The sequence below is a fragment of the Streptomyces sp. M92 genome (genome assembly GCF_028473745.1).
Classification (GTDB): domain Bacteria; phylum Actinomycetota; class Actinomycetes; order Streptomycetales; family Streptomycetaceae; genus Streptomyces.
In genome coordinates this window covers 3981880-4093389 of sequence record NZ_CP101137.1, presented here as the reverse complement: position 1 = coordinate 4093389, position 111510 = coordinate 3981880, and the positions used below count along the sequence as shown (strand labels likewise).

At 73.6% G+C, this 111510-nt stretch carries 110 protein-coding genes (2 of these 110 cut by a window edge); 64 read left to right on the top strand and 46 right to left on the bottom strand.

Features of this window, described 5'->3' with window-relative positions:
* Positions 1 to 693 carry the 5' portion of a PHP domain-containing protein gene (locus M6G08_RS18560; protein ID WP_272588279.1) on the bottom strand. Its footprint begins 1005 nt before the window's first position, so only the first 693 of its 1698 coding nucleotides appear in the window; the start codon lies at positions 691 to 693; the stop codon falls past the left edge of the window.
* A 152-nt stretch (positions 694 to 845) separates the two neighbouring features.
* Here M6G08_RS18560 and M6G08_RS18550 point away from each other — a divergent pair, with 152 nt between their 5' ends.
* On the top strand, positions 846 to 1436 hold the full coding sequence (locus tag M6G08_RS18550) for a TetR/AcrR family transcriptional regulator (RefSeq protein WP_336299000.1): 591 nt from the start codon (positions 846 to 848) through the stop codon (positions 1434 to 1436).
* Here the strand turns inward: M6G08_RS18550 and M6G08_RS18545 are convergent, their stop codons facing one another.
* From M6G08_RS18545 to M6G08_RS18515, 7 genes are all read right to left on the bottom strand, one after another.
* A complete protein-coding gene (locus M6G08_RS18545; RefSeq protein ID WP_272588278.1) occupies positions 1437 to 2189 on the bottom strand; it encodes an isocitrate lyase/PEP mutase family protein in 753 nt (250 codons plus the stop codon).
* On the bottom strand, positions 2186 to 2659 hold the full coding sequence (locus M6G08_RS18540; protein ID WP_272588277.1) for a hypothetical protein: 474 nt from the start codon (positions 2657 to 2659) through the stop codon (positions 2186 to 2188). The genes M6G08_RS18545 and M6G08_RS18540 overlap by 4 nt, the downstream gene beginning before the upstream one ends.
* A 97-nt stretch (positions 2660 to 2756) precedes the next feature.
* Positions 2757 to 3809 carry a rhamnogalacturonan acetylesterase gene (locus tag M6G08_RS18535; protein ID WP_272588276.1) on the bottom strand — a complete coding sequence of 351 codons (1053 nt, stop codon included), beginning with the start codon at positions 3807 to 3809 and terminating at the stop codon, positions 2757 to 2759.
* On the bottom strand, positions 3806 to 4888 hold the full coding sequence (locus tag M6G08_RS18530; protein WP_272588275.1) for a glycoside hydrolase family 43 protein: 1083 nt from the start codon (positions 4886 to 4888) through the stop codon (positions 3806 to 3808). Before M6G08_RS18530 ends, M6G08_RS18535 begins: the two co-directional genes overlap by 4 nt.
* A 172-nt stretch (positions 4889 to 5060) precedes the next feature.
* Complete coding sequence (locus M6G08_RS18525; RefSeq protein ID WP_272588274.1) at positions 5061 to 5720, bottom strand: response regulator; 660 nt, start codon at positions 5718 to 5720, stop codon at positions 5061 to 5063.
* Positions 5717 to 6883: a sensor histidine kinase gene (locus tag M6G08_RS18520; protein ID WP_272588273.1), complete on the bottom strand. Its 1167-nt coding sequence runs from the start codon at positions 6881 to 6883 to the stop codon at positions 5717 to 5719. Before M6G08_RS18520 ends, M6G08_RS18525 begins: the two co-directional genes overlap by 4 nt.
* Positions 6880 to 7719, bottom strand: a complete 840-nt coding sequence (locus M6G08_RS18515; RefSeq protein ID WP_272588272.1) for a CPBP family intramembrane glutamic endopeptidase — start codon at positions 7717 to 7719, stop codon at positions 6880 to 6882. The genes M6G08_RS18520 and M6G08_RS18515 overlap by 4 nt, the downstream gene beginning before the upstream one ends.
* 160 nt (positions 7720 to 7879) lie before the next feature.
* On the opposite strand from M6G08_RS18515, the gene mmuM reads away from it, so the two are divergent.
* The 6 genes from mmuM (at position 7880) to M6G08_RS18485 (ending at position 13387) form a co-directional block, all read left to right on the top strand.
* Positions 7880 to 8788, top strand: coding sequence for a homocysteine S-methyltransferase (mmuM, locus tag M6G08_RS18510; RefSeq protein WP_272588271.1), 909 nt, complete (start codon positions 7880 to 7882; stop codon positions 8786 to 8788).
* A gap of 115 nt (positions 8789 to 8903) precedes the next feature.
* Positions 8904 to 9845 (top strand): DUF4129 domain-containing protein, encoded by a 942-nt coding sequence (locus M6G08_RS18505; protein WP_272588270.1) that lies wholly within the window; start codon positions 8904 to 8906, stop codon positions 9843 to 9845.
* The gene (locus M6G08_RS18500; protein ID WP_272588269.1) at positions 9842 to 10456 is read left to right on the top strand and encodes a hypothetical protein; all 615 of its coding nucleotides are present in this window, start codon (positions 9842 to 9844) and stop codon (positions 10454 to 10456) included. Before M6G08_RS18505 ends, M6G08_RS18500 begins: the two co-directional genes overlap by 4 nt.
* A complete protein-coding gene (locus M6G08_RS18495; protein ID WP_272588268.1) occupies positions 10453 to 11463 on the top strand; it encodes an AAA family ATPase in 1011 nt (336 codons plus the stop codon). The genes M6G08_RS18500 and M6G08_RS18495 overlap by 4 nt, the downstream gene beginning before the upstream one ends.
* The gene (locus M6G08_RS18490) at positions 11460 to 12797 is read left to right on the top strand and encodes a DUF58 domain-containing protein (RefSeq protein ID WP_272588267.1); all 1338 of its coding nucleotides are present in this window, start codon (positions 11460 to 11462) and stop codon (positions 12795 to 12797) included. The genes M6G08_RS18495 and M6G08_RS18490 overlap by 4 nt, the downstream gene beginning before the upstream one ends.
* Entirely contained in the window at positions 12794 to 13387 is a 594-nt protein-coding gene (locus M6G08_RS18485) for a hypothetical protein (protein ID WP_272588266.1), read from the top strand. The genes M6G08_RS18490 and M6G08_RS18485 overlap by 4 nt, the downstream gene beginning before the upstream one ends.
* A gap of 753 nt (positions 13388 to 14140) precedes the next feature.
* On the opposite strand, the gene M6G08_RS18480 is transcribed toward M6G08_RS18485, so the two are convergent.
* On the bottom strand, positions 14141 to 14578 hold the full coding sequence (locus M6G08_RS18480; protein ID WP_272588265.1) for an ATP-binding protein: 438 nt from the start codon (positions 14576 to 14578) through the stop codon (positions 14141 to 14143).
* Positions 14579 to 14663: 85 nt separating this feature from the next.
* Between M6G08_RS18480 and M6G08_RS18475 the strand changes: the two genes are divergently transcribed.
* Entirely contained in the window at positions 14664 to 15482 is an 819-nt protein-coding gene (locus M6G08_RS18475) for a helix-turn-helix domain-containing protein (protein ID WP_272588264.1), read from the top strand.
* Positions 15479 to 15712, top strand: a complete 234-nt coding sequence (locus tag M6G08_RS18470; protein ID WP_272588263.1) for a DUF397 domain-containing protein — start codon at positions 15479 to 15481, stop codon at positions 15710 to 15712. The genes M6G08_RS18475 and M6G08_RS18470 overlap by 4 nt, the downstream gene beginning before the upstream one ends.
* Here M6G08_RS18470 and M6G08_RS18465 read toward each other — a convergent pair.
* On the bottom strand, positions 15669 to 17171 hold the full coding sequence (locus tag M6G08_RS18465; RefSeq protein ID WP_272588262.1) for a carboxylesterase/lipase family protein: 1503 nt from the start codon (positions 17169 to 17171) through the stop codon (positions 15669 to 15671). The two genes, M6G08_RS18470 and M6G08_RS18465, sit on opposite strands and share 44 nt — an antisense overlap.
* 158 nt (positions 17172 to 17329) lie before the next feature.
* On the opposite strand from M6G08_RS18465, the gene M6G08_RS18460 reads away from it, so the two are divergent.
* The 6 genes from M6G08_RS18460 (at position 17330) to M6G08_RS18435 (ending at position 21011) form a co-directional block, all read left to right on the top strand.
* Positions 17330 to 17668 (top strand): STAS domain-containing protein, encoded by a 339-nt coding sequence (locus M6G08_RS18460; protein ID WP_272588261.1) that lies wholly within the window; start codon positions 17330 to 17332, stop codon positions 17666 to 17668.
* A 67-nt stretch (positions 17669 to 17735) separates the two neighbouring features.
* Positions 17736 to 18248: a hypothetical protein gene (locus M6G08_RS18455; protein ID WP_272588260.1), complete on the top strand. Its 513-nt coding sequence runs from the start codon at positions 17736 to 17738 to the stop codon at positions 18246 to 18248.
* 114 nt (positions 18249 to 18362) lie between these two features.
* Positions 18363 to 18869: a hypothetical protein gene (locus M6G08_RS18450; RefSeq protein WP_272588259.1), complete on the top strand. Its 507-nt coding sequence runs from the start codon at positions 18363 to 18365 to the stop codon at positions 18867 to 18869.
* A complete protein-coding gene (locus M6G08_RS18445) occupies positions 18866 to 19216 on the top strand; it encodes a transcriptional regulator (protein WP_272588258.1) in 351 nt (116 codons plus the stop codon). The genes M6G08_RS18450 and M6G08_RS18445 overlap by 4 nt, the downstream gene beginning before the upstream one ends.
* Positions 19213 to 20139, top strand: coding sequence for an ABC transporter ATP-binding protein (locus M6G08_RS18440; RefSeq protein WP_272588257.1), 927 nt, complete (start codon positions 19213 to 19215; stop codon positions 20137 to 20139). The genes M6G08_RS18445 and M6G08_RS18440 overlap by 4 nt, the downstream gene beginning before the upstream one ends.
* An 11-nt stretch (positions 20140 to 20150) precedes the next feature.
* On the top strand, positions 20151 to 21011 hold the full coding sequence (locus tag M6G08_RS18435) for an ABC transporter permease (protein ID WP_272588256.1): 861 nt from the start codon (positions 20151 to 20153) through the stop codon (positions 21009 to 21011).
* A 17-nt stretch (positions 21012 to 21028) separates the two neighbouring features.
* Here M6G08_RS18435 and M6G08_RS18430 read toward each other — a convergent pair whose 3' ends face one another.
* Positions 21029 to 21700, bottom strand: coding sequence for a hypothetical protein (locus M6G08_RS18430; protein WP_272588255.1), 672 nt, complete (start codon positions 21698 to 21700; stop codon positions 21029 to 21031).
* A gap of 115 nt (positions 21701 to 21815) precedes the next feature.
* Between M6G08_RS18430 and M6G08_RS18425 the strand changes: the two genes are divergently transcribed.
* Positions 21816 to 22220 carry a VOC family protein gene (locus M6G08_RS18425; RefSeq protein ID WP_272588254.1) on the top strand — a complete coding sequence of 135 codons (405 nt, stop codon included), beginning with the start codon at positions 21816 to 21818 and terminating at the stop codon, positions 22218 to 22220.
* Here M6G08_RS18425 and M6G08_RS18420 read toward each other — a convergent pair.
* Together M6G08_RS18420 and M6G08_RS18415 are read right to left on the bottom strand one after the other, a co-directional pair.
* Entirely contained in the window at positions 22200 to 22889 is a 690-nt protein-coding gene (locus M6G08_RS18420; protein WP_272588253.1) for a helix-turn-helix transcriptional regulator, read from the bottom strand. The genes M6G08_RS18425 and M6G08_RS18420 overlap by 21 nt on opposite strands.
* Positions 22890 to 22899: 10 nt before the next feature.
* Entirely contained in the window at positions 22900 to 23835 is a 936-nt protein-coding gene (locus M6G08_RS18415) for an AraC family transcriptional regulator (protein ID WP_272588252.1), read from the bottom strand.
* 341 nt (positions 23836 to 24176) lie between these two features.
* Here M6G08_RS18415 and M6G08_RS18410 point away from each other — a divergent pair, with 341 nt between their 5' ends.
* Positions 24177 to 25064, top strand: a complete 888-nt coding sequence (locus tag M6G08_RS18410; RefSeq protein WP_272588251.1) for an NmrA family NAD(P)-binding protein — start codon at positions 24177 to 24179, stop codon at positions 25062 to 25064.
* A gap of 16 nt (positions 25065 to 25080) precedes the next feature.
* On the opposite strand, the gene M6G08_RS18405 is transcribed toward M6G08_RS18410, so the two are convergent.
* Positions 25081 to 26238: a YihY/virulence factor BrkB family protein gene (locus M6G08_RS18405; protein ID WP_272588250.1), complete on the bottom strand. Its 1158-nt coding sequence runs from the start codon at positions 26236 to 26238 to the stop codon at positions 25081 to 25083.
* A 99-nt stretch (positions 26239 to 26337) separates the two neighbouring features.
* Here M6G08_RS18405 and M6G08_RS18400 point away from each other — a divergent pair, with 99 nt between their 5' ends.
* The 15 genes from M6G08_RS18400 to M6G08_RS18335 all read left to right on the top strand — a co-directional run bounded on the left by M6G08_RS18400 (position 26338) and on the right by M6G08_RS18335 (position 41501).
* The gene (locus M6G08_RS18400; protein ID WP_272588249.1) at positions 26338 to 27981 is read left to right on the top strand and encodes an acyl-CoA dehydrogenase family protein; all 1644 of its coding nucleotides are present in this window, start codon (positions 26338 to 26340) and stop codon (positions 27979 to 27981) included.
* A 236-nt stretch (positions 27982 to 28217) separates the two neighbouring features.
* A complete protein-coding gene (locus M6G08_RS18395) occupies positions 28218 to 29507 on the top strand; it encodes a helix-turn-helix domain-containing protein (protein WP_272588248.1) in 1290 nt (429 codons plus the stop codon).
* A 353-nt stretch (positions 29508 to 29860) separates the two neighbouring features.
* Positions 29861 to 31177 (top strand): hypothetical protein, encoded by a 1317-nt coding sequence (locus tag M6G08_RS18390; protein ID WP_272588247.1) that lies wholly within the window; start codon positions 29861 to 29863, stop codon positions 31175 to 31177.
* A gap of 90 nt (positions 31178 to 31267) precedes the next feature.
* Positions 31268 to 31840, top strand: coding sequence for a GNAT family N-acetyltransferase (locus tag M6G08_RS18385; protein WP_272588246.1), 573 nt, complete (start codon positions 31268 to 31270; stop codon positions 31838 to 31840).
* Between the two features lie 147 nt (positions 31841 to 31987).
* The gene (locus M6G08_RS36005; RefSeq protein WP_351391960.1) at positions 31988 to 32071 is read left to right on the top strand and encodes a putative leader peptide; all 84 of its coding nucleotides are present in this window, start codon (positions 31988 to 31990) and stop codon (positions 32069 to 32071) included.
* A gap of 128 nt (positions 32072 to 32199) precedes the next feature.
* A complete protein-coding gene (gene sirA, locus M6G08_RS18380; protein ID WP_272588245.1) occupies positions 32200 to 33897 on the top strand; it encodes a sulfite reductase SirA in 1698 nt (565 codons plus the stop codon).
* A complete protein-coding gene (locus tag M6G08_RS18375; RefSeq protein ID WP_073731948.1) occupies positions 33894 to 34073 on the top strand; it encodes a hypothetical protein in 180 nt (59 codons plus the stop codon). The genes sirA and M6G08_RS18375 overlap by 4 nt, the downstream gene beginning before the upstream one ends.
* Positions 34070 to 34780 (top strand): phosphoadenylyl-sulfate reductase, encoded by a 711-nt coding sequence (locus M6G08_RS18370; protein ID WP_272588244.1) that lies wholly within the window; start codon positions 34070 to 34072, stop codon positions 34778 to 34780. Before M6G08_RS18375 ends, M6G08_RS18370 begins: the two co-directional genes overlap by 4 nt.
* A gap of 73 nt (positions 34781 to 34853) precedes the next feature.
* Positions 34854 to 35390 carry an adenylyl-sulfate kinase gene (gene cysC / locus M6G08_RS18365; RefSeq protein WP_043378475.1) on the top strand — a complete coding sequence of 179 codons (537 nt, stop codon included), beginning with the start codon at positions 34854 to 34856 and terminating at the stop codon, positions 35388 to 35390.
* The gene (gene cysD, locus M6G08_RS18360; protein ID WP_272588243.1) at positions 35387 to 36325 is read left to right on the top strand and encodes a sulfate adenylyltransferase subunit CysD; all 939 of its coding nucleotides are present in this window, start codon (positions 35387 to 35389) and stop codon (positions 36323 to 36325) included. Before cysC ends, cysD begins: the two co-directional genes overlap by 4 nt.
* A gap of 2 nt (positions 36326 to 36327) precedes the next feature.
* Positions 36328 to 37683, top strand: coding sequence for a sulfate adenylyltransferase subunit CysN (gene cysN / locus M6G08_RS18355; RefSeq protein ID WP_272588242.1), 1356 nt, complete (start codon positions 36328 to 36330; stop codon positions 37681 to 37683).
* A gap of 254 nt (positions 37684 to 37937) precedes the next feature.
* The gene (locus M6G08_RS18350) at positions 37938 to 39041 is read left to right on the top strand and encodes an aliphatic sulfonate ABC transporter substrate-binding protein (protein ID WP_272588241.1); all 1104 of its coding nucleotides are present in this window, start codon (positions 37938 to 37940) and stop codon (positions 39039 to 39041) included.
* 36 nt (positions 39042 to 39077) lie between these two features.
* Entirely contained in the window at positions 39078 to 39872 is a 795-nt protein-coding gene (locus tag M6G08_RS18345) for an ABC transporter ATP-binding protein (protein ID WP_272588240.1), read from the top strand.
* Positions 39859 to 40755: an ABC transporter permease gene (locus M6G08_RS18340; RefSeq protein ID WP_272588239.1), complete on the top strand. Its 897-nt coding sequence runs from the start codon at positions 39859 to 39861 to the stop codon at positions 40753 to 40755. The genes M6G08_RS18345 and M6G08_RS18340 overlap by 14 nt, the downstream gene beginning before the upstream one ends.
* 8 nt (positions 40756 to 40763) lie before the next feature.
* Complete coding sequence (locus tag M6G08_RS18335) at positions 40764 to 41501, top strand: sirohydrochlorin chelatase (RefSeq protein ID WP_272588238.1); 738 nt, start codon at positions 40764 to 40766, stop codon at positions 41499 to 41501.
* 15 nt (positions 41502 to 41516) lie between these two features.
* On the opposite strand, the gene M6G08_RS18330 is transcribed toward M6G08_RS18335, so the two are convergent.
* From M6G08_RS18330 to M6G08_RS18305, 6 genes are all read right to left on the bottom strand, one after another.
* Positions 41517 to 42065 (bottom strand): DUF1697 domain-containing protein, encoded by a 549-nt coding sequence (locus M6G08_RS18330; protein ID WP_272588237.1) that lies wholly within the window; start codon positions 42063 to 42065, stop codon positions 41517 to 41519.
* A gap of 376 nt (positions 42066 to 42441) precedes the next feature.
* Positions 42442 to 43695 (bottom strand): glycosyltransferase, encoded by a 1254-nt coding sequence (locus M6G08_RS18325; protein ID WP_272588236.1) that lies wholly within the window; start codon positions 43693 to 43695, stop codon positions 42442 to 42444.
* Positions 43692 to 44471, bottom strand: coding sequence for a 23S rRNA (adenine(2058)-N(6))-methyltransferase Erm(O) (gene erm(O) / locus M6G08_RS18320; protein WP_272588235.1), 780 nt, complete (start codon positions 44469 to 44471; stop codon positions 43692 to 43694). The genes M6G08_RS18325 and erm(O) overlap by 4 nt, the downstream gene beginning before the upstream one ends.
* 289 nt (positions 44472 to 44760) lie before the next feature.
* Positions 44761 to 46050, bottom strand: coding sequence for an ABC transporter substrate-binding protein (locus M6G08_RS18315; RefSeq protein WP_272588234.1), 1290 nt, complete (start codon positions 46048 to 46050; stop codon positions 44761 to 44763).
* On the bottom strand, positions 46050 to 46883 hold the full coding sequence (locus M6G08_RS18310; protein ID WP_272588233.1) for a carbohydrate ABC transporter permease: 834 nt from the start codon (positions 46881 to 46883) through the stop codon (positions 46050 to 46052). The genes M6G08_RS18315 and M6G08_RS18310 overlap by 1 nt, the downstream gene beginning before the upstream one ends.
* Positions 46880 to 47839, bottom strand: coding sequence for a carbohydrate ABC transporter permease (locus M6G08_RS18305; RefSeq protein ID WP_272588232.1), 960 nt, complete (start codon positions 47837 to 47839; stop codon positions 46880 to 46882). Before M6G08_RS18305 ends, M6G08_RS18310 begins: the two co-directional genes overlap by 4 nt.
* Before the next feature lie 153 nt (positions 47840 to 47992).
* Between M6G08_RS18305 and M6G08_RS18300 the strand changes: the two genes are divergently transcribed.
* Entirely contained in the window at positions 47993 to 48856 is an 864-nt protein-coding gene (locus tag M6G08_RS18300) for a phosphotransferase enzyme family protein (protein WP_272588231.1), read from the top strand.
* Positions 48857 to 49186: 330 nt separating this feature from the next.
* On the opposite strand, the gene M6G08_RS18295 is transcribed toward M6G08_RS18300, so the two are convergent.
* Together M6G08_RS18295 and M6G08_RS18290 are read right to left on the bottom strand one after the other, a co-directional pair.
* Entirely contained in the window at positions 49187 to 49909 is a 723-nt protein-coding gene (locus M6G08_RS18295; protein WP_272588230.1) for a 3'-5' exonuclease, read from the bottom strand.
* A gap of 115 nt (positions 49910 to 50024) precedes the next feature.
* Entirely contained in the window at positions 50025 to 51275 is a 1251-nt protein-coding gene (locus tag M6G08_RS18290; protein WP_272588229.1) for a DUF5919 domain-containing protein, read from the bottom strand.
* Between the two features lie 367 nt (positions 51276 to 51642).
* Between M6G08_RS18290 and glgX the strand changes: the two genes are divergently transcribed.
* Positions 51643 to 53751 carry a glycogen debranching protein GlgX gene (glgX, locus tag M6G08_RS18285; protein WP_272588228.1) on the top strand — a complete coding sequence of 703 codons (2109 nt, stop codon included), beginning with the start codon at positions 51643 to 51645 and terminating at the stop codon, positions 53749 to 53751.
* A gap of 82 nt (positions 53752 to 53833) precedes the next feature.
* Positions 53834 to 56245 (top strand): malto-oligosyltrehalose synthase, encoded by a 2412-nt coding sequence (treY, locus tag M6G08_RS18280; protein ID WP_272588227.1) that lies wholly within the window; start codon positions 53834 to 53836, stop codon positions 56243 to 56245.
* 434 nt (positions 56246 to 56679) lie between these two features.
* Here treY and M6G08_RS18275 read toward each other — a convergent pair whose 3' ends face one another.
* A complete protein-coding gene (locus tag M6G08_RS18275; RefSeq protein WP_272588226.1) occupies positions 56680 to 57627 on the bottom strand; it encodes a LysR family transcriptional regulator in 948 nt (315 codons plus the stop codon).
* Between the two features lie 119 nt (positions 57628 to 57746).
* On the opposite strand from M6G08_RS18275, the gene lpdA reads away from it, so the two are divergent.
* The gene (lpdA, locus tag M6G08_RS18270; RefSeq protein WP_272588225.1) at positions 57747 to 59150 is read left to right on the top strand and encodes a dihydrolipoyl dehydrogenase; all 1404 of its coding nucleotides are present in this window, start codon (positions 57747 to 57749) and stop codon (positions 59148 to 59150) included.
* A 50-nt stretch (positions 59151 to 59200) separates the two neighbouring features.
* Here the strand turns inward: lpdA and M6G08_RS18265 are convergent, their stop codons facing one another.
* The 3 genes from M6G08_RS18265 to M6G08_RS18255 form a co-directional block, all read right to left on the bottom strand.
* Positions 59201 to 59698, bottom strand: a complete 498-nt coding sequence (locus tag M6G08_RS18265; protein WP_272588224.1) for an SSI family serine proteinase inhibitor — start codon at positions 59696 to 59698, stop codon at positions 59201 to 59203.
* Positions 59695 to 61023: a M14 family zinc carboxypeptidase gene (locus M6G08_RS18260; protein WP_272588223.1), complete on the bottom strand. Its 1329-nt coding sequence runs from the start codon at positions 61021 to 61023 to the stop codon at positions 59695 to 59697. Before M6G08_RS18260 ends, M6G08_RS18265 begins: the two co-directional genes overlap by 4 nt.
* A 267-nt stretch (positions 61024 to 61290) precedes the next feature.
* Entirely contained in the window at positions 61291 to 61842 is a 552-nt protein-coding gene (locus M6G08_RS18255; RefSeq protein WP_272588222.1) for an FHA domain-containing protein, read from the bottom strand.
* 195 nt (positions 61843 to 62037) lie between these two features.
* Here M6G08_RS18255 and treZ point away from each other — a divergent pair, with 195 nt between their 5' ends.
* A complete protein-coding gene (gene treZ, locus M6G08_RS18250) occupies positions 62038 to 63783 on the top strand; it encodes a malto-oligosyltrehalose trehalohydrolase (RefSeq protein WP_272588221.1) in 1746 nt (581 codons plus the stop codon).
* Positions 63784 to 64032: 249 nt separating this feature from the next.
* On the opposite strand, the gene M6G08_RS18245 is transcribed toward treZ, so the two are convergent.
* Positions 64033 to 64986 (bottom strand): aminoglycoside phosphotransferase family protein, encoded by a 954-nt coding sequence (locus M6G08_RS18245; protein WP_272588220.1) that lies wholly within the window; start codon positions 64984 to 64986, stop codon positions 64033 to 64035.
* Positions 64987 to 65064: 78 nt separating this feature from the next.
* Complete coding sequence (locus M6G08_RS18240; RefSeq protein WP_272588219.1) at positions 65065 to 66195, bottom strand: aminopeptidase P family protein; 1131 nt, start codon at positions 66193 to 66195, stop codon at positions 65065 to 65067.
* Positions 66196 to 66380: 185 nt separating this feature from the next.
* Here M6G08_RS18240 and M6G08_RS18235 point away from each other — a divergent pair, with 185 nt between their 5' ends.
* The gene (locus M6G08_RS18235) at positions 66381 to 67136 is read left to right on the top strand and encodes a metallophosphoesterase (RefSeq protein WP_272588218.1); all 756 of its coding nucleotides are present in this window, start codon (positions 66381 to 66383) and stop codon (positions 67134 to 67136) included.
* Positions 67137 to 67146: 10 nt separating this feature from the next.
* Here the strand turns inward: M6G08_RS18235 and M6G08_RS18230 are convergent, their stop codons facing one another.
* From M6G08_RS18230 to M6G08_RS18210, 5 genes are all read right to left on the bottom strand, one after another.
* A complete protein-coding gene (locus M6G08_RS18230) occupies positions 67147 to 67755 on the bottom strand; it encodes a PDZ domain-containing protein (protein WP_272588217.1) in 609 nt (202 codons plus the stop codon).
* A gap of 75 nt (positions 67756 to 67830) precedes the next feature.
* Positions 67831 to 70011, bottom strand: coding sequence for a germacradienol/geosmin synthase Cyc2 (cyc2, locus tag M6G08_RS18225; protein ID WP_272588216.1), 2181 nt, complete (start codon positions 70009 to 70011; stop codon positions 67831 to 67833).
* Between the two features lie 101 nt (positions 70012 to 70112).
* The gene (locus tag M6G08_RS18220; RefSeq protein WP_272588215.1) at positions 70113 to 71318 is read right to left on the bottom strand and encodes a damage-control phosphatase ARMT1 family protein; all 1206 of its coding nucleotides are present in this window, start codon (positions 71316 to 71318) and stop codon (positions 70113 to 70115) included.
* Positions 71319 to 71413: 95 nt separating this feature from the next.
* Complete coding sequence (locus M6G08_RS18215) at positions 71414 to 72061, bottom strand: ScbR family autoregulator-binding transcription factor (RefSeq protein ID WP_272588214.1); 648 nt, start codon at positions 72059 to 72061, stop codon at positions 71414 to 71416.
* Positions 72062 to 72210: 149 nt separating this feature from the next.
* The gene (locus M6G08_RS18210; protein WP_272588213.1) at positions 72211 to 72894 is read right to left on the bottom strand and encodes a Tat pathway signal sequence domain protein; all 684 of its coding nucleotides are present in this window, start codon (positions 72892 to 72894) and stop codon (positions 72211 to 72213) included.
* Between the two features lie 584 nt (positions 72895 to 73478).
* On the opposite strand from M6G08_RS18210, the gene M6G08_RS18205 reads away from it, so the two are divergent.
* The 7 genes from M6G08_RS18205 to M6G08_RS18175 all read left to right on the top strand — a co-directional run bounded on the left by M6G08_RS18205 (position 73479) and on the right by M6G08_RS18175 (position 79889).
* Positions 73479 to 74180: a DUF6230 family protein gene (locus M6G08_RS18205; protein WP_272588212.1), complete on the top strand. Its 702-nt coding sequence runs from the start codon at positions 73479 to 73481 to the stop codon at positions 74178 to 74180.
* Positions 74180 to 74638, top strand: coding sequence for a DUF6114 domain-containing protein (locus tag M6G08_RS18200; RefSeq protein ID WP_272588211.1), 459 nt, complete (start codon positions 74180 to 74182; stop codon positions 74636 to 74638). Before M6G08_RS18205 ends, M6G08_RS18200 begins: the two co-directional genes overlap by 1 nt.
* 385 nt (positions 74639 to 75023) lie before the next feature.
* Positions 75024 to 76031 carry a substrate-binding domain-containing protein gene (locus tag M6G08_RS18195; protein WP_272588210.1) on the top strand — a complete coding sequence of 336 codons (1008 nt, stop codon included), beginning with the start codon at positions 75024 to 75026 and terminating at the stop codon, positions 76029 to 76031.
* A 65-nt stretch (positions 76032 to 76096) separates the two neighbouring features.
* Positions 76097 to 78511 carry a sensor histidine kinase gene (locus tag M6G08_RS18190; protein ID WP_272588209.1) on the top strand — a complete coding sequence of 805 codons (2415 nt, stop codon included), beginning with the start codon at positions 76097 to 76099 and terminating at the stop codon, positions 78509 to 78511.
* Positions 78508 to 78927, top strand: a complete 420-nt coding sequence (locus M6G08_RS18185) for a roadblock/LC7 domain-containing protein (protein WP_272588208.1) — start codon at positions 78508 to 78510, stop codon at positions 78925 to 78927. The genes M6G08_RS18190 and M6G08_RS18185 overlap by 4 nt, the downstream gene beginning before the upstream one ends.
* 1 nt (position 78928) lies before the next feature.
* Positions 78929 to 79288 carry a DUF742 domain-containing protein gene (locus tag M6G08_RS18180; RefSeq protein ID WP_272588207.1) on the top strand — a complete coding sequence of 120 codons (360 nt, stop codon included), beginning with the start codon at positions 78929 to 78931 and terminating at the stop codon, positions 79286 to 79288.
* Complete coding sequence (locus M6G08_RS18175; protein ID WP_272588206.1) at positions 79275 to 79889, top strand: GTP-binding protein; 615 nt, start codon at positions 79275 to 79277, stop codon at positions 79887 to 79889. Before M6G08_RS18180 ends, M6G08_RS18175 begins: the two co-directional genes overlap by 14 nt.
* A 15-nt stretch (positions 79890 to 79904) precedes the next feature.
* On the opposite strand, the gene M6G08_RS18170 is transcribed toward M6G08_RS18175, so the two are convergent.
* The 4 genes from M6G08_RS18170 to M6G08_RS18155 form a co-directional block, all read right to left on the bottom strand.
* Positions 79905 to 80864, bottom strand: a complete 960-nt coding sequence (locus M6G08_RS18170) for an ABC transporter substrate-binding protein (protein WP_272588205.1) — start codon at positions 80862 to 80864, stop codon at positions 79905 to 79907.
* 80 nt (positions 80865 to 80944) lie between these two features.
* Entirely contained in the window at positions 80945 to 81610 is a 666-nt protein-coding gene (locus M6G08_RS18165) for an ABC transporter permease (RefSeq protein WP_272588204.1), read from the bottom strand.
* On the bottom strand, positions 81607 to 82311 hold the full coding sequence (locus M6G08_RS18160) for an ABC transporter permease (RefSeq protein ID WP_272588203.1): 705 nt from the start codon (positions 82309 to 82311) through the stop codon (positions 81607 to 81609). The genes M6G08_RS18165 and M6G08_RS18160 overlap by 4 nt, the downstream gene beginning before the upstream one ends.
* Complete coding sequence (locus M6G08_RS18155; RefSeq protein ID WP_272588202.1) at positions 82308 to 83465, bottom strand: ABC transporter ATP-binding protein; 1158 nt, start codon at positions 83463 to 83465, stop codon at positions 82308 to 82310. The genes M6G08_RS18160 and M6G08_RS18155 overlap by 4 nt, the downstream gene beginning before the upstream one ends.
* Positions 83466 to 83624: 159 nt before the next feature.
* On the opposite strand from M6G08_RS18155, the gene M6G08_RS18150 reads away from it, so the two are divergent.
* Positions 83625 to 84332 (top strand): response regulator transcription factor, encoded by a 708-nt coding sequence (locus M6G08_RS18150; RefSeq protein ID WP_272588201.1) that lies wholly within the window; start codon positions 83625 to 83627, stop codon positions 84330 to 84332.
* A complete protein-coding gene (locus M6G08_RS18145; protein WP_272588200.1) occupies positions 84329 to 85762 on the top strand; it encodes a sensor histidine kinase in 1434 nt (477 codons plus the stop codon). The genes M6G08_RS18150 and M6G08_RS18145 overlap by 4 nt, the downstream gene beginning before the upstream one ends.
* 9 nt (positions 85763 to 85771) lie before the next feature.
* Here M6G08_RS18145 and msrB read toward each other — a convergent pair whose 3' ends face one another.
* The 4 genes from msrB to M6G08_RS18125 all read right to left on the bottom strand — a co-directional run bounded on the left by msrB (position 85772) and on the right by M6G08_RS18125 (position 89181).
* The gene (gene msrB / locus M6G08_RS18140; RefSeq protein WP_272588199.1) at positions 85772 to 86179 is read right to left on the bottom strand and encodes a peptide-methionine (R)-S-oxide reductase MsrB; all 408 of its coding nucleotides are present in this window, start codon (positions 86177 to 86179) and stop codon (positions 85772 to 85774) included.
* A gap of 14 nt (positions 86180 to 86193) precedes the next feature.
* Entirely contained in the window at positions 86194 to 87591 is a 1398-nt protein-coding gene (murC, locus tag M6G08_RS18135) for a UDP-N-acetylmuramate--L-alanine ligase (protein ID WP_272588198.1), read from the bottom strand.
* A gap of 91 nt (positions 87592 to 87682) precedes the next feature.
* Complete coding sequence (locus tag M6G08_RS18130) at positions 87683 to 88156, bottom strand: indole-3-glycerol phosphate synthase (protein ID WP_272588197.1); 474 nt, start codon at positions 88154 to 88156, stop codon at positions 87683 to 87685.
* A 218-nt stretch (positions 88157 to 88374) separates the two neighbouring features.
* Positions 88375 to 89181, bottom strand: a complete 807-nt coding sequence (locus tag M6G08_RS18125; protein WP_272588196.1) for a pyrimidine reductase family protein — start codon at positions 89179 to 89181, stop codon at positions 88375 to 88377.
* A gap of 295 nt (positions 89182 to 89476) precedes the next feature.
* Between M6G08_RS18125 and zapE the strand changes: the two genes are divergently transcribed.
* From zapE to M6G08_RS18080, 9 genes are all read left to right on the top strand, one after another.
* On the top strand, positions 89477 to 90601 hold the full coding sequence (gene zapE / locus M6G08_RS18120; protein ID WP_383142244.1) for a cell division protein ZapE: 1125 nt from the start codon (positions 89477 to 89479) through the stop codon (positions 90599 to 90601).
* Positions 90602 to 90796: 195 nt separating this feature from the next.
* Positions 90797 to 91198, top strand: a complete 402-nt coding sequence (locus M6G08_RS18115) for a hypothetical protein (RefSeq protein ID WP_272588195.1) — start codon at positions 90797 to 90799, stop codon at positions 91196 to 91198.
* 79 nt (positions 91199 to 91277) lie between these two features.
* A complete protein-coding gene (locus M6G08_RS18110; RefSeq protein ID WP_272588194.1) occupies positions 91278 to 91859 on the top strand; it encodes a carbonic anhydrase in 582 nt (193 codons plus the stop codon).
* Between the two features lie 8 nt (positions 91860 to 91867).
* Positions 91868 to 93349, top strand: coding sequence for a SulP family inorganic anion transporter (locus M6G08_RS18105; protein ID WP_272588193.1), 1482 nt, complete (start codon positions 91868 to 91870; stop codon positions 93347 to 93349).
* Positions 93350 to 93455: 106 nt separating this feature from the next.
* The gene (locus M6G08_RS18100; RefSeq protein ID WP_272588192.1) at positions 93456 to 94256 is read left to right on the top strand and encodes a slipin family protein; all 801 of its coding nucleotides are present in this window, start codon (positions 93456 to 93458) and stop codon (positions 94254 to 94256) included.
* An 88-nt stretch (positions 94257 to 94344) separates the two neighbouring features.
* The gene (locus M6G08_RS18095; protein ID WP_272588191.1) at positions 94345 to 95739 is read left to right on the top strand and encodes a PhoX family protein; all 1395 of its coding nucleotides are present in this window, start codon (positions 94345 to 94347) and stop codon (positions 95737 to 95739) included.
* A gap of 57 nt (positions 95740 to 95796) precedes the next feature.
* Positions 95797 to 97320 carry an FAD-dependent oxidoreductase gene (locus M6G08_RS18090; RefSeq protein ID WP_272588190.1) on the top strand — a complete coding sequence of 508 codons (1524 nt, stop codon included), beginning with the start codon at positions 95797 to 95799 and terminating at the stop codon, positions 97318 to 97320.
* 96 nt (positions 97321 to 97416) lie between these two features.
* Positions 97417 to 98289: a polysaccharide deacetylase family protein gene (locus M6G08_RS18085; protein WP_272588189.1), complete on the top strand. Its 873-nt coding sequence runs from the start codon at positions 97417 to 97419 to the stop codon at positions 98287 to 98289.
* A gap of 18 nt (positions 98290 to 98307) precedes the next feature.
* Positions 98308 to 98523, top strand: coding sequence for a hypothetical protein (locus M6G08_RS18080; RefSeq protein ID WP_272588188.1), 216 nt, complete (start codon positions 98308 to 98310; stop codon positions 98521 to 98523).
* On the opposite strand, the gene M6G08_RS18075 is transcribed toward M6G08_RS18080, so the two are convergent.
* Both M6G08_RS18075 and M6G08_RS18070 read right to left on the bottom strand, forming a co-directional pair.
* Positions 98515 to 99186 (bottom strand): ABC transporter, encoded by a 672-nt coding sequence (locus tag M6G08_RS18075; RefSeq protein ID WP_272588187.1) that lies wholly within the window; start codon positions 99184 to 99186, stop codon positions 98515 to 98517. The genes M6G08_RS18080 and M6G08_RS18075 overlap by 9 nt on opposite strands.
* Complete coding sequence (locus M6G08_RS18070; protein ID WP_272588186.1) at positions 99183 to 100070, bottom strand: ABC transporter ATP-binding protein; 888 nt, start codon at positions 100068 to 100070, stop codon at positions 99183 to 99185. The genes M6G08_RS18075 and M6G08_RS18070 overlap by 4 nt, the downstream gene beginning before the upstream one ends.
* A gap of 43 nt (positions 100071 to 100113) precedes the next feature.
* Between M6G08_RS18070 and M6G08_RS18065 the strand changes: the two genes are divergently transcribed.
* The 6 genes from M6G08_RS18065 (at position 100114) to M6G08_RS18040 (ending at position 105915) form a co-directional block, all read left to right on the top strand.
* Entirely contained in the window at positions 100114 to 100833 is a 720-nt protein-coding gene (locus M6G08_RS18065; RefSeq protein ID WP_272588185.1) for a peptidyl-tRNA hydrolase, read from the top strand.
* A 57-nt stretch (positions 100834 to 100890) separates the two neighbouring features.
* Entirely contained in the window at positions 100891 to 101193 is a 303-nt protein-coding gene (locus M6G08_RS18060) for a hypothetical protein (protein WP_272588184.1), read from the top strand.
* Positions 101194 to 101243: 50 nt separating this feature from the next.
* Positions 101244 to 101816 carry a GNAT family N-acetyltransferase gene (locus M6G08_RS18055; protein WP_272588183.1) on the top strand — a complete coding sequence of 191 codons (573 nt, stop codon included), beginning with the start codon at positions 101244 to 101246 and terminating at the stop codon, positions 101814 to 101816.
* 113 nt (positions 101817 to 101929) lie between these two features.
* Positions 101930 to 103285 carry an MbnB/TglH/ChrH family RiPP precursor modification enzyme gene (locus M6G08_RS18050; protein WP_272588182.1) on the top strand — a complete coding sequence of 452 codons (1356 nt, stop codon included), beginning with the start codon at positions 101930 to 101932 and terminating at the stop codon, positions 103283 to 103285.
* A gap of 140 nt (positions 103286 to 103425) precedes the next feature.
* A complete protein-coding gene (locus M6G08_RS18045) occupies positions 103426 to 104220 on the top strand; it encodes a TIGR04222 domain-containing membrane protein (protein WP_272588181.1) in 795 nt (264 codons plus the stop codon).
* A gap of 114 nt (positions 104221 to 104334) precedes the next feature.
* Positions 104335 to 105915 (top strand): alpha/beta hydrolase, encoded by a 1581-nt coding sequence (locus M6G08_RS18040; RefSeq protein WP_272588180.1) that lies wholly within the window; start codon positions 104335 to 104337, stop codon positions 105913 to 105915.
* Here the strand turns inward: M6G08_RS18040 and hemQ are convergent, their stop codons facing one another.
* Positions 105916 to 106647: a hydrogen peroxide-dependent heme synthase gene (gene hemQ / locus M6G08_RS18035; RefSeq protein WP_272588179.1), complete on the bottom strand. Its 732-nt coding sequence runs from the start codon at positions 106645 to 106647 to the stop codon at positions 105916 to 105918.
* 4 nt (positions 106648 to 106651) lie between these two features.
* Complete coding sequence (hemG, locus tag M6G08_RS18030) at positions 106652 to 108130, bottom strand: protoporphyrinogen oxidase (RefSeq protein ID WP_272588178.1); 1479 nt, start codon at positions 108128 to 108130, stop codon at positions 106652 to 106654.
* An 840-nt stretch (positions 108131 to 108970) separates the two neighbouring features.
* Here hemG and M6G08_RS18025 point away from each other — a divergent pair.
* A complete protein-coding gene (locus M6G08_RS18025; protein WP_272588177.1) occupies positions 108971 to 109963 on the top strand; it encodes a DUF4349 domain-containing protein in 993 nt (330 codons plus the stop codon).
* A 27-nt stretch (positions 109964 to 109990) separates the two neighbouring features.
* Positions 109991 to 111388, top strand: a complete 1398-nt coding sequence (locus tag M6G08_RS18020) for an FAD-dependent oxidoreductase (protein WP_272588176.1) — start codon at positions 109991 to 109993, stop codon at positions 111386 to 111388.
* A gap of 22 nt (positions 111389 to 111410) precedes the next feature.
* Here the strand turns inward: M6G08_RS18020 and M6G08_RS18015 are convergent, their stop codons facing one another.
* On the bottom strand, positions 111411 to 111510 hold the 3' portion of the coding sequence (locus M6G08_RS18015) for a hypothetical protein (protein ID WP_272588175.1). The gene runs 245 nt beyond the window's last position; 100 of the gene's 345 nt are visible here — the last part of the coding sequence; the start codon falls outside the window, past its right edge — the gene reads right to left on this strand; the stop codon is at positions 111411 to 111413.

The following is a 111510-nucleotide window of genomic DNA, read 5'->3' as shown; positions in this document are numbered from 1 at the left end:
GTTGGCGAGCATCAGGGCGTCCTTGACCTTGCGCCGCTTTACCTGGTCGGCGAGGAAGGACAGGCCGGCGACCGCGAGGGCCTCGTTGGCGGGCGTGGAGTCGCCCGCGCCCTTCACGCTTCCGTCGTAGCCGGTCTCGAACTGCTTGAGGACGGAGACCTCGTGACGGCCGGGGTGGACGAAGACGGTGCCGTGCTCGGCGGCCGGGATGTTCCACTCCAGGCCCTGGAAGACGAGGGTGTCCTCGTAGGCGTCGCGGGCCTCGCGGATGTCCGGGTTGACCTTCTCCACACCGATCTTGGCGTGGGTGACGCTGCCGTGGTCGGTGATGACCAGCCAGTCCATGCCGTGCCGGGCGCCCTGGCGGACCTGGTCGACGACGCGGTACTTGCCGTCGCTGCTGTACTGGGTGTGGATGTGGTGGTCCCCGGCGAGCCAGAGGAATCCCTTCCCGCGGCGTCCGTGGCTCGCGGCCCGCGCGGGAGCCGCGGCGGCGGTCTGGGTGAGGACGGTGCCGGCGGCGAGTCCGGCGCCGAGCAGTCCGGCGCGGCGCAACAGGCCTCTGCGGGACTGCTGTTCGGGGCTGAGGGCCTCGTCGGGGACGGACGCGTCGAAGGCGGCGGGAAGGGCCGGCGCGGTCTCGTGGTCGTGGTGGTGATCGTGGTCGTGCGGGTGTGCGTGTCCGTGCCCCATGGAAGCCCCTCCTGGATACCGCCGCCGTGCGCGGCTCCGAGGAGGATCGAGGCGGAAGATGAACGTTGAACGACCCGAAGGTGAGCCTCGCGTGCCACCACGCCTGCCCTAGCATGAAACCTAGGAGCCCTAGGAAGCAGAGAAGGTGGCACATGCCCCGAGCGGGTCTTACCACCGACCGCGTCGTCGCGGCCGCCGCCGATCTCGCCGACGCGACCGGCTTCGAGAGCGTCACCGTCTCCGCGCTCGCCCGGCACTTCGGGGTGAGGGACGCGAGCCTGTACACCCACGTGCGCAACCTCCAGGACCTGCGTGTCCGCGTCGCGCTGCTGGCCGGCGGCGAGCTGATCGACGAGATCGCGGCGGCGGTGGCCGGGCGGGCCGGCAAGGAGGCGCTGGCCGCCTTCGCGGGCGCCTACCGCTCCTACGCCCTGCGCCACCCCGGCCGCTACGCCGCGACCCAGATCCGCGTCGACCAGTCCCTGGTCGCCGACTCCCCCGCCCTGCGCCGCACCGCCGAGATCACCCACGGCATGCTCCGCGCCTACGGCCTCACCGAACCCGACCTCACCGACGCCGTGCGCCTGCTGCGCAGCACCTTCCACGGCTACTGCGCCCTGGAGGCCACCGGCGGCTTCGGTGCCCCGCGCGACGTACGGGCGTCCTGGGACAAGGCGGTCGAGGCACTGCACGTGGCGCTGACGCACTGGCCGCGCGAGGGGCCGGGCTCGGCCGACGGCTAGTCAGCCCAGGGCCCGCACCTCCTCGTACGTCGGTGCCGCCCCGCCCGGCACCCTCCCGGCACGCACGTCCTCCACCGCCTCCAGGGCGGCACCCAGCGCCCGCCGGTAGAGCAGCGAGCCGAGGCTGACGCGGCCGACGCCCAGGTCGGCGAGGTGCGGCAGGGCGGGCCCGGCGGGCGAGTGGAGGACGTTCAGCGGGACGTCGCCCAGGTGGGCGACGAGGTCGCCGATCGCGCCGGGATCGGTGAGACCGGGGACGAAGACCCCGTGGGCGCCGGCCTCGCGGTAGGCGTCCAGGCGCCGCACCGTCTCCGGGAAGGAGCCGTCGCCGGACCAGTACGTGTCCGTACGGGCGTTGACGAACAGGCCGGGGGCCGCCGCACGGACCGCGGCGATCTTCGCGGCGTGCCGGTCGGCGGGGCCGAGGGCGTCCTCCAGGTTGACGCCGACGACGCCGACCGCCGCCAGCTCCCGCGCGAACTCCCCCACCTCGTCGGGGTCGTCGCTGAAGCCGTCCTCCGCGTCGACGGAGAGCAGGAACGGTCCCGAGCCCAGGGTGAGGGCCAGCCGCAGTGTCTCGTCGCGGGTCGCCGACGCCCCGTCCGGCAGCCCGGCCGCCGCCGCCACGCCCAGGCTGGTCGTGCCGACCGCCCGGAACCCGCGCGCGGCGAACGCGTACGCCGAGGCGTGGTCCCAGGCGCACGGCAGCAGCAGCGGCTCACCGGCGCGGTGCAGACCGGCGAACGCGGTCACGACAGGTCACCCACCGCGTCGGCGTAGTACACGGACTCCTCGAGGTGCTCGGCCAGCCGGCGGAAGCTCCAGCCGTCGCCGGGCGAGTGGTCGAGCTGCTCCTCGGTGAGCGCGTCGAGGCGGTTGGCCCAGATCCGGGCGAGCCGGGTGAGGCGGCTGCGGGCCTCGTCGAGGTCGTCCTGGGTGAAGGGGGCGAGGTCCGCCGCCGTGGTGACCATGGAGGCGTGCCAGTGGTCGGGCTGCGTCTCCTCCCCCGCCAGCCGCGCCTCCATCTCGGCGAGGTGGTCGACCATGTGGTCGGCGACCCGGCGGACCGCCTTGTGCGGGGTGTGGACGCGCCCGTCGACGTGGGCGGGCCGTCCGTCCCAGCGGGTCCAGGTGGCGGCGAGGGCGAGGACGTGTTCGACCATGCCGGTGACGGTGCCGGCGGGCGTGGCGGGGGCGGTGGTGGCGGTGTTCGTGTCGCTCATGCCCGCGACGCTACGGGCCGGTCGTTTCGGCCCCCGCCGAAGTGTTCTCGCCGCGCCGCGCCGGCCTCCGGCCGCGTCGCCACCGGAGGCCGGACACTCAGGTGTGCCGTACGGCGCCGTGCGGCACCAGGCGTTGAGCGACGAGTGCGTCGCGGACCAGACCCGCGTAGACGGTGGCGCCGTGCGCGGAGGTGTGGGTGTTGTCCCGCTTCTCGTCGTAGAGGTAGAGCGACTTGGAGCCCTCCACGCCGAGCGACTCCACGAGCGCCTTGGTCTTCGCGGTCAGGTCGATCAGCGGCACGTCCTCGGCGGCGGCGACCGCGCGGACGACGGCCGGGTGGTCGACGCCGAGGCCGTTGACGAGCAAGGCCGTGTCGTTGTTCAGGGTGCCGTCGGCGCTGAACCAGCGGCGCACGACCGGTGTCACGAGCACGGGGCGTCCGCCGCGCTCCCGGACGCCCGACACCAGGGTCTCCAGGTTCGCCCGGTAGGTCGCCTCGTCGGTGGTCTTGTCGTTGTGCGCGAGCTGGACGAGCACCAGATCGCCGGGACCGATGAGCGGCTGTACGGTGCCCCACATCCGCTCGTCGGCCAGGTAACTGACCGTGCTCTCCCCCGAGTCGGCATGGTTGGCGACGGACAGGCCCTTGCGGAGGTACTGCGGCAACTGCTGGCCCCAGCCGGAGTAGGGCGCGCCCGGCTGGTCGCAGACGGTGGAGTCCCCGACGAGGAGGATCTGCCGCGCGTGGCGGGCGGGGGTCACCCGGATGCCGGCGAGGGCGGGGGCCGAACCGCCGATCACCAGGTCCAGGCCCGGGCTCCCGACGGGCCCGGCGGGTTCACCCTCGGGCGTGCGGACGTCCACGGTGAAGCTGCGGACGGCTCGCTCCCCGGCCTCCGTGGCGGTCTCCGGCAGCAGGGACCGTCTGGTCTCGCCGCTGACCGAGGTACGGGCGGCGTCCTCGCCCCCGAGCAGCACCTGCACGTCGTACGTGCCCGGCGGGACGTCGAAGTGGCAGGCGGTGGCGGTGCAGCCGGCCGTCCCGAGGGAGCGGCCCTGGGCGGCCTCGGCGGCATGGGCGGGTACGGCCGTCAGGGCGCCGGCGGCCAGTGCGGCGGCCACCAGCGCGGCCGCGGCGACGCGTCTCAAGCCCGCCCCCTCGCCGTGTCGGCGACCGGGACGCCGAAGTCCGGCGTGCCGTCCGCCTTCCAGCGCAGCCGCTGGATACGGGTGTGCCGGTTGGGGTCGTTCAGCGGGTCGCCGTCGATCTCCTTGTACTGGCGGGCGTGGTAGACGAGGACGTCGGTGCGGCCGTCCCGGTCGACGGTGAAGCAGTTGTGGCCGGGACCGTACTGGCCGGTGCTCTCGTTGCTGGTGAAGACGGGGACCGGGGACTTGGACCAGTTGGCCGGGTCCATCAGGTCGGCGTCCGCGTCGGCCGTCAGCAGGCCCATGCAGTAGTTGGCGTCGGTGGCGCTGGCCGAGTACGTCATGAACAGCCGTCCGTTGCGGGCGATGACCGCCGCGCCCTCGTTGACCTTGAAGCCGACGCACTCCCAGTCGTACTCGGGCGTGGACAGGCGTATCTGGGGGCCTTTCAGCGTCCAGGGGTTCGCCATCTCGGACAGCCACAGGGCGGTGTTGTTGTCCATGCCGGGCTCGTGCTGGGCCCAGGCCAGGTAGCGGGTGCCGCGGTGGGTGAATGTGGTGGCGTCGAGGGAGAACGTCTCCCAGGCGGTCTTCACCTGGCCGCGCTCGACCCAGGTGCCCCGGAAGGGGTCGCGGTGGGCGTTCTCCAGGACCCACATGCGGATGTCCCAGACGCGTTCGGCGGGCGCGGCGGCGAAGTAGATGTACCACTTGCCGCCGACCCGGTGCATCTCCGGCGCCCAGATGTGCGCGCCCATGTCGCCGGTGGCGTGCTTGCGCCAGATCACCGACTCGCGGGCGGTGCCGAGGCCGCCCAGGGTGCGGGACCGGCGCAGGACGATGCGGTCGTACTCGGGGGCGGTCGCCGTGAAGTAGTAGAAGCCGTCGGTGTGACGGCGGATGTGCGGGTCGGCGCGGTTGCGGACGAGCGGGTTCACGTACGGGGCCGTTGTGCCGGGAGCGGCGGAGGCGACGGCGGGGACGGCCGTCAGGGCTCCCGCGGCCACTGCGCCCTTCAGCAGCAGGCGTCGGCCGGGGACTGCGGGCTGGGTGGGCGGTGCTTCGTCGGCGCGGCTCATACGGGCTGCCTCTCGACGGGGAGTCCGGCACGCCTGGTTCGGCATACCGAACGCCATCTGTGATTACGAACGTCGAAAAGGTAAGGGTGTGACAGGGGAAGGTCAACGGGTCCGGCACCGGCGGCCCGCCCGGCCGTGGACCCGACCCTGGAACCCGGCCCAGGACTTGGCCCTAGGTCACCAGCCCGTGCCGGTAGGCGTAGACGACGGCCTGGACGCGGTCGCGCAGGTCGAGCTTGGACAGGATGCGGGACACGAAGGTCTTGACGGTCTCGGGGCTGATGACGAGCGCCGCGGCGATCTCGCCGTTGGACAGGCCGTCCGCGATGAGGCGCAGCACCTCCAGTTCACGAGGTGTCAGCGGAACGTCCCGGGCGCCGCCCTCGGCGGGCCGGATGCGGGCGGCGTACCGGCCCACGAGGCGGCGCGTCACCTCGGGGTCCAGCAGCGCCGAGCCCAGGGCGACGGTGCGGATGCCGTGCAGCAGCCGGTCCGGCGGGGCGTCCTTGAGCAGGAACCCGCTGGCTCCGGCGCGCAGTGCCTCGTAGACGTACTCGTCCAGGTTGAAGGTCGTCACGACCAGCACCTTCACGGGGTGCTCCACCCTGGCACCGGCCAGCAGCCGGGTGGCCTCGATGCCGTCGAGCACGGGCATGCGCACGTCCATCACGACGACGTCGGGGCGGAGCCGCCCGGCCAGTTCCACGGCGGTCCGCCCGTCCCCGCACTCGCCCGCCACCGCCAGGTCGGGCTGCGCGTCGATGATCGTCGACAGCCCCGTGCGGATCAGGACCTGGTCGTCGCAGACCAGCACCCGGACCGGCGCGCTCATACCGGGCTCCCCCCGGGTATCCGCGCCCGCACCAGGAAGCCGCCGCCCGTCCGGCGGCCCGCGCTGAAGTCGCCGCCCAGGACGCCGACCCGTTCGCGCAGGCCCTCCAGTCCCCGCCCGCTGCCGCCGGGGGAGCCGGCCCGCGAACCGGAACCGTCCGTGCCGACTTCCACGGTGATCTCCCTCTCGCCGTGCCGCACCAGGACCGAGGTCCGGCCGCCGTGGTCGTACTTGAGCGCGTTGGTCAGGGCTTCCTGGACGACCCGGTAGGCCACCAGGTCGGCGCTGCCGGTGGAGGCCGGCGGCGTGCCCTCCTCGGTGAACTCCACGGGCTGCCCGGCCCGCCGGGTCTGCTCGACGAGGGTGAGCACCCGACCGACGGGCGGCGTCCGGTCCTCGCCGCCGTGACCGGTGCCGTGGTCGGGGTTGAGCAGGTCCAGCAGGTGGCGCAGATCGGTGATGGCGCGCCGGCCGGTGTCGCTGACGGCGGTCAGTGCCTGGTCGAGCCGGTCGGGCGCGGCGGTCAGGTACCGGGCCGCCTCGGACTGCACGACCATCGCCGTCACGTGGTGGGTCACCACGTCGTGCAGTTCGCGGGCGATGCGGGTGCGTTCGGCGTCGCGGGCGTCCTCGGCGACGCGGCTGCGGCGTTCGGCCTCCGCGACCCGGGCGGAACGCATCCACGCCCCGATGCCCCAGGCCAGAGCCAGGGCCAGATGGAAGGTGACGAACTCGGCCACGGGGTCCCCGGGGCCGAGCCGGTGGAGGGCGACCGCGAGGGCCGCGTACGCGACGGTCGCGGCCACCGGGGTGGCCCGCCGGTACCTTTCCAGGTAGGACCCCGCGCTCAGCAGCGCGATGGGCAGCGCGGTGCCCGCGAAGAGGTGGTAGCCGCGCAGCTGGTCCAGGGCGAAGCCGCACGACACCAGGGCGAGGCAGACAAGCGGCCACCTGCGGCGCAGGGCGAGCGGGAGGCACTGGAGGACGGCCGCCGCGGCGGCCAGCGCGTCGGCGGGCCGGGTCGGCAGGCCGCCGACCTCCGTGCCGTTGCCGTGGAGGCCCGGCACGACCGACGCGAGAAGGAGCAGCAGCCCGAGCGGGAGGTCCCGGACCGTGACGTCGAGCCGGCCCCACAGCTCCGGGACACGCCGACCAACGATCACCGGGGCAGTTTAGCGGGGGAGTTGGCGCCCGCGGCCCGCCGGGCGCCGAAGGGCACGATGTTCCCGCGCCGGTGCGCCAGCCACAGGAACACCAGCGTCAGCAGCGCCCCGAAGCCCACCGAGTACACGCTGCCCTCCGGTCCGAAGTCGCCGCCGGTGAGCAGCTTCGGACCCGACATCGTGGCGTCCAGCAGGCCCTCGCTGGTGCCGTTGCCGGAGACGACGGTGCTGAAGACACCGCCCGCGGCGAAGTTCCAGCCGAAGTGCACGCCTATGGCGAGCCACAGGTTGCGGGTGGCGGCGTACACGGCGGCGAGCATGAAGCCGGCCTCGACGGCGATGGCGACGGCGCCCCACAGGGTGGCGTCCTCGTTGAGCAGGTGCGAGAGCCCGAACACCAGGCCGGTCAGTCCCAGCGAGAGGTAGGTGCCGAGGTGCTCCTCGATGATCCGGAACAGCACCCCGCGGTACAGGACCTCCTCGGTCGCCGCGGCACCGGCCATGAATCCGACCATGCCCACCGCGCCCGGCACCGACCCGAGGCCGTGCACGTCGTAGTGCCCGGAGGCGAAAAGGTTCACGATGACGGCCGTGAACATCCCGGCGCCGATCAGCGTCCCCCAGCCGGCCTTGGCCGGGGCGTCTGCCAGGGCCACGTCCAGGGCCCGGCGGCGCTCGGTGCGCCGCACCACCCAGGCGTACACGTAGACCACCAGCGCGGCCGCCGTGAGACCGACGACCAGGGTGAGCCAGTCGTTGTCCTTCACCGCGTTGATGCCGATGCCGCCGACGGCGTACGCCGCCAGCACGGCCAGGAACTGCCAGACGAACCTCACGGGGGACCCCTTCTCCGGGCCGCGGCCGGTGTGCCGCGGGCCGCACTGGACGCTACGGACCGGGCGGCCCCGGATCGTCACCCCACGGTGGACACCTCGCCGTAGCTCGCACGGGGGACAAGCCCGCAGGCCGTGCCGCCGGCTGACTAACCTCGTTGCCATGACCAGCGACTTCGCCGACGCCCTCGCCTCCGGCCGCCCCCTCGTGCTCGACGGCGGCATGTCCAACCAGCTGGAGTCGGCGGGCCACGACCTGAGCGACGACCTGTGGTCGGCACGGCTGCTCGACGAGGACCCCGAGGCGGTCACCGAGGCGCACCTCGCCTACTTCGAGGCGGGCGCGGACGTGGCGATCACCGCGAGCTACCAGGCCACGTTCGAGGGGTTCGCCCGGCGCGGGACCGGCCGTGGGCGCGCCGCCGAACTCATGGGCCTGAGCGTGGAGTCGGCGCGGGAGGCGGCGCGCCGCGCACGGGCGGACCGCCGCCTGTGGGTGGCCGCGTCGGCGGGTCCCTACGGGGCGATGCTCGCGGACGGCTCCGAGTACCGGGGCCGGTACGGGCTGACGGTCGCGGAGCTGGAGCGCTTCCACCGTCCCCGCCTGGAGGTACTGGCCGCCGCCCGGCCGGACGTGCTCGCGCTGGAGACCGTTCCCGACACCGACGAGGCGGCGGCGCTGCTGCGGGCGGTGCGCGGACTGGGCGTGCCGGCCTGGCTGTCGTACACCGTCGCGGGCGGCCGCACCCGCGCGGGCCAGCCGCTGGAGGAGGCCTTCGGGCTGGCCGCGGACGCGGAGGAGGTGATCGCCGTGGGCGTGAACTGCTGCGCCCCCGGCGACGTCCCCGGCGCCGTGGAGACCGCCGCCCGCGTCACCGGGAAGACGGTTGTCGTTTACCCGAACAGCGGAGAGGCCTGGAACGCTGAGGCGCGGTCCTGGACGGGGCGTTCCTCGTTCGACGCCGGACAGGTGCGCCGGTGGCGGGCGGCCGGCGCCGGGATGGTCGGCGGCTGCTGCCGGGTGGGGCCGGAGACGATCAGGTCCGTCGCGGCGGCTCTGGCACCGGCGTGACCGGCGGCCGGTGGCCCGGTCGCCGCGGGGAGCTCGCCCTGCCGTGGCCGGCGCGGCATGTGCCAGGATGACGTGAACTGGCGTTCGGGGGGACGGGTTCGACAGGGGGAGACCGATGGAACACGGGGGGCGGCCCGGACGGCGGGCGGTGCCCGGGGCGGTGGTGGCCGCCGGGGCGGTCGCGGCGCTGGCGGTGGCCGCGCTGGTGCTGCGGCCCGAGGAGGGGCTGCTGGACTCCGACGGCAAGGGCCCGCTGGGCCACTGGGGCTTCGTCGCGATCGGGGCGTCCGTCGCCTGGGCGGTCGCGGTCATGAAGACCGTCCAGCGCCTGCGTCCCCGGTTCAACAGCTACCGTGCCTCGCTGCCGCCGGGCGAGGAGCGGCTGCGGGAGATCGCCGCGCCGCTGCTGTTCGCCGGGGCGGGCGTCATCGGCGTCCTGGCCCTGGTCCTGCACCGGTTCTCCACCGGCGGTGACCAGTCCTCCCCGCCGCCGGTCCTCCCGGCGCCGCTGCCCACCCAGCCGGTCCCCGGCGAGCCGATGCCCGGACAGGACCGGGCAGACCCGGGGCACGACGCGTCACTCCCCCTCTACCTGGTGCTCGGCCTGCTGGCGGCGGTGGTCGTCGTGCTCGTCGTGGTGGCCGTCGTACGACGGCTGCGACGCCTCGGGCTCAGGGTGCCGCAGCGCCCCGCCCGCGCGGCCCCGGTGACCGAGGACGACGACGCGCGTCTGCTGCTGTCCGCCGTGCGGTCGGGCCGCCGCGCCCTCGCCGACACCGGCGACGCCCGCGCGGCCGTCATCGCCTGCTACGCCGGGATGGAGGACGCCCTCGTCGCGTCGGGCGTGGCCCGGCACGCCTCCGACAGTCCCGCGGACCTGCTCGACCGCGCCGTCACGGCAGGGCTGGCACCGGGCCCGGCCGCACCGCGCCTGACCGCGCTGTTCCGAGAGGCCCGCTTCTCCTCCCATCCGATGGACGCCTCCCACCGGGAGGCGGCGGCCGACGCCCTGGAGGAGATCGACTCGCTGCTGGCGGAACGGGAGGGCGCGCGGTGAACCGGCCGACGGAGGGCACCCCCGACATCCCCGACATCCCCGACATCCCCCGAGGGGACATGCTCACGCTGGGCCGGCTCGGGCTGCTCGGCGGCGCGGTCGCCGGCTCCGGCGTCCTGCTCGTCCTGCTCCTCGACGGCCCCGGGGCGGCCGGCGCCCTCCTGGCCCTGCTCGTCGTCGTGGCGCTGGTCGTCACCCGGTACGTCGCCGGGGCGGACGCCTTCGACTCCGGACACCGGGGCGAGGTGCGGCTGCTGCGGACGCGGGCGCCGGGCATGGGCGAGTGGCGACGGAACGTGGGGACCGCGACAGGACCCGACGGCGCCCTCTACTACCGCGCGGTGCTCCGGCCCGAGCTGCGCCACCTGTACGCCGCCGCGCTCGCCGAGCACCACCACGTCTCGCTCGACCAGCAGCCCGAGCGGGCGGCCGAGTTGATCGGCCCCGAGCTGTGGCCGTGGCTCGGGCCCGAGCCGCCCGGCACCGGGCCCGACGGCGAGGTCCCCGTCGACGTACTGCGCCGCCTCGTCGACCGCCTCGAAACCCTCGGCGCCCCCGCGACCAGAACCGCGCACCCCGCACCCCGCACCGGTAAGGAACAAGCGACGTGACGACTGACCCCACGCCCCAGCTTCGCACCGCCGAACAGGTCGGCGAGCAGGCCGGCGCCGTACTGCGCGAGATAGGCCGCGCCGTCGTCGGCAAGCCGGACGCCCTCGAACAGGTGATGCTGGGCGTACTGGCCGGCGGCCACGTCCTCCTCGAAGACCTGCCGGGGCTCGGCAAGACCCTCCTCGCACGGTCCTTCGCCACCACCCTCGGCCTGGACTTCCGCCGCGTCCAGTTCACGCCCGACCTGCTGCCGTCGGACGTCACCGGAACACCGCTGTACGACCAGCGCACCGGTGAGATGGTCTTCCACCCCGGGCCCGTCTTCACCAACCTCCTGCTCGCCGACGAGATCAACCGGACGCCGCCCAAGACGCAGGCCGCGCTGCTGGAGGCGATGGCCGAGTCACAGGTGACGGTGGACGGCGAGACCCGCCCACTCGCCGACCCGTTCGTCGTCATCGCGACCGCCAACCCGGTGGAGTACGAGGGCACGTACTCCCTGCCCGAGGCGCAGCTCGACCGGTTCCAGCTGCGCGTGCGGATGGGCTACCTGACCGCCGGGCAGGAACTGGCGATGCTGCGGGCCCGGATCGACCGGGCCGCGCCCGAGGCCGTCCTCGAAAGCCTCGCGGGACCGGCCGACGTCAGGGCGTGGCGCGCCGTCGTGGAACGCGTGGAGATCGACGACGACCTGCTGGAGTACGCCGTCGCCCTCGTCGGCGCGACCCGCGACCACCCCCAGATCAGCATCGGCTCCTCACCGCGCGGCGGGCTCGCCCTGGTCCAGCTGGCGCGCGCCCGCGCCGTGCTGGACGGCCGCGACTACGTCGTCCCGGAGGACGTGAAGGCCCTCGCGGTGCCGGCGCTGGCCCACCGGGTGTCGCTGCGGCCCGAGTTGTGGGTGCGCGAGGTGTCCACGGACGACGTGCTGCGCGAGATCGTCGGCGGTGTCGCCACGCCGACGACCCGGCGCACGGCCGCCACCGTCGCCAACGCCCCGTCATGACCGCGCCGCCACCGGACGCCGGGGTGGTCCGCGCCCTGGAGGGGCGCACCGAGGCGGCGCAGCCACCGCCACCGCCGCCCTCCGGGCCGCGCCCGAGCGAGCGGACGCTGCGCCTGCTGACCGTCGCCGTCGTCGCGCTGTCGGCCGCACTGCTCACCGGGCGGGCCTGGCTGCTGGCGCTCGCGGCGGCACCGCTGGTGCTGCTGGCGCTGGCACTGCCCCGCACCCGGCACCCCCGGCGCGTCGAGACGACGGCGACCGTCGAACCGAGCCGCTGCTTCGAGGGCGACACCGTCACCCTGCGCGTCTCGGTGGCCCACGACGGGGACGCCGTCCGCCTCGACCCCGGCGTCACGCTCGGCCCCGGCCTGCGGCTCGACGAGGTGGTCGTCGGCCCGTCGTCCGTCACGCTGCGCCACACCGCGCTGCACTGGGGCCGCTGGTCGCTCGGCCCGGTGGACCTCGACGTGTACGACGCCGGGGGCACCGTGCGCCGCACCGTGCGGGTGGCGGAGCAGGAGGTGGCCGTCTTCCCGCACGCCGCGCAGGCGCGGTTCACCCCGATCCCGGTACGGCTGCCGCAGCGGCTCGGCGAGCACGCCTCGCCGCAGGCCGGGGAGGGCGTCGAGGTCATCGGAGTGGCCCCCTGGGTGCCCGGGGAACGGCAGCGGCGCATCCACTGGCCGTCGACGACCCGGCGCGGGTCCGTGCAGCTGCACCGCTTCGCGGCCGAGCGGGCCGCCGACACGGTGATGCTGATCGACGCGTTCGGGGACGTCGTCGACCCGGTGACCGGGCTGTCGTCCCTGGACGAGACGGTGCGCGCCGCCACCGGACTCACCCGGGCCTACCTGCGCACCCACGACCGGGTGGGGGTCGTCTCGACCGGCGGCACCACGCGGTGGCTGGCGCCGGGCACCGGCGACGCGGCCTTCTACCGCATCGTGGAGAGCGTCCTCGACGTGCGCAAGGACCGCCGCTTCGACGCGCCCGGCCTGGAGCGGCTGCCGCCGCCCGCGCTGCCGGAGGGAGCGCTCGTGTACGTGTTCACGCCGCTGAGCGACGCACGGATGCTGAAGGTGCTGCGCGATCTCCAGGAGCGCGGGCGCCGCCCGGTCGTCGTGGAGATCCCGAGCGGCGACCCGCAGGTCGAGCCCGGGGACACGGCGGGCGAGCTGGGGCTGCGGCTGTGGCACGCGGAGCGGGACGCGATGCGTTTCGCCCTGCGGGACAGCGGGGTGCCGGTGGTGCGGCACGTCGTGGGTGAGTCGTTGGACCTGGCCCTGGCGCCGCTGCTGTCGGGCCGGATCGGTGGAAGGGGGCGCGCGGGATGACGATGCTCGACGCACGGGTCGGTTTCCGCGAGTACCTGGGGTACTGGGCCGGCACCCTGCCGGTGCGGGTGCTGGGCGCGGCGGCCCTCGCGATGGCGTGGCGGCCGTGGGCGACGGTGAGCGGTGCGCCGGACGCCGTCCTGTTCGGGTGCGCGGTCGCGTTCGCGGTGTGGGCGGCGCCGTCCCTGGACCGGCGCCCGTCGCTGGAGTCCGCGCGGTGGTCGTACCGCCTGCTGCGCCACCGTACGACGGTGCTGGCGGGCGGTGTCGTGGTCGTCGCGGCGTCCTCCGGCGATCCTGCCTGGTGGGAAGGCGCCTGCGTGGTAGCGCTGCTGGTCGCCTACCTGGTGACGAGTGAGACCTGGCCGTGGCGTTGGGGGCGCGGGACCGGGCGCGTGTGGGCGGAAGCGGTCGCGGCCTGCGCCGGGGCGGGCGTGGTGCTGGTTGCCACGGTGGTTCCGGTGAGCGGTGCCGGGGGCGGGCTGGGGCGCGTGATCGCGGCCGCGGTGGTGGGCTTGGCGGCGGTCGGGGGCGTAGTGCTGTGCGCCCGGTGGCGGGGACGGAATGCAGGAACTGCTGGACCTCGTTGATGAAGTGGCCGTGGGGCCGCCCGCTTCTTGGCCAGTGTCGTGCTTCCGCGAGCCGAGTAAAGGGCGCTCCCTGCGGTCGCGTCGGCTGCGCCGATGGGCCTGCGGCCCACCCTTGACTCGGCCCGCTCCAGCACGGGTGAGAAGCGTGCGGGCGGCCGGAGGGGAACGGGTGGCCTGGGTGCGTCGGTCCCTTCCGCCGGCTGCGTACGCGTTGGGCGTGCGGGGCGCGTCAGCGTCTCGCCGGCACGCCGCCTCGGCTCAGCGGCGAACGGCGGGTGGGTGGTGAGGAGGAGTGGGAGTGGATTGAGGGCGGGGGAGCTGCGGGTCGGGGGTGGTCTGGAAAATGGATGACACTTCGGGCCGAAGTGTCATCCATTTTTGGAGGGTGGTCCGGGGGTGGTCCTGTGGTGCCCGCCCGGGTTGGCCGCTGGGACGGCGTGGCGTGCCGCCACCAGGGCTGGTGCGTACCGCCCACCGGGGGTTAGCCGCTGAGCCGGGGCGGCGTGCTGGCGAGGCGCGAGCGCGTACCGCCGTCGCCGGGTGCGTACGCAGGGGACGGCTGACCGTGAACCCGGTTCGGCCACCCGTCTTTCCGGGCCGCTCGCTCGCTTCTGACCCGTGGTGGAGCGAGCCGAGTCAAGGGTCGGCCGCAGGCCGATCGCCGAAGGCGACGCGCAGCGCCCTTTACTCGGGTCGCGGAGGCACGACACTGCCAAGGAAGCGGGCGGCCCCAACGGTCACTCCTCCAATGCCCTACGCATCACCCAGCTCGCACCACGTGACCTTGCCGGGGTCCCGCTCCCCGACGCCCCATTTGCCGGCCAGTTCCGACACGAGCAACAGGCCACGGCCTCCCTCGCTCCACTCCGCCCCGAGCACCAGTGGCACAGCCGGCACGCCGTCCCCGCTGTCGTGCACCTCGACGCGTACGCCGCCTTCCGCCAAGGGCAGCAGCCGGAGCAGGAAACCACGGCCGGGCGGCACGCCGTGCACCAATGCGTTGGTGGCCAGTTCACTGACGCACAGCACGACATCGTCCGCGCGCTCGCGCACACCCCACGCGGCGAGCGCCTCGCGTGCGAACGCCCGTGCGGCGGGGACGGACCGGCGCTCCCGGCGGTAGAAGCGCTCGCGTGGGGACGGGGGTTGATTTTCGTTGTTCACGTGACGAGGGTCACGCTCCGTGGCCATGATGAGACAGAGCGCACGGCCGTACAGCCGACCTGTACGGGTGCGCGACGGTGAACGTACGCGGTCGGGTGGGGAGTTCGACCTCATGGGCACGACGACACGGAGGAACGCCTCCGCGATGAAGATGGTGGGGGCGCTGCTCGCCCTCTACCGCCAGGCCGCCGGGCACACCCAGAGGTCGCTGGGCGAACGGTTCGTCATCGGCGAGCAGCAGATCGCCTCGATCGAACAGGGCAGGCGCCCACTGAAGCCGGATCTCGCCGAGCAGCTCGACGAACTCCTGGACACCAAGGGGGCGTTGTCCACTGCGTTGAGCAGGATGCCGGAGGTGGATCTGGTTCCGTTGTGGGCGGAGGAGTTCCTGGACAGGGAGCGGGAGGCCATCGCGATCTCGTCGTACGAGAACCAGGTACTGCCGGGGCTCCTCCAGACGGAGGGGTACGCGTGGGCGGTGTTCCGCAGTCGCGTGCCGGTCTACGACGGTGACACGATCGCCCGTCTCGTTGCGGCACGCATCGAGCGTCAGGGAATCCTGCAGGGCAAGGAGCCACCGATCACTTGCTTCGTGGTCTGGGAACCGGTCGTACGTGCGCCTGTCGGCGGACGACAGGTGTGGATGGAACAACTCCGGCACCTTCGTGCGTGCTCCGAGCTGCCTGGGCTCATGCTTCAGGTGTTACCGCTGGACCGGACGAGTCACGCCGGGCTCAATGGCCCGTTCGTCTTGCTGGAGACACCTGAACACCAACGGCTCGCCTACACAGAGAACCAGCGCGGCAGTCAACTGATCGCGGACCCTGACGAGGTGGCGATCCTCACGCAGAAGTGTGCGATGCTGCGGTCACAGGCCCTCACGCCCGAGGACACGAGGGACCTGCTGGACCGTCTCTTGGGAGAGCAATGAGCAGCACCGCACTTCGGTGGTTCAAGTCGAGCTACAGCGGCGACGAGGGCGGCAACTGCATCGAAGTCGCCTACGAGTGGCGCAAGTCCAGCTACAGCGGAAGCGAGGGCGGGGCCTGCGTTGAAGTAGCCACCGCCCCCACCTCCATCCACATCCGCGACTCCAAAACAACCGTCGGAGACACCGTCACCGTCGCGCCAGCAACCTGGACCGCATTCCTCGCATGGTGACGTCGGCCTTCCACAGGTCGAACTCCGCGTCGTGCGGACCGTACGCCGTGTGCGGGGTGCCGTCCCCGAAGACCCGCACGGGGTGCGTGGCGTCCCACGCCTGCCACCCCGGGTCGCCGGTCTCGACGAACCGCACCCACGCCCCGTGCATCGCGTCGGCCAGTTCCCGCGGAGCGCCCTCGCCCGCGAGCCGCCGTGAGTCCGGGTGGTGCCCGGAGTCGAAGACGAAGCCCAGCTCCAGGGCGTGGCAGGCGCCGAGGCCGGGCAGGTTGGATGGCCAGGCGAACTCGTAGACGTACGAGGAGCCGGGCCGCGCGTCGGCCACCCGGTGCATCGGGAGCCGGAGCAGGTGGTCGGTGACCAGCTGGCCGACGGTCTCGGCGGCGCCGGCGCCGGGGCGCAGCGCGCGGTAGCCGCGCACGACCTCGTTGCCGCAGTGGCAACGGGCGCGGGCTCCGGCGAGGGCGACGGCGCCGAGCCGGTCGACGCGTTCGAGGAGGCCGCCGGGGACCAGCCAGAGCCGGTACTCGTCGCGGGTCCAGCCCATCATCAGGTCGACGCCGAGCGCCGCGTCGCCCTCGACCAGCGCCTCCAGCGGGTCGCACGGCAGCACGTCCCCGTCGACGACGATCCCGAAGGCCGGGCCGCCCAGCACCGGGCTGCTGAACCGGCCCACGTCGGCCTGGGCGCGCAGCAGGTCGGCCCGGTCGGCGGCGGCGAAGGCCTCGGCGGTGGCGGGGACTCTGAGGCGGGCGGCCATGCGGCGGACCATGCGCCGTACCTTGTCGCGGTCGGCGGCCTCGGGTGCGCCGCTCTGGAGCACGGCCCGCCGGAAGAGGCCCCGGGCGCGCGGGGCGGCGAGGAGGGCGCCGGTGCTGATCGCACCGGCCGACTGACCGGCGACCGTCACCCGGCCGGGGTCGCCGCCGAAGGCCGTGATGGAGTCCCGTACCCATTCCAGGGCGGCGAGCTGGTCGCGCAGGCCGGCGTTGGCGGGGGCGTCGGGGAACAGGCCGTAGCCTTCGACACCCAGTCGGTAGTTGATCGAGACGCAGACCACTCCGTCGCGGGCGAAGGTACGGCCGTCGTAGACGGGGACGGCGGAGGAGCCCCTGGTCAGGGCGCCGCCGTGCAGCCAGACCAGGACCGGCAGGCGGGCGGCGGGGGCCGGGTCGGGGGTCCAGACGTTGAGGTTGAGGCAGTCGTCGCCGGGGATCACGGGGTCGGAGAGGTAGCGGGCGAACGCCTCGGAGTACGGGGGCTTGGGTGCCGTCGGGCCGAATGCGGTGGCGTCGCGTACTCCGGTCCAGGGCTCGGGCGGCTCCGGGGGCCGGAACCGGCGGGGGCCGAAGGGCGGGGCGGCGTACGGGATGCCCCGGAACACGGCGACACCGTGCTCGTACCTGCCGCGCACGGCCCCGTGGGGCGTACGGACCACCGGATTCGTCCGGCCTGACATCAGCGCTCACCAGCCCTTCGCCGCACCGTCGTACCGCTCATGTCAAAGCGCTGAGGTGCCCGCGACTATTCCGGACCTTCGTTCCCGGCGCGGCTGGGGGACAATGGGAGCACGCACGCCCACACGTACGCCCACCCTGTGTCGCCGAGGAGGCCGTCGTGACCGTCGACCCTCGCCACCCGAACACCGTCGCCCCCGTGAGGATCGTCGAGGCGGACGGGCGGCACGCCGTGCTGGCCTTCTCCGGCGCCCTGGACGCCCCCGCGCTGCGCGTACTGGAGGAACTGCTCCTCGACCACCGTCTGGTGGAGCCGACCGCCTGGACGCTGGACATGAGCGGGCTGGACCACATCGACCTGGCGTGCGCCTACGCGCTGCTGCGCGCGGCCACCCGGGCCGAGGAACCGGTCACGATCACCGTGCGCGGGGCCCGTCCGGCCGTTCACCGGACACTGAAGCACGCGGGCCTGGACACCGTCGTCGCGTACGAGCACTGACGAGCCCCACCCGCTCGCACACATGATCTACTGAAGCGGAGGACAAGCACGGCTTCAGCGGAGTTCCATGATCACCATCGAAGACCTCTTCACCGGCGCCGGGGGCGACGCGTCGGCCGCTCCGTTCGTCTGGGACCCGCTGCGGGAGCCCGACGCGTTGCAGGACGTCGGCCTTCTCGACTGCCGGATGTGCCCCCTCACCGGGCGGGTCGGGCTGCTTCTCGACATGCGCACGGCCCTGCAGTACCGCACGGGCAACGCCGCCCTGCTCACGGTCCGCGGACTGGCGTCGTTCGAGTGGAGCGAGGAACCGCTGGAGCGTGAGCTGCTCAACTTCGCCATCACGTCGAGTACGCCGTCGGCGTCCAGGAAGGGCGTACGGATGGAACTCGCCCTGTTCCCGGACGGCCTGCTGTCCGTCGCGGGCAAGGCGGCGGAGTTCCACCTCCTCGACGCCGAGGGAGTTCCCGAGACGATCCCCGACTACACGGAACGCCGACTGAGCGACGTGCGCGCGGGTCTGCCGTGGTGGGACTCGGGCTGCATCGTGCTGCGGTCGGCCACCGCACCCGGCACCTGACACGAGTCCCGTACGGAGTCCGCCCCGGCCGGCTTGCCCACCGGGAAAGTCAACGGTAACTTTCCCGACAGGAAAGTAACGAGGGACGGAAACACGGACGGGAGGGCGGTGGCCGTGGGCACACCGGTCGATACCGAACAGGCTTGGAGGGACCTGCAGCGCATCCGCGTGCCGCAGGAGCGGGTGTACGACGAGGTCGAACGGTCGGCGTCCGGCAAGCCCGGCGCGACCTGGGCGATGGCCGCGGTCATGTGGGGTTTCCTGACCGTCATCAGCCTCGATCTGCCCCAGTGGGGCGTCTGGCTGGCGCTCGCCGGCTACTGCGCGGTGGTGATCGTGCTGGCCAGGGCGTTGCACTTGCGGAGCCGGGTGCAGCTGCACCACTCGCGGTGCGACTGGCGGGTCTTCGCCGCCTTCGTCGGGGGCGCGATCGCTACCGGGGGGACGGTCCTGCTGGCCGGCCGGCTGGTCGAGCCGCTGGAGCCGACGACGGGGGCACTGATCAGGGCGACGGTGTCGGTGGCCGTGTTCCTCCTGTTCGTCGGGCCGGTGACCCGGTGGTCGACCGGCTCGCTGCGCGCCAGGGCCGGCCGGCGGGCCGCCGAGGGGGCGGGCCGGTGAGCACTCCCGCAGGCTTCGACGAGCTGATCCATCCCGCCACCCGGCTGTCCGTGGTCGCGCTGCTCGCGGCCACGGAATGGGCGGACTTCCCCTTCGTACGCGACAGCCTCTCGCTCAGCGACTCCGCCCTCTCCAAGCAGCTCCACACGCTGGAGGAGGCCGGCTACCTGGAGCTCCGCAAGGAGGGCGGCGGCCGCAAGCGGCGCACCAGGGTACGGCTGACGGACCGAGGCCGCACCGCCTTCGAAGGGCACGTGGCGGCGCTCCGCTCGATCGTCGAGGGAGCCCCGCCTGCCCCGCCTGCCGGTCCGGCGGAACGGCGCCTCCCCTCGGAGGCCGCACGATGACGCACTTGCAAGCACCCGCCCACGACCTCGTCGTCGAGGCCCGGGACGTGACGATGACGTACGGCGACGTGGACGTCCTGCGCGGCGTCGACCTGGACATCCGCCGGGGCGAGGTCTTCGCCCTGCTCGGTCCCAACGGCGCCGGGAAGACCACCACCGTCGAGATCCTGGAAGGTTTCCGGCGGCGCTCGGCCGGTGACGTGCGCGTCCTCGGCACCGACCCGGAGCGCGGCGACGACGCCTGGCGCGGCCGGCTCGGACTGGTCCTTCAGTCCTGGCGGGACCACCCGCGCTGGCGGGTCGCGGAACTGCTCGGGCACTTCGCGACGTACTACCCCCACCCCCGCGACCCGGCGGAGCTGCTGGCGCTGGTCGGTCTCACCGACCAGGCCGGCCGGCAGGTGAACCGGCTCTCCGGCGGCCAGCGCAGGCGGCTGGACGTCGCCCTCGGCATCGTCGGCCGCCCCGAACTGCTCTTCCTGGACGAGCCGACCACCGGCTTCGACCCCGAGGCGCGGCGCGAGTTCCACCTCCTGGTGGAACGGCTGGCCCGCGACGAGGGCGTCACCGTCCTGCTCACCACCCACGACCTGGTGGAGGCCGAGCGGCTGGCCGACCGGATCGCCATGCTGGTCGGCGGCCGCATCCGCGCCCTCGGCACCCCCGGCGAACTGGCCCGGCGGGCCGCCGCGCGGGCCGAGGTCCGCTGGACGGCCGACGACGGAACGCCCCGCCGGGAACGGACCGAGGACCCCTCGCGGCTGGTCTGGGAACTCCACCGGGACGCGGCCGGGCCGATCCCCGGCCTGGAGGTCCGCCGCCCGACCCTGGAGGACACGTACCTGCACATGGTGCACCGGGCGGACGACGGCACGGATCGGGACGCGGACGGACACGTGGACGGAGAGGCGCGGGCCGCATGAAGGGAACACACATGACGGGTGGTTACCGGCGCGCCGGTCTCCAGCGGGGCGGCATCGAGCTGCGCCAGCTCCTGCGCAATCCGAAGGAACTGTCCGGCCACCTGACCAACGTGGTCGTCGCGCTGGCCGTCGCCGCCTACCTGAGCGACGACGTGCCCGGCACCCAGACCCCGATGGCCCACCTGGTGCTGGCCGGGTTCGCCGCCTACCTGCTGTTCCAGGTCGGGCTGGTCAACCTCCCGCAGATGCTGGTGACCGAGCGGGAGGAGGGCGCCCTGCTGCGGCTGCGCGCCACACCCGGCGGGATACCGGCCTACCTGATCGCCAAGTGCATGCTGGTGGTCGGCACGGCGGTCGGCACGCTGGCGCTGCTCCTGCTGTCGGCGGCGGTCCTGGTGGACGGGCCGCTGCCGCACGGGCCGGGCGGCTGGCTGACACTGCTGTGGGTCACCACGCTCGGCCTGCTGGCCGTCGTACCGCTGGGCGCGGCGATCGGCGCCGTGCTGCCGAACCCGCGCGAGGCGCTGGCGCTGATCATGCTGCCGACGATGGGGCTGCTGGTGACGTCCGGCGCGGTGTTCCCGATCACCGCGCTGCCCGCGCCGGTGCAGCAGGTGGCGTCCGTCTTCCCGCTCAAGTGGATGGCGCAGGGCCTGCGTTCGGCGCTGTTCCCGGACTCGGCGCGGGCGGCCGAGGTGGCCGGCTCCTGGGAACTGCCCATGGTCGCCCTGGTCCTGACCGCCTGGGCCGTCCTCGGCTTCCTCCTCGCGGTCCCCCTCCTGCGCCGCGCCGCCCGCCGCGAGTCCGGCTCCCGCCTGAGCGCGCGCCACCGGAAGGCCGAACAGAGCGGGGCGCTGCCGGCGCGGGGATAGGGCCTCTCCGGTGGTGCTCAGCCGCCGACGTCCACGCTGTTGTCGGGTGCGCCGTCGCCGAAGGGAGGGAGGTCGCCGCGTTCCACGGGCGTGGTGTCGGGGCGCGGGGAGGGCAGGATCTCGGTGGCCTCGGCCGCGTCGGGCCGGTGGGCGGACACGGCGGCCTCGCGCAGGACCGCGCGCGGCACCGAGTCCGTCCCGGCGGACAGCCACAGCACGTGCCCGTCCTTCGGTACGGCGTACTCGTGCTCCCCGCCGCCCGTCCGGTACCAGGTCCCGGCGTCGCGCTCGCAGGTGGTCCGTCCGCCGCCGCTCGTATAGCCGACGGGCCGGCTGCGGCAGGTCTCCTCCGTGATCGAGCCCCGCTCGACGCCGAGGCGGATCACGGCACCCGAACCGTCGGTGTAGGCGGCGGAGAAGCCGTCGTCACCGAGCGTGCTGACGGACTGCTCGGCCAGGGTGAAGCCGGGGACCGTCGTGACGTAGACCAGTTCCGGGGCCGCTCCCATCGCCTCGGCCCTGGACGTGAGTTCACCGGGCGTTCCGCCGGTGGCGGGGGAAGCCTGTCCGGTAGCGGCGGCCGGGGTGGTGACGGCGGCCGCCGGGTCCTCGGACGCCTTCTCGGCACCGCACGCGGTGAGCAGCACAGGGGTCAGCAGGAGCGGCAGGACGCGCGCGCGACGATTCATGCGTCCATCCTGCCGTACAGGTGTTCCACAGCCGCGCGGTTTCCGCTCACCCATGGCCGCTTCCGTGTCCGATTCCTTCAAGACGGCTCCCGGCCGCCCTGCCTACGGTGACGCCATGACCGCACGATTCAACGCCATCGGCCTCGTCGTCTCCGACATGGCCGCGTCCGTGACCTTCTACCGCCGGCTCGGTTTCGCCTTCCCCGAGGGCGCTGAGCGCGAGCCGCACGCCGAGGCCGGTCTGCCGGGCGGCATCCGGCTGATGCTCGACACCGAGGAGTCCGTCCGTTCCTTCACTCCGGGGTGGGAGCCGCCGGCCGGTGGCGGTCGGCACTCGCTCGCCCTGCTGTGCGACACGCCCGCCGAGGTGGACGCCCTCTACGAGGAGTTGACCGGCGCCGGCTGCCACGGTGAGCGGGGGCCCTGGGACGCCCCCTGGGGGCAGCGGTACGCCGTCGTGGGCGACCCGGACGGCCACGGGGTCGACCTCTTCGCGCCGCTAGCCGCGCCCGGCGAGTAGTGCGCCGGGCGGCAGTCCCGTCAACTCCCGTACGTCCCGGGCCAGGTGCGCCTGGTCAGCGTAGCCGGACCGGACGGCCGTCTCGGCGAGGGGCGCGCCCGCACGGGTCAGGGCGAGGGCGCGCTGGAGCCGCAGCACGCGGGCCAGCGTCTTGGGACCGTAGCCGAAGGCGGCCAGGGAGCGGCGGTGCAGCTGGCGTGCGCTCAGGCCCAGTTCGTCGGCGGTGGCGGCTACCGGGCGGCCCGCGTCGAGGGCGGCCACGATCCGGCGCGGGAGCGGGTCGAGGGGGCCGGCGTCGGCCGCCGCCGACAGCGCGGCCTCCTCCAGGCCACTCGCCGGGTCGGGGGCCGCGTTCACCCGCGCGGTCAGACGCCGTACGCGGGCGGCGGGCCAGAGGTCGGCGAGGTCGACGCGGCGGTCGCGCAGTTCCGGGGCGGGGACGCCTAGGAGCGCGGGGGCGGCGCCGGGGTGGAAGCGGACGCCCGCCCAGGGGCCGGCGGAGCCCGTGGTGACGTGGGCGCGGGTGTCGGGGCCCGCGACCAGCAGCCGGCCGTCGTGCCAGAGCAGGTCCATGCAGCCGTCGGGCAGGACCCGTCCGGTGCCGGGCACGGTCGGGGTGTTGGTCCATACCACCGCACCGGTCAGCCGGGACGCCCGTTCCGCGTACACGCGTGTCAGGCTACGCCGCCGGCGCGCGGTACTCCTGCGGGCTGACGCCGTACACCCGCTTGAAGGCCGTCGACAGGGCGAACGCGCCGCCGTAGCCGACCTGGCGGGCGATCGCGCCGAGCGTGTCGTCGGTGTCGCGCAGCCGGTCGGCGGCGAGCGCCAGCCGCCAGCCGGTGAGGTAGGCCATCGGGGGTTCCCCCACCAGGCCGGTGAAGCGCCGGGCGAGCGCGGCGCGGGAGACCCCGGCCTTCGCGGCGAGGGACGCCACCGTCCAGGGGTGCGCGGGGGCGGCCTGGAGCAGGCGCAGCGCCCGGCCGACGACCGGGTCCCCGAGCGCCCGGTACCAGGCGGGCGGCTCGGCGCGCGGGCCGGCGAACCAGGACCGCAGCGCGGCGATGACGAGGAGGTCGAGGAGCCGGTCGAGGACGACCTCCTGGCCGGGTTCGTCGCGCGTGACCTCGGTCATCAGCAGGGGCGTCAGCGGGCACTCCCACTGGTCCGAGGTGAGGGACAGCAGCGGGGGCAGCGCGTCGAGGAGCCGGCCGCCGATCTCGCCGCGCACCAGGTAGGTGCCGATGAGCAGCACCGTCGCGCCGTCGGGGCGGTCGCCCCAGCTCCGTACGCCGAGGTCCATCGACCCGCCCAGCGGGCGTCCGTCGGGGTAGCTGCACTCGCCGCCCGGCAGGATCACCGCCTGGGGCGCGGTGGCGGGGTCGTCGGCGCAGGTGTACGGGTCCGGGCCGCGGGCGATGGCGAGGTCGCCGGCGCGCAGGCGCAGCCGCTCCCCCGTGTCCGGGACCACCCAGGCGTCGCCGCGCACCGCCAGCATCACCGTGAGCGGCGCCCCGTCCTCGACGCGGACGGCCCACGGCGGGTCGAAGCAGGCGCGGATCATGAACGCGCCACGGGCGCGGGGTCCCTCGAGCAGGCCGGCGAGTGCGTCCATGGCGCCACAGCGTAGGGCTTGCCCGGCGGATCAGGTCGCAGGAAAGCGAAGGGCCCTGATCAGTGCAGGTGAGCGGGGGCGATGGGCCCCTCCCGCGCATGGGGCCCCCGCTCGAGCGAAGCCGAGAGTGGGGGAGCAGTCGAGCGTGGGGGAATTGACAACCGACGACCACGCCGCCGGGGGCACCGCCCACGCCCTTCAGGCAGTGGGGGACGGCGTGCCTGCCCCCGCGTCCGCGGCATGATCCGCCGGACAGGCCCTGGTCACGGCGTGGACGCACGCGCATGCCCCTGAGCCCTTCGGCGATGGGCGGGCCCGGCGAGCGGCCGTTGACTGGGGGCATGACGGAGACGAGCGCGCACAAGGGCACTGACGGCACCAACGGCACGAAGGACATGACGGTCGTGGTCACGGGCGCCACCGGCCGTACCGGGCGGCGGGTCGCCGAGGCGGCGCGGGCGGCCGGGCTGAACGTGCGGGCGGCGTCCCGGGCGACCGGGTTCGACTGGCGCTCCCGGCCGACCTGGGCGGACGTCCTGCGCGGCGCCGACGCGGCCTACCTGGCGTACCCCACCGACGTCGGCGACCCGGAGGCCGCGGACGCGGTCGGGGCGCTGGCGCGGGAGGCGGCCGGGCTCGGCGTGCGGCGGCTGGTGCTGCTGTCGGCGCGGGGCGAGGACCAGGCGCGGCCCGCCGAGGAGGCGCTGGCCGGGGCGGGCGGGCAGTGGACGGTGGTGCGGGCCGCGTGGTTCGCGCAGAACTTCAGCGAGGGGCCGCTGGCCGAGGAGCTGCGGCAGCACGGGGAGCTGGTGTTCCCGGCCGGGGAGGCCGGGGAGCCGTTCGTGGACCTGCGGGACGTCGCGGACGTGGTGGTGGCGGCGCTGGCCTCCGGCGACCGGTACACGGGCCGGGTGCTGGAGGTGTCGGGGCCGCGGCTGCTGACCTTCGGGGAGGCGGTCGCCGAGATCGCGAGGGCGACGGGGCGGGCGCTGACGTACCGGTACGTGCCGGCCCGGGAGTACGGGGCGAACCTGGCCGGGTTCGGGGTGCCGGAGGAGGAGGCCGCGTTCCTCGTGGACCTGTTCGGCACCCTGCTCGACGGCCGCAACGCCCGGCTCTCGGACGGCGTGCAGGAGGTGCTGGGCCGGGCGCCCGCGGACTTCGGCCGGTTCGTGCGGCAGTGCGCGGCGGCGGGGGCGTGGGCCCCGGGGGCGTCCGACGGGGCGTAGGGGGCTGACCCTCCCGCTACGAGGCCTCCGGCTTGTCGTGGCCCTGGCCCTGGCCGTGGCTGTGGTTGGCGGGCGGCGTGTGCTTCACGTGGGTGCGCAGGCGGGAGGTGACGTCCTCCGGGGGCAGGAAGCGGGACCAGCGTTCCGGGAACTCGGAGGGCATGTCGGGGTCCGACTCGCCGCTGGCGGCGGCCCGGGCCACGTACTCGGCGACCTGGGCCTGGCGCAGCCGCTCGTTGGCCTCGCGGGCGGCGGCGGTGGAGGCGGCCGGCCACACCCGGTCGATGGCCGCGTTGACCGCCGCGCCGACGAGCACCGCGAAGGCGGAGACCCCGATCCACAGCAGCACGGCGACGGGCGCGGCCAGGGAGCCGTAGATCGTGGGGCCCTCGACGGTGTTGGTGAGGTAGATGCGCAGCAGGAAGCTGCCGAGCACCCACATGGCGAGGGCGACCAGCGCACCGGGCACGTCCTCGATCCACGGGGAGCGCACCGGCACGGACACGTGGTAGAGCGTGGTCAGGAAGGCGATGGACAGGATGATGACGACCGGCCAGTACAGGACCTGGACCACCGTCGTCGACCACGGCACGATGCGCACCACCGCGTCCGGGCCGGCCACCATCAGCGGCAGCGCGACCGAGCCGATCAGGAGCGCGACGAGGAAGAGGAGGAACGCCATCAGGCGGGTCTTGACGATGCCGCGAACGCCGTCGAGGCCGTACATCACGGTGATCGTGTCGATGAAGACGTTCACCGCGCGGGAGCCCGACCACAGGGCGAACAGGAATCCGAGTGAGATGACGTCGGGCCGTCCGCCCTTCATCACGTCGTCCAGGATCGGCTCGGTGATCTGTTCGACGCCCTTCTCGGAGAGCACCGCGCGGGAGGCGTCCAGGATGTTGGTGCGCAGGCTCTCGGTGGTGTCGGCGCCGATCCAGGCGTCGACGTAGCCGAGCAGTCCGAGGAGGCTCAGCAGCAGGGGCGGCACCGACAGCAGGGTGAAGAACGCCGCCTCCGCCGCCAGGCCGAGGATGCGGTACTCCATGCACGAGTTGACGGTGTCCTTGAGGAGCAGCCAGGCGGTCCTGCGTTTGGAGACGTTCCGGTACAGGACCCGGGCGCGATGGAGCCGGCCGGAGGGCCGTTCGGGGGATTCACTTGCTGGCTGCACGCCCTAAAGGTATCCGCCGCGGGGGGTCGCACTCATCCGCGGACGCCCTCCTGCCGGTGACGGCTCCGTGCGGATCCGCGGCACGGTAGGTTCACGGTCATGGCAGGCAGTACCCACACCGTGACGAATCAGGCGCCGCCGCTGACCGGCTACGACGTCTTCACCGCCGACCGGGCCCTGACGGCCGCGGTCGAGCGGCATCTGGCTCCCGAGCTGCGCGAGGAGGCGGTGGCGGAGCTGTCGGGCCTGGGGCGCGGCTGCGGGTCGGCCCAGAGCCAGGAGTGGGGCGCGCGGGCGAACGACAATCCGCCGGTACTGCGTACGCACGACCGCCACGGCCACCGTGTCGACGAGGTGGACTTCCACCCGGCCTGGCACCGGCTGCTGGGCAAGGGCGTCTCGGCGGGGCTGACGGCGGCCTGGTCGCGGCCGGGCGGGCACGTGCGGCGCGCCGCCGGTTTCGTCATGTGGGCGCAGGTCGAGGCGGGCAACGGCTGCCCGCTGTCCATGACCCACGCGGCGGTGCCGGCCCTGCGCACCGATCCGGCGCTGGCCGCCGAGTGGGAGCCGCGGCTGACCTCGCGCGTCTACGACCGGGAGCTGCAGCCGGCCCGTCTGAAGGCCGGGGCGCTGTTCGGGATGGGCATGACGGAGAAGCAGGGCGGCAGCGACGTCCGGGCGAACACCACCTCCGCGCGGCCGCTGGCCGAGGACGGCGCGTACGAGCTGACCGGGCACAAGTGGTTCTGCTCGGCGCCGATGTCGGACGGTTTCCTGGTGCTGGCGCGGGCGCCGGGAGGGCTGACCTGTTTCCTGGTGCCGCGCGTCCTGGCGGACGGCACCCGCAACGTGTTCCTGATCCAGCGGCTCAAGGACAAGCTGGGCAACCGGTCCAACGCCTCCGCCGAGGTCGAGTTCGCCGGGACCTGGGCGCGCCGGGTCGGCGAGGAGGGGCGCGGGGTGCGCACGATCATCGGGATGGTGGCGGCGACCCGGCTGGACTGCGTGCTGGGGTCGGCGGGGCTGATGCGGCAGGCGGTGGCGCAGGCGGTGCACCACTGCGCGTACCGGGAGGCCTTCGGCGCGAAACTGGCCGACCAGCCGCTGATGCGCAACGTGCTCGCGGACCTCGCGATCGAGTCGGAGGCGGCCACCACGCTCGGGATGCGGCTCGCGGCGGCGTACGACGCGGCGGAGGGCGGCGACGAGCGGGAGCGGGCGCTGCTGCGGCTGGCGGTGCCGGCGGCGAAGTACTGGGTGACCAAGCGGTGTGCCCCGGTCGCGGTGGAGGCCGCCGAGTGCCTGGGCGGCAACGGGTACGTCGAGGAGTCCGGGATGCCCCGGCTGGTGCGCGAGTCGCCGCTGAACTCGATCTGGGAGGGCGCCGGGAACGTGCAGGCGCTGGACGTGCTGCGCGCCCTCGGGCGGGAACCGGCGGCGATGGACGCCTACCTGACGGAGGTGGGGCTGGCGCGCGGTGCCGACCACCGCCTGGACGCGGCGATCCGGGATCTGCTGACGGAGCTGGCCGATCTGGGCGCCGCCGAGGGGCGGGCGCGGCGGCTGGTGGAGCGGCTGGCGCTGGTGCTCCAGGGGTCGCTGCTGGTGCGGTACGCGCCGCCGGAGGTCGCCGACGCGTTCTGCGCGGCTCGGCTGGGCGGCGACGGGGGCGCGGCCTTCGGCACGCTGCCGCCGACGCTGGACCTGGCGTCGGTGGTGGAGCGTGCCCGTCCGGTGGGCTGAGTCTTCGGTGCGGGGGTGGTGCTGCGCCGACACGGCACCACCCCCGCCACACAGGCCGTTCAGGCCGAGTACGCCGCTCGGGGCGACGTGGCTCAAGTTTGGGCTCCGGTAGGGCGGTCCCACCAGGGTTGCAGGGGGTTGCAACTTGCTTCCGGCCGTGTGCGGACTGTGCCCTTCCGTGCCGGGCAAGCGGTCACTATGAGACGAACATCCGACTTCCGGGAGGACGGGGACCAGTGGGGCTCTCGCCGATGGACGTGACGCAGTTCGCCGCCGGGGACACGACACGCGCGGCACGCGTGCTCAGCGAGATCCGCTCCGCGAGACTCGCCGGCGGACGGGCCCCGGTGGCGCCGCGTCCCGTGATCGAGCAGTCCTGGGACCGGATGCTGCGCAGCGGCGTCGACCCGGAGCACGACTTCCGTGCCGGACTGCTGTCCCCGGAGGAGGTGCGGCGGCGGCGGGAGGCCTCGCCGCTGCGGCACGTGCTGCCGGTGCTGCGGGAGGGTCTGCTGTCGGTCGCGGACGTCGCGCACCACATCATGGTCGTCGCCGACGACGAGGGGCGGGTGCTGTGGCGGGAGGGCAGCGCGCGGGTGCTGCGCCGGGCCGACGGGCTGGGCTTCGAGCTCGGCGCGGACTGGCGGGAGGAGATCGTCGGCACCAACGGCGTGGGCACGCCGGCGGTCACCCGGCGGCCCGTCCAGGTCTTCGCCTCCGAGCACTTCGTACGGTCCCAGGCCACCTGGACCTGTGCCGGGGCGCCGATCACCGACCCGCGCAGCGGCCGGCTGCTCGGGGTGGTCGACGTGAGCGGGCCGCTGGAGACGATGCACCCGGCGACGCTCGCGTGGGTGGACTCGGTGGCCAAGCTCGCCGAGGCACGGCTGCGGGAGTCGCACGTGCGGTCGCTGGAGCGGCTGCGCACGGTGGCCGCCCCGGTGCTGGCGCGGCTGGCGGGCCGGGCCCTGGTGACCGACCGGGACGGCTGGACGGCGGCGGTGACGGGGATGCCGCACCTGGACCGGGTGGTGCTGCCCAAATCCCCGGCGGCCGGGCCGAGGTGGCTGCCGGGGTTCGGGGCGTGCACGGTGGAGCCGCTCGGCGAGGGCTGGCTGGTGCGGGCGGCCGGGGAACCGGCGGGGCAGGAGGGGGCCCGGATCGGGCTGGACCTCTCGCAGCCGCGCCGCTGGTCGGTGCGGGTACTGGGCGGCGCGGAGAACTGGGTGCGGGAACTGAGTCCCCGGCACGCCGAGTTGTTGTACCTGCTGGCCGTCCACCGCACCGGGCGCAGTGCCGCGGAGCTGGCCGAGGACATGTTCGGCGACCCGGCCCGCACGGTGACCGTGAGGGCGGAGATGTCGCGGGTCAGGAGGTACCTCGGGGCGTACCTGGAGCACCGGCCGTATCGTTTCTGCGAAGACGTGGAGGTGGAGGTCGCCCTCCCGTCCGCCCCGGGAGACCTGCTCCCCCACTCGACGGCACCGGCGGTGGTACAGCGCCGGGGGGCGGCGTCGGTGCCCTGAACGGGCGGCGGCCGCCGACCACTCCACGCCGGGCGCGGCACCGGGCGACGTGTCCGGCGCTTCGCCCGGCGGCCGGCCCGTCCGCGGGCTCGGTCCGCGCCGCCGCAGGCCTCCCGCCATCGGTCGCCCCCACCACCGGTCGCCCCGCCGCCACCGTGCGTAGCCTTCACCGCCCCGCGTGCACGCCCCACCGGCCCACGGCAGGGCCGGACGCATACCGTTCTCGCATATTTGCAGCGTCCGCGTCCGCCGGACCGTCCGTCTGTCGTAGCATCCTCTGGGGACCGCCCCATCTGCTCCTCGGTCAACGCGGCCACCGTCGAGCACAGTTGGACGGTGCCTGTGGAGGTTTCATGAAGCATCGCGGCAGACACCGCCGACGCAGGCGGGGCAGGGCGCTGCGCGCGGCCCTGGCCGGCGCGGCCCTGGCGCTCACGGGCGCCGCCACGATGATCAGCGCCTCGCAGGCCACCGTGGCCGACGACCCGGGCACCCTGGACCCCCTCACCTCCGCCGCCGAGACCGCCGACCTGCGGCTCACGGAACACCACGTACCGCGCCCCTGGCTCGACCGCCTCTCCACCGCGATGGGCGAGCCGGTGGGCGTCGGCGCCGTCCTCGGCTCCGCCGACCACACCCTGCGCGACGCCGCCGACTGCACCACCGGGGATCGGGAGGCCCTGCCCGTCTCCCCCGCGGCCACCCGCGCCTACTGCTGGGAGGAGGCCGACTCCGAGGGCTGGAGTCCCGGCGCGGTCACCACCTCGGGGGACGCCGACGACGACGGCCGCTGGGGCGCCCACCGGGTCATCCTCTCCGCCTGGTCCCGCGACGACGGCACACCCGAGAGCGGTCTCGCCCGGGTCTCCTTCGTCGACGCCGACGACCCCGACCACCTCACCTACACCTCGGCGCTCCTCGCCGTCCCGGTCGACGGCGGCCTCGACTACCGGGGGCTGGCCTCCCCCGTCTCCGGCATGGTCTGGTACCAGGACAAGCTGCTCGTCACGGCCGGCACCGGCGGCCGCGACGCGCTGTTCGTGTACGACGTGGACCGCATCCAGCGGACCACGACCGACGCCCTCGCCGTAGGCCGGGTGCCCGGCGGCTGGGCGGCGGCCGGTCACCCGTACGTGCTGCCCGCCGTCGCCTCGTACCGACTGCCCGACTCCCCCGGCGCCGCGCGTCCTGGCGCGATCTCGCTGGATCGCGGCACGGTCCCCGACAGCCTGGTGGCGAGCGAGCGGGTGCCCGCGGACGGCGACCGTCCCACCCGGCTGTGGCGCTACGACCTCAGCACGGACCCGGCGCGCACCGGACTGCCGGACGCCGACTCCGCCGGACACGTCGACCCGGTGGAGGCGTACGAGACCGGGGCGGCCGAGGTGGGCGGCGTGCTGTCGTACCGTCCGGCCGGTGCGGCGCGCGCCGACTGGTACCTGGGCCGCGCGGCCGGCGCGGACGACGGGACGGACGGGCGCGGCACCCTGTGGCGCCAGGACACGGAGGGCGCCCGGGCCGTGGAGTGCGGCGCGGACGGTTCACAGCGCTGCTGGAGCGGACCGGCCGGCTCCCTGTCGTACTGGGCCGAGACCGGTGAGGTCTGGTCGCAGTCGGGCCGGATGCTGTTCGCGCTGCCGCTCCGGTCGATCGAGGACGCGCTGGACTGAGGCCGGCGGGCCCCAGGGCCCTGCGGGTGCGACCGGGCGCGACCGGGCGGGGATCGACAGATCCGCGAGGCTGATGATTCCCTGACCCGCATGACCAACATCGCCGTGACCACGTGGTCCCTGGAGCAGACGGCGCCGACCGATCTGCTGCCGGCCGCCGCCCCGGAGGGGGACGTCCGGATCGTCCGCTCCGAGGTGCCCTCCCCCGAGTTCAGCCGCTTCCTGTACGCCTCGGTGGGCGGGGACATCCGCTGGACGGACCGGCTCGGCTGGAGCCACGCGCGGTGGCGGGAGCACCTGGAGCGGCCCGGCGTGGAGACCTGGGTCGCCCACGACCGCGGCACACCCGCCGGGTACGTGGAGCTGACGCCCGGGGACGACGGCGTCGTGGAGATCGAGTACTTCGGCCTGCTCCCGGCCTTCCGGGGCCGGCGCATCGGCGGGCACCTGCTCTCGTACGGCACCGCCCGCGCCTGGGACCTGGCGGAACGCTGGCCGGGGCTGGCCACGACCAAGCGGGTGTGGCTGCACACGTGCAGCAAGGACGGCGAGTTCGCGATGGACAACTACCAGCGCCGCGGCTTCCGCCTGTTCGACACGAAGGTGGAGGAGGAGCCCGACGTGGCCACGCCCGGCCCCTGGCCCGGAGCCTTCCCCGCCTGACCGACCGTCCCGCCTGACCGACCGCCCCGCCGGGCCACGCGGTCCGGCATGTGACCCACGGCACCCTTGTCTCACTCCACGGGACAAGGGTGTCCGCATTTTGGATTAAGCTGGACTGTGTCCAGATCGCCGTGCCAGTCTTCCGTCATGCCTGGAACTGGAATTGCCTTGGTGAGTCGGCGGCACGTCGACCTCGGCCGCATGTCCAGCGCCATCTGTCCGGTCCGCTGAGAGCACCCTCCAGCACTACCGGATCTCCTTTCTTCGCCTCATTCCCGCGCAATGACGCGCACCCCACCCGTGCGCTCGTACGCGCAGGTCAGCGCCGCAATCCCGCCTGTCCCGAAGGACGTGTCCCCATGGCCGCCACGCCGCCGAATTCCGCTGCCGCGACCCCCCGCCGCAAGGTGAGCCGTCACCGCGGCGAGGGTCAGTGGGCGGCCGGTCACTTCACCCCGCTCAACGGGAACGAGCAGGTCAAGAAGGACGACGACGGTCTCAACGTGCGGACACGTATTGAGACGATCTACTCCAAGCGTGGTTTCGACTCGATCGACCCCAGCGACCTGCGCGGACGCATGCGCTGGTGGGGTCTGTACACCCAGCGCAAGCAGGGCATCGACGGCGGGAAGACGGCCGTTCTGGAGCCGGAGGAGCTGGACGACAGCTACTTCATGCTGCGGGTCCGCATCGACGGCGGCGCGCTGACCACCGCTCAGCTGCGCGTCATCGGCGAGATCTCGCAGGAGTTCGCGCGCGGCACCGCCGACATCACCGACCGGCAGAACGTCCAGTACCACTGGATCCGCATCGAGGACGTGCCCGAGATCTGGGACCGCCTGGAGGGCGTCGGCCTGTCCACGGTCACCGCCTGCGGCGACACGCCCCGCGTGATGATCGGCTCCCCGGTCGCGGGCATCGCCGAGGACGAGATCATCGACGGCACGCCGGCCCTGGAGGAGATGAAGCGCCGGGTGCTCAACAACCCGGCGTACTCGAACCTCCCGCGGAAGTTCAAGACCGCGATCTCCGGGTCGCCGGTGCTGGACGTGGTGCACGAGATCAACGACGTGGCGTTCGTCGGTGTCCAGCACCCCGAGCACGGGCCGGGCTTCGACCTGTGGGTCGGCGGCGGCCTGTCCACCAACCCGAAGCTGGGCGTGCGCCTGGGCGCCTGGGTGCCGATCGAGGAGGTGCCCGACGTCTACGAGGGCGTCATCTCGATCTTCCGCGACTACGGCTACCGGCGGCTGCGCAACCGCGCCCGCCTGAAGTTCCTGGTCGCCGACTGGGGCGCGGAGAAGTTCCGGCAGGTGCTGGAGGACGAGTACCTGAAGCGGAAGCTGACCGACGGCCCGGCGCCCGCCGACCCGACCAGCCGCTGGCGCGACCACATCGGGGTGCACCGGCAGAAGGACGGCCGCTACTACGTCGGCTTCGCCCCGCGCGTCGGCCGCGTCGACGGCACCACCCTGACGAAGGTCGCCGACCTCGCGGAGGCGCACGGCTCGGGCCGGGTCCGCACCACCGTCGAGCAGAAGATGATCATCCTCGACGTCGAGCAGGACCGGGTCGACTCGCTGGTCGAGTCCCTGGAGGCGCTGGACCTCACCGCCCGGCCCTCCACCTTCCGGCGCGGCACGATGGCCTGCACCGGCATCGAGTTCTGCAAGCTCGCCATCGTCGAGACCAAGGCGCGCGGCGCCTCGCTGATCGACGAGCTGGAACGCCGGCTCCCCGAGTTCGACGAGCCGCTCACCATCAACCTCAACGGCTGCCCCAACGCCTGCGCCCGCATCCAGACCGCGGACATCGGTCTCAAGGGCCAGCTGGTGCTCAACGAGCGGGGCGAGCAGGTCGAGGGCTACCAGGTGCACCTGGGCGGCGCGCTCGGCCTGGAGCCGGGCTTCGGCCGCAAGGTGCGCGGCCTGAAGGTCACGGCCGAGGAGCTGCCGGACTACGTGGAGCGGGTCCTCACGCGCTACCAGGCCGAACGCGAGGACGGCGAGCGCTTCGCCACCTGGGCGGCCCGCGCCTCCGAGGAGGCCCTGTCATGAGCGAGCGCGCCGTGCCGTTCCACTGCCCGTACTGCGGCGACGAGGACCTGCGTCCGCACGAGCAGGGACACGGCGCCTGGGAATGCGCGGCGTGCAACCGCGCATTCCAGCTGAAGTTCCTCGGGCTGCTGGCCCGGGGTCTTCAGCCCGACTCGACCGAGGGGGAACGGATATGACGGCCGTTCAGGAAGAACGCACGACCGAGGATCTCAAGGCGCTCGCCGAGCGGGCGGGCCGCGAGCTGGAGGACGCCTCCGCGCTGGAGATCCTCCAGTGGGCGGTGGACACCTTCGGCAGCCGCTTCTGCGTGACCTCCTCCATGGAGGACGCGGTCGTCGCCCACCTCGCCTCCCGCGCCCTGCCCGGCGTGGACGTGGTGTTCCTCGACACCGGCTACCACTTCGAGGAGACCATCGGCACCCGGGACGCGGTCGAGGCCGTGATGGACGTGAACGTCATCACGCTCACCCCGCGGCAGACGGTCGCCGAGCAGGACGCCGAGTACGGCCCGAGGCTGCACGACCGCGACCCGGACCTGTGCTGCGCGCTGCGCAAGGTCAGGCCGCTGGAGGAGGGCTTGAAGGGCTACCAGGCCTGGGCGACCGGGCTGCGCCGCGACGAGTCCGAGACCAGGGCGAACACGCCGGTCGTCGGCTGGGACGAGAAGCGGGGCAAGGTGAAGATCTCGCCCATCGCGAAGTGGTCACAGGAAGATGTGCAAACGTACGTCACCGAGCACGGCGTTCTCACCAACCCGCTGCTGATGGACGGCTATGCCTCCGTGGGCTGCGCGCCCTGCACCCGTCGTGTGCTGGAGGGCGAGGACGCCCGCGCCGGACGCTGGGCGGGCCGCGCCAAGACCGAGTGCGGACTGCACGGCTGACATGACGACGACCACCGGGCCGACGGCCACCGTGCCGACGACCACCGGACCTTCGAGATCCAGGGAGAACCACGTGACGACCGGAGCCACCGTCTGGCTCACGGGCCTGCCCAGCGCCGGCAAGACCACCATCGCCCACGAGCTGGCGGGGCGGCTGCGCGAGGAGGGCAGGCGCGTCGAGCTCCTCGACGGCGACGAGATCCGCGAGTTCCTCTCGCGCGGCCTCGGCTTCAGCCGCGAGGACCGGCACACCAACGTGCAGCGCATCGGCTTCGTCGCCGAACTGCTCGCCCGCAACGGCGTCACGGCGCTGGTCCCGGTGATCGCCCCTTACGCGGACAGCCGGGACGCGGTGCGCGAGCGCCACGAGGCGAACGGCACGGCGTACGTCGAGGTGCACGTCGCCACCCCGGTCGAGGTGTGCTCGGTGCGCGACGTGAAGGGCCTGTACGCCAAGCAGGCCGCGGGTGAACTGACGGGGCTCACCGGCGTCGACGACCCGTACGAGGAGCCCGTCAAGCCCGACCTGCGCATCGAGTCGCAGGACCAGACCGTCCAGGAGTCCGCCGCGGCGGTCCACGCCCTGCTCACCGAAAGGGGACTGGCATGACGACGACCGTCGCAGCGGTGGAGGAGGGCAAGGCGGGCCCGTACGCCCTCTCCCACCTCGACGCCCTCGAATCGGAGGCCGTGCACATCTTCCGCGAGGTGGCGGGCGAGTTCGAGCGGCCGGTGATCCTCTTCTCCGGCGGCAAGGACTCCATCGTCATGCTGCACCTGGCGCTGAAGGCGTTCGCACCCGCGCCGGTCCCCTTCTCGCTGCTGCACGTGGACACCGGGCACAACTTCCCCGAGGTGCTGGACTACCGCGACCGCGCGGTGGAGCGGCACGGGCTGCGCCTGCACGTGGCCTCCGTGCAGGACTACATCGACCGCGGGCTGCTCAAGGAGCGTCCGGACGGCACCCGCAACCCGCTCCAGACGCTTCCGCTGACCGAGAAGATCCAGGCCGAGAAGTTCGACGCGGTCTTCGGCGGCGGGCGCCGGGACGAGGAGAAGGCCCGCGCCAAGGAGCGGGTGTTCTCGCTGCGCGACGAGTTCTCGCAGTGGGACCCGCGCCGGCAGCGCCCCGAGCTGTGGAACCTGTACAACGGCCGGCACGCCCCCGGCGAGCACGTACGCGTCTTCCCGCTCTCGAACTGGACCGAGCTGGACGTGTGGCAGTACATCGCCCGCGAGGGCATCGAGCTGCCGCAGATCTACTACGCCCACGAGCGCGAGGTCTTCGCCCGCTCCGGCATGTGGCTGACGGCCGGTGACTGGGGCGGCCCGAAGGACGGCGAGACGGTCGAGAAGCGGCAGGTCCGCTACCGCACCGTCGGCGACATGTCCTGCACCGGCGCCGTCGACTCCGACGCCGACACCATCGAGAAGGTCATCGCCGAGATCGCCGTCACCCGGCTCACCGAACGCGGCGCCACCCGCGCCGACGACAAGATGTCCGAGGCCGCGATGGAAGACCGCAAGCGCGAGGGGTACTTCTAGACATGACCAGCACCACGGAACCCGTCGAGCCGCTGTCGGTCTGGCAGCTGTCGGAGACGACCCTGCTCCGCTTCGCCACCGCCGGCTCGGTCGACGACGGCAAGTCCACCCTGGTGGGCAGGCTCCTGCACGACTCCAAGTCGGTCCTCACCGACCAGCTGGAGGCCGTCGAGCGCGCCTCCGCGAGCCGCGGCCAGGACGCGCCGGACCTCGCGCTGCTCACCGACGGCCTGCGGGCCGAGCGCGAGCAGGGCATCACCATCGACGTGGCCTACCGCTACTTCGCCACCCCGCGCCGCCGGTTCATCCTCGCCGACACCCCCGGGCACGTGCAGTACACCCGGAACATGGTCACCGGCGCCTCCACCGCCGAACTGACCGTCATCCTGGTCGACGCCCGCAACGGCGTCGTCGAGCAGACCCGCCGGCACGCCGCCATCGCCGCCCTGCTGCGCGTCCCGCACGTCGTCCTCGCCGTCAACAAGATGGACCTGGTCGACTACCAGGAGTCCGTCTTCGCCGCCATCGCCGAGGAGTTCACGGCGTACGCGACCGAACTGGGCGTCCCCGAGGTCACCGCGATCCCGATCTCGGCGCTCGCGGGCGACAACGTGGTGGAGGCGTCGGCGGTCATGGACTGGTACGGCGGCCCGACAGTGCTGGAGCACCTGGAGACGGTGCCGGTCAGCCACGACCTGGCGCACTGCCACGCCCGGCTGCCCGTGCAGTACGTGATCCGCCCGCGCACCGCCGAGCACCCCGACTACCGCGGCTACGCGGGCCAGATCGCCGCCGGCACCTTCCGCGTCGGCGACGAGGTGACCGTCCTGCCGTCGGGCCGCACCTCGAAGGTGTCCGGCATCGACCTGCTGGGCGAGCCCGTCGAGGCGGCCTGGACGCCGCAGTCGGTGACGCTGCTGCTCGAGGACGACATCGACGTCTCGCGCGGCGACCTGATCGTGCCCAGCAAGGACGCGCCGGAGACCTCCCAGGACGTGGAGGCCACGGTCTGCCACGTCGCCGACGCGCCGCTCACCGTGGGCCACCGGGTGCTGCTCAAGCACGGCACCCGCACGGTCAAGGCGATCGTCAAGGACATCCCGGCCCGGCTCACGCTGGACGACCTGTCCCTGCACCCGCACCCCGGGCAGCTCGTCGCCAACGACATCGGCCGGGTGAAGATCCGCACGGCGGAGCCGCTGCCCGCCGACTCCTACGCCGACTCCCGGCGCACCGGTTCGTTCATCCTGATCGACCCGAACGACGGCACCACCCTCACCGCGGGCATGGCCGGCGAGTCCTTCGCCGCGCCGGAGCCGGTCAAGGACGAGGCGGACGACAACGGGTGGGACTTCTAGCCATGGGCTCCCGGAGTCTCCACCCCACCGACTTCTACTCCACGTTCGCGAAGGAGGGCGGCCGCGTCGGCAGCGGCGCCCTCGGGAGTGGGCAGGGCGGCGTCGGGCGATGCGGCAGGTGACGTACGCGCACCGCTCGCGCGCCCTCGCCCCCCGCCGCCGTAGAAGCGAACCCGCCGATCTCCCGGCCACGACCTGACACCTCGGACCAACCGACAGGCGTGAGCGCCGGGCCAACGAGAGGAACACCTCCCGTGCCTGCCACCAAGCCCCTGCGCCGCACCCTGGCGGTCCTCGCCGCACTGCCGCTGCTGGTCCTCGCCGGCTGCGGGTACGGCTCCCAGGCCAAGGACGACGGGGGCGTGGAGATCGCCGCCGGGGCCGAGCAGATCGACGGCCTCGACTCGGTCCGGATCGGGTACTTCGGCAACATCACGCACGCCACGCCGCTGGTCGGCAACCAGAAGGGCTTCTTCCAGAAGGAGCTGGGCGCCACCGAGGCCAAGTACGCGGTCTTCAGCGCGGGCCCGTCCGAGATCGAGGCGCTGAACTCGGGCTCCATCGACATCGGCTGGATCGGCCCATCGCCGGCGATCAACGGTTACGCCAAGTCGGAGGGCAAGAACCTGCGGATCATCGGCGGTTCGGCCTCCGGCGGCGTGAAGCTGGTGGTGAACCCGGACAAGATCAAGTCGCTGGAGGACGTCAAGGGCAAGCGCATCGCCACCCCTCAGCTCGGCAACACGCAGGACGTCGCGTTCCTCAACTGGGTGGCCGAGCAGGGCTGGGAGGTCGACGCGCTCAGCGGCAAGGGTGATGTGACGGTCGTCCGCAGCGACAACAAGGTGACCCCGGACGCCTTCCAGTCCGGTTCCGTCGACGGCGCGTGGGTGCCGGAGCCGACCGCCTCCCGGATGGTCGCCCAGGGCGGCAAGGTGCTGCTGGACGAGTCGACGCTGTGGCCGGACGAGAAGTTCGTGATCACGAACATCATCGTGCGGCAGGAGTTCCTCAAGGAGCACCCGAAGGTCGTCGAGGCCGTGCTGAGGGCGTCGGTCGCCACCAACGAGTGGATCGAGGCCAACCCCGACGAGGCCAAGGCCGCCGCGAACACGCGGCTGGAGAAGGACACCGGCAAGGCCCTGCCCGCCGGTGTCCTGGACCCGGCGTGGGAGTCGATCCGGCTCACCGACGACCCGCTCGCCGCCACCCTCGGCGCCCAGGCCGACCACGCCGTCGAGGCGGGCCTGCTGGACCAGCCCGACCTCAAGGGCATCTACGACCTCAGGCTGCTCAACAAGATCCTCAAGGCCAAGGGCGAGCCCGCGGTCGACGACGCCGGACTCGGCGTCCAGTAAGCCCGGAACCCGACCCGTCCCCAGGAGGTGACGACCATGGCCACGACCACGACCCTCGCCAAGGCCGACGAGGGCACCGCGGCGGCCACGCACGCCGCCCGGATCGAGCACGTCTCCAAGTCGTTCGCCGGCCCCGCGGGGCAGCAGCTCGTGCTGGACGACATCTCCCTCGATGTCGCGCCCGGCGAGTTCGTCACCCTCCTGGGGGCCTCCGGCTGCGGCAAGTCCACGCTGCTGAACCTGGTGGCGGGCCTGGACAGGCCCAGCGCCGGCGCGATCACCACGGACGGCCGACCCGCCCTGATGTTCCAGGAACACGCCCTGTTCCCTTGGCTGACGGCCGGCAAGAACATCGAACTCGCCCTCAAGCTGCGCGGCGTGCCCAAGTCCGAGCGCCGCGACAAGGCCGAGGAACTCCTCGAACTCGTACGGCTGGGGGGCGCGCACGGCAAGCGGGTGCACGAGCTGTCCGGCGGCATGCGCCAGCGGGTCGCGATGGCCCGGGCACTCGCCCAGGAGAGCAAGCTCCTGCTGATGGACGAGCCCTTCGCCGCGCTCGACGCCATCACCCGCGACGTCCTGCACGACGAACTGACCCGCATCTGGCGCGAGACACAGCTGTCCGTCCTCTTCGTCACCCACAACGTCCGCGAGGCCGTCCGGCTCGCCGAGCGCGTGGTGCTGCTGTCCTCGCGCCCGGGGCGCATCGCCCGCGAGTGGACGGTCGGCATCCCGCAGCCGCGCCGCATCGAGGATGCCGAGGTCGCGGAGCTGTCCGTCCAGATCACCGAAGAACTGCGTGGGGAGATCCGCCGCCATGGCCAGCACTGACACGACGCCCCCCGCGAAGGAGGGCGGCGATCTCGCCGGTCTGGAAGCGGGCCTGGACGCACTGGAGACGGTGCAGCACAGCCGCACGCCCTTCCGGCGGACCCTCGTGGAGAAGATCCTGCCCCCGACCGTCGCCGTGCTCCTGGTCCTGGCGGTCTGGCAGGGCCTGGTCTCCTTCGAGATCGTCGACGACCCGACCAAGCTGCCCGCCCCGTCGGACGTGTGGCACGTGCTCCACCAGGCCTGGCTCCAGGGCGAGCTGCTCGGCTACATCTGGACCAGCGTCTCGCGCGGACTGTCCGGCTTCCTGCTGGCGCTGCTGATCGGCACGCCGCTCGGGCTGCTGGTGGCGCGGGTGAAGTTCGTGCGTGCGGCGATCGGCCCGATCCTGTCCGGCCTCCAGTCGCTGCCCTCCGTCGCCTGGGTGCCGCCCGCCGTGATCTGGCTCGGTCTGAACAACTCGATGATGTACGCCGTCATCCTGCTCGGCGCGGTCCCCTCCATCGCCAACGGCCTGGTGTCGGGCGTGGACCAGGTCTCCCCGATCTTCCTGCGGGCCGGCCGCACGCTGGGCGCCACGGGACTGAAGGGGACCTGGCACATCGTGCTGCCGGCCGCGCTGCCCGGCTACGTCGCCGGCCTCAAGCAGGGCTGGGCGTTCTCCTGGCGCTCGCTGATGGCGGCCGAGATCATCGCGTCCTTCCCGGATCTGGGCATCGGCCTCGGCCAGCTCCTGGAGAACGGCCGCAACGCCAGCGACATGGCCATGGTCTTCGAGGCCATCCTCCTCATCCTCGTCGTCGGCATCGCCATCGACCTGCTGATCTTCAGTCCGCTGGAGCGGTGGGTACTGCGCAGCCGCGGCCTGCTGGTGAGGAGCTGAGAGACGCCATGTCCGCTCCGGTCATCCTCGTCATCGCCCACGGCAGCCGTGACCCGCGGCACGCCCGGACCGTGCACGCCCTGGTGCGCCGGGTCAGGTCGCTGCGCCCGGACGTACGGGTGGAGACGGGCTTCCTGGACTTCAACGTGCCCTCGGTGCAGGGCGTGCTGGAGTCCCTGGCGACGGAGGGTGTGCGGGACGTCGTGGCCCTGCCCCTCCTCCTGACCCGCGCCTTCCACGCGAAGGCGGACATCCCGGCGGTCCTGGCGGACGCGCCACCGCGGCTGCGCATCCGCCAGGCGGAGGTGCTCGGTCCCTCCCCCCTGCTCCTGTCGGCGCTGGAACGGCGCCTGTACGAGGCGGGCCTGTCGCCCGCCGACAAGTCCTCGACCGGGGTCGTGCTGGCCTCGGCGGGGTCCTCCGACCCGGAGGCGATCGCAGTGATCGCTGAAATCGCGCGGGAGTGGCGGCACACCGGTTGGTGCGCCGTGCGGCCTGCGTTCGCCTCCGCATCCCTTCCCCGCACCGAGGACGCGGTGCGGGAGCTGCGCGAGCTGGGCTGCGCCCGCGTGGCCGTCGCCCCGTACGTCCTGGCCCCGGGCTTCCTGCCGGACCGCATCGCGCGGGGCGCGGCCGGGGCGGACGTACTGGCCGACGTCCTCGGTCCCTCGCCGGAGGTGGCGCGGGTGCTGCTGGAGAGGTACGAGGCGGCGCGGGTGCCGGTGCTGGCGGCGGTGGGGGCCTGAGGCCACCGGCGGTGCTCAGGCGGCGGTCAGCTCCACGAGCTTGGTGACGGTGTTCCAGTTGCGGGTGGTGGTGATCAGGCCCTTGGTGACCCGCGGTTTGGCCAGGGCCTCGGCGAGTTTGGAGCGGCCGAGGCCGCTGGGCGCGTACAGGTACAGGGCGCGGTCGCCGAGGCGGAAATCCTCCGGCTCGAAGGCGGGACGGTCGACCGGCGAGAAGCGTTCCTCGTCGACCGGCGCGGAGAAGTAGGTGACGTGGAGCTGCTTGGGCTCCAGGTCGGCGGCCGGGAAGGGGCAGGCCTCGACGACCGCCCTGAGGTAGGCGTGGTCGCGGACGAGGACGTCCACGGGGAAGCCGAAGCGCTTCTCGATCGCCCGCGTCAACTCGGCGGCCAGCGACTCCTCGTCCCCGTGCCCGGACGCGAACACCGCCTGTCCGCTCTGGAGATGGGTGCGTACGGCGTCATGGCCGAGCTCCTCCAGAAGTGCGCGCAACTCGGCCATCGGGAGCTTCTTCGCGCCGCCCACGTTGATCCCGCGCAACAGCGCCGCGTACATCGTCGTCATGCGCACACCATAGAACGGCCGTCGCGCCCCGTGGGGGCGGGCGCGACGGCCGGGTCCGCGCGCCGGGCGGACGTGCGCGCCACTTTCGCCGATGAGGTGTCCGTGGTTCAACCACTAAGCGCGCCTGTGACTTATTCAACAACGTTGCTGTAAGGGGCCCGTGTCCTCCTCAGCGGTGAGGACGGCGGTACGGAGGGACGAGCCGGCGCCGCCCAAGGTCACCGGTGAGCACGACGAGATCGCTCTGTCCGGCCCCTGCCTTCGAAGCGGAAGGTGGCGGCGGGGGCCGTCACCGCTCAGGAGGGGGAAGGACGCCGAGGGCCCGTCGGTCCGGCGGAACCGACGGGCCCTCGGCGTGTTCTCTCCTGCCGTGCGGTCAGGCTCTCGCCGCCGCCAGTTCGGCCTCGATCAGGTCGGCGGCCCGCCGGGTGCCGCCCTCCTGCGCCATCCGCGCCCGGATCTCCTTCAGGCGCCCCGCCACCTCCGGGTCGTCGACCAGGTCGAGGGCGGCGGTGCGCAGCGCCTCGGCGGTGGCCTCCTCGGTGGGGAGGTGCCGGGCGACGCCGAGTCCCTGGAGCATGTCCGCGTTGACGAACTGGTCCGCGGCCTGCGGCACGGCGATCATCGGCGTGGCGGTGGCCAGACCCTCCTGACTGCCGCCGGCGCCCGCGTGGGTGACGAACAGGTCGGCCTGCTGGAGGACCGCCAACTGCGGGACCCACGACCGCACTTCCACGTTCTCCGGTACGTCGCCCAGCTCGGCGGGGTCGACGTGCCTGCCGATCTGGAGCACGACATGCCAGCCGGGCAGTCCGGCGAAGGCCTCGACGCACTCCCGGTAGAAGGCGGGCTGCTTGGTGAACGCCGAGCCGAGGGAGACGAGGACGACCTTCCCGGCACCCTCGGGACGCCGCCACTCCCCTTCGGCGGTGCGGTCGCCCTGGCAGGCGCCGACGAACGTGTACGCCTTCTCGTCGACCCGGTCGGCGTTGGGCTGGAGCGCTTTCGGGATCAGCACCAGGGAGCGGGCCGGGCGACCGACGAACGGGTCCGGGTGCATGGTGATCCCGTTCTCCTCCAGCCAGGCGTGGAAGCGGGCGTAGTAGGCCTGGCCGCGTTCGGTCTTCAGCGGCTCCTCCCACATCGGCTCGCCGACCTCCTTCTCGTACCCCTCCCAGGCCACCATGCACGGCGAGAGGGAGACCACGGGCACGTCCCAGCGGTGGCCGAGGACGCGGGCCGGGTAGGAGGCGATGTCGTGCAGGATCAGGTCCGGCTCGTCGCCCTCGTACGCCTCGATGAGCTGCGGGAGCGCGTGGATCGCGTCGTTCAGGAACGGCTCGACGTTGTCCAGCAGCGTGGTCCCCCACGCCTCCGGGTCGGCGTCGGGGCCGGGCAGCGTGCTGTTCCACAGCTTCGGTTCGGCGCCCGCCTCGGCGACCTTGTCCGCGAAGGCGGGCGGGATCGCGTACGTCACCCGGTGTCCTCGCGCGACGAGCTCGCGGATCACCTCCAGGCTGGGGTTCACGTGGCCGTGCGCGGCGATGGAGAACATGGCGATGTGAGCGGGACTGGTCATGCGAACAGCGTACGCGAGACGAGACGTCTCGTACAACCTATTTTCGTTCATCCCGTCAGCTCCGTGTGCAGCCTCAGCCAGCGCTGGGGTGACACCTCGCCCACGAGCGCGCCCGGTCCCAGGTGTGCGGCCCGGAACGCCGCGTCCACCCGGCGCCGGGGGTGGGCCCGGCGCAAGGAGGCGTGCAGCGATCCGCCGACTCCGGAGAAGCCCAGTTCGACGAGGTCCCGCCAGCTCCGGTGAGCGGCGCCGGCGAGCAGCGGGGTGGGGCGGCGTTCGATGCGGAGGATTCCGGCATCGACGCGGGGCGCGGGGCGGAAGCCGTACCGGCTCACCCTCCCGGCCAGCCGCCATTCGTGCCGGGGCCAGGTGCGGACCGTCAGCAGAGTCCAGCGGCCGTGGTCGCCGGTGCGTTTGCGGGCGTACTCCAGCTGAGTGATCAGTGTGGCGTCGGTGAGGCCGGGTGCGGTGAGGCACCAGTCGACGATGTCCGCCGTACGGGAGAACGGCACGTTCCCGGCGACGGAGAACGGCGTGCGTGGGGGTCGCGCGGCGAGGAAGTCACCGGCGACGACGTGGACATGGGGGGAGTCCGAGAAGCGGGCGCGGAGCCCGGGGACGAGCCGGGCGTCGATCTCGTAGGCGTACAGCTCCCGGCTGCGGCGGGCGAGCGGCACGGTGAGCGCGCCCTTGCCCGCGCCCACCTCGAGGACGAGGGACGGGTGACGGCTGTCGGGAGAAACGAGCCTGGCGACACGCTCGGCCGCCGCGCGGTCGGCCAGGAAGTTCTGCGAAAGCGTGCGGGCACGCTGGGTCGGGCGGGCCATGGCCTGCGGTCCTTGTCTTCCGTGAAAGCGGGAAAGGGCAGCCGAAGGCCCTGACCGGAAGACGAAGGGCAGAAGAAGATGCGGAGGTACGGCCCACCGCGCGCGTCGGGCGCGTCAGCGGCGGGGAGACCCCGGGCCGGTCAGGGCTCCGGGGCCACGACGCATCCTGACGGAGTGTGTGCAGCCCCGGCCGAGACCGGAGTTGATGATCGCGTTGAAAGCTGCCACGGAGGCGACGTTAGACGGGCGCGCGCCCGGCGGGCAACGGGTTTTCGCGCGGGGGCGGCCGTCAGCGCTGGTAGCGGGCGAGTACGAGGTTGCCGTCCTCCTCCAGTCTCTCGCGCAGCTCCGCCATGCCGATCGCTCCGCTGTAGTACTCCTGGAGCGCGGGGGTGGCCACCTTGTCCTTCCACTCGGGGTAGCCGCGGACGGACTGCGCGGGCGCCGGGCTCAGATGGCCGGCGAGGGCGGTGCCGGTCGCCCAGCCGTGCTCGGGGGTGTGCAGGGCGGGGTCGTTCAGGGCCTCGGTGCCGGTGGGCAGCATCCAGTCGCCGAGGGCCAGGCGCACCATGTTGTCCGGCTGGAGGAGGAAGTCGACGAAGGCGGCGGCCTCCTTCTTGTGCGGGCTGTCCTCGGCGATGGACAGGGTCTGGGGGCTGACGCCCTGGGTGAGGCCGTCGGCTCCCGCCGGGGCGGGCAGCACCTGCCAGTCGAAGCCGTCGGGCGCCTGCTGTTCGATCTGCTGGCGGTAGGAGAAGCCGAGCGGAACCATCGCGTACTTCCCCGCGAAGAAGCCCGGCAGGGTGTCGGAGCCGCCGCTGCCGAGGGTGGTGGGAGAGGCGCTGCGGTCGGTGTTGACCTGGTCGTGGATGGTGCGCGGGACGACCTGGTCGCCCTCCTCGAAACGGACGGTGACCTTGCCGTCCGCGCTCCGGTGGAACAGCTGCCCGCCGGTGGACAGGGACAGGTTGAGCGTGGCGGACACGGGCTCCTTCAGCGGCCAGGCCACCCCGTACCGCCCGTCGCCGCTCAGCCGCTTCGCCACCCGGCCGAACTCCTCCCAGGTCCAGGGGTCCTCGGGCGTCGGGACCCGGACGCCGGACTCCTTCAGCAGGTCCGCGTTGGCGATCAGTACGCGCGGTTCCTGGAGGAACGGCACGCCGTAGACGCCGTCGCCGAAGGTGACCGTCTCCCAGCTGCGCTCCGGGATGCCGGACTTCAGCCGCTCGGACAGCAGGCCGGTCAGGTCGGCGAGGTAGCCGCCGTAGGCGAAATCGGCGAGGTCGTCGGAGGCGTCGTGGATGATGTCGGGCGCCTCGCCGCCCTCGAAGGAGGTGAGGAGCTGGTCGTGGACGCTGTCCCAGCTGCCCTGGACGTGTTCGACGCGTACGTCGGGGTGGGTGGCGTTCCACTCCCGCACCAGTTCCTTGTTGGCCTCGACGGACTCCTCCTGCCAGGCCAGGGACTGGAAGCGCAGGGTGATCCGGCCGTCGTCCGCTCCGTCGCCGCCGCCCGAGCAGCCCGCGAGCAGCAGGGTGAGGGAGGCCAGCAGGATCGCGATTTTCGTGCGCGCGGTCATCAGCTCTTCACCGCCCCGGCGAGCATGCCGCCCGTGATCCGCCGCTGGATGAGGGCGAAGACGACGAGGGAGGGCAGGGTGGCGAGGAACGCGGCCGCCGCGAGCGGGCCGAGGTCCGCGACGCCCTCGGCGCCGATGAAGTGGGTGAGGATCACGGGCAGGGTCTGTTTCTCCGGTGTCTTGAGCAGCACGAGGGCGAAGAAGAACTCGTTCCACGCGGTGATGAAGGCGAACAGGGCCGTCGCCACGATCCCCGGCGCGAGCAGCGGCGCGGTGACGGAGACCAGGGTGCGCAGCCGCCCGGCGCCGTCCACGGCGGCCGCCTCCTCCAGCTCGGCCGGCACCGCTCGGACGTACCCGGCGAGCATCCACAGCGCGAACGGCAGCGACCACACGACGTACACCATCACCAGCCCGGGGACGCTGTTGATCAGCCGGAGGTTCTTCAGGACGAGGAAGAGCGGGATGATCAGCAGCACGAAGGGGAAGGCCTGGCTGACCACGACCCACCCGGTGGCCGCCCGCGCGAGCCGGCCGCGGTGGCGGGCCATGACGTAGGCCATCGGGGTCGCGATCAGTACGGCGATGACGGCGGCGCCGAGCGCGGCGAGCAGGGAGTTGAGGGCGGCGCGCAGCAGCGGCTGTTCGTCGAAGGCCTGCCGGAAGTTGTCGAGGGTGGGATTCTGCGGGATCCAGGTGGGGTGGAGGCTGCCCAGCTCCTGGGGCGGTTTGAAGGCGGTGGAGATCAGCCAGAGGAAGGGGAAGGCCAGGAAGACCAGGTACGCGAGGAGCGCGGCGTACTGGCCGACGCGGGCCGGGGTCGAGGTCCTCACGCCTCGTCACCTCCCTTGAGTACGCCCTTGAGTCCGCCCTTGAGCCGGCCGGCGAGGAAGACGGCGAGGACGATCGAGATCACGGCCACCATGACGCAGCCCATCGCCGCCGCGTAGCCGAACTGGCCGTAGCGGAAGGCCTCCTCGTAGGCGAAGAGCATGGGCAGCCGGGTCCGGCCGCCGGGGCCGCCGTTGGTCAGCACGTAGACCAGGGCGAAGGAGTTGAAGTTCCAGATGAGGTTGAGCGCGGTGATGGCGAGGGCGACCGGTCTGAGGGCGGGCCAGGTGACGGTGCGGAAACGGCGCCAGGCCCCGGCGCCGTCGACGGCGGCGGCCTCGTGCAGCTCGCGCGGGGTGTTCTGGAGGCCGGCGAGCAGGGCGACCGTCGTCTGGGGCATGCCGGCCCAGACGCCGACGACGATGACGGCGGGCAGGGCGGTGGCGAGGCCGCTGAGCCAGTCCCGGCCGTCGCCGAGGCCGAGGTCGCGCAGCGTCTCGTTGAGGATGCCCGCGTCCGGGTTGTAGACCAGCCGCCACATGATGCCGACGACGACCTCGGGCATCGCCCAGGGAATGATCGCCAGGGCACGGGCCAGCCATCGCATGCGCAGGTTCTGGTTGAGCAGCAGGGCGAGGCCGAGCGCGAGCAGGAACTGCGGGACCGTGACGCCGGCGGCCCACAGCAGCCCGATGCGGAACGACTCCCAGAACAGGGTGTCGTGCAGCAGGTCCTGGAAGTTCAGGGTGCCGACCCACTGCGTGGGCTCGGTCCGGCCGGACTGGGCGTCGGTGAACGCGAGCAGGATGCCGTAGAGCAGCGGTCCGACGCTGAGCACCAGGATGGGGATCAGCGCGGGCAGCACCAGGAACCAGGCACCGTGGTCCGGGCCGCGCCGCGGCCGGTCCCCGCCGGGCGCGCGGCGCGCCGGTCTCCCCCGCTCGGTCACCAATGTCACGTAATCAGCCCCTTTGCGCGGCTCGGGACGGGCCTGGTCATGGTCGTGAAGGCGCCGTGCCCCGTCAAGGGCCCGCGCACACGCTCCGACCTGTGCGAATGCGACACTGGCGGACGGATGGCGGGAACCCGGCGGACACGGAGGCAGGCGACGATGGACGAGGCACGGGCGCGGGAGGTGCTGGCCGAGGCGGGGGTGCTGCCCGGCGCGGCGCGGGAGGCGCGGCTGCTCGCCCTGGGCGAGAACGCGGTGTTCGCCGCCGGTGACCTGGCGGTCAAGGTGGGCCGGGACGCGGAGCTCCTCGCCCGGGCGCGCCGGGAACTGGCCGTCGCGGTATGGCTGGAAGAGGCCGGTGTGCCGGCGGTACGGGCTGCCGACCCGACGGCGCTGGTCGTCGACGGGCACCCGGTGACCGTGTGGCGGCGGCTGCCCGACCCGGTGCGGCCCGCCGAGCCGCGGGACGTGGCCGTGCTGCTCAGGCTGGTGCACGAACTGCCCTCCCCCTCCTTCGGGCTGCCGCCCCGCGAACTGCTGGGCGGTGTGGAACGCTGGCTGCGGCTCGCGGGCGACGTGATCGACCCGGCGGACGCCGCGTATCTGCGCGAGCGGCGGGACGGTTTCGCGTCGGCCGCCGCCGCGCTCGTCCCGCACCTGACGCCGGGCCCGATCCACGGCGACGCGCTGCCCCGCAACGTGCACGTCGGTCCCGACGGCCCCGTCCTGGTCGACCTGGAGACCTTCTCCACCGACCTGCGCGAGCACGACCTGGTGGTGCTCGCCCTCAGCCGGGACCGCTACGGGCTGCCCGCCGAGGCCTACGACGCCTTCACCGCGACGTACGGCTGGGACGTGCGCGAGTGGGACGGCTGCGCTGTTCTGCGCGGCGCCCGCGAGACGGCCAGCTGCGCGTGGGTGGCACAGCACGCGCCGAGCAACCCGAAGGCGCTGGCGGAATTCGAACGCCGCGTGGCGTCGCTGCGGGACGGTGACCCGACGGTGCGGTGGTATCCGTTCTGACTCCGGCGGGGTCGGGGCCGGTCCGGGGCGACCGGGTGCTGGCCCCAGGCTGGTCCGCGGCACCGGACCGGGCCCGCCGCGCCGAAGGCCGCTCCGCCCCATAGCGCCGAAAGCCGCTACCGAGGCGGACCTGTTCCGCTGCCCCCGGGCGAGACCCAGATGCGGGCTTCAAACCCCACGGCCCGAGACCGGCCCGCAGCACCGGACCGGGCCCGCTGCCCCGGGTGAGTCCGAGATGCGGGACCTAGACGCCCAGCCGCTACCGAGGCGGACCTGTTCCGCTGCCCCCGGGCGCGGCCCGGGTGCGGGACTCTGCCTCCCTGACCGGTGTCAGACCCGTTCGCCGGCCGGCTCGCGCAGGGGCCATCTGCCGTCCACCACGGCCGTGGCGTCGCCCTTGCGGCGCAGGAAGCTCTGGAAGTCCGCCGCCCACTCGGCGTACCACTCGATCTGGCGGTGGTGCAGGTCCGCCGGGCCGAGGGACGCCACCTTGGGATGGCGGCCGGCTATCGCGCAGGCCAGCCGGGCGGCGGCGAGGGCGTCGGCGGTGGCGTCGTGGGCGGCGTCGAGCGGGACGCCGTACTCCTTGCAGACCGCTTCGAGGTTCCGCTTGCCGCGGCGGTAGCGGTCGACGGAACGGTCGATGGTGTACGGGTCTATGACCGGGGCCGGGTCCAGGCCGCCCAGGCGGTCGCTCAGGGACGGCAGGCCGTACCGCCGCAGTTCGGCGGAGAGGAGGGTCAGGTCGAAGGCCGCGTTGTAGGCGACGACCGGGACGCCCGTCTTCCAGTAGGCCGCGAGCACACCGGCCATGGCGTCGGCCACCTGGTCGGCGGGGCGTCCCTCGGCGGCGGCCCGCTCATTGCTGATGCCGTGGACCGCCACCGCGTCCGCCGGGATCTCCACACCTGGGTCGGCCAGCCACTCCCGGCGGCCCAGCGGCTCCCCGCCCCTGACCTCGATCACGGCCCCCGTGACGATGCGCGCCTCGTGCGGGTCGGTGCCCGTCGTCTCCAGGTCGAAGCCGATCAGCAGCTCCCGGTGCCAGCCCATGGGCGGTCCCCCTTCTTGGTGGTGCTTTCCCCCAGTGGCCTCCACCCTCGCACGGGCCACTGACAATCGGAGGACCGCCCACCGCTTGTGCCGCCGCCAAGCTCCGCCCCAGCCGTCAGGAGACCGGCCGCGAGTCCGCCCACATCAGCTCGAACTCCTCACGGTAGGTGGGGAAAAGTCCACCTTCGTCCACCTGGTCGGACTTGACGACTTTCCCGCCGTTACGCCCGTTGCGCAGCACGAGCACCGGCGCCTCCATGCCCCGGGTGCGGCGCAGGTAGGACTGCACGACCGCGATGCCGTCCGCACCGTCGCCGTCGACGAGGTAGGCGGTGAAGCGGGGTGTCTCGTCGAAGACCTGGATCTCGAACGCGCCGGGGTCGCGCAACCGGGCGCGCACCCGGCGCATGTGCAGGATGTTCATCTCCACGGCCCGGCTCAGCTCGCCCCGCTTGATGCCGAGTTCGCGCTCGCGGCGCTTGATGGCGCTGGAGGCCGGGTTGAGGAAGAGCAGCCGCACCCGGCCGCCGGACTCGGCCAGCCGCAGCAGGCGACGGCCGGAGAAGTTCTGCACGAGCAGGTTGAGACCGATACCGAGGGCGTCCACGCGCCGCGCGCTGCCGAACAGGTCCTCGGCCGGGAACTGGCGCAGCAGCCGCACCCGGTCCGAGTGCACGGCGACCACGTCGGCGTAACGGTCGCCGACCAGGTCCTCCACCGCGTCCACCGGCAGCCGCCGCGTGGAGGGCACGTCGCTGCCCGCGCCCAGCACCTCCAGCAGCCGCGCCGAGGCCCGCTCGGCCTGGCTCAGCACCGCCTCGGACAGCGCCCGGTTGCGCGAGACGACGTTGCGGGTGACCTCCAGCTCGTCCAGGGCGAGTTCCACGTCGCGGCGCTCGTCGACGTACGGCTCGAAGCACGGCCAGTGCTGGACCATCAGCTCGCGCAGCTGGGGCAGGGTGAGGAAGCTGAGGACGTTGTCGTCGGCCGGGTCGAGGAGGTATCCCTTGCGGCGGCTGACCTCGCGGACGGCGACGGCGCGCTGCACCCACTCCTGTCCGGCGGGTCCGGCGGCGGCGACCACCCAGTCGTCGCCGTGGACGGGCTCGTAGACCGGACGCAGGACAGCGGCCACGACCGCGCGCAGCCGCTGCTCGACGAGGTTGAGCCAGATGTACGCCCGGCCGGCGCGCTGCGCCCGCGTGCGCACCTCGTGCCAAGCCTCGGCGTCCCAGTCCAGTTCGGGGCCGATCGCGCCCGCGTTCATCGGCCGCGCCAGGGACACCGCACCGGGCGGGACGTCCGTGGAGTTCCCCTGCCGACCTGCGTCGTCACCAGGGGGTAGCTCCAGCCCTCCCGAGCCCACCCGCGCACCGCCTTCCGCTCCCTCGGAGCACTCCGGGTCAGACCCCGTCCCAACGATCAAGGAAGGGTACTCCGCGAGGGGTGCGCGGTGCAGCCCGATGGACGGGCCGGTTTTCCCAACGTCCCTGATCCCCAAGCGCGTTCCGCCCGTCCGGACACCGTCGAGTGAGCGGATTCATAGCGGTGACGTGGCCGGGTACGGGGAAGGATGCCTCGCGCCCGCAACCGGGGGCGCGCCGCGCGGAACGCCGAGGGGGTGGGTAGGAGGACGTACGTGCTAGGTGGTCGCCTCACTTTCGGGGAGACTTCCGGAGGACTCGGAGCCAAGGCGTCCGCACCGGCGCCCCACACCTGAAAGAGTCGTGTCCATGCAGGTCTGGCCTGGAGAGGCATATCCACTCGGTGCCACGTACGACGGCGCCGGCACGAACTTCGCGGTCTTCACGGAGGCCGCCGACCGAGTAGAGCTGTGTCTGCTGCACGACGACGGTTCGGAGACCGCGGTCGAGCTGCGGGAGAGCGACGCGTTCGTACGGCACGCGTACCTGCCGGGCGTGATGCCGGGGCAGCGGTACGGCTACCGCGTGCACGGCCCGTACGCCCCGGAGCGCGGGCTGCGCTGCAACAGCGCCAAGCTGCTCCTCGATCCGTACGCGCGTGCGATCAGCGGTGCGGTCCAGTGGGGCGAGGAGGTGTACGGCTACCACTTCGGCGAACCCGAACGGCGCAACGACCTGGACTCCGCTCCGCACACGATGAGCTCGGTCGTGGTCAACCCCTACTTCGACTGGGGCGACGACCGGCGGCCCCGGACGGAGTACCACCACACGGTGCTCTACGAGGCCCACGTCAAGGGCCTGACGATGCGGCACCCCGGCCTCCCCGAGGAGCTGCGCGGCACCTACGCGGCCCTGGCGCATCCGGCGTTGATCGAGCACCTGACCGAGCTGGGGGTGACCGCGCTGGAGCTGATGCCCGTGCACCAGTTCGTCAACGACCACCGCCTGGTCGACATGGGCCTGAACAACTACTGGGGCTACAACACGATCGGCTTCTTCGCCCCGCACAACGCGTACGCCTCCTGGGGCGACCGGGGGCAGCAGGTGCTGGAGTTCAAGTCGGCGGTGAAGGCGCTGCACGAGGCCGGGATCGAGGTGATCCTCGACGTGGTCTACAACCACACCGCCGAGGGCAACCACCTGGGCCCCACGCTGTCCTTCAAGGGCCTCGACAACCCCTCGTACTACCGGCTGGCCGACGACCCGCGCTACTACATGGACACCACGGGGACCGGGAACTCGCTGCTGATGCGGTCCCCGCACGTACTCCAGATGATCATGGACTCGCTGCGCTACTGGGTCACCGAGATGCACGTCGACGGCTTCCGCTTCGACCTGGCGGCGACCCTGGCCCGGCAGTTCCACGAGGTGGACCGGCTGTCGTCGTTCTTCGACCTGGTGCAGCAGGACCCCGTGGTCTCGCAGGTGAAGCTGATCGCCGAGCCCTGGGACGTGGGCGAGGGCGGCTACCAGGTGGGCAACTTCCCACCGCTGTGGACCGAGTGGAACGGCAAGTACCGGGACACGGTGCGCGACCTGTGGCGGGGCGAGCCGCGCACGCTCGCCGAGTTCGCGTCCCGGCTGACCGGCTCCTCCGACCTGTACCAGGACGACGGACGCCGGCCGCTGGCCTCGATCAACTTCGTGACCTGCCACGACGGCTTCACGCTGCACGACATGGTGTCGTACAACGAGAAGCGCAACCACGCCAACGGGGAGGACAACCGCGACGGCGAGAACCACAACCGGTCGTGGAACTGCGGGGCTGAGGGCGAGACCGACGATCCGGCGGTGCTGGAGCTGCGGGCCCGGCAGATGCGGAACTTCATCGCCACGCTGCTGCTCTCCCAGGGCGTGCCGATGATCAGCCACGGCGACGAGTTCGCCCGCACCCAGAAGGGCAACAACAACGCCTACTGCCAGGACAACGAGCTGGCGTGGGTCAAGTGGCCCGAGGAGGAGCCCGACCTGCTGCGGTTCACCCGCGCGATGGTGTGGCTGCGCAAGGACCACCCGGTCTTCCGCAGGCGGCGCTTCTTCCACGGGCGGCCGGTGGAGGGCACCCACGACGAGCTGTCGGACATCGCCTGGTTCACACCCGAGGGGGGTGAGATGACCCAGCGGGACTGGCACTCCGCGCGGGCGTCGGCGCTCACCGTGTTCCTGAACGGCAACGCGATCTCCGAGCCCGGCGCGCGCGGGGAGCGCATCACCGACGACTCGTTCCTGCTGATGTTCAACGCCTCGCCGAAGGCGCTGGACTTCGTCGTGCCGGTCGACCACGGCCGGCAGTGGGAGGTGGTCGTCGACACCTCGCGGACGGACGGGGTGCCCCCGGACACGGGAGTGAAGGTGCAGGCAGGCGACCGGCTCACCCTGGTGGACCGGAGCATGACGGTGCTGCGGCGGCCCGTCTAGACGGAGTACGCGCGGGTACCGGCAGGCGCCCGTGCAGGGGGCCGGTGACACGAAAGGCGGCGGGGCGGGTACGTAGGTTTCCATGACGCCTGAGCGACCCGACCCGGTGCTGTCCTCCCGTTCCCCCGCCCCCGCCCCGACCGCCACCTACCGGCTGCAGCTGCAGCCCGCGTTCCCCTTCGCGGCCGCGGCGGCGGCCGTGCCGTACCTCGCCTCCCTCGGGGTCTCGCACCTGCACCTGTCACCCGTCCTGGAAGCGGTGCCGGGCTCGCTCCACGGCTACGACGTCGTGGACCACGCGCGCGTGCGCGAGGAGCTGGGCGGCGAGGAGGGGCTGCGGGCGCTGGCGCGCACCGCGCGGGAGCACGGTCTCGGCCTCGTGGTGGACATCGTGCCGAACCACATGGCGATGTCGCCCCGGCACAACCGCGCCCTGTGGGAGGTGCTGCGCGAGGGCCCGAAGTCGCCGTACGCGCGGTGGTTCGACATCGACTGGGAGGCGCAGGGCGGACAGCTGCTGGTGCCGGTGCTGGGGGCGCCGGTCGGCGAGGTGCTGAAGGACCTGCGGGTCGACGGGGACGTCCTGCGCTACCACGAGCACGCCTTCCCGCTGCGGGAGGGCACCGCGGACCTGCCGCTGCCGCAGCTCCTGGACGCGCAGTGGTACCGCCCGGTGTGGTGGCGGCTGGCCCGCACCGAGCTGAACTACCGGCGGTTCTTCAGCATCTCGGAGCTGATCGGCGTCCGCGTGGAGGACCCGGAGGTGTTCGAGGCCACGCACGCCACGGTGCTGCGGCTGCTGCGCGAGGGCGTGGTCGACGGGTTGCGGGTCGACCACCCCGACGGCCTCGCCGACCCCGGCACGTACCTCGCGCGGCTGCACGAGGCGAGCGGCGGCCGGTGGACGGTCGTGGAGAAGATCCTGGCGGACGGAGAGCGCCTGCCCGCCGCCTGGCCCGTCGCGGGCACCACCGGGTACGACGCCCTGCGGCACGTGGACGGGCTCTTCACGGACCCTGCCGGGCACGGGGAGCTCCTCGGGCAGTACCGAGGCTTCGCGGCCCCGCAGACGGACCGGGGCGGGGACTGGGCGGCGACGGTGCGGCGGGCGGCGTACAAGGTGCTCACGCACGAGCTGGCCACCGAGATGGACCGGCTGACCCGGGTGGCGCACCGGCTGTGCGTCGCCTCGCCGGAGCCCGCGCTGCGCGACCGGGCGCCGTGGGCGCTGCGGACGGCGCTGCGGGAGCTGCTGGTGCGGCTGGAGGTGTACCGGCCGTACACGGCGGTGGACGCGGCGTCCGTCGTTACGGAGGAGGCGGCGGCCGAGGCGCGGCTCGCCTTCGCGGTGCCCGAGGAGGCCGGGGCGGTGGACGTCGTACGGGGCCTGGTGCTCGGGCGGTACGGGGACGGTCCCGAGCACCAGGAGTTCCGGTCCCGGTTCGCGCAGACGGCGTCGGCGCTGCGGGCGAAGTCGGTGGAGGACACGGCGTTCTACCGGTACGTACCGCTGCTGTCGGCGACCGAGGTGGGCGGGGACCCGGGCCGTCCCGCCCTGTCTCCGGAGGAGTTCCACTCCTACTGCGCGCGCGTGCAGCGCGACTGGCCCGCGACGGGCACGGTCGTGTCGACCCACGACACGAAGCGCAGCGCCGACGTGCGGGCCGCGCTCGCGGTGCTGACCCAGTGCCCGGGGCGGTGGGCGGACGTCCTCACCGAGGTCACCCGCACGGGCGACGGCGTGCCGGACGCGCAGCTGGCGTGGGCGGCCTGGCAGACGGTGTTCGGACTGGGGCCGGCGGACGGCGAGCGGGTGCGGGAGGCGCTGCTGAAGCATGTCCGCGAGGCGGGGATGTACACCAGCTGGACTGAGCAGGAGCCGCCGTACGAGGAAGCGGTGGCCCGGTTCGTGGCGGCGGGCCCGTGCGGAGCGCCGGGCGAGCGGGTGACGGCCCTGCGCGCCGACCTGGAACCGCACATCCGCGCCAACGTCCTCGGCACGGCCCTGACCCACCTGACGATGCCGGGGGTGCCGGACCTCTACCAGGGGACCGAGCGGGAGTACCTGGCCCTGGTCGACCCGGACAACCGGCGGGCCGTGGACTTCCCGTCCGCCGGGCCCGTCGAGGCGGGACCGCCCGCCGGGAAGGCCGCGGTGACCCGGGCGGCGCTGGCGCTCCGGGCGCGGCGGCCCGACGCCTTCGGGGACGCGGCGACGTACGAGGCGCTGACCGCCGAGGGGCCCTCGGCGGCGCACTGCGTGGCCTTCGTCCGCTCCGGTGCCGTCCTGACGGCCGTGACCCGGTTGTCGCTGCGGCTGGCGGAGGCGGGCGGCTGGCGCGACACGGTCCTCCCGCTGCCGCCGGGCCGGTGGGCCGACGCGCTGGCACCCGGACGGGAGTTCACCGGGCACGCGCGCGTGGCGGAGCTCTTCGCGGCGGTGCCGGTGGCCCTGCTGGAGCGGGTGGGGACGGAGGACGGGGCCGGGGGCTGAGCGGTGGGCCACCGGCACGGCTCCCCTGAGCCGCCCCGCGCGGCGCGGGAGGCAGGACCGGCGAGGCACCACACGGCGGACGACCGCCGGTCCGTCCCTCCCTCCAACCCTCTCGTCGCTCCCCGGACAGCGGTCCGCGCCCTGCCCCGGGGGGCGGTGAGGGCCGGCCGGCGCGGCACGGAATCGGCCCCTGCGCCCTGCCCGTCCCCGGCGGGCGGCCGCACCTGTCGACGGCTCGACCGCCGACGCCCCCACCGGCCGGGCACACCGCTGACGTCCGAGCGCGGACCGCTCGCGGGCTCGGAGAGGACGCGAACCCGGGCGTGAACCCCCTCTTCCTCCCCGGTGGGCGTCCCCGGCACGCGACAGCCTGGACATGAGCGACGGGGGCGCCCGCACCGCTCCCCCGGGCCCGCCCCGCGCGGCACCCGGCGTCAGGCGAGCGCGGTGGCGGCGGTGCCGTCGCAGACGTGGGGCGCGAGTGCCGTCGTGGAGGCCGGGACGGTCGGGCAGGACGTGCGGAGCAGGTCGACGAAGGCCTCGGCGGCGCCGGTGGGCGGGACGCGGGAGAAGACGGTCAGGGCCCGTCTCCAGGGCGGGTCGGGCGTCAGGACGACGCAGTCCTCGCCGACCGCGCCGCTCACGATGTGCGAAGGTGCCGTGCAGACGCCGACGCCGGCGGCGGCCATCCGTACGGCCGTCGACGTGTGCTCGGTGTAGACGGCGGTGTACGGCCGGAAGCCGGCGCGTCCGCAGGCCCAGTCGAGGAAGCGTTGGCCCTCGATGACGGGCTCCATGGCGCACCGCACCCAGGGCCGGTCGGCGAGTTCGGGCAGCGTCACCGTCGTACGGCCCGCGAAGCGGTCGTCGAAGGGCACGACGAGGACGATCTCCTCCTCGCCGACCGTCACGACGGTGCCGGGCCAGTCGTGGGGCGCCGGGCCGACGGCGAGGTCCGCGGTGCCGCGCTCGACCTCCTCCTCCAGCGCCTCGGTCGTGGCGTACTCGTGGAGGTGCAGGAGGACGCCGGGGTGCGCGGCGCGCCAGCGGGCGAAGACGTCGGGCAGGATGCCGACGGCCACCGAGTGCACGGCGGCGACGTGCAGTTCCCCGCCCTCGGCCCCGGCGGCGGCGCGCGCCGCGCGGCGGGCCTGGACGGCGCTGCGGACGGCGAGTTCGGCGTGCGGGCGGAAGGCGCGGCCCATCGGGGTCAGGCGCACCCCGCGCGGCAGGCGTTCCAGCAGGCCGCCGCCGACCGACCGTTCCAGGGCCTTGATCTGGTGGGAGAGCGCGGACTGCGTGACATGCAGGACCTCGGCCGCGCGGGTGAAGGACGCCTCGTCGACGACGGTCAGGAAGTACTCCATCTGCCGCAGGCTCATCCCCTCGGCCCCTTCCCCGAGTCCGGCCTCGCCACCGGCACTTGTCATGAAGGCTCTGCATCGAAGCCACAAGAACATTGCCTTGGACTCATGGCAAGGGGCGGGCGGACGCTGAGGTCATGAACACACACGACGTGATCGTCATCGGCGGCGGCACCGGCGGTTACAGCACCGCCCTGCGTGCCGCGGCCCTGGGTCTCGACGTCGCCCTGGTCGAACGCGACAAGGTCGGCGGGACCTGTCTGCACCGCGGCTGCATCCCGAGCAAGGCCATGCTGCACGCCGCCGAACTGGTCGACGGCGTCGCCGAGGCGCGTGAGCGCTGGGGCGTGAAGGCGAGCCTGGACGGCGTCGACTGGCCGGCCCTGGTCGCCACCCGCGACGACATCGTGAGCCGCAACCACAAGGGCGTGGAGGCGCACCTCGCCCACGCGGGCGTGCGGGTGGTGCGGGGCGGTGCCCGGCTGACCGGAGCCCGGACCGTACGGGTCGACGGCGCGGGGGACCTCACCGCGCGCCGGGGCATCGTGCTGGCGACCGGCTCACGCCCGCGCACGCTCCCCGGGCTCGCCCCCGACGGGCGGCGCGTGGTGACGAGCGACGACGCCCTGTTCGCCCCCGGGCTGCCGGCGTCCGTGCTGGTCCTGGGCGGCGGTGCGATCGGCGTCGAGTACGCCTCGTTCCACCGCTCGATGGGCGCGCGGGTGACCCTCGTCGAGGCCGCCGACCGGATCGTGCCGCTGGAGGACGCGGACGTGAGCCGCCATCTGACGCGCGGTCTGAAGAAGCGCGGCGTCGACGTGCGGGTGGGCGCCCGCCTGCTCGACGCCGAGGTGCTCGACGACGGCGTCCGCGCGCACGTCCGCACGGCCCGGGGCGAGACCCTCGCCGTCGAGGCGGAACGGCTCCTGGTGGCCGTGGGACGGGCGCCGGTCACCGACGGGCTGGATCTGGCCGCCGCGGGACTGGACACCGACGAGCGGGGTTTCGTCGTGCCGGCGGACTGGGACCGGCTGGAGACCGCCGTCCCCGGCGTCCACGTCGTGGGCGACCTGCTGCCGCCGCCGTCGCTCGGGCTGGCCCACGCGTCGTTCGCGGAGGGCCTGCTGGTGGCCGAGACGCTGGCGGGCGTGCCGTCCGTGCCCGTGGACTACGCGGCCGTGCCGCGGGTGACGTACTCGGCGCCGCAGACCGCCGCCGTGGGTCTGGGCGAGGCGGAGGCACGCGCGCGCGGGCACGAGGTGTCCGTCAACGTCATGCCGCTCACGGCCGTCGCCAAGGGGATGGTGCACGGCCAGGGCGGGATGGTCAAGGTCGTCGCCGAGGCCGGGGGCGGACGGGTGCTCGGCGTGCATCTGGTCGGCCCGCACGTGTCGGAGATGATCGCCGAGAGCCAGCTGATCGTCGGCTGGGAGGCCGAGCCCGGCGACGTGGCCCGGCACGTCCACGCCCATCCCACGCTGTCGGAGGCGGTGGGCGAGGCGTTCCTCACCCTGGCGGGCCGGGGGCTGCACCAGCAGTGACGCGGCGCCCGGCGGTCGTGGCCTTCCGGGCCGCCGTGCCGCGTCGCGGCTCAGCCCGGCACGTCCTGGGCGTCCTGCGCGTCCTGCGCGTCCTGCGCGTCCCAGACGAAGACCGACCCCGTCCGCGCCGCCATCACGCACGCGTTGGGGAAGGTCCGCTCGTACTCCACCGGCTGCCCCCGCCACTGTCCGCGCGCCTGGGCCGTCACCGGGGCGTGGACCATCGGGCAGTGGGCCTCGCGCACGGGGATGTCCGCGATGCGCCCGTGTGCCGCGTCGAGTTCCGCGCAGGCGCGCTCCGCGCGGACGTGGCCCCGGGGCGGGTCGCACAGCAGCAGGGTGCGGCGTGCGGCACCGGGCCGGGCGCCTGCCGGGGCGGCGGGCCGGATGCCCGGCCGCGCGTCTTCCCGGGTGACGGTGAGCAGGAGCCAGTCGGTGGCCGGTTCCCACTGGGCGGCGGCCCGCGCGGGGGCCGCGCAGGTGAGGAGGAGGGCCGCCGCCGCCAGCAGGGCGGCCCGGGCCGCCCCGGTCATGAGGGTTCGTGTCATTCCTGGTGCATCGGCACGGCCGCCCCCGGACCCCAGCCCGGCTCACCCGAACGGGAGCCCGCGGTGGTGCGCCGACGGCCGGCCAGCTCGAACGCGGCGAGGACGACCCGGGTCTGGTACTCCGCCTGGCGGGCGACCGGGATCCAGCGGGCCGCGCAGCCGTCGCGGTAGTCGGCGCAGCCCTCGTCGACGAGCCGGTTCACCTCGGGCAGGACGCCCGCGGGGTCGCCGCCCGTACGGGTCACCAGTTGGTGCAGCAGGCCCGCCGTCCGCAGGGACAGGCGCCGTCCGGCCAGGCGCAGGGCGACCAGGTGGGCGTTGTTCATGGGAGGCAGTGAGCGGCCCGTTCCGTCGTCCGTGTCGGGGTCCCAGGCGTCCGCGAGCCTGGGGCAGACCAGCAGGTAGTCGTCGACCGGTGCGAGAAGGTGGGCCGCGTCCGGGTCGGTGGCCAGGTGGGGCCGGACGCGGGCGAGGACGCGTCGCAGGCGCAGGGTGTCGTGCCGCAGGGTGCGGCTCACCGCGCGGAGCACGGCGTCCCGGTCGGCGGGGGGCGAGTCGTCCGCCACCGCCGCCACGCCCCACATGGGCGCCTCGACGACCGCGGTGACGGTGCCGTACCGCTGCGGGTGGCACCACGTCGACTCGACGGCGGCCTCGGTGATGGCCGCGGTGAGATCGCCGCGGCGGGGCGGCGGGATGCGGTAGACGGCGGGGCCGAGGCCGGGCCAGTACAGGGTGTCGTAGGCGCCCAGTTCGCGGGGGACGCCGAGCCGGGCCGCGGTGTGGGCGATGCGCTGGGCGAGGCCCGGCAGGTCGTGGGTCACCTCGACGAAGCCGCCGCCGACGTCGACACCGTGCAGGGAGCACTGGAGGAAGGGCCGCAGTTCGTCCTGGAGGGCGAGCAGCGCGCGGGTCTCCGGCAGCGTCGAGTGGCCGGGGCCGTCGGGCAGCCACTCGGGTTGTTCCAGGAAGCCGGGGCGGAAGAAGTTCCGGGCGTAGCGGCCCAGGGTGTAGGGGCCGGACAGCCAGCCCTCGTTGCGGCGCAGGCCGTCCGGGTCGGCGCAGAGCAGCAGGTTCCAGGTGGCGTCGGCGCCCTCGGTGAGCCGGGGGTCGGCCAGGGCCCGTTCGGCGAGCCGCAGGACGGTGGCGCCGCCCACGGGTTCGTTGGCGTGCGGTCCGGCGACCACGAGGGTCTGGCGGCTGCCGTGGCCGACGGAGAGCAGCAGCAGCGGGGTGCCCGCGCGGGAGGTGCCGACGCGGCGCAGCCGGGCGTGCCGGGGGTGGCGGGCGACGAGTGCGGCGGCCCGGGCGCCCAGCTCGTCCACGGTCGGATAGCGCAGGAGGGGCGGCAGGGCACACCTCCACGATGCGGGCCGTCGGTTCACCTGGCGTGCGCGGTGTACGCACAGTCAGTCACGAGTTGGGGGGTACGTCAACACCGTGAAAAGCAAAGGGATTTGTCCTGCCGGATCAGGCCACCGGGACGCGCGACACCGAGTGAAGCCCAGGCCAGAGCTGGGCTCCGCGTCCACCGCCGCGTCCGCCGTCGCGTCCGCCGTCGCCGCGTCCGCCGGAGTCTCCCCCTGTCGCGCTCAGTCGACCGCGAGGCGGAAGGCCATCTGCCCGAAACCGATCTGGTCGCCCTCGCGGACGACGGCCGCGCTGATGACCCGCCGCCCGTTGACCGTGGTGCCGTTGGTGGAGCCGAGGTCGCGCAGCACCCACATGCCGCCCTGGCGGCTCAGTTCGGCGTGCACCCGGGAGACCGTCTCGTGGGTCAGCCGCAGCCCGTTCGCCGGGTCGCGCCCTATGCGCAGCGGATGACCAGCGCCGGAGTGCGGCAGCAGCAGCTTGGGCAGCCGCTCGGCCTGCCAGGCCCTGCGCAGCCGTACGCCGAATCCGGACACCGCCTCGACGGTGCCGAACACCAGCCGCGCCATCCGGCCCTCGGAGTGCAGGTCGGCGGTGAGCACGGCCAGCTCGTCCGGGCGCCGGGCGGCGAGCGCCAGTTCCATCCTGCGGATGAACGTGTCGTGCGACAGGCGCCCCATCGCGACGCCGTCCCGGAGCACCCGCAGCGCCTTGTCGCGCTCCGCGTCGGACAACCGCGCGGGATACGTGTTGAACTCGAAGGACGACGTCACACAGGTGATTGTCGGTCAGCGAAGGTGGAGTGTCCAGAAAGCGGGAACGGCGGCCCCGCGCGCGGGCGCGCCCCGGCCGTGGGCGCCTGTGCCCGCGACACCGGTCGCCAACGGGGGTTTTCGCCAGCGCGGAGATCACTTTTGCAGCACCATGGACGGGCTACATCACGGTGAGCAGACGAAGGGGAACCGTCCGTGCAGTTCGAGGTGTGGGCACCGGAGGCCGGCCGGGTGACGCTGGAGTGCGACGGCGTCACGCGCGCGTTGGAGCGCGACGGGGAGCGGCCGGGGTGGTGGTGCGCCGAGGCCGGGGCGCGGGACGGCTCGCGGTACGGCTTCGCGGTCGACGACGGGCCGGTACTGCCGGACCCGCGCTCGCGCAGGCAGCCGGACGGACCGGACGGGCTCAGCGCGGTCGTCGACCACGGGAGGTACGCGTGGCGCACCGAGTGGGCGGGGCGCCCGCTGCCCGGCGCCGTCCTCTACGAGCTGCACGTGGGCACGTACACGCGCGAGGGCACGCTGGACGCCGCCGCCGGACGGCTCGGCCATCTGGCCGCGCTGGGCGTCACCCACGTGGAGCTGATGCCGCTGTGCCCGTTCCCGGGCCGGCACGGCTGGGGGTACGAGGGTGTCTCGCTGTGGGCGGTGCACGAGCCGTACGGCGGGCCCGAGGCGCTGAAACGGTTCGTCGACCGGGCCCACGAACTGGGTCTCGGCGTGGTCCTCGACGTGGTGCACAACCACCTGGGCCCCTCCGGCAACTACCTGCCCGCCTTCGGCCCGTACTTCACCGACACCCACCACACGCCCTGGGGCGCCGCCGTCAACCTGGACGCACCCGGCTCGGACGAGGTGCGGGCCTTTCTCGTCGAGAGCGCGCTGGCCTGGCTGCGGGACTACCGGATCGACGGGCTGCGCCTGGACGCGGTGCACGCCCTGGCCGACACGCGCGCGTGCCACTTCCTGGAGGAGCTGTCGACGGCGGTGGACGGCCTCGCCGCCGACCTGGAGCGTCCCCTGTTCCTCATCGCCGAGTCCGACCTCAACGACCCGCGGATCATCACCCCGCGCGCGGAGGGCGGTCTCGGCGTGCACGCGCAGTGGAACGACGACTTCCACCACGCCCTGCACACCGCCCTGACCGGGGAGTCGCAGGGCTACTACGCCGACTTCGCGCCCGATCCGCTCGGGGCGCTCGCCAAGACACTGACCCGGGGCTACTTCCACGACGGCACCTACTCCAGTTTCCGTGGCCGCTGCCACGGACGCCCGCTGGACCGGGCCAGGGTCGCCGCGCACCGGCTGACCGGCTACAGCCAGACCCACGACCAGGTGGGCAACCGCGCCCGGGGCGACCGCCTCGCCTCACTGGTCTCCCCCGGCCTGGCCGCCTGCGCGGCCACGCTGACCCTGACGGCGCCGTTCACGCCGATGCTGTTCATGGGCGAGGAGTGGGCGGCGGGCACCCCCTGGCAGTTCTTCACCGACCACACCGACCCGGAGCTCGCCGAGGCGGTGCGGGGCGGCAGGCGGCGGGAGTTCGCCGCGCACGGCTGGAAGGCGGAGGACGTGCCCGACCCGCAGGACCCGGCGACGCGGGAGCGCTCCTGCCTCGACTGGTCCGAGCCGGAACGCGAGCCGCACGCGCGCGTACTGGACTGGTACCGGCGACTGATCACCCTGCGCGGCGAGCAGCCGGACCTGACCGATCCCGACCTCGGCGACACCAGGGTGGCGTACGACGGCCGGGCGCGCTGGCTGGCCTTCCGGCGCGGTGACATCCGGGTGGTCGTCAACCTCGGCGCCGAACCGGCGGCGATTCCGCTGGGCGGCCGGCCCGCGCGGGTGCTCGCCGCGTGGGAGCCGGTTCAGGCACCGGGGGCGGACGGCATGCTGCGGGTGCCGGGGGAGTCGAGCGTGGTGCTCGTGCAGGAGTGACGGGACTCTGCGGGAGTGGGAGAGCGGCGTGGTGTCCGTGCGGGAGTGACGGAGCGACACCCGTAGCCCGGCACGAGGCCGCGGGGGCGACCGACCGCGCACGCCGGAGCGATGAACCAGACGCCATGTCGCCACCGGACGCCCATCCAACGCGACGATCGGCGTGGGGACCGAGCGGGAGGGACGGAGCGGTGCCCGTGCCGGGTCGCCGGGGGCGGCTCGGGCGCCGGGGTCATGGCACGGGTGCGCTCAGGCCGGCGCGCCGTCGTCCGTGCCGTCCTCGCGCAGCGCCGTCACCCGTTCCAGGAGGATGGGCTCCCAGGCGCGGCGCAGCCGCGTCCGCAGCACGGGCAGGGGCGCCGGCTCCCCTGCGGACGGACGGCCGGCGAGGGCGTCGGCGAGGTGGACGAGGGTGTCGCAGCGGGCCAGCCACAGGCCGCGCAGGCAGGGCCGCGCTCCGTAGCCGGCGAGGGTGGCGGCGCGGACGGCGGCGGGCGAGCCGACCGAGCGCGCGAGGGCGGCGATGTCCTCGGCCGGATCGCCGAGTGCCGCGTCGGTCCAGCCGAGGACGCCGCGCACCCGGCCGTCGGCACCGACGAGGAGGTGTTCGCCGGTCAGCCCGTGGTGCACGAGGACCGGCGCCGCCCCGGGCTGGACGCCGAGCTGGACCGTCGCCGCGCGGGTGAGCCGCTCCGGCCGCGCGGGGTCGAACTCGTCGGCCTCGGCGAGGTGCCGGCCGACCCGCTCGGCGGACTCCCGCAGGGCCTCCAGCGAGCGCGGGGCGGCCCGGGGCACACCGATCGTCTCGGCCTGGCGAACCGGCACCTCGCGCAGGCCGGTGAGCAGCGCGGCGAGATCCGCCTCGCCCAGCGCCGACACGTCGTGCTCATCGCCGGGCCCGCCGGGCACCTTGGCGTCCAGCGTGTAGGTCAGCCCCGGCGCCCACTCGCCGTGCGCCACGCTGGTCGGCACCGCGACGGAGACGTGGGCCCGGACGAGCTCCCGCAGCCTCAGTTCGCGCCGCTGCCGCAGGGCGGCCTCACGGTCGCGGGCGAGGCGCAGTACGTGCCGGGTGCCGACCCACCAGGTGGCGGGCCCGGTGCCGGCCGCGGCGGGCCGGACGTCGTTCTCCGCGCTCTCGCCCAGCAGGGAACGGACCAGTCGGCGGACGGTCTCCGCGGTGGGTGTCGGTGCCTGGGTCATGGTCGCGCCGTCGTCTTCCGGGTCTGCCGGGTCGTTCTGGTGCCGCTGGGCGTTCGAGGTCCGTCGTCTTCGTTTCGTTCAGTCCACCACGACCAGCTCCCGGGTGGTGTCGTTGAGGCGCCGGCCGCCGTCCTCGGTGACCGTGACGATGTCCTCGATGCGTACCCCGAACCGGCCGGGGAGGTAGACGCCGGGCTCGACGGAGAAGCACATGCCGGGGACCAGGGGCTGCTCCTCGCCCTCGATCATGTACGGCGGCTCGTGCGTGGTGACGCCGATGCCGTGGCCGGTGCGGTGGATGAAGTACTCGCCGTACCCGGCGCCGGCGATGACCGCGCGGGCGGCCCGGTCGACCTCCTGGCAGGCGACGCCGGGCCGCACCGCCCGGAAACCGGCCTCCTGGGCCTCGCGGACGAGGTCGTGCACCCGCCGCTCCTCGTCCGTGGGCTCGCCCACGTGGACGGTGCGGGAGGTGTCGGAGCCGTAGCCGTCCTTCAGGCCGCCGAAGTCGAGGACGACCATGTCGCCGTCGCCGATGACGCGGTCGCCGACTTCGTGGTGCGGGTTGGCGCCGTTCGGGCCGGAGGCGACGATGGTGAAGTCGACCTGGGAGTGGCCGAAGCGCCGCAGCAGGTCCGCGAGGTCGGCGGCGACGTCGGACTCCCGGCGCCCACCGAAGCGCACCTTCCGGATCTCCTCGAAGGCGGCGTCCGCGGCCGCGCCCGCCGCCGTCAGGAGTGCCAGCTCGGCCGCGTCCTTGACGGCGCGCAGCATGGGCAGCGCCTCGGTGAGCGAGGCGTACGAGGTGCCGGGCAGTGCCCGCTGGAGGGCCAGCAGGTGCATCGCCCAGGCGTTGTCGCTGATGCCGAACCGGCCGGCGCCGTCGAGGAGGGCCGCGGTGGCGGCGTAGGGGTCCTTGCCGTCGGTCCAGTCGCGCAGGGCCAGGGCGGGCGCTCCGGCGGCCTTCTCGGCGTCGGGGGCCTCCAGCGTCGGAACGACGAGGACCGGATCGCGGCCGGGTGCCAGGACGAGCAGGGTGAGCCGTTCGGTGGCCGCGGTGGGGGCGTACCCGGTGAGCCACACGAGGTCCGGTCCCGGTGCCACCAGCAGCCCCGCCAGCCCGGCGTCGGCGGCCGCCCGCGCGGCGCGCTCCATGCGGGCCCGGTAGTCGTCGGCGGTGAAGGGAGCAGCGGGCGCGCTGCCGGTCATCCGGGCCTCCTGGGCAACGTGGGTGAAGGGACTACGAGCAGCATCCTGCCCGCAGCGAGGGGGCGGCGCGAGCGGATTGCCATTGATCAGCCGTCGTGGGTAATGGTTAGATTCGGCCTAAGCATTAGATGCGTCAGCGACGTCTACGGGGCCCGGTGTCCGAGCGCCCCAAGGAGGCCGGAACCGTGCTCGTACTCGCGCACATCAGCGACCTGCACCTCGACGGGAGCGCGCGGGCCACCGCGCGCGCCGAGCGGGTGCGCGACCGGCTGTGGGAACTGCCGGGGCGGGTGGACGCCCTGCTCGTGACCGGGGACATCGCGGACCACGGCACGGAGGCGGAGTACGAGGAGGCCGCCCGCATCCTCGGGCTGCGGGACGGCGACGCGCCGTTTCCCGTGCTCACCTGCCCCGGCAACCACGACAGCCGCGCGCCCTACCGCAAGGCCCTGCTGGCCCGGCCCGCCGCCGACGGTCCGGTCAACGGCGCGCACGTCTTCGACGGTGGTGCGGTGCTGATGTGCGACTCGAGCGTCCCGGGCAGTGACGAGGGGGAGCTGGACGAGGAGACGTACGGCTGGATCGAGTCCGCCCTCGACGGACTCGGCGGCGACCGCCCGGTCGTCCTCGCCTTCCACCACCCGCCCGCGCCCCTGCACCACCCCCTGCCGGACTCCTACCCCTTGCGCCGTCCCGAGCGCCTCGCGGCGCTGCTGGAACGCCGCCCGGAGGTGGCCGGCCTGATCACGGGGCACGCCCACACGCCCGCCGCGACGGTGTTCGCCGGGCGGCCCCTGATGGTCGGGCCCGGGGTGACGTGGACCCTGCGGCTGCCCTGGGAGGGCGACGAGATCGCGGACCGGGACGCTCCGGTCGGGCTGGCCTACCACGTGCTGGACGACACCGGGCGGCTCACCAGCCACTTCCGTACGGTCGCGTGACGGCGCGGGGTCAGGTGACGACGCCCGGTACCGCCGTCAACTGCTGGTAGCCGCCGCTCTCGTGGCGGACCGTGACCTTGACCGCCTTGCCCGGCCGGGCACCGGCCACGGCCTCGGCGAGATCGGCCGCCGAGTCGATACGGGTCTCACCGAAGGCGAGGAGCACGTCGCCCCTGACCAGTCCGGCCGCGTACCCGGGGCCCGGCACGTGGACGGCGACGACCAGCGCGCCCGGCTTCTCGTCGTCCACGGCCTCCACGCCGAGGGTCGCGGCGGCCCGGGCCGGGGCCGGGGAGACGGAGGCGGACGGGTGCGCGCCGGCCGACGGCTGCACCGGGGCGGCCCGGCTCCCCGCCTGCTTCCGCGCTCCGGGTCCGGTCGCGCCCGCCTGCCCTCGGAGTTCGGCGACTTTGCTCATGCCGATCACCGTGGCGCCCACCGTGCCGAGTCCCACGCCGGCCAGGAGCAGGACGGCGGCGGCCAGCACCCCGAGCAGCAGGGTGGTGAGCCGCCTCCGGCGCCGGTGTCCGCCGGGCTGGGGCCGGTCACCGTCGGTCGTGGTGCCGGCCCCCGAATCCTGACCGGGCATCGGCTTGGGTCGCAACGCTGCCTGTTCCATGGTTCGCCTCCGGCAGGTGATCTACCCGGCGCACCGGCGGGTGACGAGCCACGAAAGAGTGAGACTGACCGGTGGTCAGGGGGTGAGGACTGGGCTGCTCCTGGGGACGGGCACGGCAGGTACGCGGTCCGGGAGGAAGCCGTGGGTGCGGCCGGCCAGGTATTCGGCCTTGTAGCGCGGAACGTTGCGGTGCCAGTTGAGGATGCCCGCCATCCAGTTCTGCAGGTCGGTCACATAGCCCCGCATGATCTCCCGCGCCTCGTCGGACAGCTGGAAGTCGTCGTAGACGACGGGCAGTTCGTGGGCGACCACGTGCTCGAACTGCCGCATGCGCTGGTTCATCAGGTCCTGGACGACGCGGAGGGCGGCCGGGTAGCCGACGCCGAAGAAGTTCTGCACGACCAGGACCGCGTTGTGGATCTCGCCCTCGTACTCGATCTCCTTCTGGTACGAGAAGACGTCGTTGAGGAGGCAGGCGTAGTCGATCGCCGCGTTCTCCAGGGAGCGCACGGGCCCACTGCGGTAGACGTCGGGCGGGACGGCCGGTCCGTGTCCGGCGCGGCACAGGCCGAGGGTCAGGTCGGAGCCGAAGGTGGCGCGCCGCATCTCCAGGTAGTCCACCGGGTCGGGGACGCGGTTCTGGATCTGGTTGGCGAGCTCCCACACCCAGGCCTCGGTCATGGTGTCGACGGCGTCCTTCAGGGGGCGCCGCTCCTCGGGCGTCATGCCGGCCGTCGTGCGGGCCCACAGGTCGATCAGGGAGCGTTCCATGGCGTTGGCCGGCGGCGGGACCGGCTCACCGTCGAGGGGCATGCAGGCGGACAGGCGGGCGGTGGTCAGCCGGGCGGCGGCCAGGTCGCGCCGGTGGCCGTACACCAGCGGGTAGTAGTCGTCGCCGTAGGTGCCGAAGGCGAGCCAGCCGGAGGCGAGGTTCAACTGCTCCTGGGTGGCGTCCGGGTCGAGGCCGGCCGCACACAGCGGGAGGTCGCAGCTGGCGAGCTTGTCCTCGTCCCATACGCCCTCGCTGAGGAAGCCGATCGCCTGCGACCACTCGAACAGATGCTGCCGGGCGCCCTCCAGGGCGGGGCTCAGCTCCAGCGGGTACGGCATGCGGATGTCGGGGATGACCGACGGGCCGACCTTCTGGAAGGGCACGTGGGTGAAGGGGCGGGACCGCTCGGCGGCGGCCCGGGCGAGCAGCGCGCCGACGTCCGCGGCGGAGGTGCCGGGGCCGGTGAGCGACTCCCAGGGTGCGCCGGACCGGGCACCCTCGTTCATGTACCGGCTGGAGCGCATGTGCCATTCGTGGCCGCCCGACTGCCAGTCCTGGAGGCCCTTCGCGTACGCCCCGACGGCGGCGGTCTCGGCGGGGGTCAGCCCGTTCTCCAGGGCCACGGCGGGCACTTCGGTGAACGCCGTGTGCTCGAACTGGTGCAGCCGGGAGGTGAGGACGTCGTTGACCAGCTCGGCGGCCTCCTGGGTGGTGCAGTCGAAGAAGGTCTCCAGCACCAGCACACCGTTGCTCAGCTCGCCCTCGTCCTCGACCTCCCGCTGGTAGGAGAAGAGGTCGTTGCGCAGGTGCACCGCGTCGGAGAAGGTCTCCATGAGCACCCTGAGCGGCCGGGTGCCCGCGACGGCGGCGGGCACCTCGGCGGTCGCGTACTCCACGAGCCCGGCCGACCAGGGGGCGCCGCCGACCTTGCGGCGCATCTCGATGTACTCGACGGGGTTGGCGATCCGCCCCTCGTTGATGTTGGACAGCTCCCACAGGGACTCGTTGAGCAGGTGCTCGGTGGCCACGGCGAAGCGGCGGCGCCAGTCGGCCGACATGGCCGGCACCGTGCGCCTCCACAGGTCCGCGAGGCCGGCCTCGACCGGGTTCTCCGGCTCGGGCATCGCCGTGTCCGGGTCGAGGGGCATGAACAGGGGCAGCCGGTCCAGGTGGGCCTTGCCGCCGACGCGGTCCTGGCTGCGCTTGAACTTTTCCAGGAAGTGGTCGTCGAAGAAGAAGACCCACACGTACCAGTCGGTGATCAGGGAGAGCGCGGGTCCGTCGCAGTCGGGGTGGGTGTAGGCGCAGAGCAGGCCGTAGTCGTGTGCGTCGAGGTCGGCCTGGTCCCAGACCCCGGAGCCCTCCAGCATGCCCATCTCGCGCGCCCACGCGGTCGAGTGGGAACGGGCCTCGTCGAGATGCCGGTTCAGCCGCGCGGGATGCGGCAGGTAGAAGTGCGGGAGTTCGAAGGGCTGTTGCGTCATGGCCCGGCACTACCCAGGGCCCGCCGGACGCATCCGCCCGGCGGCACATGATCACACCATCGCGTGAATCGGCGGAAATACGGGAACATCCGCCGTGGTTCTCAGGGCCGTACCTGGATCAACGCGTGCGTCCCGCTCGTCCTCCAGCGCCTTGCCCCGCTCGCGTCGAGCGCCTCCTCGGTCTTCGCGGTCAGGCCCGTGATCACGTCCGACTTGAGGGTGCGCAGGGCGGCGACCGGACCCGGGAAGTACGCGGTGACGTCCGCGAAGGGGGTGGTCGCCGGCCACCGGCGGTCGCCCACCAGGCGACGGTAGTTCAAGTCGCCCTTGAACACGGTGACCGTGGCCGCGGCGAACTCCTCGCGCAGGTCCGCGGGCGCGTCGGAGTACGGCAGCGGGGCGCAGGAGAAGGGGTGGGCGCGGACCGTGACGCGGCCGTCGGCCAGCGCGGCCCACAGCCGGTCGCCGTACGCGGCCGCCGCTGGGCCGGCCGCGACGAGCCGCCGCAGCGCGTCGAGCACGTCGGCGTGGGTGGCGTCGGAGACGTAGTACGGGTACGGCTTGACGTGCAGGACCGCCCGGTCGACGCGGCCCTCGGCGAGGAGGTGCGCGACGAGGAGCAGGTCGGGGACGAGTTCCCGGCCGGCGTTGTCGGCGACGAGGCAGAGGGTGGCCGGACCGCGGGCGCCGGTGCGCGTCGCCGGGAGCAGGGACCAGAGCGCGTCGCCGTCGTCGGCGACGAGCGCCGCCGCCCCGTCCTCGGCGCCGGTGCCGCTCTCGGAGAGGCGGAAGCCGAGGTCCGCGCGGTTGCCCCAGAGCGAGCCGTGCAGCAGCGCCCGGTCCCGCTCGTCGGCGGACAGCCCGTCGAGGCCGTCGAGCGCGGCCAGTTCCGCGTCGGTCTCGGGGGCGTCGAGCTCGGCGAGCTTGGCGGGCCGGAAGGGGTCGATGCCCTGCCAGGGGCCGGGGTCGAAGTAGCCGACGGCGTCGAGGAGCCTGCGGTAGAAGTGGCTCTCGGCCCACAGCCAGGGCACGTCGAACCAGGAGCGGCCGGCGTACTCGCCCATGCCCCAGCCGGCCCAGCGGTCGTGGTCGACGGCCCCGGCACCGGCGGGCAGCGGTTCGACGACGCCGTCGGCGCAGCTCGCGAGCAGCGCGTCGAGGGCGCGCCGCTGTCCGGGGCCGTAGGGGAACCCCTCGCGGACCTGCCCGATGACGGCCGGGTGCCGCTCGGCCAGCACACCGTGCGGGAAGGAACCGGGCTCGTCACCGCGGATGACGGGGGCGGACTCGGCAGGGGTGTCGGGCATGCGCCTCACCGTATCGCGCGCCCCCGCGCGAGCGGCGAAGCCCGCGCTCCCCCGGCAGTCGTGTTCCCTCGGGCGTTCCCTTCCCCCCGCCGTGGTCAGGCCGCGTAGGTCTCGCGTTCCAGGCGGGCGGCCAGGGTGAGGTAGCGCGCGCGTCGGGTGACCGGGACCATGCCCCGGATGATGAGGTACCACATGCCGGCCAGGCGGCGCGGCTGGCGCGCGTCCGGTTCGAGGGTGCCGCTCACGAGGCGGGTGCCGACGATGGAGCAGACGAGGGTGTGGGCGACGGAGTCGACGTCGATGTCGGGGTGCACGTCGGACTGCCGGACGGCGTCCAGCAGGCGGGACGAGGCTATCTCGCGCCACTCGGTGAAGGGGTGCGGCAGCGGCGGGCGTACCGGCACTCCCCCGGTGGCGAGCCGCAGCCCGGCGCGCAGGACCGGGCCCTCCTCGCACAGCCGGGCCATGCCGAACGTGAGGCGCATCAGCGCCTCCAGCGAGGTGTACCCCCGGCCGTCCAGGTCCGTCGCCAGCCGGCGCGAGGTCCTGGACTGCAATTCCATGATCGCGTGGGCGAGGTCCTCCTTCGCCGCGAAGTGGAAGTACAGGGCCCCCTTGGTGACACCGGCGTGGACGACGATCTCGCTCAGGGTGGTCGATTCGTAGCCCTGACGGTCGAACAGGTCGGCGGCGGCCCCGAGAATCGTCGCGCGGGTCTGCTCGGCGCGTAGCTGCCTCGCCATCGGCTGAACTCTCCTGGGCTGGAACTCAACAGGCCGTGCCGCCTGTCTTAACCCCCTGTACACGATATCTCACCGTCGGATCAGCCGGCCTCGCGCCCCGTGGTCCGGGCCCGGCCCGTGCCGTCGCGGCACGGGCCGGGCGGGGTGGCTCAGTTGACGTAGACCGTCTCCGTCCCGTCGGTCACGGGGGCGTAGGTGGCGGTGAAGTAGCCGTTGGCGAAGCAGAGTCCGGAGCCGGACACCTTGGTGAAGTGCTGGTCGGTGAAGGCGATCGAGTTGCCGTCGTTGCTCGCGGTACCGGCGAGGCCGGGGGCCTCGTAGACGCAGTTGATGCTGCCGAGGAGGGTGCGCAGGGCGACCGTGGTCCGGACGGTGGAGCCGCTCGGCGGGGTGACGGCGACGGCGCCGTCGGAGGACACGGTGGTGGTGTAGGGCAGGTTCTGGACCGTGATGGCGTTGACGCCGAGGACGCCGGTGACGTTGCTGGTGCAGCTGGAGCTGTCGAAGGTGTGGGCGGTGAGCGTCTCGGTGGCCGTGCCGGGCGCGGTCGGATTGTCGGTGACCTCGACCGTGAACTGCGAGGACGTGCAGGACACGCCGCTGCTGCCGGTGGCGCTGGAGTGGAACGTGGCGGCGGTGCCGCCGGCCAGGGAGGCGGTGAGGACGTCCCCGACGGCGACCGGTGTGCCGCCGGCCCCGCCGGTGGTGAGGACGGGGGTGTCGGCCGCCGCGGTGCCCGCGACGGCGGGGACCGCCGCGGGGAGGGTCAGCGCGGCGACGGCTGCGGTGAGGGTGAGGAATCGACGGGTGCGCGGAGCGGTACGAGTACGCATGCGGCTGCCTCTTCTCTGAAGTGGGGTTCGTGAAGCAGGGGTGGGCCGGCCGCGGGGACGCGGCCGGGCCGATGCGACGGGTTTCCGGGCGGTGCCGGTGAGCGGTGGGCGCGTGCGCGGCCCGTGGGGTACGGGCCTTGCCCGGAAGGTGCGATGTGCCCCGACGGGGGCGAGGTCCGGTGCTGTCCGGTCCTGTCCGGGGGACAGGACCGGGGGCCGGGAACGCGGACGGGGCCGCGGAAACGGATCCGGCGCCACGGATCCGGGGAAACAGGGACCGTTGTAGACCTGACGGTCAATCAACGTCAATGCTTCGCGCAAGAGTTGGCGCGAACCGTCGCACATTCGCCGGTCCGCGGGGCAGGGAAGGCGGCAGGTGGCACACAACCCCCACTCTTTACTCACACCTTGCTTGACCCTGCGATGTAACCACCGGTAACTTCGCGATTGGCTACTGGTGCGTAACGTGAAAGCCCCTGCACCCGCCGGGAGTTGCCGGGAGGCGTGCGCATCAGCCGCTGTCCGCGCCAGGACAACGTGCCACTGAAGCCCGATCCGCATTCACTATGCCTCTGGGAGCAGACATGGCCTCGTCCCCGGACGTCACCCCGTCCGCCGGCAACACCCCCGAGCCCGGGAGCGGCCCGGAAAGCGTTTCCCCGCCCGAAGCCACCGGCGCCGCCCCCGCGAGACGCGGCCGGGTCCGGCTGCGCCGGGCCGCGGTGCTGGCGGTGCCCGCCGCCGCGGTCACCGCGGGCCTGGCGATCCTCACCGCCCAGGGTGCCCTGGGCGTGCAGTTCGCGATCTCCGGGATGCCCTTCACCGTCACCGCGACGGAACTCGACGGCAAGGGCTTCGCCCAGTTCGGCGGCCTCGACAACATGGCCGAGGGCAGCCCCAACGCGGGGGACACCGGCGGCCAGGTACTGGTCGTCACCTCCGTGATCGAGGAGGCCAAACTCACCAAGCTGTGCCAGAGCGTCGACCTGGGCGGCACCAACCTGCTCATCACCGCGGGCAGCGGGGACACCAGGGTCTCGGCGAAGGACCTGACCACCGACTCCACCGAGCTGTCGGGCGACGCCGCCTTCGACAACATCGAGATCGGCAACGACGCCAGCACGCTGGACAAGGCCGGCCCGAAGGGCCGCGGCCCGATCGGCGTCTTCAGCCAGCAGGCCGACACCGTGCACATCAAGAACCTGCGGCAGACCAACTACGCCACCACGGCCGGGGTCTTCAAGCTGCCCGGCCTGAAGATGCGCTTCAGCGGGTCGGGCTGCTGATGCCCGGCGACCGGCGCGGGGGCCTGCGCGCCGCCTTCCGGGACTGGCGGTCCGGCCGGCCGTTCTGGGGCGGGCTGCTGCTCGCCCTGGCCGGGGCCGAGGTGCTGCTCACGATGAAGGCGTCGCTGAAGGTCGTCCTGCACGTCGGCATGCAGGGCGTGGCCGGCTACCTGCTGCCGGTCGTCATGCTGCTGTGCGGACTGCTGGCCCTGGTCAACCCCTCCCAGCGGCTCTTCTACTCGATCATCGGCGTCCTGGCCTCGCTGGGCACCTGGGTCACGTCCAACCTGGGCGGGTTCATCGTGGGGCTGCTCCTGGGCTGCGTCGGCAGCTGCCTGGTCTTCGGCTGGTTGCCCGACCAGGAGTCCCGCCGCGACCGCCGGCGCCGCAGAAAGGCGGCCCGGGCGGCGCGTACGGCTCCGCCACCGCTGGAGCGGAGGGCGGGCGAGCCCGCCTGACACCGGGGCGGTCCGGCATCCGTGCCCCCGGATGCGACCGGCACCCGTTCCCCCCGACCCGCCCGGCACGCACACCCCTGGTCCACCCGGCACGCACACCACTGATCCCCCCGGCGTCCGGTCCCGGCACGCACCCGGACCCGGACGCCGGGACCACGGGCCCCGGACCGCCCGCGACGCCTGCGCGCGGGCCCACCGGCCCCGTTCATCACGATGCGGCACCGACAACTCACACCTGGTCGCTGGTCACTTGACTACCGGCGCTCACTCACGGTTTGCTCCGGCCAGGCGAGATTCACCCGGTTGGCGCACTGACCCCGCGGCTCCGGTCCCGTCCTCGCTCCGTTCCTCCTGCTCGGCCGTACAGCGAGGTGCCGCACCCCCCATGAGTACAACTCCACCGTCCGCCCCCTCCCCCGGACGTGCCCGCGCCGCGGCGCTCGTCGCGGCCGCCTGCCTGCTCGCGGCCGGCTGCTCCGCACCCGGCGGGGACGGCTCGGCCCCGGACGCGGCGGGCGGACCCGGCGGCGACCGTATGAAGGTCGTCATGGTCACCCACGGCGGCGAGGGCGACGCCTTCTGGGACCGGGTGCGCAAGGGCGCGGAGGCCGCGGCCGCCAAGGACGGCATCGACCTGACGTACGCGGGGGACGCCGACGCCGCCGACCAGGCCGATCTGGTGCGGGACGCGGTCCGCGACAAGGTGGACGGCATCGCCGTCACCCTGGCCAAGCCGCAGGCGATGAAGGGGCCGGTCGCCGAGGCCCGGAAGGCCGGCATCCCGGTGGTCGGCCTCAACTCCGGCATGGACGCGTGGCGTTCCACGGGGCTCCTCGGGTACTTCGGGCAGGACGAGAGCGTTGCGGGCCGTGCCGTCGGCGACAAGCTGAACGACCTCGGGGCGAAGCACGCCCTCTGCGTCATCCACGAGCGGGGCAACGTCGCCCTGGAGGCGCGCTGCGCCGGCGTGAAGAAGACCTTCGAGGGCGAGACGGAGATGCTCTACGTCGAGGGCACCGACATGAAGGCGGTGGGCACCGCCGTCACCGCGCGGCTGCGGCAGGACTCCAGCATCGACGAAGTCGTCATGAACGGCGCGGCGTTCGCGCTGGAGGCGGTCGAGTCGGTCGACGAGGCGGGCAGCGACGCGCACGTCGCCACCTTCGACCTCGACGAGGAGCTGGTCGCGGCGGTCAAGCGCGGGGACGTGCGGTTCGCCGTGGACCAGCAGCCCTACCTCCAGGGCTATCTCGCGGTGGACGCGCTCTGGCTGTACCGCACCAACGGCAACGTCAGCGGCGGCTCAGTGGCACCGGTGCTGACCGGCCCGGCGTTCGTGACCCGGAGCAACGCCGACGCGGTCGCCGGGTTCGCCGCGGACGGCACCCGGTGACCGCGCCCCGCGGGCACGCTCCCCGTACACCCGCCACCCTCCACCACTGATCGCCTAGGACGACGATGTCTGCACGGAAAGGTGCCCGGCGCCGCCTCGGCTCCATACGTCTCTCGCTCATCCTCCTCGCCCTGGTCCCCGGCGTCACGCTCGCCGCCGTGTGGGGGGTGACCACGATCCAGATGTTCTCGGAGGGCCTGCGGCTGCGCGCGCAGACGGAGCTGAGCCGTTCCACCGGCGCCATGGGCACCGAGGCGGCCCTCGCGCTGCAACAGGAGCGCAGCCTGTCGGCGGCCTGGCTGGCCGGGCCGGGCGGCTCCCGGGCCGCCCTGGACGCCCAGCGCGAGCGGACGGACGCGGCGGTCGCCCAGCTCGTCGGCCAGTCCGACGCGATCGAGCGCGCGCCCGACCGGATCTCGGACCGGATGTACTCGGTACTCGGCTCGGTGGGCAGTCTCGAGTACTACCGCAACCAGGTGGACCAGCCCGACGACATCACCCCCGAGCAGGCGCTCGGCCAGTACACCTCGATCATCGACGAACAGATCCACGCCTTCGAGGAACTGTCGCAGGTCGACGACGGCGACCTCACCTCGCAGGCCGGGCCGCTGGTCGCCCTCGAGCACGCGGCCGAGCTGATGTCCCAGGAGGACGCCCGGCTCACCCTGTCCTGGCCGTCCGGCCGGATGGACGAGGAGGAGTGGGCGCAGTTCGCCCAGCTCGTCCACACCCGGCGCTGGCTCGTGCGGGACCAGGTCGTCCCCTCCCTGAGCGGCGACGCCAAGACGCAGACCGAGCGGATCCTCACGAGCCCCGAGTGGCAGACGCTGGAGTCCGTCGAGGACGAGGTGCTGGCGGCTCGCGCGGCGGGCGGGGGCGACCGGATCGACCTGCCGGACGCGCAGCGGCGGTGGACCGGGGCGCTGGCGAAGGTGTCCGACCAGTACGCGGAGCTGATCCGGCAGCAGACCGGCGGACTGCTCGACCGCAGTGCCGAGAACGCGCAGGGGCTGCTGGTCAAGGCGGCGGCCCTGAGCGCGGGCGGCCTGGTCGCCCTGCTGCTGTGCGTCGGCATGTCCTGGCGCATCACCCGCTCGCTGTCCCGGCGGCTGCGCGGGCTGCGGCTGGCGACGCTGAGCCTGGCCGAGGAACGGCTGCCGGACGTGGTGGCCCGGCTGGAGCGGGGTGAGAAGGTCGACGTGGAGTCGGCGACCCCGCCGCTGGACTACGGCCACGACGAGCTCGGGCAGGTGGCCCAGGCGTTCAACACGGCGCAGCGCACCGCCGTACACACGGCCGTCGAACTCGCCGACACCCGGCGCGGCTTCCAGAAGGTGATCCTCGGCATCGCCCGGCAGAGCCAGAACCTCGTCAACATGCAGCTCGGCAGGCTGGACGCGCTGGAACGCGAGCACACGGACCCGGAGATACTGAAAGGCCTGTACGAACTGGACTCCACGGCGAGCCAGTTGCGCCGCTACGAGGAGAACCTGGTCATCATCGCCGGCGAGCAGCCCCGGCGCACCTGGCGCGAGCCCGTCTCACTGGTCGACATCATGCGCAGCGCCGTCGGTGAGGTCGCCCAGTACCAGCGGGTGGAGCTGCACACCGAGGAGGAGGTGGCGCTCGCGCCGCCCGCGGTGGCCGACGTGATCCACCTGCTCGCCGAGCTGATCGACAACGCGACCGCGTACTCCCCCGCTCCCCACCCGGTCGGGGTGCGGGCCGCGCTGGTCGCCAAGGGGCTGGCCGTCGAGATCGAGGACCGCGGGCTCGGGCTGTCGGAGGAGGACTACGCCTCGTTCAACGCCCAGTTGGCGGTGGTCCCGCAGTTCGATGTCGTCGCGCTCGCCGACGACCTCCGGCTCGGCATGTTCGTCGTCGCCCGGCTGGCGCACCGGCACGGCATCACCGTCACGCTGCGCCCCTCGCCGTACGGCGGGACCACGGCGATCGTGCTGATCCCGCACGACATCGTGGTGCGGGAGCCGGCCGACGGAGCCGGCGGGGACGGCGGGGACGGCGCCTTCGGACCTGCCCCGGCGCCCGCCGCCCCGGCGAAGCGGCCCGTCCAGCCCGTGCGACCGGCCCGGACCGCACCCGTGAGCCGTCCCGGCGCCCCCACCCCGGCCCAGGCCCAGACGGCCCCCGCAGACCGGAACGGACTGGCGCCGCTGCCCCGCCGGGTGCCGCAGACCAGCCTGGCCGCAGAGCTGCGCGACGAGGCCCCCGGCACCGCCCAGGACGGTCCGGACGCCGAGCCCGACGCGTACGCCGACTTCACCGCCGAGCGCGCCGCCTCATCCCTCGCCGGCTTCCAGCGGGGCACGCTGCGGGCCCAGGCCGAGGAGACGGACGCCGGGGCCGGGACGGGCCCCGACGCCGGGCCCGGTCCCGATCCCGACGCGCGGGCCCTCTCCTCCCCCACCGACTCGACCTCGAACGCCGACCGACGACCGCCGACGAAGGACACGCAATGACCCGACCCTCCCCCGCCACGCACACCGAGCTGGACCAGCTGCTCACCGGACTCGTGGAGCGGGTCGCCGACGTGAACCAGGCCGTGGTGCTCTCCGAGGACGGACTGGTCGTCAGCAAGTCCACCGGATTCCTGCGCGACGACGCCGAGCGGCTGGCGGCGACCGCGTCGGGCCTGATGAGCCTCAGCAAGGGCGTCAGCATGGACTTCCGCGGCGGCCCGGTGCGGCAGGCGCTCATCGAGATGGCCAACAGCTACCTGATACTCACCTCGGCCGGACCGGGCGCCCATCTGGTCGTGCTGACCGGTCCGGGCGCCGACGTGGGCGTGGTGGCGTACCAGATGAACATGCTGGTGAAGAAGATCGGCGAGCACCTGAGCGCGGCACCGCGGGCCACCGCCAGCCCCGGGGAGTGACGTGACCGGAGGCGACGCCGGGGGCCGGCTCGTGCGGCCGTTCACGCTGACCGGTGGCCGGACCCGGCCCAGCCGCGCCGACTTCACGCTCATCACGACGGTGACCGCCGCCGACCCGCAGCCCGCCCGTGCCGCACGGCCGCAGCCCGAACACCGGCGGATCCTCAGACTGTGCGCCGAGCCGCTGGCCGTGGCGGAGGTCGCGGCCCGCCTCGACCTGCCGGTGAGCGTGGTCGTCATCCTGCTCTCGGACCTGCTGGAGGCCGGCCGGATCACCGCCCGGCCGCCGCACCCGGTCGACCGCGCCACCCCCGACCTGGACCTGCTGCAGAAAGTGAGGGACGGCCTTGGCCGGCTCTGACGGCGCCGTAGAGGCGCCCACGGCACCCGCCTCCGCCCCGGCCGCGCCCGAGGCGGTGAAGATCCTGATCGCCGGCGGTTTCGGCGTCGGGAAGACCACCATGGTCGGCTCGGTGAGCGAGATCGCCCCGCTGCGCACCGAGGAGCCGCTGACGGCGGCGGGGCTGGACGTCGACGACCTCGCCGGGATCGAGGAGAAGCGGGCCACGACGGTCGCCCTGGACTTCGGGCGGATCACCATCGGCCGGGAGCTGGTGCTGTACCTGTTCGGCACGCCAGGCCAGCAGCGGTTCTGGTTCATGTGGAACGACCTGGCGATCGGGGCGCTGGGCGCGGTGGTGCTGGTCGACGTCCGCAGGCCGGAGTCGAGCTTCGCGGCGATCGACTTCTTCGAGCGGCGCGGCATTCCGTTCGTCGTCGGCGTGAACGGCTTCGACGGGCGGCATCCGTATCCGGCCGAGGAGATCCGGGAGGCGCTGGCGCTGCCGGAGCACGTGAAGGTGCTGCTGTGCGACGCGCGGGAGCGGGGCTCCAGCCGGGACGTCCTCATCGCCCTGGTCGACCAGCTGATCGACGCCGCGGCCGGGGCCGCGGCGTCGTGACGGGGCGTACGACGGTCAGCTGAGGCCGGCCGTCTCCAGCCACGCCTTGGCGACGTCCAGCGGGTCCTTCTTCTCCAGTTGCACCTGGGCGTCCAGGTCCAGGAGGGTCTCGGTGTCCAGCTTGGCGGAGACCGCGTTCAGCGTGTCGACGCCCTCCTGGGACAGGCCCTCCTTGTGGACGAGCGGGGTGACGTTCGCGTAGCCGAAGAGGTTCTCCGGGTCCTTCAGGACGACGAACTTCTCCTTGATGATGGTCGGGTCGGTGGTGAAGATGTCCGCCGCCTGCACGGTGTTCTTGGTCAGCGCCGACTGGGTCAGCGGGCCGCCGGCGTCGAGTGCCTTGAAGGACTTGAACTTCAGTCCGTACACGGACTCCAGACCCTTGAGTCCCTGCTGCCGGGTCTGGAACTCGGGCGAGCCGCCGATGACCAACTCCGGCGCTATGTCCTTGAGGTCGGCGAGGGTCGACTCGGCGGTGAGGCCGTGCTTCTTCGCGGTCTCGGCGTTGACGCTGACCGAGTCCTTGTTCTCGGCCGGCGAGGACTCCAGCAGCGTCAGCTTCTTGTCGAGCTTGGCCTTCACCGCCTCGTTGACCGCCTCGGTCGACTGCTGCCCGGCCTCCGGGTCGAGGTAGGCGAGCAGCGCGCCGTTGTACTCGGGCAGGACGGTGACCGAGCCGTTCTTCATCAGACCGTACGTCGTCTCCCGGCTGCCGATGTTGTGCTTGTAGGTGACCTTGAGGCCCTTGGCCTTGAGCGCCTCGCCGTAGATGTCGGCGAGCAGGGTGCTCTCGGCGAAGTTGTTCGAGCCGACGACGACGGTGCCGGCCTCCGCCTTCTCCCCCGCCAGGGGGTTGTCGGAGGTGTCGTCGGAGGAGGAACAGCCCGCGAGCAGCGCCGCCGCGGCGGTGAGCGCGACGGCCGCCGCACCGGTGTGCCTCGTCCTGGACCTGCTGCTCTTCGCGGTAGAAGTCATCCGTCGATCCAAACGAGCCATTCACAGGGCAGTCAAGAACGGCCTGGTTACGGTTTGTTCCACATGGGTGTTCGAAGGCGTCAGCGCCTGCGCACCCCCGGCGACACCACCACTCGCCCCACCGCCCAGAACACCGCGAGCGTGACCAGTGCCAGCAGGGCCACCAGGGTCGCGCCGCCGACCACCTTCTCGTAGTCGCGCTGGTAGAGGCCGTCGATGATGTACCGGCCGACCCCGCCGAGACTGACGTACGCGGCGATGGTTGCCGTCGACACGACCTGGATGGCGGCCGAGCGCAGCCCGCTGAGCACCAGCGGCAGGGCGACGGGCAGTTCGACCCGGAAGAGGATGCCCGACTCGTGCATGCCCATGCCCCGCGCGGCGTCCACCGGGGCGGGGTCGACGGAGCGGACCGCTTCGTACGTGGTCACCAGGATGGGCGGGATCGCGAGCACGACCAGCGGGACCATCACCGGCAGCAGGCCGATGCCCACGGAGACCGCGATGAGCACCAGCAGGCCGAAGCTGGGCAGCGCGCGGGCGGCGGTGGCGACGAAGGCGACGGCGTTGCCGCCGCGTCCGGTGTGCCCGGTCAGCAGTCCGAGGGGCAGCCCGATCGCGGCGGCGATGCCGAGCGCCAGCAGCGTGTACTGGACGTGCTCCAGCAGGCGCCTGGGTATCCCGTCGTAGCCGTGCCAGTGGGCGCCGTCGCTGAAGAAGGCGTTGACGAAGTCGAGGACGTTCACCGGGCGGCCGCCTCCTGGGACTCGGGGAGCGCGGCGGCCTTCTTCGGGCGGCGCCCGCCCTTGCCTCGCGGCATCCACGGCGTCAGCAGGTTGCGGACCAGGACGAGGACCGTGTCGCACAGGATGGCCAGTACGGCGGTGGTGAGGACGGAGTTGACCGCCAGTTCGGGCCGGCCGTACTTCTGCGCGTCCGCGAGCAGGTTGCCGAGGGCGCCCTGGTTGCCGATGAGGGCGCCGACGCTGACCAGGGAGATGCTGGCGGACACGGCCACCCGCAGCCCGGCGAGGATCGCGGGGACGGCGATCGGCAACTGCACCTGGAGGTAGCGCCGTACGGGCCCGAAGCCCATGGCGGTGGACGCGGCAAGCGTCTCCTCGGGCACCGACCGCACGCCGTCGACGATGGCCGGTACCAGCACCACCAGGCTGTAGACGGCCAGCGGGATCATCACCGTCAGCTCGGTCTGGCCGGTGTAGTCGATGAGGACGACGAAGACCGCCAGCGAGGGGATGGCGTAGAACACGGTCGTCACACCGAGCACGGGCGGATACAGCCAGCGGAACCGCACGCAGAGCTGGGCGATGGGCAGCGCGGCCAGCAGCCCGGCGAGTACCGGCAGCAGCGCCTCGCGCAGATGCAGCCCGATCAGGCCGAAGTAGGTGTTGTCGAGGTCGCTCGGGATGTCGAAGAAGCCGTTCACGGGGCGGCCTTCGCGACGTCGGCGGGCCCCACGCCCGCGGCCGGTGCGCCGCCGTCGGCCGCCGCGCGGTGGGCGGTGCGGATCGCCTCGCCGATGCTCTGCTGGGAGGCGACGCCGGTGACCCGTCCGTCGGCGTCCACGGCGACCGCCCAGCCGGTGGGTGAGAGCACCGCGCAGTCCAGGGCGGCCCGCAGCGAGTCGGTGCCGGGCACGAAGGGCCGCCCGTACGGCAGCAGCCGCTCGGCCGCGATGTCGCCGGCGGTCAGGTCCCGCGGCTCGGCCCAGCCCAGCGGGCGGCCCTGCGCGTCGGTCACCAGCAGGTAGCGGGCGTCGGGCGCGGCGAGCTGTTCGGCGGTGGCGTCCACGCGCACGACCGGGCCCGTCGTCAGTTCCAGGCCCTCGGCGGCGAAGAAGGACAGCCGCCGGATGCCCCGGTCGGCGCCGAGGAAGTCCTCGACGAAGGCGTCCGCGGGGTTCGACAGCAGTTCGGCGGGCGGCGCGAACTGGGCGAGCCGGCCGCCGGTGCGCATCACCGCGACCATGGTGCCGAGTTTGATGGCCTCGTCGATGTCGTGGGTGACGAAGACGATGGTCTTGCCCAGCTCGTCCTGGATGCGCAGCAGTTCGTCCTGGAGGCCCTTGCGGACCACGGGGTCGACGGCCGAGAACGGCTCGTCCATGAGGAGCACCGGCGGATCGGCGGCGAGCGCCCGCGCCACGCCGACCCGCTGCTGCTGGCCGCCGGAGAGCTGGTACGGGTACCGCTTGGCGAGGGAGGCGTCGAGCCCCACCCGCTCCATCAACTCCCTCGCGCGCTCCCGGGACTTCTGCTTGCCCCACCCGGTCATGCGGGGCACGGTGGCGATGTTGTCGAGGATCGTCCGGTGCTGGAAGAGACCGGCGTTCTGGATGACGTACCCCATCGACCGGCGCAGCGTGGTGACCGGCTGCCGCTGGAGGTCGGCGCCGTCGAGGGAGATGGTGCCCTCGGTGGGCTCGACCATCCTGTTGATCATCCGCAGGGTCGTCGTCTTGCCGCAGCCCGAGGGTCCGACGAGGACCGTGATCGAGCGGTCGGGTATCTCCAGCGACAACCGGTCGACCGCCACGGTGCCGTCCGGGTACCGCTTGGTGACTGAGTCCATCCGTATCAAAACGCCGAATACCCTTCGGGTGGGCGGAAAGTTATGGCCAGGTCGCTACGGTTCGTTGCCGGGAGAGTCTAGACGTCCGGTGTCACGGAACCGTGGCGATCAGGCGGTGACCGCTTCCTCGGTCTGGGCCGCGGGCGGCCGGTGACGCAGTATGAGCGGGTGGAAAAAGTACGACTCCTCGTGGTGGACGACGACCCGCCCATCGCCGATCTCGTGGCCACGGTCGCCCGCTACGAGGGCTGGGAGGCGGTCACCGCCAACTCCGGCGAGCAGGCGCTGCGACTGGCCGGTGGCTTCCGGCCGGACATCGTGGTGCTGGACCTGATGCTGCCCGACGTCGACGGCTTCGGCGTGCTCGACCGGTTGCGGCGCTCGGGCACGATGGTGCCGGTGGTGTTCCTCACCGCGCGCGACGGGGTGGCCGACCGGGTGGCGGGGCTGACCCGGGGCGGTGACGACTACCTGGTCAAGCCGTTCGCGGTGGAGGAGCTGATGGCCCGGCTGCGGACCGTGCTGCGGCGCAGTGCCGGGCCGGACTTCCAGCGGTCGGTGCTGCGGGTGGCGGACCTGACGATGGACGAGGACACCCGTGAGGTGCGCCGGGGCGGGCGGCGGGTGTCGCTGACGCCGACCGAGTACGAGGTGCTGCGCTATCTGATGCGCAAGTCGCCGACCGTGCTGAGCAAGGCGCAGATCCTCGACCACGTGTGGGAGTACGGCTTCGGCGGCCGGTCCAACGTCGTCGAACTGGTCGTCAGCCGCCTGCGCCGCAAACTGGACGCCGCCGCTGCCGACACCGACGGCGCCGAGCCGCTGATCCGGACCGTGCGGGGCTTCGGCTACGTGATCCGGCAGGCGCCCCGGTGATACGGCGCTGGTGGCGGGCGTACCGGGGACTGCGGCTCGGGACCCGGCTGGCGCTGGGCCTGGGTGTGCTGTCGCTGGTGGTGTTCGCCGTGGTCGGCACGGTGCTGACCGCGTACATGCGGGAGTACCTGGAGCGGCAGCTCGCCGATCAGATGAAGCTGGTGCAGGTCGTGCAGTCCAAGGACGCGGCGGCGCACGGCACGGTGCGGCGCAAGCCGTACTACGGCTGGTACACCGCCGTGTACGACGTCTCCGGCGGCTCGGCGGACCTGCGCACCCCCGCCGAGGTACCGGCGGACAGCCGTGCGCTCACCGCCCTCGCGCAGACGATGGCCCGCTCGGACGAGGACATCACCCGCACCGTGCGGATCGACGGGCACGGTCCCTACCTGCTGCGCGCCTGCGAGGTGGAGCCCGGGGTGGTGCTGGTGAGCGCCGCTCCCATGGGGGACGTCGAGGACACCGTGGAGCAGCTGGTCACCGTGCAGGTGATCGCCTTCGGTCTGGCGCTGCTGGCGCTGGTGGTGTCCGGGCGGCGGATGCTGCGGCGCGGGCTGAAGCCGCTGAGCGACATGGCGAGCACGGCGCACGGCATCGCCTCGCACGATCTGAGCGAGTCCGCCGCCCGGCTGCCGCTCAGGGTGGACGGGCGGGACGGCGGGCGGGAGGTGGCGGAGCTGCGGACGGCGTTCAACACGATGCTGGAGCACATCGACGACTCGCTCGCGGTACGGGCCGAGGCCGAGCAGCGGCTGCGCCGGTTCGTCGCGGACGCCTCGCACGAGCTGCGCACCCCGCTGATGTCGGTGCGGGGCTACGCCGACCTGTTCCAGTACGCGGCGGCCAACGAGCCCGGGGAACGGGACCGGCACCTGGCCCGGCTGCGCGCCGAGGCCGCCCGGATGGGCGTGCTCCTCGACGACCTGCTGCTGCTCGCCCGGCTGGACGCGGCCGAGGTGGAGGCGCCGCTGCGCTGGGAGGACGCGGACCTCACGGAGCTGGTGCGGCAGGCGGCCGACGCCTTCCGCGCCGGTCACCCGGAGCATCCGCTGACCGTGACGACGGGGCCCGCCGTGGTCAAGCTGCGCATGGACCCGCAGCGCATCCGGCAGGTGCTCGACAACCTGCTCACCAACGCGGCCGTGCACACCCCGCCGGGCACGAAGGTGTCGGTCGCGGTGTCGGCGGCGGACGACCGCGTGACGGTGGCCGTCGCCGACACGGGGCCGGGTGTCCCGGCCGCCGACCGGGAACGGATCTTCGACCGCTTCTACCGCGTGGACAAGGCCCGCAGCCGCGACCGGGGCGGCAGCGGGCTGGGGCTCTCCGTCGCCGGGGCGCTGGTGCGGGCGCACGGCGGCACCGTCGCGCTGGGCGGCGGGCCGGGCACGACGGTGTTCACCGTGACGCTTCCGGCCGCCGCCGGCTGAGCGGGCGTCTCAGCTCTCGGTGGGCCGGAGCCGCAGCGAGATGCTGTTGATGCAGTACCGCTGGTCGGTCGGGGTCGGGTATCCCTCGCCCTTGAACACGTGCCCGAGGTGCGATCCGCACCGGGCGCACCGCACCTCGGTGCGCACCATGCCGTGCGAACGGTCCTCGATCAGCTCGACCGCGTCGCTGTCCTTCGGGTCGAAGAAGGACGGCCAGCCGCAGTGCGACTCGAACTTGGTCTGCGAGGTGAACAGGTCGGCGCCGCAGGCGCGGCAGGAGTAGACGCCCTCGGTCTTGGTGTCGGTGTACTCACCGGTGAAGGCGGGCTCGGTGCCGGCCTGGCGCAGCACGGCGTACTCGGCCGGTGCCAGTTCCGCGCGCCACTGCTCGTCCGGCTTCTCGACGTCGTACGACATGAGTCCTCAGCCCCTTACTTCGCCTTGCTCGACAGCTCGTCCAGGATGCGCGGTCCGAGGTCGGTGACGTCGCCCGCGCCCATGGTGAGAACGAGATCGCCGGCCTTCGCCATTCCCGCCACCACCGCGGGCGACTCCGCCTTGTCGTGCACCGGTGTGACGTCGGCGCCCGCCGCGCGGGCCGCCTCGATGATCAGCTCGCTGGTGACGCCCGCGATCGGGTCCTCGCGCGCCGGGTAGATGTCGAGGACGACCGAGGCGTCCGCCAGCGCCAGCGCCTGGCCCATCTCCTTGCCCAGCTCCTGGGTGCGGGAGAACAGGTGCGGCTGGAACAGGACGAGGATGCGGGCGTCGCCGACGGCGGCGCGCATGGCCTCCAGGTCGGCCGTCATCTCGGTGGGGTGGTGCGCGTAGGAGTCGACGACCTGGACGCCGGCCGCCTCGCCCTTGAGCTGGAGGCGCCGCTTGACGCCCGTGTAGGCGGCCAGCGCGGGGGCCAGCTCGGCGGCGGGGACGCCGAGGGCGGCGCCCGCCGCGAGGGCGGCGACGGCGTTGTGGGCGTAGTGGCGGCCGGGGACGGCGACGGTGAAGGTCAGCTCGGCGCCGTCCAGGACTACGGTGACCTCGCTCTTGAGGCCCTGCGGGACGACCGACAGGATGCGCACGTCGGCGTCCTCGGACTCGCCGTACGTCACCGTCCGCACCTTGCCGGACAGGCGTCGGGTCAGCTCCCGGGAGCCCTCGTGGTCGGCGGCGATCACCAGGGTTCCGCCGGGGACGATCCGGCCGGCGAAGGTCTCGAAGGACTCGTAGATCTCGTCCATCGAGGCGTAGTTGGCGTGGTGGTCCAGCTCCACGTTGAGGACGATGGCGACCTCGGGGGCGTACTTGTGGAAGCTGCGGTCGCTTTCGTCGGCCTCGGCGACGAAGATCTCGCCGTCGCCGTGCAGGGCGTTGGAGCCGGGGGCGTCCAGGTCGCCGCCGATGGCGTACGACGGGTTCAGGCCCAGCTGGGACAGGGAGACCGCCAGCATCGAGGTGGTGGTGGTCTTGCCGTGGGTGCCGGCGACGGCGAGCGGGCGCACGCCGTTCATCAGGGCGGCGAGGGCGTCGGAGCGGTGGACGACCGGGATGCCCAGCTCGGCGGCGCGGGCCAGCTCGGGGTTGTCCTCGCGGATCGCCGAGGAGACGACCACGCAGGTGGCGTCGTCGGCGAGGTGCCCGGCCGCGTGCCCGATGTGCACGGTGGCGCCCAGCGCGCGCAGGGCCTCGGCGGTCGCGGACTCCTTGGCGTCGCTGCCCGCCACCGCCGCGCCCCGCTGGGCGAGGATCTTGGCGATGCCCGACATTCCGGCGCCGCCGATGCCGATGAAGTGCGGTCGGTCCATGGCGGTAGGAAGGCCGGGTGCCATGCGCTGTTCTCCCCAGAGGTGCGACGGGTGTCCGTGGGCGGTCTGCCGGTGGGCGCGCCCCCTTCCTTCTGCGCGGGAGCGCGGCCCAAGCCTATGCCTTGCTGTGGGAGAACAGTTTCAGGACCGGCACCCCGACCTTGTGGCGGGCCCGCGAGGCCCAGTCCCGGTGGAAGAACTCCTCCACGTAGTGCGGGTCGGTCAGGACGATCACCTCGTCCGCCCCGATCTCCAGGACCAGGGACTTGAGCTCGTCCAGCGGGTGGTCCTCGATCAGGCGGCCCTCGGCCCGGGCGCCGGACGCGCGCAGGGCGGTGAGGGACACCTCCAGGGCCCGCTGCCCGACGCTCTGCGCCTCCTCGCCCTCCGGGGTCTCGCCCTCCCGGACGGCGTCGTCGAGCTCACCGAGCGCGACGTCGTCGATGGCTCTCAGCAGCCGGTCCGCCTGGTCGCCGCGCGGCTGGAGCAGCACGTGGAAGGCGACCTCCTCGTCCCCGTGCAAGGTGGTGACGAACTCCACGTCGGCGGAGGTCATGGCCTTCTCGATCATCAAAACGCTGGTGAACACCAGGCGCCCCTTCTCCTCCGAGGGCCCGGGGGCCCACCCTTCCGCAGGCCGTATCAGACCCTGCGGAAACCATCCTGCCCCGTGATCGCACGGGTACTGCCGGATTCAGTGTGCCCGTCGCGGACTAACCGGAACGGTAGATTCCGCCGATTCCCGGAAGCGCGGTAACGACCGAACCCCTGTCCGGCCGCCGCCGCCCGCCGCAGTGGGGATACGTCCTAGTCGCGCCGGTACCGGCTGAAGAGGAAACCTTCCTCCTCCAACAGGGACTCCAGGACGAACCGCCGCGGCACCTCGACCGAGGGCCCGCCCGCGATCCGCTGCGCGTCACCCGCGGTCAGCGTCGGCGAGACGGTCAGGCACAGCTCGTCGAGCACCCCGGCCGTGACGAACTGCCCGAGCAGCCGCGGACCGCCCTCGGTCAGCAGCCGGGTGTACCCGAGCTCGACCAGCGCGTCGACGGCGCGGGCCGGGTCCACACCCACGCCGTCACCGGCGGTCACCACCCGCGCCCCGGCCCGCTCGGCGGCCGCGATCCGGTCCGGGGCCGCGGCGGCGCCGGTCAGGATCAGGGTCGGCACCAGCGGCGAGGTGTACAGCGGAAGCGAGAAGTCCAGCTCCAGGCTGGCGCTGACCACGGCGATGGCCGGCACGGGGCGCTGCCCGGCCGCCAGGCGCAGCTCCGCGAAATCGGCGCGCGGGCGGGCCGGGCGGTACCCCTCCTGGCGTACGGTCTCGGCGCCGGCGATCACGACGTCCGCCAGCGCGCGCAGGGTGCCGAAGACGCGCATGTCGGCGGCGCCGGAGATGGGCTGGGAGCGGCCGTCGTGCTGGGCCGCGCCGTCGAGGGTGGAGACCATGTTGGCCCGCAGCCAGGCGCCCGTCCCCGTCCGCCCGTCCGGCTCGGGGTAGGCGTAGGCGGCGGCCAGCTCGGCCAGGCTCCACTCCCGGTCGGTCCCGTCGGGCAGGGGGCCGGATGTCTGATCGGTCACATCGGTCACGAGGGCGGGGAACAGGCGTCGCATGCGGTGCAGTGTTCCACGCGCGGGGTTGCCGAACCGTGCGACGGTTCCGGCGCCCGGCCGCAGGCAGCCCCCCGTATCCGCAGGCCGGTGCCGTGTCGTGGCCCGGCGTGCGGGCCGGGGGCGGGGTGGGACGCGCGGTCCGGCGCCCACGGGGTGCCGCCGCGCCCACCCGTGCCGCCCTGGGGGCACCTCGCAGGCCGTCAGGCACGGGGGGAGGCACGATTGCCCGCGGGAGCCGAGAGCCCTCCCTCTCTCCAGCCGGCCCCCCTCCGAACAGGCCCTACCATGGACAACCGTGTCGCCCTCCTCGCCCTCCCCCGGCTCCCCCGCCCCCGGCTCCACTCCGATAGCCGGGACGGCCCCCGCGCCGCTCTCCCTGTGCGCCCGCGAGCCCCACGTCCCCGCGGAGCGTCTGGTCGCCGAGATGGTGCCCCCGCCCCGCTTCGACTCGGTCCGCTTCGGCACGTACATCCCGGACCCGAACCAGCCCAGCCAGAGCGAGGCCGTCCGGGTCCTGGAGGGCTTCGCGGCCGGTCTGGGCGCGAGCCCCGCCGCCACGGGCAGGCGCGGCTTCTTCGGCTTCGGCCGGGGCAAGGCGCCGAAGGCCCCCGCCGGCCCCCGCGGCGTCTACCTCGACGGCGGCTACGGCGTCGGCAAGACCCACCTGCTGGCCTCCCTGTGGCACGCCACCCCGGCGGAGCCGGAGCGCAAGGCGTTCGGCACCTTCGTCGAGCTGACCAACCTCGTCGGCGCCCTCGGCTTCCAGCAGACCGTGCGGACCCTCTCCGACCACCGCCTCCTGTGCATCGACGAGTTCGAGCTCGACGACCCCGGGGACACCGTCCTCGTCTCAAGCCTGCTCGGCCGGCTCGTGGAGGCCGGCGTCGCGCTCGCCGCCACCTCGAACACGCTGCCGGGCAAGCTCGGCGAGGGCCGCTTCGCCGCCGCCGACTTCCTGCGCGAGATCCAGGGCCTGTCCGCCCACTTCCGCGCCCTGCGCATCGACGGCGAGGACTACCGCCACCGCGGTCTGCCCGAGGCGCCGGCGCCGTACTCCGACGAGCAGGTCACCCGCGCGGCGCGGGCCACCGAGGGTGCCTCGCTGGACGACTTCCCCGCGCTCCTCGACCACCTCGCCCGCGTCCACCCCAGCCGGTACGGCGCGCTGACCGACGGTGTCGCGGCCGTCTGCCTGACCGGGGTGCGCCCGGTGCCCGACCAGTCGACGGCGCTGCGCCTGGTCGTGCTGGCCGACCGGCTGTACGACCGCGAGGTGCCCGTGCTGGCCTCCGGGCTGCCCTTCGACCGGCTCTTCGGCGAGGAGATGCTCAAGGGCGGGTACCGGAAGAAGTACTTCCGGGCGATCTCCCGGCTCACCGCGCTGGCCCGGGACGCGGCCCCCCTGGCCGACACGCCCTGAGGACCCGCCGAGCAGCCAGTTCCCGCCAAAGCAGCCGCCATTTTCGGGCTCTCTGCAACCCGTAACTCCCCGTTAACCCTGCAAAGCTCTTTGCAGGGTTAACGTGTTTCTTGACCGCGCATTGACCATGCGTTTGCCGGGCATTGACCATGTCCCGGCATATACCAGCGGCAGGAACTGCCTGGAAGGGGGCGCATGTTCCGAGGCACGACGGCCCGGACCGTGGTTCCGCTCCTCGCCGCCGTCCTGTTCGCGCTCCAGTTCTTCGCTCCCACCGCTTCCTTCGCATCCGCGTATACGAACGGTGAAGCCGTGGCCCATGCCCGCGCCGGAACCACCGCCTCCGACGCGACGCCGTACGACGAGACCGTCACCTGCCACGAGGCCGGCCGTCCGGGCGGGCCGACCACCGCCCCGCGCGTCCGCGACCGCCACCGCGGCGCCGCCGCGCCCCAGCCCGACACCCCTCAGCGCCCGCTGCCGCGGCACGCCGCCCCGGGGGTGCCCGGACCCGTCGTCTCCGGCCGCGGGGCCGAGCACCGTCCCAGATTCGCGACGGACCACTCCCCCGCGGCGCTGCAGGTCTTCCGCTGCTGAGGGACCGGTCGGCTCACCCCCACCTCTGTCCTGACCGTCCGACGCGCCCCCACGGCGCGCCAGGAGGAACAACCGCATCATGCAGCCCCTCATCGACAACGCCCGCACGTTCGGACAGCGCCCTGAGGAGTTCGCCGGGCACGCCGAAGGCCAGTCGCCCGAAGTCCTGTTCATCACCTGCTCCGACTCCCGGGTCGTACCGGCCCTGATCACCGGAGCCCGGCCCGGCCAGCTCTTCGAGCTGCGCACCGCCGGCAACATCGTCCCGCCGTACGGCGCCGGGCACCCATCCGGCGAGGCGGCCACCGTCGAGTACGCCGTCGAGGTCCTCGGCGTCTCGGACATCGTGGTCTGCGGCCACTCGCACTGCGGCGCCGTCGGTGCCCTGGTACGCGGGGACGACCTGACCGCCGTACCCGCCGTCCGCGACTGGCTGGCCGAGGCCGCGGACGAACCGAAGCCCAGCGATCCCGCCGACCCGACGGTCGCCGAGGCCGTCCAGCACCACGTCCTGTCGCAGCTGCTGCGCCTGCGCTCCTACCCGTGCGTGGAACGGCGGCTGACGGAGGGCCGGCTGCGGATGCACGGCTGGTACTACGAGGTCCACACCGGGGTCGTACGCGCACACCGGGCGGACACCGACGCGTTCGAGACGCTGTGAGCGCCGCCATGTCCTCCATATCCCACAAGTTCCCGCATCTGCGGCAGGACTTCACCGCCTCGCTCGTCGTCTTCCTGGTCGCCCTCCCGCTGTGCGTGGGCGTGGCCGTCGCCTCCGGCGTCCCGGCCGAACTCGGCCTGGTCACCGGGATCGTGGGCGGTCTGGTCACCGGATTCCTGCCGGGCAGCAGCCTCCAGGTGTCCGGTCCGGCCGCGGGCCTGACCGTGCTGGTCTTCGGCGCGGTCGACTCGTACGGGCTGGCCGCCCTCGGCGTGATCGTGCTGGCCACCGGGCTGATCCAGCTCGCGATGGGCGCCCTGAGGCTCGGGCGCTGGTTCCGGGCGATCTCCCTGTCGGTCGTCGAGGGCATGCTGGCCGGCATCGGCCTGGTGCTCATCGCGGGCCAGCTGTACTCGGCGGCCGGGCTCCAGGCGCCCTCCTCCGGCATCGACAAGCTCACCGGGCTGCCCGGAGCCGCCGCCGACGCGCTGGGCAGCACCGAGGCGCTGACCTCGCTCGCCCTCGGCGCGGGCACGGTGGCGGTGATGGTGCTGTGGAAGCGGCTGCCGAAGCGGGCGCAGACCGTGCCGGGCGCGCTGGCCGCCGTCGGCCTGGCCACGGCGGTCACGGCGGCGTTCGGGCTGTCGGTCGCGACCGTCGAGGTCAGCGGCCTGCTGGACGTGATCCAGCCGCCCGGCGCCGACGCCTTCGGCGAGCTGGCGAACGTGGGCCTGCTCGGCACGATCGTCGCCTTCACGCTGATCGCGTCGGCGGAGAGCCTGTTCAGCGCCGCGGCGGTGGACCGGCTGCACAAGGGTCCGCGTACCGAGTACAACAAGGAGCTGATGGCGCAGGGCGCGGGCAACACGGTGTGCGGCGTCCTCGGCGCCCTGCCGATGACCGCGGTCATCGTGCGCAGTTCCGCCAACGTCAGCGCGGGCGCGCGCACCAAGGCGTCCCGGGTGATGCACGGCGTGTGGCTGCTGCTGTTCGCGGCGCTGCTGCCGTCCGTGCTGGCCCTGATCCCGCTGCCCGCGCTGGCGGGCATCCTGGTCCACGCGGGCTGGAAGCTGATCCCGTTCCGCGGCATCGTGCCGCTGTGGCGCGACCACCGGGGCGAGGCACTGATCCTCGTGGTCACCGCCGTGTCCATCGTCGCGGTGAACATGTTCGAGGGCGTGCTGATCGGTCTGGCCCTGTCCGTGGTCAAGACCGCCTGGGAGGCCTCGCACCTCAGGCTGGAGGTCGTCGACAAGGGTGCCGGTCCGGTCCAGGCGCACCTGACGGGCAACGCGACCTTCCTCAGGCTGCCGAAGATCCTGGAGAGCCTGGAGGCGCTGCCGCAGGACCGGCCGGTCGAGCTGGACCTGTCCCGGCTGCACCACCTGGACCACGCCTGCCGCACCGCGCTGGAGAACTGGGCCGAGCGGCACAGCGCCACGGGTACGGACCCGGTGAAGGTCACCGAGCCGGCGACGGCGGCCGTGTAGTCCCGTCGATGCGCGGGAGGTCCGGTCCGGGGCATGGCCCCGGACCGGACCTCCGGCATATCGTGACAGGAGTGGGTGAAACGGTCCTCAGGGCGAGGAGGTCGCCATGCTCCAGGAGCTGCTGACCGCGGCTGCCGCCGCCGGGGGCGCCGGGGTGCTGTACATCGCGTCGGCGGCGCGGATCGTCAAGCAGTACGAGCGCGGGGTCGTCCTGCGGCTCGGCCGGCTCGCCGGTGAGGTGCGGCAGCCCGGCTTCACCCTGATCGTCCCGGTGGTGGACCGGCTGCACAAGGTCAACATGCAGATCGTGACGCTCCCGGTGCCCGCCCAGGAAGGCATCACCCGGGACAACGTGACCGTCCGCGTGGACGCGGTCGTCTACTTCAAGGTGGTCGACGCCGCCTACGCGCTCATCCGCGTCGAGGACTACAAGTTCGCGGTGTCCCAGATGGCGCAGACGTCGCTGCGGTCCATCATCGGCAAGAGCGACCTGGACGACCTGCTGTCCAACCGGGAGAAGCTGAACCAGGGCCTGGAGCTGATGATCGACAGCCCGGCCGTCGGCTGGGGCGTGCAGATCGACCGCGTCGAGATCAAGGACGTGTCACTGCCCGAGACCATGAAGCGCTCGATGGCGCGGCAGGCCGAGGCCGACCGCGAGCGGCGGGCCCGGGTCATCAACGCCGACGCCGAGCGCCAGGCCTCCAAGGTGCTCGCCGAGGCGGCGCGGGAGATGTCGGAGACACCGGCCGCGCTGCAACTGCGGCTGCTGCAGACGGTGGTGGCGGTGGCCGCGGAGAAGAACTCGACGCTGGTGCTGCCGTTCCCGGTGGAGCTGCTGCGGTTCCTGGAGAATCCGCAGCGGCTGGCGCCCGGCCCCACGCCGGAGCAGCCGGCCGGCACGTGACGCGTGTAGCGCGCGTGGTTCCCGGGAAACGTGCCAGGTGATAGACACAGCGGGTCACAGTCCTGTCCGCCAGCAGGAAGGTCACCCCATGTCCATGTCCAGCCGTCCGGCGACTCGGCGCCAGGTGCTCGCCCGCAGCGGAGCCCTGGGCGCAGGCATCGCCTTCACCGGCGCCCTCTCCGAGCTGTTCGCCGGCACCGCCGCCGCCCACTCCCCGGGCCACACCGGCTACGGCCCGCTGATCCCCGACCCCGACGGCCTGCTCGACCTGCCCAGAGGATTCCGCTACCGGGTCCTGTCCCGCGAGGGCGACGAGCTGCGCTCCGGCGAGGGCCCGGTCCCGTCCAACCACGACGGCATGGCGGCCTTCGCCGCGCGTTCTGGGGGCCGCCACGGCGGCGTCCACCTCGTGCGCAACCACGAGAACCGCGCGGACGGCCGGGTCCCCGTGCCCACGGTGGAGGGCCTGACGTACGACCCGGAGGGCAAGGGCGGCTGCACCGCCCTCACCCTGGACCACCGCAACCACGTCCGTGACGAACGGGTCGCGATCGCCGGTACGGCCGTCAACTGCGCGGGCGGCCCCACACCGTGGCACACCTGGCTGACCTGCGAGGAGACCGAGGACAGGGCCGGCACCAACGGCTACACCAAGGACCACGGCTTCATCTTCGAGGTCGACCCGGCGGACCCGCACCGCACCGGCGCGGTGCCATTGACCGCGATGGGCCGGTTCCAGCACGAGGCGGTCGCCGTGGACCCGCGCCGGGGTGTCGTCTACGAGACGGAGGACGCCTTCGAGCGGCCGTTCGGCCTCTTCTACCGGTTCCTGCCCGAGAAGCCGCTGGGCGGGACGGGCTCGCTGCGGGCGGGCGGCCGGCTCCAGGCGATGCGCGTGCCCGGCGTGCCCGACCTGTCCTCGATCCAGGAAACCGGCGCCTGCTTCGACGGCGTCGAGTGGGTCGACGTACCCGACCCGCTGGCCGCCGGGACGCCGATCCGGCACCAGGACTTCGGCCGGGGCGGCATCACCCACGCGCAGAAGCTGGAGGGCTGCTACTGGGGCGGGCGCAGCGTCTACTTCGTGTCGTCCTTCGCCCGCAGCGCGGACGGCTCGGCCGCCGACCACTACGGGCAGATCTGGCGCTACGACCCCGAGCGGCGCCGGCTCACCCTGGTGATCGTCTTCGGCCCGGACACCGACGTGCGGCTGCCCGGCGAGTCCCCGGACAACATCTGCCTGGCCCCCAGCGGCGGCCTCATGGTCTGCGAGGACGGCAACGGTGCCCAGCACGTCTACGGCGTCACCCGGCGCGGTGACGTCTACGCCATGGCCCGCGGCGCCCAGAACATCGGGTCGCAGGAGGAGCCCGAGTGGGGTGAGTTCGCGGGGGTGACCTTCTCGCCCGACGGGGACACGATGTACGTCAACTGCTACACGCCCGGGACCACGTTCGCCGTGACGGGCCCCTGGCGCCGGTAGCGAGGCCGTCGCGTCGCCCGGTCACTGAAGCCCCGGCCTGTGGGTACTCGGCCCCGCATGACGGAGAACGCGCAGGTCAACGACTCGTACTGGCTTCGGACGGCACCGGGCGGCGCACCGCGCCCCGCCCTCGCGGAGGATCTAGACGTCGATGTCGCCGTGATCGGCGCGGGCGTCGCCGGGCTCAGCACGGCCTGGGAGCTGGCGCGGGCGGGGCGCAGTGTGGCGGTGCTGGAGGCCGGGCGGGTCGCCGCCGGGGTCACCGGGCACACCAGCGCCAAGCTGACCGCCCTGCACTCGCTGGTCTACGACAAGCTGCGCCGCACCCGGGGCCCCGAGGGCGCCCGGCTGTACGCCCGGTCCCAGTCGGAGGCGATCGAGCACGCCGCCCGGGTCGTGGCCGAACTGGGCATCGACTGCGACTGGGAGACGCGGGACGCGTTCACGTACGTCGGCGACGCGAACCGGGTGGACGAGGTGCGGGCCGAGGTGGCCGCCGCGAAGGAGGCGGGGCTGCCGGCGTCGTTCGTGACGGAGACGGGACTGCCGTTCCCGGTCGCGGGCGCGGTCAGGGTCACCGGGCAGGCGCAGTTCCACCCGCGCAAGTACCTGCTGGCCCTCGCCGAGGACCTGGAGGCGCACGGCGGGCGGATCTTCGAGGGCACCACCGTGCACGGCCTGGACGAGGGCGGCCCGTGCCGGGTGTCGACGGAGTCGGGGGCGACGGTGACCGCCCGGGACGTCGTCGTCGCCACCCACTACCCGATCTTCGACCGGGCCCTGCTCTTCGCCCGCCTCTCCCCGCGCCGCGAGCTGGTCGTCGCCGGGAGCATCGAGGCGGACCGCGACGTGGACGGCATGTACATCACGCCGGACGAGAACACCCGCTCGGTCCGCACGGCGCCCCTGGACGAGGCGGGCCGCCGGCTGCTCATCGTCACCGGCGAGCACTTCACCCCCGGCACGGGCGACACCCGGGAACGCTTCGACCGCCTGTCCGCCTGGGCCCGCGAGCACTTCCCGGGCGTCGACCTCACCTACTCCTGGGCCACCCAGGACATCGACCCGACGGACACCGTGCCGATGGTGGGGCCGCTGCACCCGGGCGCGAAGCACACGTACGTCGCCACCGGCTTCGGCGGCTGGGGGCTGAGCGGCGGCATGATGGCGGGCCGGCTGCTCACCGCTCAGATCACCGGCGAGGAGTGCGCGTGGAGCGCCCTGTACGACCCGCGGCGGCTGCGCACGGCGGTGCGCGAGGCGCCGGCGCTGCTCAAGACGCAGGCCGAGGTGGCCCGGCACTTCGTCGGCGACCGCCTGCGCCCCGCCCCGCCCGTGGACGCCCTGCCGCCCGGCGAGGGAGCCCTGGTCCGGGTGGGCGGCGACCGGCTGGCGGTCTACCGGGACCAGGCGGGCGCGCTGCACGCCGTGTCCTCGCGCTGCACCCACCTCGGCTGCCTGGTCGCCTTCAACGCCGCCGAGAAGGCCTGGGAGTGCCCCTGCCACGGTTCCCGCTTCGACACGGACGGCAAGGTGATCCAGGGTCCGGCGACGAAACCGCTGGAGCGGCGGGACATCTGAGGCGGGCGGGCGGCGTCTGATCCGGGAGGGTGACCTCACGGGCACGTCACCACACATAGTCATACAAACCGAACATCACGCTCATACGTTCGTGCGGTGACCACTCTCGTACGCCGCGCCGCCGCCTTCTGCGCCCTGGCCGCCTCCTCCGTCGCCCTCGCCGCCTGCGGCACCACCGAGCCCGGACAGACACCCCGACCGGCACCGTCCGCGCCCTCCGTCTCCGCCTCCGCCTCCGAGCCCGCCCCGGACCGGGCGCCCACCCTGGCGCCCGGTCCGGCGGGGCTCACCCCCGTCTTCGAACACGGGCCGCGTGCCGAGGGCAGGACGATCGCCCTCACCTTCGACGCCGACATGACGGCCGACCAGGGACCGCGGGCCGCGGCCGGGGAACGGTTCGACAATCCGCGGCTGATCGCGACGCTGCGGGAGCTGGACGTACCGGCCACCGTGTTCATGACCGGCCGGTGGGCCGAGGAGTACCCGGACGCCGCCCGGTCCATCGGCCGGGACCCGCGGTTCGAGATCGCCAACCACTCCTACAGCCACTACGCCTACACCGACGACTGCTACGGCCTGCCGACCGTGTCCGAGGACCGGATGCGGTCCGACGTGGAACGGGCGTACGCGGCGTTCGAGAAGGCCGGGGTACCGGAGGCGATGCCGTACTTCCGTTTTCCCGGCGGCTGTTACGACAAGGCCGCGCTCAAGGCGCTGTCGGCCACCGGCGTCACCGCCGTGCAGTGGGACGTGGTGAGCGGGGACGCGTTCGCGACCGACGCCGACGCGGTGGCCCGGCAAGTGCTGGACGGGGCCCGGCCGGGGTCGGTCGTCGTCATGCACTGCACCCGCAGCGCCGCCCCGGTCACCGAGGAGGCGGTGCGCACCATCGTCCCCGAGCTGCGCGAGAGGGGCTACCGCTTCGTGAAGGTCTCGGAGCTGATCGGCGCCGCGAACGGCCGCCGCTGACGGGCCTACGCTGGAGGTGTGAGCGGCGACGACGACCAACGCATCGACAACGGCGAGCGCATCGACGACTACTGCCTGATCGACGCCACCCGGCCGCCGAAGGCCGACGGCCCGCCGTACGCGGAGTGCGTGCTGTGCCGGGAGCCGACGGAGTACGCCGAGTCGTACAAGGGGATCACCATGTGCCCGCGCTGCGAGTGGCAGGAGGCCCAGCGGACGGCCTGCTCAGGCTGACCTGCGCGAGCTGAGCCGGCAGGCCGCCGCGGTCGCGGCCCCGGCGATCAGGACGGCCGCGCCCAGCGGGAGCAGGGGCAGCGGTACGGTGCCCGACCGCGAGCCGGTGACCAGCCCGCTGACCGCCGCACGCGCCGGGGAACCGGCGGTCACCAGGGCGAACAGGGCCGCGAGCAGCAGCGCGGGGAGCGCGCGGCCGGGTGAGCGGAGCAGCGGCCAGGAGGTGAGCGCGCCGACGGCCGTGCCGAGCAGCGCGCACACGAGCACGGCGAGCAGTCCCGAGCCGCCGACCGCGAGCGGGGAGACGCGGGTGGCGCGGTCCGAGGCGGCCGGGTCGCTGATCACCGTCACGACGGCGGTCGCCGCCGCGCCCAGCACGACCGCGGCGGCCAGGGCGACCAGTACGCAGGCCAGATGGGCCCGCGCGGGCCCCCGCGCCGCCGAGACACAGCCGCGCGCGGCGGGCGGCTCGCCGGTGACGCAGATACGCACCAGCCAGGCCGCGACCGGCAGCAGCGTGGCCGCCGCCCAGCCCAGCGAGTCGAGCACCGGCTGACCGCCCTGCACACCGACGGCCAGCACGGCGGCGTACAGGACCAGCGGCGGGAGCCAGCGCCGGGAGCGCAGCAGCAGGGCGGTCTGGTAGCGGAACAGGGCGGTCAACGGGGGTCCTCCTGAGCCGGTTCACGGGCGTCCGCCCGGGCGTGCACGGCGTGCACGCTCGCCACGTGCCAGGGCGGCTCGGCGGTCAGGAGCGTACGCAGCAGGACGTCGGAGTGGGAGGCGGGGACGGAGAGGGTGTACCGACCGGGGCGCTCCTCCTCGGCGCGTGCGGCGATCCGCAGCGCCTCGGCGGGCGGGGTGCCCCCGTGCGGACCGTGCGCCCGGACGACGACGCGCGGCCCGTCCGCGACCGGGGCTGGCGCGGTACGGCGGTGCAGGGCGCCGTCGCGGACGGTGTACGTGGCGTCGGGCGCGCCGGCCAGGCGGCGCGGGTCGTGGTCGACGAAGACGACGGCGCCCCCGGCGGCCGCGCGCTCCGCGACCGCCCGGTCCAGCTCCTCCCGGGCGTCGGTGTCCAGCCCGGTCCAGGCCTCGTCGAGGACGAGCAGGTCCGGTTCGGCGAGCAGGGCCTGTGCCACGGCCACCTTCTGGCTGCCGCCCTTGGACAGCCGCTCCAGCGGCGTGCCGGCGTGTCCGGCGGCGCCCAGGCGCTCCAGCCACCTCCCGGCCGCCGAGGCCGCCGCCCGGCGGGACAGCCCGTGGACGGTGCCGAGGTGGGTGAGGTAGGCGGCGGCGGTGAAGGGCAGGGCGGGCGGGAACCGCTCGGGGACGTAGGCCGTGCGCGGCCGGCCGGTGATCCGGCCCTCGGTGGGGGCGTCAATGCCGGCGAGCAGGCGCAGCAGCGTCGACTTGCCGGTGCCGTTGGCGCCCTCGATCCGGACCAGGGTGCCGGGCGGCAGGCTCAGGTCGACGCCGCGCAGCACCCAGGACCCGCTCAGGCCGTAGCGGCGGCCCACCGTGTGCAGCCGTAGCTCGCTTCGCATGGGGTCATCCTCTCGCGTCCGCACGGCTTGGCAGACTGTGTCCGTGAGCAACGACGCGACGACGCCCGTCCCCGACAGCCCCTTCCGCCCCGAGCCCGGCGACCGCGACCTCGCGCCGCAGTTCGTCCTGCCGCTGGTCGTCCGCATCGAGCGGGCGGCACCGCCGCCGCGTACCGACGCGCTGGAGACGGCGGCCCGGGCGGTGCTGGTGATGCTGGGCGACGAGCGGTCCAACGGCGATGGCGAGTGGGCCCGCGCGGTGCGGGACTGGCAGGACGCGCGCATCCGCAAGGTCGTGCGGCGGGCGCGCGGCGCCGAGTGGCGCCGGGCGGAGGCGCTGCCCGGCATCACGGTCACCGGGAAGACGGCGGAGGTGCGGGTCTTCCCGCCGGTCCCGCTGGACGGCTGGCCCAAGGACCTGGCCCGCCTCCAGGTCTCGGGCACCGACCTCGACGACCCGGAGCCGCCGGCAGACGCCGGCCTCTGCGCGCCGGTGCTGTGGATGAACCCGGACCTGGACATGTCGGCCGGCAAGGCGATGGCCCAGGCGGGGCACGGCGCGCAGCTCGCCTGGTGGGAGCTGGACGACGCGGGCCGGGCCGCCTGGCGGGACGCGGGCTACCCGCTGGCGGTGCGCACCCCGGGCCCGGACCGCTGGCGGGCCCTCACGGCGAGCGGTCTGCCGGTGGTCCGCGACGCCGGGTACACGGAGATCGCGCCGGGGTCGTGCACCGTGGTGGCGGACCACCCCGCGCTGCGGTAGCCGAGGAGACCTGTCCGCCGGGGAGCAGGGCGCACGGCCTGGTCGCAATGTGGCGGTATGGCACTTTTGATGGAGATCGAGTATCCCGGTGTCACGGCCGAGCAGTACGACGAGGTCCAGGAGACCGCAGGCACCCGTTCCGGACGTCCCGCCCCCGGCGGTCTGCTCGGCCACCTGGCCGTCGTCACGGCGGACGGCCTGCGCGTGGTGGACGTGTGGGAGTCGAGGCAGGCCCTGGAGGCCTATCTCCCGGTCATCCTCCCCGCCACGAAGGAAGGCCGGCTTCCCGGACGCCGAACCGCGGCTCTCCGAGCTCCACAACGCCGTCTTCCCCGGCTGACCTCCTTCCGTCCGGGCTGACGGCGCCCGGCGCCCGGGCGGCGCACCGTGCGCCGTGGCATCGTGGTGCCATGACCATCGACGTCCGTCCGGCCTCGGTCTTCGAGGACGTCCGTGCGGTGCTCGGCCCGAAGTCGCCGCGGGCCAACGTCTGCTGGTGCCTGAGCTACCGCCTCCCCTCCAAGGTCAACAACGAGCTGCGCGGCCCGGCCCGCGGCGCCTACGTCGCCGAGCTGTGCCGCACGGGGCCTCCTTTGGGCGTGCTCGCCCACGACGGTGACGAGCCGGTCGGGTGGGCCGCCGTGGCGCCGCGCGCGGACACCTCCTTCGCCCGCAACCGCAAGATCCCGCACGTGGACGACCTGCCGGTCTGGTCGCTGTGGTGCGTGCGGGTACGGCCCGGTCACCGCAGGCGGGGGATCTCGCACGCCCTCATCGCCGGGGCGGTCGACTTCGCCCGCTCCCGGGGCGCTCCGGCGGTCGAGGCGTATCCGCTGGACAACGGGGACGCCCGGGCCGATCTGACCATGGCGTACGCCGGTCTCCGGAAGAACTTCGAGCGTGCCGGGTTCGTCCACGCCGCCGACACCGCCTCGGTGCTGGCCGGCCATCCCCGGGTCCTGATGCGGCTCGACCTGCGCTGACGCCCGGCCCCCCGGCCGAACCTCAGATGTTGCTCTGAACATGCCCCGTGCGGGGTTCGGGCCGGGTGCGCCGGGCGATACCTCCGGCATACCGGCAGGAGGGGGACGGGACCATGGAGCGAACGGCACGGCTGGGCACCGGTGTCGGATGGCGTCCGGAGATCGCCGGCGCCGTCGAGGCGATGCCCGGCATCGACTGGGTCGAGGCCGTGTCCGAGAACCTCTGCCCAGGGCACCTGCCCGAGTCCCTGGTCCGGCTGCGCGAACGCGGGGTGACCGTGGTGCCGCACGGGGTCTCGCTCGGGCTCGGCGGGGCCGAACGGCCGGACGCGGGCCGGCTCGCGGCGCTGGCCGAGCGGGCCGGGGCACTTCGGTCGCCGCTGGTGACCGAGCACATCGCCTTCGTCCGGGCGGGCGGCCCCCTGACCGCCTCGCAGCGGCTGGAGGCGGGGCACCTGCTGCCCGTGCCGCGCACCCGCGACGCCCTCGACGTGCTGTGCGAGAACGTGCGTATCACGCAGGAAGCGCTGCCGGTGCCGCTCGCCGTGGAGAACATCGCCGCGCTCATCGCCTGGCCGGACGATGAGATGACGGAGGGCCAGTTCCTGTACGACCTGGCCGACCGGACGGGCGTGCGGCTGCTGATCGACGTGGCGAACCTGCACACCAACCACGTCAACCGCGGGGAGGACCCGGCCGAGGCGCTCGGCGAACTGCCCCTGGAGGCCATCGCGTACGTCCACGTCGCGGGCGGCTTCGAACGGGACGGCGTGTGGCACGACAGCCACGCCCACCCCGTCGCGCAGCCGGTGCTCGACATCCTGACCGACCTCGCCTCGCGGGTGGCGCCGCCCGGTGTCCTGCTGGAGCGCGACGAGAACTTCCCCGCGGCCGAGGAGCTGGAGGGCGAGGTGGCGGCGGTCCGCGCCGCCGTGGAGAAGGGGCGGGCGGCGGCGGGCGGACCCGTCGCCGGGCGGCGGGCTCCCGCGCCCGTCGCGACCGGGCCCGCGCGGGACGCGGCCGGCGCCGGGGACGCCGTACGGCAGCGGCTGGCCCTCGCTCAGACGGCGCTGCTGTCCGCGCTGGTCGCCGGGACGCCCGTGCCCGAGGGGTTCGACCGGGTGCGGCTGGGCGTGCAAACGCGGGCGCTCGCCGGGAAGCGGGCGGACGTGGTCGCGAAGGTCGCGCCCGAACTGCCGGTGATCCTCGGCACCGGATACCGGCCGGCCTTCCTGTCCTACGCCCAGCGGCGGCCGATGACCGGGGGCTACCGCCGCGACGCCCTGGACTTCGCCGAGCACCTGCTGCGGGACGGACTCCCGCAGGACGGGGCCGCGCGGCGGGAGTTGAGGCAGTGGTGGGTGGAGCGGGAGGGGCCGGTGCCGCGTCCGCGGCGTCCCGGGGCGCGGTGGGCGCGTGCGACCGGGCGGGCGCTGCTGCGCCGCCGGACCGCATCGGACCGGGCCTGACCTGGCCTGATCCGACCTGGCCCGGTCCGGCCCGATCCGGCCCGCTCCGGACAAACGGAACGTCACATACCCACAACACTGCGTCCCGAAATGTGAACAGGGCATGGCGCCGGCGAAAGCCTTTGGCATAGAAGTACGGCATGTTCTGGGTCCTTCTCCTCCTGGCGGCCTGGGCCGTCGCCGGCCTGGCGTGCCTGCGGCTGTGTCTGGCCGCCGTGCGCGCGGCGGCCGCCACCCCGCACGCCGTCGACCGTGAGCACGCGCTGACGCTGTACGAGGCGGCGTTCCTGGCGGGCGGGCCCCGGAGGGTCGCCGACCTGACGCTGGTCTCCATGGCCCGCCAGCGGCGGCTGCTGCTCGCGCACACCGGCTGGGCGACCGTCGTCGACCCGTGCGGGCGGGACGAGATGGAGCGGTCGGTGATAGGGGCGATAGGGCCCGACGGGCAGTCCCGGATAGCACCGGTGCGGGCCACCGCTGCCGCCGCGGACGCGGTGCGGGGGCTGGCCGACCGGCTGGTCCGGGCGGGCCTCGCCGTGCCGGACGGCGCCCGCGGCGTCGCGGCCGGCGTCCAGCGGGTGCGGGTCGCCGCCGTCACCGTGGTCGCGCTGGGCGCCGCCGCGCTGGCCCTGCCGCTGCCCGTGGACCAGCCGCGCCCGCTGATCGCCCTGTGGTTCGCGCTGCCGCTCACCCTCACGCTGGGGTGTCTCGCCATCACGCGGATGGAGGTCCACCCGTATTCGCGCTGGGCGTCCCCGGCCGGGCAGCGGATGGTCGGCGCCCTGGTCCGGAAGGCCGACGGTTCGGCGGACGACCGTACGTACCTGACCTCGGTCGCCGTGCGGGGCGTGCACGCGATCGGCGAACCGGACCTGCGCGCGGCCTTCGCCCATCGCGAGCGCCACGTCGAGGAGTACCGGGCGCGTCAGGACTGACGCGCCGGGGGCGTACGGAGGCACTGGACGCCGACACCCGGGGGCGGTGCTTGCCTCGCCGGGGCGCCGTACCAAACATCCCTTGTGTCACTCCGTGCACCGAAGGGATACGCGATGCGAGCTGCCGCCCTCTACTCGGCCGCCGGGTCCTTGCTGCTGACCACCCTCGCCGCCGCTCCGGCACAGGGGACGCCGGGCGGGCCCGGGACCGCCGAGGCGCGCGGCACCGCCGTGGCCGCCGGGCGAGCGGCGGCGGCGGGCATCGAGTTCGGCAGGTGCCCGAAGGCGGAGGAACTGCCGGCCGCCATGCGCTGCGGCACGGTCTCCGTGCCCCTGGACTACGCGCACCCCGACGGTAGGCGCATCGAACTCACCGTCAGCCGGATGCGGGCCACCCACGAGGACCCGGAAGACGCGGGGCGCGAGGTGCCCGGACAGGGCGCGCTCCTCTACAACCCCGGTGGCCCCGGCGCCTCGGGGCTGTACTTCCCGCTGGTCGGCATGGTGCCCGAGTGGAAGCGGATCGCCGCCGCGTACGACCTCGTCGGGTACGCCCCGCGCGGGGTCGCGCCCTCCGCGCCGCTGTCCTGCCAGGACCCCGGGGACTTCTTCAAGGGACCCCGTCCGGCACCGACGCGGCCCTCGGACGCGTACAAGGAGCAGCGCGCCGCCGAGGCCGAGGCGTACGCGCGCGGCTGCGCCGAACGGGCCGGGGACGCGCTGCGGCACTACCACTCCCTCAACAACGCCCGCGACCTGGAGGTCGTGCGGGCCGCGCTGGGCGAGGAGAGGCTGACGTTCATGGGGGCGTCGTACGGGACGTACCTCGGGGCGCTGTACGCCGAGCTGTTCCCCTCGCGGGTGCGGCGGATGGTGTTCGATTCGGTGGTGAACCCCGATCCCGAGGGGATCTGGTACCGCAACAACCTGGAGCAGTCCGAGGCGTTCGAGGACCGCTGGACGGACTTCAAGGAGTGGATCGCCGAGCACCACGCCGTGTACGGGCTCGGGGACTCGCCGAGAGAGGTCCAGAACAGCTACGAGGAGGCGGCCGAACGGCTCGCGGCACGGCCCGCGGGCGGGACGGTGGGGCCCGCGCAGTTGCAGGGGGCGTTCCTGAAGGCCGGGTACTACGACGACTACTGGCCGCACCGCGCCGAGGCGCTGTCGGCGTATCTGAAGGGCGATCCGCAGCCGCTGATCGACCAGGCGGGGACGCGGACCGAGGAGGGCGCGGCCGGGGCGGAGAACTCCAACGCCGTGTACACGGCCGTCGAGTGCAACGACGCGCCCTGGCCGACGGACTTCGAGGTCTGGGACCGGGACAACACGCGGCTGGCCCGCCGGGCGCCGTTCGAGACGTGGGACAACGTGTGGACGAACCTGCCGTGCGCCTACTGGCGGGCGCCCCGGCAGCGGCCCCTCGACGTGCGCACCGGCCCGGGTGAGCTGCCGCCCACGCTGCTCCTGGCCGCCGAAGAGGACGCGGCGACCCCGTACGAGGGGGCGCTGGAGCTGCGCCGGCGGCTGTCGGGGTCGGTGCTGGTGACCGAGCGGGACGCCGGGACGCACGGCGTCGGCGGCGGGCCGAACGCGTGCGTCAACGGCCACCTGGAGGCGTACCTGCTGGACGGCCGCCTCCCGGCGCGGGACACGTCGTGCGCCCCGCGCCCGGAACCGGAGCCGAGGGCCTGATCAGGCCAGTCCGGCCACCAGCTCACCGAGGTCCTTGCGCCGTCCCGTGAAGAAGGGAACCTCCTCGCGGACGTGCATGCGTGCCTCGGAGGCGCGCAGGTGGCGCATGAGGTCGACGATGCGGTGCAGTTCGTCGGCCTCGAAGGCGAGGATCCACTCGTAGTCGCCCAGGGAGAACGAGGCGACCGTGTTGGCGCGCACGTCCGGGTAGCCGCGGGCCATCTTGCCGTGGTCGGCGAGCATGCGGCGGCGGTCCTCGTCGGGCAGCAGGTACCAGTCGTAGGAGCGCACGAACGGGTAGACGCTGATGTAGTTCCGCGGCGTCTCGTCGGCCAGGAAGGCCGGGATGTGCGAGCGGTTGAACTCGGCGGGGCGGTGCAGCGCCATGTTCGACCAGACGGGCTCCAGCGCGCGGCCGAGCCTGGTGCGGCGGAAGAGGTTGTACGCCTCCTGGAGCTGGTCGGCGGTCTCCGCGTGCCACCAGATCATGAGGTCGGCGTCCGCACGCAGGCCGGACAGGTCGTAGGTGCCGCGGATCGTCACGTCCTTGGCGGCGAGCTGGTCGAACAGCTCCTGGACCTCGTCGGCGTACCCGGCGCGGTCCTCCGGGAGGGTGTCCTTCAGCTTGAAGACGGACCAGAGGGTGTAGCGGATGACCTCGTTGAGGTCCTTGGCCAGCTTGCCCTTGTTGGGGATCCGCTCGGCGGCGGGGGTGGAGGCGTCGTCACTCATGACCCTATTCTCCCGCTCCGCCGTGCGGGCTCCGCACCGGGTGGGCCGTGAGCCGCTGCACACCCCGGGGGTCGCCGTGGAGCCGGTCGACGGCGGCGTAGGCGCTCGCGATGCTCGCCGGGATGCCGACGCCGTCGTAGGCGGCTCCGCACACGGCGAGGCCCGGGAGCTTCGCGACGTGTTCGCGGACGCGGGCCACGCGCGCGTGGTGGCCGACGGGGTACTGGGGCAGGCCGTCCTGCCAGCGGGTGACCCGGGTGGCGACGGGCGCGGCGGTCAGACCGGTGGCCTGCTCCAGGTCGTGCCGGGAGACGTCGACCAGGCCGGCGTCGTCGCGGCCGAGGATCTCCGTCTCGCCGTACCGCCCCACGGAGGTGCGCAGGACGACCACGTCGGGGTCCTCGGCGTCGATCCAGCCCCACTTGCGGGAGGCGAAGGTGGACGCCTTGATGGTGCGGCCGTCGACGGGCGGCACGAGGAAGCCGCTGCCCGCCGGGAGGGCGGCGGCGTCCGCGCGGCGGTACGCGAGGGTGATCAGGGCCATGGACGCGTACTCCACCCCGGCCAGCTCGGCCGCGGCGGCGGGGCTCTCGGCGCGCAGCAGCTCGGCGGCGGGGAGGGCGGGGAGGGCGACGACGACCGCGTCGGCGTGCAGCACCCGGTCGGCGGCGGTGATCCGCCAGCCGGCGTCGGCGGTACGGCGCAGCTCCGTCACGGGCGCGCCGGTGACGATCTCGCCGCCCCGCGCGCGCACCGACTCCGCGACCGCGAGGGGGAGGGTGCCGATGCCGCCCTCGATGCCCATGAACACCGGGCCGGTCGCGGGTGCGGTGGCCGTCCGGCCCTGGATGGCGCGCACCGCCTCGGTCAGGGAGGTGTGGGTGCGGGCGGCCTCGAAGAGCTGGGGCACGGCCGAACGCAGGGAGATGCGGTAGGCGTCGCCCGCGTAGACGCCGCCCAGCAGCGGTTCGACGAGGCGGTCGACGACCTCGCGGCCCAGACGTGCCGCGACGTACTCCCCCACCGCGACGTCGTCGCCGACCTCGGTGCGGGGCAGTCCGGCGTCGCGCTCGATGCGGGCCAGGCCCTCCTCGGAGAGGACGCCGGACAGGGCGGCGGCGGTGCCGGGCACGCCCATGACGTGGCCCTTGGGCATGGGACGCAGGGCGCCTCGGGTCCACAGCGAGGCCGACGCGGTGGCCGGCGGCTGGAGGCGGTCGGCGAGTCCCACCTCGCGGGCCAGGCCGACGGCCTCGGGGCGGCGGGCCAGCATGGACTCGGCGCCGAGGTCGACGCGCACGCCGGCGATCTCGCCGGGTAGCAGCTTGCCGCCGACGCGGTCCGACGCCTCCAGCACGGTCACCCGCGCGCCCCGGTCCAGCAGCCGGTGGGCGGCGGCCAGCCCGGCGATCCCGCCTCCGACGACGATGACGTGCCCCGTGTCCACGGGGGTCTCGCCCGCGGAGGTCTCCCTTGCGCTCATGCCTCCAGCGTCTCAGACCTCACTGACAGCGCGGGGTGCGGGACGGGGGTGGGTCGGGGTAGGTCGGGGCGGGGGCTGGTGTGGAGTGCGGGCATCCCGCAGGCGCCGGACGGCGGCCGACGCGTGACGCACGGTCCGGCACGTGCCGCGGGACAAGGCCGGCACCGGGCGCGGGCCCCGGCCCGGGGCTGGGGCGGGACCCAGCCTGGGGGTAGGGCGGAGGCGGGAGCCGACGCGGGGCGCGGCAGGCGCGGGAGACGGCAGGCGCGGGAGACGGCAGGCGCGGGAGACGGCAGGCGCGGGAGACGGCAGGCGCGGGAGACGGCAGGCGCGGGAGACGGCAGGCGCGGGAGACGGCAGGCGCGGGAGACGCGGCGCGCACGGTCCGGCACGTGATGCGGGACAAGGCCTGCACCGAGCGCGAGACCCGGCCCAGGGCTGGGACGGAGGCGGGAGCCGACGCGGGGCGCGGCAGGCGCGGGACGCACGGTCCGGCACGTGACATGAGACGAAGCCGGCACCGGGCGCGGGACCCGGCCCGGGGCTAGAGCGGGACCCGGCCCGGGGCTGGGACGGAGGCGGGAGCCGACGCGGGGCCCGGCAGGCGTGGACGCGGAACCCGCACAGGCGCGCGGAGCCGGACGCGGATCGCGAGCCCGGCACGACGCGCGGGACAGCCGGCGCGGCGTGCGGACGCAGGGACCGGCTCGGGGTCGGTCCGGGCCGGGCACGGCTCCGTGAGTCCGGACCGTGACCTGTTCGGGACCGTTCCGCGCCGACCCGGGGGACGGTTGCCGCGTCGTAGGGACGACAGTCGTTCCGACGATCTCGGGGGTTCCCGTGCGCACACCACGATCCCTACGTCCCGTTCCGGCGCTGACCGCCCTGCTGGTGGCGGCTGCCCTGGCGCTCACCGGATGCAGCGCGGGGGGCGACGACTCCGCCGGGAGCGGCGCCGACAGCGCCGCCAAGGAGGCCGCCCCGACCGGGGCGGGCGACCGGCAGGGCGCCGCGGGCGGCGACACGGCGGAAAGGACGAAGCCGCCGAAGGCCACCGCGAACCACGTCATCCGCACCGCCTCGCTGACCGTGCGGGTCGAGGACGTCCCCAAGGCCCTCGACCAGGCCCGCGCCACCACCGAGAACGCCGGCGGCTACGTGGGCGAGGAGACCACCCGCCGGGACGGGGACGGCCGTGAGCGGACCCGGGTGGTGCTGCGCGTGCCCGTCGACTCCTACCAGGACGTCCTGGACGACCTGGAGGGCACCGGGAAGCTGCTGAACCGAAGCGCGAAGGCGGAGGATGTCACCGACCAGGTCGTCGACGTGGAGAGCCGGATCAAGTCGCAGCGCGCCAGCGTGGTCCGGGTGCGCGAGCTGATGGACCGGGCGACGAAGCTGAGCGACGTGGTGACACTGGAGGGCGAGCTGAGCAGCCGTCAGGCCGAACTGGAGGCGCTGCTGGCCCAGCAGGCTTCCCTGAAGGACCGCACCAGCCTGGCCACCATCACCCTCTCCCTGTCCGAGACGCCGGTGGAACGGGCCGAGAAGGACGACGACCCCGGGTTCACGGACGCGCTGGCCGGCGGCTGGGACGCCTTCGTGACGATGCTGCGCTGGCTGGCGGTGGCGGTGGGCGCGGTGCTGCCCTTCACCGTGGTGGCGGCGGTGCTGGTGCTGCTGTGGCTGCGGGTGGTGCGGCCCCGGCTGCCGCGCCGGACGGCTCCGGTGCCCGCGGCGCCCACGTCCGCGCCCTCCGCCGCGTCCCCGCTGCCGACGGCCCGGCCGGCCCCCGAGGGCACGCCGCGCGAGGAGCCCGGCGGTCGGGACTGAAATGCCCCGCCCCCGTAGCGTGTTCGCATGAACATGAGCGCTGCGGGCGGTACGAGAGAGCGACTGGTCGTGATCGGCGGTGACGCCGCGGGGATGTCCGCGGCGTCACAGGCCCGCCGGCTGAAGGGCCCGGACGAGTTGGAGATCGTGGCGTTCGAGCGCGGCCACTTCAGTTCGTTCTCGGCGTGCGGCATCCCCTACTGGGTCGGCGGTGACGTGACCGACCGGGACGAGCTGATCGCCCGCACGCCGAAGGAGCACCGCGCGCGGGACATCGACCTGCGGATGCGGACCGAGGTCACGGAGGTCGACGTCGCGGGCGGGCGGGTGCGCGCGCGTGACGTCGATTCGGGGGCGGAGTCCTGGACGTCGTACGACAAGCTCGTCATCGGCACCGGAGCGCGCCCGATCCGCCCCCGGATGCCGGGCGTCGACGCGCCCGGCGTGCACGGGGTGCAGACACTGGACGACGGGCAGGCGCTGCTCGACACGCTGGCCGGCACGCGCGGCCGCCGCGCGGTGGTCGTCGGCGCCGGGTACATCGGCGTGGAGATGGCCGAGGCCCTCATCAACCGCGGCTACGAGGTCACGGTGGTCAACCGCGGCCGGGAGCCGATGGCGACGCTCGACCCCGACATGGGCCGCATGGTGCACGAGGCGATGGAGGGCCTCGGCATCACCATGGTGAACGGCGCCGAGGTCACCGAGGTGCTCACCGGTGACGACGGCCGGGTCCGCGCGGTTGTCACCGCGGACGCCGAGTACCCGGCGGACGTGGTGGTCCTCGGCATCGGCGTACGACCCGAGACCTCGCTCGCCGAGGCCGCCGGGCTGCCGCTGGGCGCCGACGGCGGGCTGCTGACCGACCTGGCCATGCGGGTGCGCGGGCACGAGAACATCTGGGCGGGCGGCGACTGCGTGGAGGTGCTCGACCTGGTCTCCGGGCAGGAGCGGCACATTCCGCTCGGCACCCACGCCAACAAGCACGGCCAGGTGATCGGCACCAACGCGGGCGGCGGCTACGCCACCTTCCCGGGCGTGGTGGGCACCGCGGTCAGCAAGGTCTGCGACCTGGAGATCGCGCGGACCGGGCTGCGCGAGAAGGACGCGCTGCGGGCGGGGCTGCGGTTCGTGACGGTCACCGTCGAGTCCACCAGTCGCGCCGGCTACTACCCGGGCGCCTCCCCGATGACGGTGAAGATGCTCGCCGAGCGGCGCACCGGTCGGCTGCTCGGCGTGCAGATCGTCGGCCGCGAGGGAGCGGCCAAGCGGGTCGACGTCGCCGCGGTGGCCCTCACGGCCGGGATGACGGTGGAGCGGATGACGGCCCTGGACCTGGGCTACGCGCCGCCGTTCTCACCGGTGTGGGACCCGGTGCTGGTGGCCGCCCGCAAGGCGGCGCGGGCGGTGGAGCGGGAGGGCTGACGCCAGGCGCGCGAGCGGCCACTCACGCCGTTCCGTTGATCCGGTCGATGGCCTGCCGCGCCTGCTCGGCCGGGGGACGCGAGGGCAGGGACGACACCGAGGCCGGGGCGGTCGTCGTGGCG

Bases quoted from the DNA above. Each gene is read 5' to 3' on its own strand.
- M6G08_RS18475 (WP_272588264.1), top strand. From the start codon at position 14,664: ATGGGCACGACGACACGGAGGAACGCCTCCGCGATGAAGATGGTGGGG.
- M6G08_RS18375 (WP_073731948.1), top strand. From the start codon at position 33,894: ATGAGCGAGCGCGCCGTGCCGTTCCACTGCCCGTACTGCGGCGACGAG.
- M6G08_RS18125 (WP_272588196.1), bottom strand. From the start codon at position 89,181: ATGCGACGCCTGTTCCCCGCCCTCGTGACCGATGTGACCGATCAGACA.
- M6G08_RS18335 (WP_272588238.1), top strand. From the start codon at position 40,764: ATGTCCGCTCCGGTCATCCTCGTCATCGCCCACGGCAGCCGTGACCCG.
- M6G08_RS18055 (WP_272588183.1), top strand. From the start codon at position 101,244: ATGACCATCGACGTCCGTCCGGCCTCGGTCTTCGAGGACGTCCGTGCG.
- cyc2 (WP_272588216.1), bottom strand. From the start codon at position 70,011: ATGACGCAACAGCCCTTCGAACTCCCGCACTTCTACCTGCCGCATCCC.
- M6G08_RS18215 (WP_272588214.1), bottom strand. From the start codon at position 72,061: ATGGCGAGGCAGCTACGCGCCGAGCAGACCCGCGCGACGATTCTCGGG.
- M6G08_RS18220 (WP_272588215.1), bottom strand. From the start codon at position 71,318: ATGCCCGACACCCCTGCCGAGTCCGCCCCCGTCATCCGCGGTGACGAG.
- treY (WP_272588227.1), top strand. From the start codon at position 53,834: ATGACGCCTGAGCGACCCGACCCGGTGCTGTCCTCCCGTTCCCCCGCC.
- M6G08_RS18190 (WP_272588209.1), top strand. From the start codon at position 76,097: ATGTCTGCACGGAAAGGTGCCCGGCGCCGCCTCGGCTCCATACGTCTC.
- M6G08_RS18440 (WP_272588257.1), top strand. From the start codon at position 19,213: ATGACGCACTTGCAAGCACCCGCCCACGACCTCGTCGTCGAGGCCCGG.
- M6G08_RS18480 (WP_272588265.1), bottom strand. From the start codon at position 14,578: ATGGCCACGGAGCGTGACCCTCGTCACGTGAACAACGAAAATCAACCC.
- M6G08_RS18300 (WP_272588231.1), top strand. From the start codon at position 47,993: ATGGACGAGGCACGGGCGCGGGAGGTGCTGGCCGAGGCGGGGGTGCTG.
- M6G08_RS18370 (WP_272588244.1), top strand. From the start codon at position 34,070: ATGACGGCCGTTCAGGAAGAACGCACGACCGAGGATCTCAAGGCGCTC.
- M6G08_RS18170 (WP_272588205.1), bottom strand. From the start codon at position 80,864: ATGACTTCTACCGCGAAGAGCAGCAGGTCCAGGACGAGGCACACCGGT.
- M6G08_RS18060 (WP_272588184.1), top strand. From the start codon at position 100,891: ATGGCACTTTTGATGGAGATCGAGTATCCCGGTGTCACGGCCGAGCAG.
- M6G08_RS18525 (WP_272588274.1), bottom strand. From the start codon at position 5,720: ATGAGCGCGCCGGTCCGGGTGCTGGTCTGCGACGACCAGGTCCTGATC.
- M6G08_RS18045 (WP_272588181.1), top strand. From the start codon at position 103,426: ATGTTCTGGGTCCTTCTCCTCCTGGCGGCCTGGGCCGTCGCCGGCCTG.
- cysD (WP_272588243.1), top strand. From the start codon at position 35,387: ATGACGACGACCGTCGCAGCGGTGGAGGAGGGCAAGGCGGGCCCGTAC.
- sirA (WP_272588245.1), top strand. From the start codon at position 32,200: ATGGCCGCCACGCCGCCGAATTCCGCTGCCGCGACCCCCCGCCGCAAG.
- M6G08_RS18230 (WP_272588217.1), bottom strand. From the start codon at position 67,755: ATGGAACAGGCAGCGTTGCGACCCAAGCCGATGCCCGGTCAGGATTCG.
- M6G08_RS18490 (WP_272588267.1), top strand. From the start codon at position 11,460: ATGACCGCGCCGCCACCGGACGCCGGGGTGGTCCGCGCCCTGGAGGGG.
- M6G08_RS18325 (WP_272588236.1), bottom strand. From the start codon at position 43,695: ATGAACGAAAATAGGTTGTACGAGACGTCTCGTCTCGCGTACGCTGTT.
- M6G08_RS18455 (WP_272588260.1), top strand. From the start codon at position 17,736: ATGATCACCATCGAAGACCTCTTCACCGGCGCCGGGGGCGACGCGTCG.
- M6G08_RS18050 (WP_272588182.1), top strand. From the start codon at position 101,930: ATGGAGCGAACGGCACGGCTGGGCACCGGTGTCGGATGGCGTCCGGAG.
- M6G08_RS18185 (WP_272588208.1), top strand. From the start codon at position 78,508: ATGACCCGACCCTCCCCCGCCACGCACACCGAGCTGGACCAGCTGCTC.
- M6G08_RS18315 (WP_272588234.1), bottom strand. From the start codon at position 46,050: ATGACCGCGCGCACGAAAATCGCGATCCTGCTGGCCTCCCTCACCCTG.
- M6G08_RS18105 (WP_272588193.1), top strand. From the start codon at position 91,868: ATGTCCTCCATATCCCACAAGTTCCCGCATCTGCGGCAGGACTTCACC.
- M6G08_RS18275 (WP_272588226.1), bottom strand. From the start codon at position 57,627: ATGAGCCTGCGGCAGATGGAGTACTTCCTGACCGTCGTCGACGAGGCG.
- hemQ (WP_272588179.1), bottom strand. From the start codon at position 106,647: ATGAGTGACGACGCCTCCACCCCCGCCGCCGAGCGGATCCCCAACAAG.
- M6G08_RS18200 (WP_272588211.1), top strand. From the start codon at position 74,180: ATGCCCGGCGACCGGCGCGGGGGCCTGCGCGCCGCCTTCCGGGACTGG.
- murC (WP_272588198.1), bottom strand. From the start codon at position 87,591: ATGGCACCCGGCCTTCCTACCGCCATGGACCGACCGCACTTCATCGGC.
- M6G08_RS18195 (WP_272588210.1), top strand. From the start codon at position 75,024: ATGAGTACAACTCCACCGTCCGCCCCCTCCCCCGGACGTGCCCGCGCC.
- M6G08_RS18265 (WP_272588224.1), bottom strand. From the start codon at position 59,698: ATGACACGAACCCTCATGACCGGGGCGGCCCGGGCCGCCCTGCTGGCG.
- M6G08_RS18330 (WP_272588237.1), bottom strand. From the start codon at position 42,065: ATGACGACGATGTACGCGGCGCTGTTGCGCGGGATCAACGTGGGCGGC.
- M6G08_RS18385 (WP_272588246.1), top strand. From the start codon at position 31,268: ATGACCAACATCGCCGTGACCACGTGGTCCCTGGAGCAGACGGCGCCG.
- M6G08_RS18530 (WP_272588275.1), bottom strand. From the start codon at position 4,888: ATGAGCCGCGCCGACGAAGCACCGCCCACCCAGCCCGCAGTCCCCGGC.
- M6G08_RS18435 (WP_272588256.1), top strand. From the start codon at position 20,151: ATGACGGGTGGTTACCGGCGCGCCGGTCTCCAGCGGGGCGGCATCGAG.
- M6G08_RS18470 (WP_272588263.1), top strand. From the start codon at position 15,479: ATGAGCAGCACCGCACTTCGGTGGTTCAAGTCGAGCTACAGCGGCGAC.
- mmuM (WP_272588271.1), top strand. From the start codon at position 7,880: ATGACCAGCGACTTCGCCGACGCCCTCGCCTCCGGCCGCCCCCTCGTG.
- M6G08_RS18205 (WP_272588212.1), top strand. From the start codon at position 73,479: ATGGCCTCGTCCCCGGACGTCACCCCGTCCGCCGGCAACACCCCCGAG.
- glgX (WP_272588228.1), top strand. From the start codon at position 51,643: ATGCAGGTCTGGCCTGGAGAGGCATATCCACTCGGTGCCACGTACGAC.
- M6G08_RS18240 (WP_272588219.1), bottom strand. From the start codon at position 66,195: ATGACCGGCAGCGCGCCCGCTGCTCCCTTCACCGCCGACGACTACCGG.
- M6G08_RS36005 (WP_351391960.1), top strand. From the start codon at position 31,988: ATGCCTGGAACTGGAATTGCCTTGGTGAGTCGGCGGCACGTCGACCTC.
- M6G08_RS18425 (WP_272588254.1), top strand. From the start codon at position 21,816: ATGACCGCACGATTCAACGCCATCGGCCTCGTCGTCTCCGACATGGCC.
- M6G08_RS18400 (WP_272588249.1), top strand. From the start codon at position 26,338: ATGGCAGGCAGTACCCACACCGTGACGAATCAGGCGCCGCCGCTGACC.
- M6G08_RS18340 (WP_272588239.1), top strand. From the start codon at position 39,859: ATGGCCAGCACTGACACGACGCCCCCCGCGAAGGAGGGCGGCGATCTC.
- M6G08_RS18020 (WP_272588176.1), top strand. From the start codon at position 109,991: ATGAACATGAGCGCTGCGGGCGGTACGAGAGAGCGACTGGTCGTGATC.
- M6G08_RS18550 (WP_336299000.1), top strand. From the start codon at position 846: ATGCCCCGAGCGGGTCTTACCACCGACCGCGTCGTCGCGGCCGCCGCC.
- cysN (WP_272588242.1), top strand. From the start codon at position 36,328: ATGACCAGCACCACGGAACCCGTCGAGCCGCTGTCGGTCTGGCAGCTG.
- M6G08_RS18100 (WP_272588192.1), top strand. From the start codon at position 93,456: ATGCTCCAGGAGCTGCTGACCGCGGCTGCCGCCGCCGGGGGCGCCGGG.
- M6G08_RS18115 (WP_272588195.1), top strand. From the start codon at position 90,797: ATGTTCCGAGGCACGACGGCCCGGACCGTGGTTCCGCTCCTCGCCGCC.
- lpdA (WP_272588225.1), top strand. From the start codon at position 57,747: ATGAACACACACGACGTGATCGTCATCGGCGGCGGCACCGGCGGTTAC.
- M6G08_RS18295 (WP_272588230.1), bottom strand. From the start codon at position 49,909: ATGGGCTGGCACCGGGAGCTGCTGATCGGCTTCGACCTGGAGACGACG.
- msrB (WP_272588199.1), bottom strand. From the start codon at position 86,179: ATGTCGTACGACGTCGAGAAGCCGGACGAGCAGTGGCGCGCGGAACTG.
- M6G08_RS18245 (WP_272588220.1), bottom strand. From the start codon at position 64,986: ATGACCCAGGCACCGACACCCACCGCGGAGACCGTCCGCCGACTGGTC.
- M6G08_RS18095 (WP_272588191.1), top strand. From the start codon at position 94,345: ATGTCCATGTCCAGCCGTCCGGCGACTCGGCGCCAGGTGCTCGCCCGC.
- hemG (WP_272588178.1), bottom strand. From the start codon at position 108,130: ATGAGCGCAAGGGAGACCTCCGCGGGCGAGACCCCCGTGGACACGGGG.
- M6G08_RS18110 (WP_272588194.1), top strand. From the start codon at position 91,278: ATGCAGCCCCTCATCGACAACGCCCGCACGTTCGGACAGCGCCCTGAG.
- M6G08_RS18465 (WP_272588262.1), bottom strand. From the start codon at position 17,171: ATGTCAGGCCGGACGAATCCGGTGGTCCGTACGCCCCACGGGGCCGTG.
- M6G08_RS18345 (WP_272588240.1), top strand. From the start codon at position 39,078: ATGGCCACGACCACGACCCTCGCCAAGGCCGACGAGGGCACCGCGGCG.
- M6G08_RS18390 (WP_272588247.1), top strand. From the start codon at position 29,861: ATGAAGCATCGCGGCAGACACCGCCGACGCAGGCGGGGCAGGGCGCTG.
- M6G08_RS18415 (WP_272588252.1), bottom strand. From the start codon at position 23,835: ATGGACGCACTCGCCGGCCTGCTCGAGGGACCCCGCGCCCGTGGCGCG.
- M6G08_RS18540 (WP_272588277.1), bottom strand. From the start codon at position 2,659: ATGAGCGACACGAACACCGCCACCACCGCCCCCGCCACGCCCGCCGGC.
- M6G08_RS18210 (WP_272588213.1), bottom strand. From the start codon at position 72,894: ATGCGTACTCGTACCGCTCCGCGCACCCGTCGATTCCTCACCCTCACC.
- M6G08_RS18090 (WP_272588190.1), top strand. From the start codon at position 95,797: ATGACGGAGAACGCGCAGGTCAACGACTCGTACTGGCTTCGGACGGCA.
- M6G08_RS18410 (WP_272588251.1), top strand. From the start codon at position 24,177: ATGACGGAGACGAGCGCGCACAAGGGCACTGACGGCACCAACGGCACG.
- M6G08_RS18505 (WP_272588270.1), top strand. From the start codon at position 8,904: ATGGAACACGGGGGGCGGCCCGGACGGCGGGCGGTGCCCGGGGCGGTG.
- M6G08_RS18040 (WP_272588180.1), top strand. From the start codon at position 104,335: ATGCGAGCTGCCGCCCTCTACTCGGCCGCCGGGTCCTTGCTGCTGACC.
- M6G08_RS18430 (WP_272588255.1), bottom strand. From the start codon at position 21,700: ATGAATCGTCGCGCGCGCGTCCTGCCGCTCCTGCTGACCCCTGTGCTG.
- M6G08_RS18070 (WP_272588186.1), bottom strand. From the start codon at position 100,070: ATGCGAAGCGAGCTACGGCTGCACACGGTGGGCCGCCGCTACGGCCTG.
- M6G08_RS18485 (WP_272588266.1), top strand. From the start codon at position 12,794: ATGACGATGCTCGACGCACGGGTCGGTTTCCGCGAGTACCTGGGGTAC.